Origin of the sequence: Oceanisphaera pacifica, from assembly GCF_017498065.1 — a bacterium.
Taxonomy (GTDB): domain Bacteria; phylum Pseudomonadota; class Gammaproteobacteria; order Enterobacterales; family Aeromonadaceae; genus Oceanimonas; species Oceanimonas pacifica.
On the sequence record NZ_JAGDFX010000011.1, the window covers coordinates 1 to 115,343 of the forward strand.

Annotated in this window: 101 protein-coding genes, 11 tRNA genes, 2 pseudogenes and 1 other annotated feature (1 of these 115 running past the window's edge); of the genes and pseudogenes, 43 read left to right on the forward strand and 71 right to left on the reverse strand. The window is 47.6% G+C overall.

Annotated features, from left to right (window positions below; all coding sequences use genetic code 11):
- Positions 1 to 267 precede the first annotated feature (267 nt).
- The 13 genes from flgL to J3U76_RS10080 form a co-directional block, all read right to left on the reverse strand.
- Positions 268 to 1,518, reverse strand: a complete 1,251-nt coding sequence (flgL, locus tag J3U76_RS10020) for a flagellar hook-associated protein FlgL (protein ID WP_208005839.1) — start codon at positions 1,516 to 1,518, stop codon at positions 268 to 270.
- A 9-nt stretch (positions 1,519 to 1,527) separates the two neighbouring features.
- Complete coding sequence (gene flgK / locus J3U76_RS10025) at positions 1,528 to 3,492, reverse strand: flagellar hook-associated protein FlgK (protein WP_208005840.1); 1,965 nt, start codon at positions 3,490 to 3,492, stop codon at positions 1,528 to 1,530.
- Positions 3,493 to 3,501: 9 nt separating this feature from the next.
- Complete coding sequence (gene flgJ / locus J3U76_RS10030) at positions 3,502 to 4,497, reverse strand: flagellar assembly peptidoglycan hydrolase FlgJ (RefSeq protein WP_208005841.1); 996 nt, start codon at positions 4,495 to 4,497, stop codon at positions 3,502 to 3,504.
- 328 nt (positions 4,498 to 4,825) lie between these two features.
- Positions 4,826 to 5,929 carry a flagellar basal body P-ring protein FlgI gene (locus J3U76_RS10035; RefSeq protein ID WP_208005842.1) on the reverse strand — a complete coding sequence of 368 codons (1,104 nt, stop codon included), beginning with the start codon at positions 5,927 to 5,929 and terminating at the stop codon, positions 4,826 to 4,828.
- A 145-nt stretch (positions 5,930 to 6,074) separates the two neighbouring features.
- Complete coding sequence (gene flgH, locus J3U76_RS10040; protein ID WP_208005945.1) at positions 6,075 to 6,752, reverse strand: flagellar basal body L-ring protein FlgH; 678 nt, start codon at positions 6,750 to 6,752, stop codon at positions 6,075 to 6,077.
- A 22-nt stretch (positions 6,753 to 6,774) separates the two neighbouring features.
- Positions 6,775 to 7,563, reverse strand: coding sequence for a flagellar basal-body rod protein FlgG (gene flgG / locus J3U76_RS10045; protein WP_208005843.1), 789 nt, complete (start codon positions 7,561 to 7,563; stop codon positions 6,775 to 6,777).
- Between the two features lie 11 nt (positions 7,564 to 7,574).
- Positions 7,575 to 8,318: a flagellar basal-body rod protein FlgF gene (gene flgF, locus J3U76_RS10050; RefSeq protein ID WP_208005844.1), complete on the reverse strand. Its 744-nt coding sequence runs from the start codon at positions 8,316 to 8,318 to the stop codon at positions 7,575 to 7,577.
- A gap of 1,080 nt (positions 8,319 to 9,398) precedes the next feature.
- Positions 9,399 to 10,745 carry a flagellar hook protein FlgE gene (gene flgE / locus J3U76_RS10055; protein ID WP_208005845.1) on the reverse strand — a complete coding sequence of 449 codons (1,347 nt, stop codon included), beginning with the start codon at positions 10,743 to 10,745 and terminating at the stop codon, positions 9,399 to 9,401.
- 11 nt (positions 10,746 to 10,756) lie between these two features.
- Positions 10,757 to 11,455 carry a flagellar hook assembly protein FlgD gene (locus J3U76_RS10060; protein ID WP_208005846.1) on the reverse strand — a complete coding sequence of 233 codons (699 nt, stop codon included), beginning with the start codon at positions 11,453 to 11,455 and terminating at the stop codon, positions 10,757 to 10,759.
- Between the two features lie 6 nt (positions 11,456 to 11,461).
- Complete coding sequence (gene flgC, locus J3U76_RS10065) at positions 11,462 to 11,881, reverse strand: flagellar basal body rod protein FlgC (RefSeq protein ID WP_208005847.1); 420 nt, start codon at positions 11,879 to 11,881, stop codon at positions 11,462 to 11,464.
- Complete coding sequence (gene flgB, locus J3U76_RS10070) at positions 11,878 to 12,279, reverse strand: flagellar basal body rod protein FlgB (protein WP_208005848.1); 402 nt, start codon at positions 12,277 to 12,279, stop codon at positions 11,878 to 11,880. Before flgB ends, flgC begins: the two co-directional genes overlap by 4 nt.
- 231 nt (positions 12,280 to 12,510) lie before the next feature.
- Positions 12,511 to 13,332, reverse strand: a complete 822-nt coding sequence (locus J3U76_RS10075) for a CheR family methyltransferase (protein ID WP_208005849.1) — start codon at positions 13,330 to 13,332, stop codon at positions 12,511 to 12,513.
- Between the two features lie 26 nt (positions 13,333 to 13,358).
- Positions 13,359 to 14,273: a chemotaxis protein CheV gene (locus J3U76_RS10080; protein WP_208005850.1), complete on the reverse strand. Its 915-nt coding sequence runs from the start codon at positions 14,271 to 14,273 to the stop codon at positions 13,359 to 13,361.
- A 264-nt stretch (positions 14,274 to 14,537) separates the two neighbouring features.
- Here J3U76_RS10080 and flgA point away from each other — a divergent pair, with 264 nt between their 5' ends.
- From flgA to flgN, 3 genes are all read left to right on the forward strand, one after another.
- Complete coding sequence (gene flgA / locus J3U76_RS10085) at positions 14,538 to 15,209, forward strand: flagellar basal body P-ring formation chaperone FlgA (protein WP_243454196.1); 672 nt, start codon at positions 14,538 to 14,540, stop codon at positions 15,207 to 15,209.
- A 70-nt stretch (positions 15,210 to 15,279) separates the two neighbouring features.
- Complete coding sequence (gene flgM, locus J3U76_RS10090; RefSeq protein WP_208005851.1) at positions 15,280 to 15,600, forward strand: flagellar biosynthesis anti-sigma factor FlgM; 321 nt, start codon at positions 15,280 to 15,282, stop codon at positions 15,598 to 15,600.
- A 1-nt stretch (position 15,601) separates the two neighbouring features.
- Complete coding sequence (gene flgN / locus J3U76_RS10095; protein ID WP_208005852.1) at positions 15,602 to 16,015, forward strand: flagellar export chaperone FlgN; 414 nt, start codon at positions 15,602 to 15,604, stop codon at positions 16,013 to 16,015.
- 136 nt (positions 16,016 to 16,151) lie between these two features.
- On the opposite strand, the gene J3U76_RS10100 is transcribed toward flgN, so the two are convergent.
- Together J3U76_RS10100 and J3U76_RS10105 are read right to left on the reverse strand one after the other, a co-directional pair.
- Positions 16,152 to 16,544 (reverse strand): LPP20 family lipoprotein, encoded by a 393-nt coding sequence (locus tag J3U76_RS10100; protein ID WP_208005853.1) that lies wholly within the window; start codon positions 16,542 to 16,544, stop codon positions 16,152 to 16,154.
- The gene (locus J3U76_RS10105; RefSeq protein WP_208005854.1) at positions 16,534 to 17,289 is read right to left on the reverse strand and encodes a FlgO family outer membrane protein; all 756 of its coding nucleotides are present in this window, start codon (positions 17,287 to 17,289) and stop codon (positions 16,534 to 16,536) included. Before J3U76_RS10105 ends, J3U76_RS10100 begins: the two co-directional genes overlap by 11 nt.
- A gap of 263 nt (positions 17,290 to 17,552) precedes the next feature.
- Here J3U76_RS10105 and J3U76_RS10110 point away from each other — a divergent pair, with 263 nt between their 5' ends.
- On the forward strand, positions 17,553 to 18,704 hold the full coding sequence (locus tag J3U76_RS10110) for a flagellar assembly protein T N-terminal domain-containing protein (RefSeq protein ID WP_341534331.1): 1,152 nt from the start codon (positions 17,553 to 17,555) through the stop codon (positions 18,702 to 18,704).
- Positions 18,705 to 19,245: 541 nt separating this feature from the next.
- Here J3U76_RS10110 and thrC read toward each other — a convergent pair.
- From thrC to J3U76_RS10130, 4 genes are all read right to left on the reverse strand, one after another.
- Entirely contained in the window at positions 19,246 to 20,526 is a 1,281-nt protein-coding gene (gene thrC, locus J3U76_RS10115; RefSeq protein ID WP_208005855.1) for a threonine synthase, read from the reverse strand.
- Positions 20,523 to 21,479, reverse strand: coding sequence for a homoserine kinase (gene thrB, locus J3U76_RS10120; protein WP_208005856.1), 957 nt, complete (start codon positions 21,477 to 21,479; stop codon positions 20,523 to 20,525). Before thrB ends, thrC begins: the two co-directional genes overlap by 4 nt.
- Positions 21,480 to 23,939, reverse strand: coding sequence for a bifunctional aspartate kinase/homoserine dehydrogenase I (thrA, locus tag J3U76_RS10125; RefSeq protein ID WP_208005857.1), 2,460 nt, complete (start codon positions 23,937 to 23,939; stop codon positions 21,480 to 21,482).
- Between the two features lie 235 nt (positions 23,940 to 24,174).
- A complete protein-coding gene (locus J3U76_RS10130) occupies positions 24,175 to 24,876 on the reverse strand; it encodes a tRNA/rRNA methyltransferase (RefSeq protein ID WP_208005858.1) in 702 nt (233 codons plus the stop codon).
- Positions 24,877 to 25,125: 249 nt separating this feature from the next.
- Between J3U76_RS10130 and aceK the strand changes: the two genes are divergently transcribed.
- Positions 25,126 to 26,844: a bifunctional isocitrate dehydrogenase kinase/phosphatase gene (aceK, locus tag J3U76_RS10135; protein WP_341534332.1), complete on the forward strand. Its 1,719-nt coding sequence runs from the start codon at positions 25,126 to 25,128 to the stop codon at positions 26,842 to 26,844.
- Positions 26,845 to 26,928: 84 nt separating this feature from the next.
- On the opposite strand, the gene J3U76_RS10140 is transcribed toward aceK, so the two are convergent.
- A complete protein-coding gene (locus J3U76_RS10140) occupies positions 26,929 to 27,420 on the reverse strand; it encodes a putative 4-hydroxy-4-methyl-2-oxoglutarate aldolase (protein WP_208005859.1) in 492 nt (163 codons plus the stop codon).
- A 361-nt stretch (positions 27,421 to 27,781) separates the two neighbouring features.
- Between J3U76_RS10140 and arcA the strand changes: the two genes are divergently transcribed.
- Positions 27,782 to 28,498 (forward strand): two-component system response regulator ArcA, encoded by a 717-nt coding sequence (arcA, locus tag J3U76_RS10145; RefSeq protein WP_208005860.1) that lies wholly within the window; start codon positions 27,782 to 27,784, stop codon positions 28,496 to 28,498.
- A 61-nt stretch (positions 28,499 to 28,559) separates the two neighbouring features.
- Here the strand turns inward: arcA and icd are convergent, their stop codons facing one another.
- Positions 28,560 to 29,810 carry an NADP-dependent isocitrate dehydrogenase gene (gene icd, locus J3U76_RS10150; RefSeq protein WP_208005861.1) on the reverse strand — a complete coding sequence of 417 codons (1,251 nt, stop codon included), beginning with the start codon at positions 29,808 to 29,810 and terminating at the stop codon, positions 28,560 to 28,562.
- A gap of 187 nt (positions 29,811 to 29,997) precedes the next feature.
- Between icd and J3U76_RS10155 the strand changes: the two are divergent.
- The 10 genes and pseudogenes from J3U76_RS10155 to J3U76_RS10200 form a co-directional block, all read left to right on the forward strand.
- Positions 29,998 to 30,588: pseudogene (locus J3U76_RS10155) on the forward strand (pseudouridine synthase); the annotation flags it as partial.
- Positions 30,588 to 31,043, forward strand: a complete 456-nt coding sequence (locus J3U76_RS10160; protein ID WP_208005863.1) for an NUDIX hydrolase — start codon at positions 30,588 to 30,590, stop codon at positions 31,041 to 31,043. The pseudogene J3U76_RS10155 and the gene J3U76_RS10160, both read left to right, overlap by 1 nt.
- A 165-nt stretch (positions 31,044 to 31,208) precedes the next feature.
- On the forward strand, positions 31,209 to 32,549 hold the full coding sequence (gene mgtE, locus J3U76_RS10165) for a magnesium transporter (RefSeq protein ID WP_208005864.1): 1,341 nt from the start codon (positions 31,209 to 31,211) through the stop codon (positions 32,547 to 32,549).
- 821 nt (positions 32,550 to 33,370) lie between these two features.
- Positions 33,371 to 34,825 carry an AAA family ATPase gene (locus J3U76_RS10170; RefSeq protein WP_208005865.1) on the forward strand — a complete coding sequence of 485 codons (1,455 nt, stop codon included), beginning with the start codon at positions 33,371 to 33,373 and terminating at the stop codon, positions 34,823 to 34,825.
- A 3-nt stretch (positions 34,826 to 34,828) separates the two neighbouring features.
- The gene (locus tag J3U76_RS10175) at positions 34,829 to 36,262 is read left to right on the forward strand and encodes a vWA domain-containing protein (RefSeq protein WP_208005866.1); all 1,434 of its coding nucleotides are present in this window, start codon (positions 34,829 to 34,831) and stop codon (positions 36,260 to 36,262) included.
- A gap of 18 nt (positions 36,263 to 36,280) precedes the next feature.
- On the forward strand, positions 36,281 to 36,685 hold the full coding sequence (locus J3U76_RS10180; RefSeq protein WP_208005867.1) for a group II truncated hemoglobin: 405 nt from the start codon (positions 36,281 to 36,283) through the stop codon (positions 36,683 to 36,685).
- Positions 36,686 to 36,830: 145 nt separating this feature from the next.
- On the forward strand, positions 36,831 to 37,937 hold the full coding sequence (gene mnmA / locus J3U76_RS10185) for a tRNA 2-thiouridine(34) synthase MnmA (RefSeq protein WP_208005868.1): 1,107 nt from the start codon (positions 36,831 to 36,833) through the stop codon (positions 37,935 to 37,937).
- Positions 37,934 to 38,557 (forward strand): high frequency lysogenization protein HflD, encoded by a 624-nt coding sequence (gene hflD / locus J3U76_RS10190; protein ID WP_208005869.1) that lies wholly within the window; start codon positions 37,934 to 37,936, stop codon positions 38,555 to 38,557. Before mnmA ends, hflD begins: the two co-directional genes overlap by 4 nt.
- 103 nt (positions 38,558 to 38,660) lie before the next feature.
- Positions 38,661 to 40,028, forward strand: coding sequence for an adenylosuccinate lyase (gene purB / locus J3U76_RS10195; protein WP_208005870.1), 1,368 nt, complete (start codon positions 38,661 to 38,663; stop codon positions 40,026 to 40,028).
- 195 nt (positions 40,029 to 40,223) lie between these two features.
- Positions 40,224 to 41,366 (forward strand): ribosomal protein uL16 3-hydroxylase, encoded by a 1,143-nt coding sequence (locus J3U76_RS10200; RefSeq protein WP_208005871.1) that lies wholly within the window; start codon positions 40,224 to 40,226, stop codon positions 41,364 to 41,366.
- Between the two features lie 44 nt (positions 41,367 to 41,410).
- Here J3U76_RS10200 and pdxH read toward each other — a convergent pair whose 3' ends face one another.
- Positions 41,411 to 42,061 (reverse strand): pyridoxamine 5'-phosphate oxidase, encoded by a 651-nt coding sequence (pdxH, locus tag J3U76_RS10205; protein WP_208005872.1) that lies wholly within the window; start codon positions 42,059 to 42,061, stop codon positions 41,411 to 41,413.
- A 222-nt stretch (positions 42,062 to 42,283) separates the two neighbouring features.
- The gene (tadA, locus tag J3U76_RS10210; protein ID WP_208005873.1) at positions 42,284 to 42,769 is read right to left on the reverse strand and encodes a tRNA adenosine(34) deaminase TadA; all 486 of its coding nucleotides are present in this window, start codon (positions 42,767 to 42,769) and stop codon (positions 42,284 to 42,286) included.
- A gap of 180 nt (positions 42,770 to 42,949) precedes the next feature.
- On the opposite strand from tadA, the gene J3U76_RS10215 reads away from it, so the two are divergent.
- A tRNA-Pro gene (locus J3U76_RS10215) sits at positions 42,950 to 43,026 on the forward strand.
- 169 nt (positions 43,027 to 43,195) lie between these two features.
- Here J3U76_RS10215 and dat read toward each other — a convergent pair.
- Complete coding sequence (gene dat, locus J3U76_RS10220) at positions 43,196 to 44,026, reverse strand: D-amino-acid transaminase (RefSeq protein WP_208005874.1); 831 nt, start codon at positions 44,024 to 44,026, stop codon at positions 43,196 to 43,198.
- A gap of 285 nt (positions 44,027 to 44,311) precedes the next feature.
- On the opposite strand from dat, the gene J3U76_RS10225 reads away from it, so the two are divergent.
- The 4 genes from J3U76_RS10225 (at position 44,312) to J3U76_RS10240 (ending at position 49,982) form a co-directional block, all read left to right on the forward strand.
- On the forward strand, positions 44,312 to 45,214 hold the full coding sequence (locus J3U76_RS10225; protein ID WP_208005875.1) for a LysR substrate-binding domain-containing protein: 903 nt from the start codon (positions 44,312 to 44,314) through the stop codon (positions 45,212 to 45,214).
- A gap of 14 nt (positions 45,215 to 45,228) precedes the next feature.
- Entirely contained in the window at positions 45,229 to 46,932 is a 1,704-nt protein-coding gene (locus J3U76_RS10230) for a transporter substrate-binding domain-containing protein (RefSeq protein ID WP_208005876.1), read from the forward strand.
- Entirely contained in the window at positions 46,925 to 48,352 is a 1,428-nt protein-coding gene (locus J3U76_RS10235; protein ID WP_341534334.1) for a sigma-54-dependent transcriptional regulator, read from the forward strand. The genes J3U76_RS10230 and J3U76_RS10235 overlap by 8 nt, the downstream gene beginning before the upstream one ends.
- Positions 48,353 to 48,701: 349 nt before the next feature.
- Positions 48,702 to 49,982, forward strand: coding sequence for a dicarboxylate/amino acid:cation symporter (locus J3U76_RS10240; protein ID WP_208005878.1), 1,281 nt, complete (start codon positions 48,702 to 48,704; stop codon positions 49,980 to 49,982).
- Between the two features lie 179 nt (positions 49,983 to 50,161).
- Here the strand turns inward: J3U76_RS10240 and J3U76_RS10245 are convergent, their stop codons facing one another.
- The 3 genes from J3U76_RS10245 to J3U76_RS10255 form a co-directional block, all read right to left on the reverse strand.
- Positions 50,162 to 50,440 carry a hypothetical protein gene (locus tag J3U76_RS10245; RefSeq protein WP_208005879.1) on the reverse strand — a complete coding sequence of 93 codons (279 nt, stop codon included), beginning with the start codon at positions 50,438 to 50,440 and terminating at the stop codon, positions 50,162 to 50,164.
- Between the two features lie 154 nt (positions 50,441 to 50,594).
- Positions 50,595 to 51,056, reverse strand: a complete 462-nt coding sequence (locus tag J3U76_RS10250; protein ID WP_208005880.1) for a GNAT family N-acetyltransferase — start codon at positions 51,054 to 51,056, stop codon at positions 50,595 to 50,597.
- Positions 51,057 to 51,421: 365 nt separating this feature from the next.
- Positions 51,422 to 51,853 (reverse strand): N-acetyltransferase, encoded by a 432-nt coding sequence (locus J3U76_RS10255; RefSeq protein WP_208005881.1) that lies wholly within the window; start codon positions 51,851 to 51,853, stop codon positions 51,422 to 51,424.
- A 171-nt stretch (positions 51,854 to 52,024) separates the two neighbouring features.
- On the opposite strand from J3U76_RS10255, the gene rdgC reads away from it, so the two are divergent.
- Positions 52,025 to 52,933: a recombination-associated protein RdgC gene (rdgC, locus tag J3U76_RS10260; RefSeq protein WP_208005882.1), complete on the forward strand. Its 909-nt coding sequence runs from the start codon at positions 52,025 to 52,027 to the stop codon at positions 52,931 to 52,933.
- 522 nt (positions 52,934 to 53,455) lie between these two features.
- Here rdgC and phoU read toward each other — a convergent pair.
- The 32 genes from phoU to J3U76_RS10420 all read right to left on the reverse strand — a co-directional run bounded on the left by phoU (position 53,456) and on the right by J3U76_RS10420 (position 78,351).
- A complete protein-coding gene (gene phoU / locus J3U76_RS10265) occupies positions 53,456 to 54,169 on the reverse strand; it encodes a phosphate signaling complex protein PhoU (RefSeq protein WP_208005883.1) in 714 nt (237 codons plus the stop codon).
- Between the two features lie 9 nt (positions 54,170 to 54,178).
- Positions 54,179 to 54,997, reverse strand: a complete 819-nt coding sequence (pstB, locus tag J3U76_RS10270; RefSeq protein ID WP_341534336.1) for a phosphate ABC transporter ATP-binding protein PstB — start codon at positions 54,995 to 54,997, stop codon at positions 54,179 to 54,181.
- A gap of 89 nt (positions 54,998 to 55,086) precedes the next feature.
- Positions 55,087 to 56,736 carry a phosphate ABC transporter permease PstA gene (pstA, locus tag J3U76_RS10275; protein ID WP_208005884.1) on the reverse strand — a complete coding sequence of 550 codons (1,650 nt, stop codon included), beginning with the start codon at positions 56,734 to 56,736 and terminating at the stop codon, positions 55,087 to 55,089.
- 11 nt (positions 56,737 to 56,747) lie between these two features.
- A complete protein-coding gene (locus tag J3U76_RS10280) occupies positions 56,748 to 58,994 on the reverse strand; it encodes an ABC transporter permease subunit (protein ID WP_208005885.1) in 2,247 nt (748 codons plus the stop codon).
- 399 nt (positions 58,995 to 59,393) lie between these two features.
- A complete protein-coding gene (locus J3U76_RS10285; protein ID WP_208005886.1) occupies positions 59,394 to 60,362 on the reverse strand; it encodes a PstS family phosphate ABC transporter substrate-binding protein in 969 nt (322 codons plus the stop codon).
- A 113-nt stretch (positions 60,363 to 60,475) separates the two neighbouring features.
- Complete coding sequence (gene phoR / locus J3U76_RS10290; RefSeq protein ID WP_208005887.1) at positions 60,476 to 61,786, reverse strand: phosphate regulon sensor histidine kinase PhoR; 1,311 nt, start codon at positions 61,784 to 61,786, stop codon at positions 60,476 to 60,478.
- A gap of 14 nt (positions 61,787 to 61,800) precedes the next feature.
- Positions 61,801 to 62,490, reverse strand: coding sequence for a phosphate regulon transcriptional regulator PhoB (gene phoB, locus J3U76_RS10295; protein ID WP_208005888.1), 690 nt, complete (start codon positions 62,488 to 62,490; stop codon positions 61,801 to 61,803).
- Positions 62,491 to 62,895: 405 nt separating this feature from the next.
- Positions 62,896 to 63,957, reverse strand: a complete 1,062-nt coding sequence (gene nadA, locus J3U76_RS10300) for a quinolinate synthase NadA (protein ID WP_208005889.1) — start codon at positions 63,955 to 63,957, stop codon at positions 62,896 to 62,898.
- Positions 63,958 to 64,146: 189 nt separating this feature from the next.
- Positions 64,147 to 64,222: transfer RNA gene (locus J3U76_RS10305), tRNA-Lys, on the reverse strand.
- Positions 64,223 to 64,268: 46 nt separating this feature from the next.
- Positions 64,269 to 64,344 (reverse strand) — tRNA-Val (locus tag J3U76_RS10310).
- 42 nt (positions 64,345 to 64,386) lie between these two features.
- A tRNA-Lys gene (locus J3U76_RS10315) sits at positions 64,387 to 64,462 on the reverse strand.
- Between the two features lie 46 nt (positions 64,463 to 64,508).
- Positions 64,509 to 64,584 (reverse strand) — tRNA-Val (locus tag J3U76_RS10320).
- Between the two features lie 42 nt (positions 64,585 to 64,626).
- Positions 64,627 to 64,702 (reverse strand) — tRNA-Lys (locus J3U76_RS10325).
- A 46-nt stretch (positions 64,703 to 64,748) separates the two neighbouring features.
- Positions 64,749 to 64,824 (reverse strand) — tRNA-Val (locus J3U76_RS10330).
- 42 nt (positions 64,825 to 64,866) lie between these two features.
- Positions 64,867 to 64,942, reverse strand: a tRNA-Lys gene (locus J3U76_RS10335).
- A gap of 46 nt (positions 64,943 to 64,988) precedes the next feature.
- Positions 64,989 to 65,064, reverse strand: a tRNA-Val gene (locus J3U76_RS10340).
- 55 nt (positions 65,065 to 65,119) lie between these two features.
- A tRNA-Val gene (locus tag J3U76_RS10345) sits at positions 65,120 to 65,195 on the reverse strand.
- A gap of 34 nt (positions 65,196 to 65,229) precedes the next feature.
- Positions 65,230 to 65,305 (reverse strand) — tRNA-Lys (locus J3U76_RS10350).
- 164 nt (positions 65,306 to 65,469) lie between these two features.
- Positions 65,470 to 66,255 carry a tol-pal system protein YbgF gene (gene ybgF / locus J3U76_RS10355; RefSeq protein WP_208005890.1) on the reverse strand — a complete coding sequence of 262 codons (786 nt, stop codon included), beginning with the start codon at positions 66,253 to 66,255 and terminating at the stop codon, positions 65,470 to 65,472.
- A 15-nt stretch (positions 66,256 to 66,270) separates the two neighbouring features.
- The gene (pal, locus tag J3U76_RS10360) at positions 66,271 to 66,804 is read right to left on the reverse strand and encodes a peptidoglycan-associated lipoprotein Pal (RefSeq protein ID WP_208005891.1); all 534 of its coding nucleotides are present in this window, start codon (positions 66,802 to 66,804) and stop codon (positions 66,271 to 66,273) included.
- 30 nt (positions 66,805 to 66,834) lie between these two features.
- Entirely contained in the window at positions 66,835 to 68,133 is a 1,299-nt protein-coding gene (gene tolB / locus J3U76_RS10365) for a Tol-Pal system beta propeller repeat protein TolB (protein WP_208005892.1), read from the reverse strand.
- A 2-nt stretch (positions 68,134 to 68,135) separates the two neighbouring features.
- On the reverse strand, positions 68,136 to 69,284 hold the full coding sequence (gene tolA / locus J3U76_RS10370) for a cell envelope integrity protein TolA (RefSeq protein WP_208005950.1): 1,149 nt from the start codon (positions 69,282 to 69,284) through the stop codon (positions 68,136 to 68,138).
- A 7-nt stretch (positions 69,285 to 69,291) separates the two neighbouring features.
- Positions 69,292 to 69,720 (reverse strand): protein TolR, encoded by a 429-nt coding sequence (gene tolR, locus J3U76_RS10375; protein WP_208005893.1) that lies wholly within the window; start codon positions 69,718 to 69,720, stop codon positions 69,292 to 69,294.
- Positions 69,720 to 70,400 (reverse strand): protein TolQ, encoded by a 681-nt coding sequence (gene tolQ, locus J3U76_RS10380; RefSeq protein ID WP_208005894.1) that lies wholly within the window; start codon positions 70,398 to 70,400, stop codon positions 69,720 to 69,722. The genes tolR and tolQ overlap by 1 nt, the downstream gene beginning before the upstream one ends.
- Positions 70,390 to 70,800, reverse strand: a complete 411-nt coding sequence (ybgC, locus tag J3U76_RS10385; RefSeq protein WP_208005895.1) for a tol-pal system-associated acyl-CoA thioesterase — start codon at positions 70,798 to 70,800, stop codon at positions 70,390 to 70,392. Before ybgC ends, tolQ begins: the two co-directional genes overlap by 11 nt.
- 585 nt (positions 70,801 to 71,385) lie before the next feature.
- A complete protein-coding gene (gene ruvB / locus J3U76_RS10390) occupies positions 71,386 to 72,402 on the reverse strand; it encodes a Holliday junction branch migration DNA helicase RuvB (RefSeq protein ID WP_208005896.1) in 1,017 nt (338 codons plus the stop codon).
- A gap of 3 nt (positions 72,403 to 72,405) precedes the next feature.
- Positions 72,406 to 73,011: a Holliday junction branch migration protein RuvA gene (gene ruvA / locus J3U76_RS10395; RefSeq protein WP_208005897.1), complete on the reverse strand. Its 606-nt coding sequence runs from the start codon at positions 73,009 to 73,011 to the stop codon at positions 72,406 to 72,408.
- Between the two features lie 316 nt (positions 73,012 to 73,327).
- Complete coding sequence (gene ruvC, locus J3U76_RS10400) at positions 73,328 to 73,849, reverse strand: crossover junction endodeoxyribonuclease RuvC (RefSeq protein WP_208005898.1); 522 nt, start codon at positions 73,847 to 73,849, stop codon at positions 73,328 to 73,330.
- A 127-nt stretch (positions 73,850 to 73,976) separates the two neighbouring features.
- Positions 73,977 to 74,717 (reverse strand): YebC/PmpR family DNA-binding transcriptional regulator, encoded by a 741-nt coding sequence (locus J3U76_RS10405; RefSeq protein WP_208005899.1) that lies wholly within the window; start codon positions 74,715 to 74,717, stop codon positions 73,977 to 73,979.
- 14 nt (positions 74,718 to 74,731) lie between these two features.
- The gene (nudB, locus tag J3U76_RS10410; RefSeq protein WP_208005900.1) at positions 74,732 to 75,166 is read right to left on the reverse strand and encodes a dihydroneopterin triphosphate diphosphatase; all 435 of its coding nucleotides are present in this window, start codon (positions 75,164 to 75,166) and stop codon (positions 74,732 to 74,734) included.
- Positions 75,167 to 76,969 carry an aspartate--tRNA ligase gene (gene aspS, locus J3U76_RS10415; protein ID WP_208005901.1) on the reverse strand — a complete coding sequence of 601 codons (1,803 nt, stop codon included), beginning with the start codon at positions 76,967 to 76,969 and terminating at the stop codon, positions 75,167 to 75,169.
- A 101-nt stretch (positions 76,970 to 77,070) separates the two neighbouring features.
- The gene (locus tag J3U76_RS10420) at positions 77,071 to 78,351 is read right to left on the reverse strand and encodes an MATE family efflux transporter (RefSeq protein WP_243454197.1); all 1,281 of its coding nucleotides are present in this window, start codon (positions 78,349 to 78,351) and stop codon (positions 77,071 to 77,073) included.
- Between the two features lie 363 nt (positions 78,352 to 78,714).
- Here J3U76_RS10420 and J3U76_RS10425 point away from each other — a divergent pair, with 363 nt between their 5' ends.
- The 6 genes from J3U76_RS10425 to J3U76_RS10450 all read left to right on the forward strand — a co-directional run bounded on the left by J3U76_RS10425 (position 78,715) and on the right by J3U76_RS10450 (position 85,114).
- Complete coding sequence (locus J3U76_RS10425; RefSeq protein ID WP_208005902.1) at positions 78,715 to 79,557, forward strand: DUF72 domain-containing protein; 843 nt, start codon at positions 78,715 to 78,717, stop codon at positions 79,555 to 79,557.
- 535 nt (positions 79,558 to 80,092) lie between these two features.
- The gene (cmoA, locus tag J3U76_RS10430; protein ID WP_208005903.1) at positions 80,093 to 80,836 is read left to right on the forward strand and encodes a carboxy-S-adenosyl-L-methionine synthase CmoA; all 744 of its coding nucleotides are present in this window, start codon (positions 80,093 to 80,095) and stop codon (positions 80,834 to 80,836) included.
- Positions 80,833 to 81,843 carry a tRNA 5-methoxyuridine(34)/uridine 5-oxyacetic acid(34) synthase CmoB gene (gene cmoB / locus J3U76_RS10435; protein WP_208005904.1) on the forward strand — a complete coding sequence of 337 codons (1,011 nt, stop codon included), beginning with the start codon at positions 80,833 to 80,835 and terminating at the stop codon, positions 81,841 to 81,843. Before cmoA ends, cmoB begins: the two co-directional genes overlap by 4 nt.
- On the forward strand, positions 81,836 to 82,600 hold the full coding sequence (locus tag J3U76_RS10440) for an ATP-dependent zinc protease family protein (RefSeq protein ID WP_208005905.1): 765 nt from the start codon (positions 81,836 to 81,838) through the stop codon (positions 82,598 to 82,600). The genes cmoB and J3U76_RS10440 overlap by 8 nt, the downstream gene beginning before the upstream one ends.
- Positions 82,601 to 82,605: 5 nt before the next feature.
- Positions 82,606 to 84,135 (forward strand): inactive transglutaminase family protein, encoded by a 1,530-nt coding sequence (locus J3U76_RS10445; RefSeq protein WP_208005906.1) that lies wholly within the window; start codon positions 82,606 to 82,608, stop codon positions 84,133 to 84,135.
- Positions 84,128 to 85,114: an alpha-L-glutamate ligase-like protein gene (locus J3U76_RS10450; protein ID WP_208005907.1), complete on the forward strand. Its 987-nt coding sequence runs from the start codon at positions 84,128 to 84,130 to the stop codon at positions 85,112 to 85,114. The genes J3U76_RS10445 and J3U76_RS10450 overlap by 8 nt, the downstream gene beginning before the upstream one ends.
- 515 nt (positions 85,115 to 85,629) lie before the next feature.
- Here the strand turns inward: J3U76_RS10450 and J3U76_RS10455 are convergent.
- From J3U76_RS10455 to rnm, 4 genes are all read right to left on the reverse strand, one after another.
- Positions 85,630 to 86,043, reverse strand: a complete 414-nt coding sequence (locus tag J3U76_RS10455; protein WP_243454198.1) for an REP-associated tyrosine transposase — start codon at positions 86,041 to 86,043, stop codon at positions 85,630 to 85,632.
- A gap of 313 nt (positions 86,044 to 86,356) precedes the next feature.
- Complete coding sequence (rluB, locus tag J3U76_RS10460) at positions 86,357 to 87,298, reverse strand: 23S rRNA pseudouridine(2605) synthase RluB (RefSeq protein WP_208005909.1); 942 nt, start codon at positions 87,296 to 87,298, stop codon at positions 86,357 to 86,359.
- A gap of 23 nt (positions 87,299 to 87,321) precedes the next feature.
- Positions 87,322 to 87,942 (reverse strand): L-threonylcarbamoyladenylate synthase, encoded by a 621-nt coding sequence (locus J3U76_RS10465; RefSeq protein WP_208005910.1) that lies wholly within the window; start codon positions 87,940 to 87,942, stop codon positions 87,322 to 87,324.
- 17 nt (positions 87,943 to 87,959) lie between these two features.
- Complete coding sequence (gene rnm / locus J3U76_RS10470) at positions 87,960 to 88,799, reverse strand: RNase RNM (RefSeq protein ID WP_208005911.1); 840 nt, start codon at positions 88,797 to 88,799, stop codon at positions 87,960 to 87,962.
- 112 nt (positions 88,800 to 88,911) lie between these two features.
- Positions 88,912 to 89,012: a sequence feature (Trp leader region), on the forward strand.
- A gap of 21 nt (positions 89,013 to 89,033) precedes the next feature.
- Here rnm and J3U76_RS10475 point away from each other — a divergent pair.
- The 8 genes and pseudogenes from J3U76_RS10475 (at position 89,034) to leuA (ending at position 98,151) form a co-directional block, all read left to right on the forward strand.
- The gene (locus J3U76_RS10475) at positions 89,034 to 89,171 is read left to right on the forward strand and encodes a hypothetical protein (RefSeq protein WP_208005912.1); all 138 of its coding nucleotides are present in this window, start codon (positions 89,034 to 89,036) and stop codon (positions 89,169 to 89,171) included.
- Between the two features lie 19 nt (positions 89,172 to 89,190).
- The gene (locus J3U76_RS10480) at positions 89,191 to 90,741 is read left to right on the forward strand and encodes an anthranilate synthase component 1 (RefSeq protein WP_208005913.1); all 1,551 of its coding nucleotides are present in this window, start codon (positions 89,191 to 89,193) and stop codon (positions 90,739 to 90,741) included.
- Positions 90,734 to 91,330 (forward strand): annotated as a pseudogene (locus tag J3U76_RS14515) (aminodeoxychorismate/anthranilate synthase component II); the annotation flags it as partial. The gene J3U76_RS10480 and the pseudogene J3U76_RS14515, both read left to right, overlap by 8 nt.
- Positions 91,331 to 91,339: 9 nt before the next feature.
- Entirely contained in the window at positions 91,340 to 92,335 is a 996-nt protein-coding gene (gene trpD / locus J3U76_RS14520) for an anthranilate phosphoribosyltransferase (RefSeq protein WP_243454206.1), read from the forward strand.
- Positions 92,329 to 93,741: a bifunctional indole-3-glycerol-phosphate synthase TrpC/phosphoribosylanthranilate isomerase TrpF gene (gene trpCF, locus J3U76_RS10490; protein WP_208005915.1), complete on the forward strand. Its 1,413-nt coding sequence runs from the start codon at positions 92,329 to 92,331 to the stop codon at positions 93,739 to 93,741. Before trpD ends, trpCF begins: the two co-directional genes overlap by 7 nt.
- Positions 93,741 to 94,931 carry a tryptophan synthase subunit beta gene (gene trpB, locus J3U76_RS10495; protein ID WP_208005916.1) on the forward strand — a complete coding sequence of 397 codons (1,191 nt, stop codon included), beginning with the start codon at positions 93,741 to 93,743 and terminating at the stop codon, positions 94,929 to 94,931. Before trpCF ends, trpB begins: the two co-directional genes overlap by 1 nt.
- Positions 94,931 to 95,749 (forward strand): tryptophan synthase subunit alpha, encoded by an 819-nt coding sequence (gene trpA / locus J3U76_RS10500; RefSeq protein ID WP_208005917.1) that lies wholly within the window; start codon positions 94,931 to 94,933, stop codon positions 95,747 to 95,749. The genes trpB and trpA overlap by 1 nt, the downstream gene beginning before the upstream one ends.
- Positions 95,750 to 96,462: 713 nt before the next feature.
- On the forward strand, positions 96,463 to 98,151 hold the full coding sequence (gene leuA, locus J3U76_RS10505; RefSeq protein WP_208005918.1) for a 2-isopropylmalate synthase: 1,689 nt from the start codon (positions 96,463 to 96,465) through the stop codon (positions 98,149 to 98,151).
- Positions 98,152 to 98,351: 200 nt separating this feature from the next.
- Here leuA and J3U76_RS10510 read toward each other — a convergent pair whose 3' ends face one another.
- A complete protein-coding gene (locus J3U76_RS10510) occupies positions 98,352 to 98,828 on the reverse strand; it encodes a nucleoside deaminase (protein ID WP_208005919.1) in 477 nt (158 codons plus the stop codon).
- Between the two features lie 417 nt (positions 98,829 to 99,245).
- Between J3U76_RS10510 and J3U76_RS10515 the strand changes: the two genes are divergently transcribed.
- The 5 genes from J3U76_RS10515 to J3U76_RS10535 all read left to right on the forward strand — a co-directional run bounded on the left by J3U76_RS10515 (position 99,246) and on the right by J3U76_RS10535 (position 106,033).
- Complete coding sequence (locus J3U76_RS10515) at positions 99,246 to 99,488, forward strand: helix-turn-helix domain-containing protein (protein ID WP_208005920.1); 243 nt, start codon at positions 99,246 to 99,248, stop codon at positions 99,486 to 99,488.
- Complete coding sequence (locus J3U76_RS10520; protein WP_208005921.1) at positions 99,478 to 100,641, forward strand: type II toxin-antitoxin system HipA family toxin; 1,164 nt, start codon at positions 99,478 to 99,480, stop codon at positions 100,639 to 100,641. The genes J3U76_RS10515 and J3U76_RS10520 overlap by 11 nt, the downstream gene beginning before the upstream one ends.
- A gap of 758 nt (positions 100,642 to 101,399) precedes the next feature.
- Positions 101,400 to 102,827, forward strand: a complete 1,428-nt coding sequence (locus J3U76_RS10525; RefSeq protein WP_208005922.1) for an MBL fold metallo-hydrolase RNA specificity domain-containing protein — start codon at positions 101,400 to 101,402, stop codon at positions 102,825 to 102,827.
- A 117-nt stretch (positions 102,828 to 102,944) separates the two neighbouring features.
- Positions 102,945 to 103,535, forward strand: a complete 591-nt coding sequence (locus J3U76_RS10530) for a class I SAM-dependent methyltransferase (RefSeq protein WP_208005923.1) — start codon at positions 102,945 to 102,947, stop codon at positions 103,533 to 103,535.
- 2 nt (positions 103,536 to 103,537) lie between these two features.
- Positions 103,538 to 106,033, forward strand: coding sequence for a DEAD/DEAH box helicase family protein (locus tag J3U76_RS10535; RefSeq protein WP_208005924.1), 2,496 nt, complete (start codon positions 103,538 to 103,540; stop codon positions 106,031 to 106,033).
- Positions 106,034 to 106,382: 349 nt separating this feature from the next.
- Here J3U76_RS10535 and J3U76_RS10540 read toward each other — a convergent pair whose 3' ends face one another.
- The 3 genes from J3U76_RS10540 to J3U76_RS10550 form a co-directional block, all read right to left on the reverse strand.
- Positions 106,383 to 106,715 (reverse strand): hypothetical protein, encoded by a 333-nt coding sequence (locus J3U76_RS10540; protein WP_208005925.1) that lies wholly within the window; start codon positions 106,713 to 106,715, stop codon positions 106,383 to 106,385.
- A 114-nt stretch (positions 106,716 to 106,829) separates the two neighbouring features.
- The gene (locus tag J3U76_RS10545) at positions 106,830 to 107,282 is read right to left on the reverse strand and encodes a universal stress protein (protein ID WP_208005926.1); all 453 of its coding nucleotides are present in this window, start codon (positions 107,280 to 107,282) and stop codon (positions 106,830 to 106,832) included.
- Positions 107,272 to 108,873 (reverse strand): BCCT family transporter, encoded by a 1,602-nt coding sequence (locus J3U76_RS10550; RefSeq protein ID WP_208005927.1) that lies wholly within the window; start codon positions 108,871 to 108,873, stop codon positions 107,272 to 107,274. Before J3U76_RS10550 ends, J3U76_RS10545 begins: the two co-directional genes overlap by 11 nt.
- Positions 108,874 to 108,987: 114 nt before the next feature.
- On the opposite strand from J3U76_RS10550, the gene J3U76_RS14725 reads away from it, so the two are divergent.
- The gene (locus J3U76_RS14725) at positions 108,988 to 109,152 is read left to right on the forward strand and encodes a hypothetical protein (protein ID WP_424022308.1); all 165 of its coding nucleotides are present in this window, start codon (positions 108,988 to 108,990) and stop codon (positions 109,150 to 109,152) included.
- 690 nt (positions 109,153 to 109,842) lie between these two features.
- Here the strand turns inward: J3U76_RS14725 and J3U76_RS10555 are convergent.
- Both J3U76_RS10555 and J3U76_RS10560 read right to left on the reverse strand, forming a co-directional pair.
- Positions 109,843 to 110,907, reverse strand: coding sequence for a YkvI family membrane protein (locus J3U76_RS10555; protein WP_208005928.1), 1,065 nt, complete (start codon positions 110,905 to 110,907; stop codon positions 109,843 to 109,845).
- A gap of 453 nt (positions 110,908 to 111,360) precedes the next feature.
- Positions 111,361 to 112,404 (reverse strand): DUF2235 domain-containing protein, encoded by a 1,044-nt coding sequence (locus J3U76_RS10560; RefSeq protein ID WP_208005929.1) that lies wholly within the window; start codon positions 112,402 to 112,404, stop codon positions 111,361 to 111,363.
- A gap of 105 nt (positions 112,405 to 112,509) precedes the next feature.
- On the opposite strand from J3U76_RS10560, the gene J3U76_RS10565 reads away from it, so the two are divergent.
- The gene (locus J3U76_RS10565) at positions 112,510 to 112,848 is read left to right on the forward strand and encodes a thioredoxin family protein (protein WP_208005930.1); all 339 of its coding nucleotides are present in this window, start codon (positions 112,510 to 112,512) and stop codon (positions 112,846 to 112,848) included.
- A 532-nt stretch (positions 112,849 to 113,380) separates the two neighbouring features.
- On the opposite strand, the gene J3U76_RS10570 is transcribed toward J3U76_RS10565, so the two are convergent.
- The gene (locus J3U76_RS10570; protein WP_208005931.1) at positions 113,381 to 114,157 is read right to left on the reverse strand and encodes a glucose 1-dehydrogenase; all 777 of its coding nucleotides are present in this window, start codon (positions 114,155 to 114,157) and stop codon (positions 113,381 to 113,383) included.
- 186 nt (positions 114,158 to 114,343) lie between these two features.
- A protein-coding gene (locus J3U76_RS10575; RefSeq protein ID WP_243454199.1) for a serine hydrolase domain-containing protein crosses the window boundary here: on the reverse strand, positions 114,344 to 115,343 show its 3' portion. Its footprint extends 386 nt past the window's final position; only the last 1,000 of its 1,386 coding nucleotides appear in the window; its start codon lies off the right edge, out of view; it ends in the stop codon at positions 114,344 to 114,346.

A 115,343-nucleotide genomic window follows, 5' to 3' on the forward strand; every position in this document is an offset into this window, starting at 1 on the left:
CAATAACTTACTGACAACCGCTGCTTTACGCTCTTCAGAATACAATGACATAATAACTCCCACACCGGCCCTATTGATATAAAATTAGGCTGAATTGCCAACCGGACAACTAGGGTGACAGAGGGGGAAAGCCTTGACGTCCAACAGAGTATCTACGAAAAAATTGAAATCGACAAAACATCAGGGAAAAAGCAAAACACCGCTCTGGGGGAGCGGTGTTTGGGTTTAGTATTTTTTAGCTGGCCGCTTGGTGCTCGGCGCTATCCGTTAGATGTAGTTAAACAAACTCATGCCTTGTATTTTACCAAACATGGTTTGAGTGGCTTGTAGTGCAACCAGGGTTTGGCTAAATTCGCCGGTGGCTTGGGCGTAATCTAAATCTTCCATGCCGCTGCGTAGTTTATTTAAGGTGAGATCCATTTCTGCATGGATTTCTTTTTGGTTATCAAGACGTTGCATACGGTTACCAGTATCGGCACGTACTCGAGTGAAATGCTCGCCCATAGCATCTAGCTCATTTAATATATCAGCAAGTTCAGCCTGTCCGGTAGGGTTGTGGCCGTCAGTTTCTAACCACTCTTTGGCACTATTTAAAATATCAAATACGCCTAGCTCGTCTTGGCCAGTGCCATCTGTAACGGTAGAGTTAAGTTCTATTTTATCACCAACTTTAGCTTCCCCTTTAATAACAATGTCTACGCCGTCAACTGTTACTGTATTACCCGGTGTATAAGCGGTAGGAGCCGCCGGTGGGGCTGGTGATACAGCGCCATTATTGTCGGTAACACGATACGCAATATCACCGGTAGCGGGTGTAGTATCCATAAACTCGATTGTATAGGGGTGTGCATCTGTAAAATTACCTCTGTCGGTAATATTGGCACTTTCTACTTGTAGCTGGTCTTCTCGTGAACCACTTACCAAATTATAGTTCATGGTAAAGTCGCCACGTGGGTTAGGTACGCCACCAAAAACTTGTTCACCAGAGTGGTTTAGCTCCACCTTTACGCTGTTACCAATGACCATTTCGCGTTCACCGCTATCTCCACTATAGGTAATATCACCATTAGGTTGACGGGTAAAAGGTGATGAATCTGTTTGATAGCCACCAAAAATAGCTTGGCCAAACTCATCTTTCGCATTGGCAATATCGAGCATTTCATCAAGACGGCTTTGTAATTCAGATTTAAGCGCATCTCGCTCTTGTGGACCTATTGCTGGGTTGTTAGCTTTTAGCATGATCTCTTTAACTTGCTGAGTGATGTTTTCACCGCTAGTTAAGCCAGTTTCTTCGCGGCGTAGGCGGTTTTCAGCCAAGTTAATATTGGTGTTGTACTGACCTATCTTACGCAGCTCTTGTTTGTAGTTAAGAATGCCGTTGGCTGCTACCGGATCGTCACTGGGCTTTTCTACACGTTTACCCGAGGACATTTGCCCAAGTTGGGTATTGGCCTGAGATGTACGGGCACTAATGTTGTCTAGGTTACGCTGAATAAATTGAAAACTAGAGATGCGCATAACGATTCCTTAGCGAATTTGCAAAAGCGTGTTCATGGTTTCAGACGCTACGGTAACAACCCGTGCCGAAGCCATGTAAGACTGCTGATAACGGAGTAAATTGGCCGCTTCTTCGTCTAAGTTTACACCCGAGGTAGACAACATGCGGTCGTACGACTGATTGTAAGCAGCGCCGGCGGCTTCGGCTTTTACACGCTGATTTCTTGTTAGCCCACCAATTTCTACCGCGGTTTTATTTAAGCTGTCAGTTACCGTCGACTTGCCGTTATCAAGCCATTTTTTATTTTGTAAATCAGCAAACTCTAAGGCATTAGTGTTGTTACCTGAGCCTTTCGCTTGCTTAATTACAAACTGGTCAAACTCTTTGGCATCACCTTGAATGTTCATTTGTACATCGCCAAAGGTGATGCTGCCATCTGTGGGTTGCCCATCAAATAAAGCCGGTAAGGTGCCATTTTTGTCGGTTACCACATATTTAACGCCACCGGCACCGTCGTCTTCTACCTTAACCGTCAGCGGATAGTCGGCTTCATCAATAGCCGTGGCCGGTGGAGTGGGCTCAACCACTTGCACACCCACTTTGGCGGTGCCGGTGTTATCTTTATTGGCATCGACCATAATGGCCCCAGAGGCGGCAATTTGATCACCAGTGTTCAGCTCAACTTTTAAGTCGTTACCGCCTTGGCGGGTGGGCCTAATTTGCATTTCGTCGTTGCTATCGGGCACATCGCTTAAGGTAATACTAAAACCTAAATCAGGCCTATTAATGGTTTGCTCTGTGCTGGGCGGTGTATTTTCAACATCGGCGGCATCAATAGCGAATGTTTCACCCGAGGTAATATCGGTAAGCATATAATCGCCACCGTGATATTTAAGGGTATATTCGCCACCAGTTAGTTTACCTGTGTCGGTAATTTCAACGGCCCCATTTACATTGGGGTTATTACTTAAAAAGCGATTGGCCTGTGCCTCTGGTGCATTAATATCGGTGAAAAAGTTTTTGCCGACTTCGCCATTTAAGTCTACGCCTTGTTTTTGTACTTCATTAAAAGCGTCAGCAATGGCCACCGCCACTTTACCCATATCACTTAAGTTGGGGCCTAATATTTGATCGCGATAATGAAACAGCGCGCCCATTTCGCCACCTAACGCTTGGCTGCCTTTTACCCGCGTGGCGTGATCGGGGTTGTTAGGATTGCTTAAGTACAATTCGGTTTGCTGTGGGTCGGGCGAGCCTGGCCGCACTTCCATCGCGTAGGCTTGGTTGCCACTCACTAAGGGCTCGCGGCCACCTAGCATTACCGAGATCATGCCGTCTTGGCCTTTAATGGTGGTAATTTTAACTTCTTGACCTAACTCTTGAATTAAGCGGTCGCGCTGATCGAGTAAGTCGTTGGGTGAGCCATTGAGGCCGGCATTTAGTATTTGCTGGTTAAGCTCGGCAATGCCTGAGGTAAGCGAGGTCACATGCTCGGCGCGCGACTCTATGTCACGATTCTTAATGTTCATCTCTTGCTCTAACGCGCTGTAATACTCGTTAAAGTGGTTGGTTATATCTTTGGCATTGGCCAACATTAAATCGCGGTTACCCAAGTTACCTGGGTTATCCACTACGGCGTTAATGGCTTGATACATATCATCTAAGCTTGAGGCCAACCCTTCGTTAACACCGGCTAAGTTTTTATCTAAAAAGCTAAGTTGGTTGTATAAAGACTCGGCACCGGCTTTTTCGGTGTTATTAACCAATACGTCTTTAAAGGCATATTCCTGATACATACGGGTTACATCAGTCACGCGCGTCCCCGTGCCATAGAATTGTCCACCAGAATACATTTGTAGGGTGGTCATTTGCTCTACACGCTGGCGGCTAAAGCCTTCGGTGTTCACGTTGGCAATGTTATGACCTGTGGTCGCTAACTGGCCTTGTGCGGCCAGTAAGCCACTCACACCGGTTTGGTAAATATCAACAGCCATAAAGAATCCTTATGCTTGTGCTGCCAAGCGAGTAACGGTATTTAGAATAGAGCTAAGCTTATCGGCATATTTAGGGTCGGTGGCATATCCGGCCTGTTGCAGCTCTTTAAAATATTGATCGGGTGACCCCGTTTGTTGCAAGGCGTTGCTGTAGCGCGGATTTTCATGTAAAAAATCAACATAGTTGTTAAAGCTTTCGTTAAAGGAGCCATAAGCTCGAAACGGCGCTTTTACTTTAACGGCCACACCTTGTTCATATTCTAGGGTGTTTACCCAAGATTTTTCATTGTTCCAACTGTTATCGGCCTTAATGCCAAAAAGATTATGGCTAGAGCCATTATTTTTTGCGCCAATGATTTTTTTACCCCAACCGGTTTCCAGTGCGGCCTGTGCCAACATGGCCTCAGGCGCCAGCCCCATGCGCTTGCCAGCCTCTTTAGCGGCGGGCATTAAGCGGCGTACAAAGTCTTCGGGTGAACGAAAAGGCTCACTGGCACTGTACACAACAGCGTCCTTGTTATTGGTTAAAGAGTTAGCGGCGGCTTGTAATGGCGGTTGGGCTTTTTGCTTAGCCTTTTCAACGGCATTTTCAATACCCTCTGCGTCTAATGGCCGTACTATTTTACCTTGTACTCGGCGCACATCGGCAAGGTCAAAATGGCGCGCTTCTGGTTTACTGTCGGCTTGTTCGCCACCTAATTGCTTAGCGACCAGATCGGCTAAGCCTAAACTGCCACGGCGACTAAGCTCTGATGACATTTGTTGATCGTACATATCTTGATAATGTTCGGTGTAGCGGCTGTTCATGGGGCCGTCGGATTCAAACACTTTATTGGCAGCGCGCATCGATTTAAATAACTGCTGGGTAAACAGGCTTTCAAACTGACGCGCCGCTTCATCTAGCGCTTTGCCTCTGTCTTGGGCAAAACCTTGTTGGCGCAGCTTATCAAGCCCTTGAATGTCGTTAACCAATAAGCTGTTATTGTACGAATCGACCGGTTTCATACGCTACTCCGAAAAGAAAGCTATCAGCTTTAAGCTGTCAGCTGTAAGAAAAAAACTAAACCTATATGCCAGGGACCCCACGGAAAAATAGTGGTCACACCTGAATAAAACCTGTTAAAAGTGAAGCGTGAAGAGGAAAATACCTACATCCAAAACCGAGATCCTGATGGTCATCAGGGTGACGGCTGTTTTTAGCCCCACCAAGAACCCTTTTCGCCCTTATCTGATCTTAATTTTTCCGTGGATTTCGCGGGTTCCGTTGCAAAATATCTTTAGGTTTAGGCTTAGTTGTCCGCTTTACCCCTCACTATTTACCCTTCACAGTTACTTAGATAATCACCAGCTCGCCTTGTATGGCGCCTGCTTGGCGTAGTGCTTCTAATATAGCGACTAAGTCTCCGGGGGCTACGCCGACTTGGTTAACCGCACGTACTAAGTCGTCCAGTGTGGTGCCGGTATCTAACTTAAACATACGCGTGTCTCGCTGCTCTACATTAATATTACTGTTAGGCACCACTTCTGTTTGCCCACCACCAAACGCATTAGGTTGAGATACCTGAGGGTTCTCTGAAATGGTAATAATAAGCCCACCGTGGGTAATAGCAGCGGGTTTGAGTTTGACACTTTGGCCAATAACCACTGTGCCGGTACGAGAGTTAATAATAATTTTGGCCGCTTCATCGGCCACATCCACCACTAAATTTTCTAAGGTAGACAAATAGCTCACTCGCTGCCCAGGGTCTCGGGGGGCATACACCCGCACCGAGGTGGCATCTAATGCTTGGGCATTGTTAGGCCCCACTAAATTGTTAATGGATTCGGCCATACGCTTGGCGGTGGTAAAGTCTGAGCGGTGCAGGTTAAAAGTAATGGTGTCGCCACGGCCAAAAGAGCTAGGTACTTCACGCTCCACCATGGCACCGCCAGGAATACGACCCACTGTGGGAATATTAATCATAATAGAAGAGCCATCCGCCCCTTCTGCCCCTAGGCCGCCCACCACTAAGCTACCTTGTGCAAGGGCATATACTCGACCATCTACCCCTTTTAAGAAGGTTTGTAATAAGGTGCCGCCACGTAAGCTTTTTGCTTCACCAATGGCCGACACTGTAATATCGATGGTTTGTCCAGGTTTAGCAAAGGGGGGTAATTCGGCATGTACGGCAACCGGTGCCACATCTTTCATTTTAGGGCGCATGTTCTCTGGCACCGTAATACCAAAGTTATTAAGCATGGTTCTAAAGGTTTGCGCGGCAAAGGCATTATTACGCTCGCCAGTGCCGGGTAAGCCCACCACTAAACCGTAACCCACCAGCTGGTTAGCTCGCACTCCTTCTACCGAGCTAATGTCTTTTATTCGCGCGGCCTGAGCGGGAATAAAGGCACCCGCTAATAAGGTTAAGCTCAGTAATATGGCGGTGAGCTGTTTCATGTATTTCTCCTGAGCTTTAAAGGTCGAATGAATTCGACCCTACAAAACCTTAACACCAAGATCCTAACGGTCATCAGGATGACGGCAAAAACAATCATCAAAGGTCGAATGAATTCGACCCTACAAAATACGGCTTCAAGCTGCTTTAAAAAGGCATCCATTCGCTGTTGAAAAATTTGGCCAGCCAACCGCGGCTTTGGGTGTTGGCAAAGTCACCGGTGCCACCGTAGTAAATACGCGCGTTAGCAACACGGTTAGAGGCAATGCGGTTATCGGAACCAATATCTTGGGGGCGGATTATGCCACTAATGCGCACATATTCTTCACCGGTATTGAGCATTATCCACTTTTCACCTTGCACCATTAAATTGCCGTTGGCCAACACTCGGGCAACACTCACGGTAATGCTGCCTTGCAAGCTGTTGCTTTGGTTAGTGTTCGCTTGGCCATCAAATTCATTATCTGAAGACAAAGATGCAGACAACGGATAACCTGCCACTGTGGTTGGCACGCCACCTAAGCTGGGTGCATTAAGATTGACGCTTGAGTCTTTTGACTGGTTAGTGGTGGCTTGTTTTTGTGCTCGGGTCGACTCAGCTAAATCTACGGTAATAATGTCGCCTACACGGTGTGCTTTAATATCGGAATATAAGCTGTTGGCGTAGTTATCCTGAAAAATAGAGCCACTGGGCTCAAGCTCTTGCTCGCTTAAGCTTGGAATAACAGGCGCAAATTCAGGATCATCAGGTTTAGGGGTATAAGGGGTGCTGGTACACCCCACCAAAAACACTAACGCCAGCGCTGCTAAATTCGTTCGCATCATATTGGTCATTTACGGCTCACCGTTATAATTGCTGATTGACGTAGGCCATCATGTCATCTACTGCCGAGATAACCTTAGAGTTCATCTCGTATACGCGCTGTGCTTGTATCAAGTTAACCAGCTCTTCGGTTACGTTTACGTTAGAACTTTCTAGCATACCTTGTTTTATGGTGCCGTAACCGTCGGCACCGGCAATACCTTGCATAGCCGCGCCACTAGACTGAGTTTCTAAGTATAAGTTTTCGCCTTTAGGCTGTAGGCCGGCTGGGTTGGCAAAGTCACTAATAATCAGCTGGCCAATAATTTGCGATTCGGCTTGGCCGGCTATTTGTATTGAAACCTCACCATTGGTGCCTACGCTAATACTTTGCGCATTATCGGGTATTTGCATTTCTGGCTGAATGGGATAACCGTTACCTGGGCTTACAATTACGCCCTCTTCATTAAGCGCTAATTGCCCATTACGGGTATAACCTGTGGTGCCATCGGGCAATAACATTTCAAAAAAACCACGGCCATCTATCATGACATCTAGCGCGTTATCTGTGGTTTGTACGCTCCCTTGGGTAAAGGTTTTTTGCGTAGCCACCACCTTACTGCCCGCCCCCAACATTAAGCCAGACGGCAAGTTGGTATCGGCGGTAGCGCGGCCACCTGGCTGGTGAATGTTTTGATAGAGCAAGTCTTCAAAAATACCACGGCCTTTTTTAAAGCCCACGGTACTGGCGTTGGCCAAGTTATTTGAGGTTACCGAGATATTAGTTTGCTGGGCATCTAAGCCGGTTTTACTAATCCATAATGCGGGGTTCATAATATTCTCCTTTAGATGCGCAGCAGCTGAGCATGGGCTTTGTCGTTTTCTTCTGCGTGGCTCATCATTTTGAGCTGAGTTTCAAAACGGCGCTGTAAATCGATTAAATGGGTCATTTCGGCCACGGGATTGACGTTACTGCCTTCTAGTACCCCAGCTAACAACTGCACATCGGCAGAAGGCGCTTCTACTTGGCCATCTTTACGACGAAACAGGCCGTCTGTACCTTTTTCTAAGGCTGCATTATCTGGTAGTACAGTTTTAATGCGCTGCAATTCTTCGCCGCCATTTACCGGCTCGCCTTCTAGTCGCGCAAAGATGGTGCCGTCTTTGTTTATTTCCATTTTTTCTAATGGCAGCGGCAGAAAAATAGGTGCGCCGCCATCGTCCAATACATTAAGGCCAGTACTGGTTTGCAGTGCGCCTTCGGCCGTCACTTGTAAGTTACCAAATCGGGTATAAGCTTCGCCGCCGTCTTTAGCTTCTACCGCCAACCAGCCGTCACCGGCCACGGCAACGTCAAGATCTCGACCCGTGGTTTGTATGGGGCCAGAGGCAAAGCTTTGCCCAGGGCGCTCTGTCATGGCAAATACCCGCGTCGGCAAACCTTCGCCAAAAGCTTGCATGGCTCGTGCTTGCTCCATGTCGGCTTTAAAGCCGGTGGTGTTGGCGTTGGCCAAGTTATTGGAGCGTACGGCCACGCTGTTCATGTTTTCTTTGGCGCCAGACATGGCGATATACAGTAGATGATCCATTTCAGCTCCGTCGGTCAATTAGCCGAGACAATACTGATTAATACTGAACAGTTGCAGCATTATGCCACTGGCCGCTCGTTAATGGTTAAGTATAATGCAAAATTAGTGCCAGAAAGAAAGCTGTCAGCCGTAAGCTATCAGCTGTCAGTAAAAGAAATGGAAAAAACAAAACGTGGGTCATTGCGAGGCACGAAGCAATCCATTGTAAAAACAAAGCTATACGTCTAACGCTGTACGCCTTACGTTAAAGGTAAAACGGGTTGGTTCGTACCGCATAAAGAAAGCCGGAAGCTGAGAGCTGGAAGCGGTAAGCTAAACAAAAACACAGAGGCATTTTTGTTTTTACTTCCGGCTTCTAGCTTCAAGCTTATTACTGTCTGTTAGATGGATTGCCGCGTCGCTGCACTCCTCGCAATGACCCAAAGGCAACGATGAATGTTGCATTAACTGACAAACACTCAAATCTGCTATCGCCCTTACGCTCTGTCATTGCGAGGCACGAAGCAATCCATTTCACAAGAGAACGGAATGTCTACCGCTGTACGTCTACGTTAAAGGTAAAACGGGTTGGATTTTTCGTACCGTGCTCATCGTATAGAAAGCCAGAAGCTCAAAGCTGGAAGCGCTAAGCTAGACCAAAACACTGAAGCACCTTTATTGTCGGTTTTACTTCCGGCTTCTAGCTTCAAGCTTATTACTGTCTGTTAGATGGGTTGCCGCGTCGTTGCACTCCTCGCAATGACTGCCCCTTCGGGGAGCTGTCAGCCGTAAGCTATCAGCTATCAGTTAAAGAAGAACCTAGCGCTAAGCGCCAAGTGTCGTCCGCCTTACCCTTCACCGGTTTATCTTAGCCAGTTCACTTCACCCTCTGCGTAGTCATTGCGAGGCACGAAGCAATCCATTTCAAACAAAGCTATACGTCTAACGCTGTACGCCTTACGTTAAAGAAAAACTGCGGTTTTGTTTTTTTCATAAGGCGCTTAGCGTAAAGCGTATGGCTGTCAGTTAAAAAAACACCGCCTTTTAAGGGCGGTGTTTAGTTTTACTGATAGCTGGCAGCTTACCGCTGAAAGCTATGTTTTAACGTATTTGTAGTATGGTCTGCTGTAGGGTGCTGTTCACTTCTAGGGCACGGGAGTTGGCTTGGAAGTTACGTTGAGCGGTGATTAGGTCAACCAGCTCAGAGGTTAAGTCGGTATTAGATTGCTCTAATGCCGCCACACTCACTTTACCAAACACACCGGTATTAGGCTGGCCGGTCACTACATCGCCAGACAATAGAGACTCGCGCCATTGGGTATCACCAATTTGCGTTAAGCCTTGCTCGTTAGGGAAACGCGCCATGGCCACAATACCTAAATTTTCGGTAGTACCGTTACTGTAAGTGGCTTGTACTAGGCCATCGGTTCCTACATCTACCTTAGTTAAACGCCCCACTGTGGCACCGTCTTGGGTAGATTTTGTTACTTCAAATGCGCCTGAATTTAACGTGGCATCGGGTATTGTTATTTTAATGGTTTGCGAAGGATCAGAGCCATTATTAAATCCCAAAGCTTCAGTTGTCAGTTCATTAGACGCAGGAACAGCAGGAACTGCAGGAGGCCCTGGCTGAGCAGGAGTGCCAGGCGTGATCTCAAGCTTGCCTGCAGTATCAAATTCTAATGTATGAGAATCAGGAAAAGGAGGAGTTGCACCGTTATCAGTAAGCGCATTTTCTCCATCTACATATACAAACATTTCCCACTTATTGTCTGTAATAGCAGGAGTAACACCCGGAGCTGTAGGCCCAGTTTTCACAAAGTACTGGGTCATAGTGTGGGTGTCGCCCAAAGAGTCGTATACCGTCATTGAAGTAGATGAGGTATAAGTCTCTGAATCGGTCGGATCAAATTGATTTAAATCCAATGCATCAGATTTAGTCGGCAGATTAATGCCGGTTTTTACTTCCCCTGTTGCTTGAGGCTGACCGGCTTTATCAGGGATCTTTAACGCTTGAGTACTATTAATACCTAAACCTGCGGGCGTGCCATCTTCGTTGGCTTTGTAAGTTTGTAAGAAGTGACCTTGCGAGTTAGTCACATAACCTTCGTCATTAAGACGAAAAGCACCGGCACGAGTAAAGGTACGATCTAGGGTTTGCTGTTCGTTAGCCATGACAAAAAAGCCACTGCCGTTAATCGCCATATCTAGCGAGTTATTGGTGAACTGCAGTGCACCTTGGTGAAATTGCTGCGACACGGCCGCGGTTTGTACACCACTACCGGTTTGGGTTTTACCATTGGCAAAAATAGAGTTGGCGTACACATCGGCAAACTCGGCGCGCGACTCTTTAAAACCAAGGGTGTTAACGTTGGCAATGTTGTTGGCCGTTACGTCTAGATCTTTCTGCGCCGCGTTGACGCCACTAAGGGCTATATTAAAAGACATTTATGTGCTCCTTACGCGGCTTTATTGCCGGCAATTTCAAGTACTTGGTTTAGAGGTATGCCCCCTAAACCAGATAAATTAACTAACGTTGGGCTGTTCGCACTGCCCAAGGTCACGCTGTCTACTCGGCCAAAGACCAAGGCATTCAGATCTTCACGCTGGTTATCCACTAACCCACTGACTTTAACTTTGTATTGGCCTTTTGGAGCGGGCTCGCCTTGTTCATTTAAGCCGTCCCAACTAATAGGCACGTTGCCGCGCTGCGGGCCATCTAGGCTCATGGTACGCACCACCTCACCTTTTTCGTTTTCTATACGGATCACCACGTTATCAGCACCTTCACCGGTTACGGCTACGCCTTCGACGGTATCGGACTCATCCCAATAAGACAGGTTACTCGGTAACAATACTTTTTGCCCAACTAAGCTGGAAGCTTGCAATGCTTGGCTTGAGGTCATCACTTCACTTAAACCCGAGAGTTTTTCACTCATTTGGTTAATACCGTCAGCACTGGTAAAAGCCGTCATTTGGGCAATCATGTCGGAGTTATCTGCCGGATCAAAGGGGTCTTGATAGGCCAACTGTTGCGTCATAAGTGCAAAGAAATCTTCTTGGCCAAGCTCGGTACGGCCCGGATCTTTGGCTTTATCGGCTGGGCTTTGCTCGCCCGGCCATTTCATGCCGTCTAGGTAGTCTTGATTAACCTGCATTATGTGTTATCCCTTACCTAAGCGCAGTGTTTGTTGCAGCATTTGTTTGGCGGCATCAGCCACTTGCACGTTTGTTTGGTAATTACGTGAGGCGCTAAGCATATCGGTCATTTCTTCTACCACATTCACATTCGGCTTATAAATAAAGCCTTCTGCGTCTGCCATAGGATGATCGGGGTGAAACTCTTTTAGCAAAGGCTTATCTGACTCAACAATTGCCTCAACTTTAACACCGACGCTTTCTTGACGATCTGACAAAGCATGCTCTAAATCGGCGGCAAATACAGGTTTGCGAGCACGATAAGTTTCATTGATGCTTGAGCTGACGCTATCGGCGTTAGCCAAGTTACTGGCGGTCGTATTTAGCCGTACCGACTGCGCACTCATGGCACTGCCGGAAATATCAAATACCTTAAATAGGCTCACATTGAATCTCCTTTAATGGCTTTTAGCAGACCGCTGATTTTACTGTTTAAAAATTCAAGCGAAGCCTGATATTGCAAGGCGTTTTCCATATAGCTATTACGTTCTGTTTGTACATCTACCGTATTACCGTCACCGGTATCGGGTTGATTAGGTACCCGAAACTGCACACTACCTGGTGGGGCTAAATCAACAGCAAAATGTTGCTGGTTAGTTCGGCTAAGCGAAAAACCTTGCCCAGTTTGTGCCTGCTCTAATGCCGACTTAAAGTCCATGTCTTTGGCTTTATAGCCTGGCGTGTCGGCATTGGCCAAGTTACCGGCAAGTAACTCTGCACGGCCAGAACGCGTTACTAAGGCGTGTTGATGAATACCAAAGGCTTTATCGAAGGAAATCGTCACCCAGCACCTCTTGCGCTACGTTATTGCCACAGGCGGCATAATATTGCCGCCAGTCGCTTACATTAAGGGGAAACGGCGAACTATAACGACTGATCACCTTTGCCCATTTCTTACTTGTATATTAAGCAAAACTTGTGCCAAGTATTAACGGGCTTGTGTTTATCGGCTAAAACAAAGCAGCCCACATTAATAAGATTAATGTGGGCTGCAAATAAGCACGAGAGAGTGGTGTTACTTTAGTCGGTAAATGATACCTGGGTTACAACGGATCATTTCAAACTTATCCGATAAACCCGTTAGTGACTCTGATGCGCCGAGTAGTAAATACCCGCCTGGGTTTAGCGACTGTGCAAACTGGTTAAGGATCTTGGTTTTATTAGCCGGTGAGAAGTAAATTAACACGTTACGACAAAAGATAATGTCAAACTTACCTAAGAGGCTGTAGCTGTCTAACAGGTTAAACGGCCGAAAAGACACCATATTTCTTACTTTATCTTTTAACTGCATTTTGCCATCGGCGAGTGGCGTAAAAAAATGGCTTCTGCGCTCAGGTGATAACCCTCGAGCCAGTGATAGGCTATCGTAAATGCCATTTTTGCAATGTTCTAGCATACTCGTAGAAATGTCGGTGGCAACAATTTGCAGCCCGGGCAAACCACCAGGCTTGCGTGCTTGATATTCAAGTGCTGTCATGGCAATGGAATAGGGCTCTTGCCCAGAAGAGCTGGCAGAAGACCATATCTTTAAGGTTTTACCCGGCTTCGCCAGCTCAGGAAATAACTTTTCTGTGAGCAAGGTAAACGGATAAGCATCACGAAACCATAAGGTTTCGTTGGTCGTCATGGCATCAATTACTGCAGTTTTAAGCTCTCGCTCACGAGGCGACATACTTTTAGTCACTAAGTCGTCCAATGACTCTAAATGAAAACGAGCTAATAACGGCGACAGACGGCTTTTTACCAAATACTGTTTATTATCCCCCAGCACAATGCCTGTGCTAGTTTCTAAAAACTGGCAAAAAGCGCGATACTGTGGCTCGGTCAGATTCTTCATCAATTCCCTGTTCCTTTATGCCTGTTTTAAAGTGCGCCCTTCACAGCGGTGGCTAATTCGTCAGGGTGGAACTTAGCAATAAAATCGTTCGCCCCTACTTTTTCAATCAATGCTTTATTAAACACCCCACTTAAAGAAGTGTGCAAAATCACATGTAAATCTTTTAATGATGGGTTGTTACGAATTTCAGCAGTGAGGGTGTAACCATCCATTTCCGGCATTTCTACATCAGAAATCACCATAGATAACTGCTCATTAATGGGCCCTATCGCTGCTAACTCTTTTAGCTTATTAAGGGCCAGTCGACCATTTTCAGTAACGATAACCTCAAAGCCTAAGTTCACTAATGTTTTATGGATTTGACGACGCGCCACCGATGAATCATCGGCTATCAAAATCGGCTTTTGTTCACCTGTAATTAAACCAGACACTTCTTTCACTAACTCATCTTTTACCACTGAGTGAGCAGGGATGATTTCATCCAATATTTTTTCTACATCTAGGATTTCAACCAGCTCACCGTCTATTTCTGTTACCGCTGTCATGTAGTTTGACCGCCCAGCCCCTTTAGGGGGAGGCAAAATAGACTCCCAATTGACGTTGATAATACGTTCAACCGAGTTCACTAAAAAGCCTTGTATGGTGCGGTTATACTCAGAAATAATAACAAAGCTATTGTCTACCTCGGCTATGGGTCGCCCCCCCATAGCCTTGCTAATATCAATAATAGAGATGGTTTGGCCACGAATATTGGCCACTCCTTTGATCACCGAACTACGTTGTGGAAAAGCGGTCAAGTTAGGGCACTGCAACACTTCTTTTACCTTGAACACATTTATGCCAAATCGTTGACGGCCATTCAGCTTAAAGAGCAATAGTTCTAGCCTATTTTGACCAACAAGCTGTGTTCTTTGGTTGACTGAGTCAAGTATTCCTGCCATCACCCTTTCTCCGTATATGCCACGCCCAAAGGGCTGCATGGCATGCTTTATGCATATTTTAATGCCGATTGCGATATTCGTGCGCTGTTAAATGCTAGCCTATCACTCGCACTCTGCGCACGCCAGCTGCGGCCAGCTTACCGTTACTTTATCGGCCACGAGGTAATAATGCTTAGAAACATTTTCTTATTTTGTTTTGTTGTTCGCCCTGTTCTACGAGCAGCGTATAAAATATTGTTATATAAAAAAGAGGTAACTTCAATTTTGCTTCTTAGTAGCTTGGCTATAGAGGTGCAAGCGCAGGCAACAAATCTCTCTGTGCATGAAAATATTCGTCATTATGCCGAAGACTATGTTCGCGATTTAGTTCCCGTACAACCAGATGATAAGTTAGAGGTTAATGCCGCCAGCATTGATACGCGAGTACAACTTACTGAGTGTGTAGGTAAGTTAACCGCTGATATTAGAGGCTCAGGTGACATAAAACGTAACACTCATGTCTATTTGCAGTGTCATGAAACCCCGGGCTGGGACTTATTTGTCCCCGTTAGGGTGCGCACTCTTAAACCTGTGGTGACGGCGCGAGATCCTATTGCACGCAACACACTGCTACAGGCGCCAGATCTTGTAATAAAGTATGAAGATGAGGTTTTATTGCGTGGTGATATTTTTAGCCGTATTAACGAATTAGTTGGCTCTCGCAGTAAGCGCGATTTACGCCCAGGGCAGCCAATACGCAGCAGTCAGCTTTGCGTGGTATGCAAAGGTGACAAAGTCAGTATTTTGGCACAATCGGGGGGCTTGATGCTAAAGACAAACGGCATTGCTGAAGAAGACGGCTCATTTAATGACAGCATTCGTGTGAGTAACCTTAATTCAGGCAGAAAAATTAGTGCCCGTGTGATGGCCGCCGGACAAGTAAAAGTTAATTTATAAATTTTGCTAAAGTTATTGCTAACAAGGCCGATACCCTTTTTACGCAGCAGCAGAATTAGGACACTCAATTATGGCTATCGATAAATTACCCACGAGCTTAGGCAATAGTACGCCACTAGCAAACAACAAGTATAAACAAAACATTGGTAACGAAGCCGCACCCAGTGCTGCAAAAAATACCGTTGCTACTACCCAAGACTCGGTAACGCTCACTCCTCAGGCGCAGCGCCTTAGTCAAGTGCAACACAACTTGGCGAACACGTCTGCACCCGATAATAGCGCTAAAATAGAAGCGTTAAAAAAAGCCATTAATGAAGGCACTTATCAAATAGACAGTGATAAGCTGGCTGCCAATATTTCAAGCTTTGAACAGGACTTAGAAGGCCTCTAATATGTCGCTTGCTGCGCTACTAGACACCCAACAATCACAACTTAAGCAACTGCTGGATATTACCCAGCAGGAGCTTGAGTTAATTACGCAACGCAAAGCACTAGCGCTGCCTCCGTTAGCAGAGAGTAAGCAAGCTTTGCTGACTCTTATTCAAAAAACCGATAGCGAGCTTGCTCATCATCCCGACAAAGCGCGCTTAGCTGACGAATTTAAAGACCAAGTTAGTCTATTGCGAGACTTAGTCACTGAATGCCAAGAGCGCAGCCAAGTGGCCGAACAGTTGCTAGAGCAATCATTAAATGGCATACGCCAGCTCAGTAATATCTTAAGCAAACTGCACGAACGCCAAAGCATGACCTATGATCAAAAAGGTCACACTAAGGGTATTAATAAAGGTGCAGGCTTTAAGGTTTAAGTTATAGCACTAGATGCCAAGCTCAAAAAACACCACTTTGATACATATATAGAGTGGTGTTTTTTGTGGCCGTAATTTTTAATCCATTCAACATTCAACATTCAACATTCAACATTCAACATTCAACATTATTAACCTACTCGCCACGGCGTAATTTTTCATAGCGGTTTAAGTCTAATTTGAGTTCGGTAATGTACATATCGCCGTCAGGATAACTATTCACCACTTGAGCGCCACGCACTACACCACGGCTGCTATTGCTTACTGTGCCATCTTGTAAAACATGGCTATTCATAGTGCTAGAGCTCGACGACATCACGCCACCTAGTTGCTCGGTGAGCTCGCGATAAGCATCCATTTTAGAAGCGCGCATGGCGTGTAATAACTTTTGCTGATAGTTGCTGGGGCTTTGCAAGCTGATAGGCGCATAACCCACAGCATGCAGGGGTTCACTTTTACTAAATAGCGGTGACTGAGCACTACATCCACTCAACATAACCAGCAAAAAAAGCCCAAATTTACTTCGCATAACGTCTCCTTTCTGCTGGTGTTATTACACGCGTTTGTGGGCCTTTGGCTCTTAGTAAACCTGCCACTAAATACTCAGGAATAAACTGCTGGGCACTGGCAACTAAGCTATTATCGGCCATGGCCACCAAGCGCGCATTAATTAAACGCCCTCCTGTGGTTTCGCTCACCGTGCCGTGCAGTAAATAACGTGCATCAATACGAGGGCTTAACTGACGATAATCTCGACTGGTACTCACATCACCCTCTGGGGTAATACGAATAAATGGCAATGCTTTAAAATCGACCACCCGTAAGCCATATTGATTAAGCTGAAACATCATGGTTTCAGACAGCAGACGACTAAAGTCATCTTGGCTTTGATAATCTTGCTGATCGACAAAGCCACTCACCGCAATGCCCGACTGCTCGTTAAGGTTATGAGCACTAGACACAAGGCGATACGCCAATGCCGACATATGCTGTTGTATTTGTGTTTGGCCGCCCACCAAAGAAGGACCCGCCTGAGGAAGATAGGCACTGCGAGATCCCGCGCTCATGCGCATGGGCACGCCGTCTTGACTGTGACGAGGCGATATCTCGGGGCCAACTAAGGGGCCCAATGGCTGATTGTTAATATAATGAGATGCATGATCATGAGGCAAATAGTGATGTTCAGCATCAAACAGCTGTGCCGGCGGCTCTTGTTCTGCTGTTGTGCAGGCTGTTAATCCCAGCACCGCCACTAGCAAAAAGGCTTTACTCATCATGACTCCAACTTTAATCAATAATATTCATAAGGTATCGGCTTACCTACCACAAACTTTACTTACCATCGAGTACGCCACGCTAGGCGCTCAGCATAACAGATATAATGACACACTTTAGCGACAAATAAGTAGCCTAGGCCAAGGAAGGCCTCTTAGTGGGTTAGCCGTTATCTTTCTATGGCAAGCTTTTTGCATAATCCTTGCCAAGAATGGATTAATGGCGTTATTTAATTAAATAGCCATCTTACACAGGTGATTCCGTGTCAATAAAAGCCCTTTTGCCCTCGTTATTTCTATTATTGCCGCTGACATTACCGTTAACGGCCCATGCCGACTGGTACCAAACCCAAGGCTCAGCCCCCTTAAGCTTAGGAAATGAAGCTGCTCGTCAACAGGCGTTAGAACAAGCATTAACCGAGGCATTACTACAAGCCGGTGCCTCTCTTACCACTGTGCAGTCCGTTACCAATGGCGCGCTGTCTGAGCAGCGGCTAGATATTGCCGCCCAAGGTGAGCTAATGGATTATGTGGTCTTAAAAGAACATAACTCACAGGGACGCTTATGGCTGACGTTAAGGGCTGATATTTGGCCTAACAAAAAAGTAACTCCAAAATGCAATGGTAATTATCACCCCGGCATCACGCTTACGCGCTTTTCTATTCAGTACCCTGAACAGGCCAGATTTGGCCAAATTTATGATTTGGGCGCAGCCGTTACTAACAAGCTGACGCAACAGCTCTCTTCGAGTGTCAATTTAATGACAAACCTTTCCCATCAAGTGGCCACCGATAAAAGCTTGCCTCGTAGCCCAGGGTTACGCCAAGGCGCGGATCTGTTAGCAAAGCAGCAACAATCTCGATTACTGCTAAGCGGTATCATTAGCGATATTAGCATGGAGGAAGGTAATTGGATGAAGTGGCGCTTTAGCGATATGCCACGCCAATTCGCCTTAAATGTGACCTTAGAAGACAGTTTTACCGGTGAACAGTTATTACAAAAAAACTATCAAGTAGAAGCCCCTTGGGGTTATAGCAAGCACGCTAAAGTCAGAGTTCAGGAACAAGGCTTTTGGCATTCTAGTTATGGCCAATCGGCAGATCAGCTATTGCTGCAAGTAGCAAGAGACGTGGTAAATGCACAGTCGTGCATGAAAGCCATTGGTCATATTTTGCAGCAGTCTGAAGAAGGGATTTTAATGGACTTAGGGCGCCAAGCCGGTATTAAACCTGGGGATCGTTTTACGCTGGTTCATCGCCGTCAAATACAGCCCGGTTATTACAGTGAGACCTCATCTGAGGCACAATTTGTGGTACAGCAGAGCCATACCGATTATAGCCTACTGGCACCCGCTGATCGTAATGCCAAGCAAGTGAGAGTCGCCCCAGGGGATGTGCTTACCGCGCTGCATTAATGCACCATACCAAAGTTGGCGATGTTTTAGGTTTAACCCATTCTCGCTGGTGCTCGGTGCTGTTTTTCGCCGTCATTGCGAGGAATCTAACAGACAGTAATAAGCTTGAAGCTTGAAGCCGGAAGTAAAAACAAAAATGCCTCTGTGTTTTTGTTTAGCTTACCGCTTCCAGCTCTCAGCTTCCGGCTTTCTTTATGCGGTACGAAAAATCCAACCCGTTTTACCTTTAACGTAGGAGTACAGCGTTAGACGTATAGCTTTGTTTGAAATGGATTGCTTCGTGCCTCGCAATGACCCCGATGTTTTTCTTTAACTGACAGCTAACGGCTGACAGCTCCCCGAAGGGGCTTAACCGGACTCCTAAAATAAAAACACCGAGCCTAAAGACTCGGTGTGTTGGGTTTAGCTTAGTGCTTGGCGCTGCCCTTTTGTGCGAATGAATTCGCCCCTACATAAAATACAGCGACTGCATTAATGCACCATGCCTAAGTTTAAGGTGTGTTGGGTTTAGCTTGGTGCTTGGCGCCGGCGCTAGGCGCTATCACTTCCCCATCATTTTTTCTTTTAGCACGGCAAAATCAGCCGCTATGGTGCCATTTAGTGGCTCCATAGCGAGGTGCTTAGCCAGTGGACCGGGTAGCGGTAAGTCTTGCTCTAAAATGGCATCTACATTTTCTTTAAACTTAGCCGGGTGTGCCGTACATAAGAAAATGCCCACTTCATCTTTGCCGCGCTCTTTATTCAATAAGTCCCAGCCAATGGCACCGTGGGGCTCACATAAATAGCCTTGCGCAAACAAGCGCTGTAGTGCGTCTTTCGTGTCTGCATCATCGAGGGAGCCCGAGGCAATGTCGGCTAAGTTCCAGCCTTTTACGCGACACAGCTCTTCTACTCGTGGCCAGTTATTAGGGCGGCTTACATCCATAGCATTAGATAAGGTGGCCACGGTTGCTTTAGGATCCCAGCTGCCACTTTCTAAATAGCGTGGCACGGTATCGTTGGCATTCGTCGCCGCCATAAAGCGCTTCACTGGTAAGCCCAGCGCCTTGGCAATTAAGCCGGCGGTTAAGTTACCAAAGTTGCCCGATGGTACAGCAATCACAGCTTTATGACGTTGCTCTACAGGCAATTGCGCCACGGCTTCAAAGTAGTAGCATACTTGGGCCACTAAGCGGCTAATGTTAATGGAGTTGGCCGAGTTTAACCCCACTGCCTCTTTTAGCTCTTCATCATCAAAGGCTTGTTTTACTAACGCCTGGCAGTCATCAAAATCGCCCTGCACGGCAAAGGTGCGAATATTGTCACCTAAGGTGGTAAACAATTTTTCTTGCAGCGGGCTAATTTTTCCCTCTGGATACAAAATAACCACTTCAATATTCGGCAGCCCATGGAAAGCATGCGCCACTGCCGCACCGGTATCACCGGATGTTGCCGTTAAAATGGTGATCTTTTTACCGTCTGTGCTAAGCGTGGCCAAACACTGAGCCATAAAGCGACCACCAAAGTCTTTAAAGGCTAAGGTTGGGCCATGAAACAGCTCAAGGGCATAAGTGTGATCGTCTACTTTGACCAAGGGGGCAGGAAAAGCAAAGGCACGCTCTACCATAGCGGTAAGGGTGGCTTCAGGAATTTCATCACCAATCAGGTGTTGTAGCACGGCAACTGAGCGCGGCACTAGCGGCTGCTCTAACAGGGCATCGATATTGGCAATGGGGCTGAGGTTTTCAGGGAAAAACAACCCTTGACCACGGCCCAAACCTTGCTTAACGGCACCAGTAAAATTGATGGTTTCCGTATTATCCTTAATATTGTACAACTTCATAATTCTGTTCCTGTTACTCGCGCACCTTGGGTGTCGATTTTACAAATATGACAAAAACCATCCTGATTTTGAATAAAATGCTCGCCCAGCCAAGTAGCTAATTTTTCAGCTTGGCTTAACTCTTTCAGCACACAAAATACCGTAGGGCCACTGCCAGAAATACCAGTTGCTAATGCCCCTAAAGCGGCAGCTTGATCACGCACCGCATCAAAGCCTGGGATGAGTTGCGCACGATACGGTTCGGCAATCACGTCTTTTAACATGGCCGCTGCCAATGGCTCTTGGCCGGTATGGCAAGCATGCACAAAACCACCTAAACGACGGCCATAGGTTAGGCAGTCTTGACGGCGATATTGTGCCGGTAAAATACTGCGTGCTTCTGAGGTGGAAATATTAATACCGGGATAACACAGTACAAAGTACCAATCGTCAAAACTTGGCAGGGTTTGGCTTACTACATCAGCTTCGTCTAGCACCAGCTGCATGCCGCCAAAATGGCAAGGTGCCACATTATCGTAATGCAAAGAGCCAGAGATCTGCCCTTCTAGCTCGCCCATCAGCAACATGAGTTCATGCTCGCTAAGTGGCGTGTCATAAAAAGCATTTAAGGCAACAAAGGCCGCCACTATGCTGGTGGCGCTAGAGCCAAGACCCGAGCCAACTGGCATATTTTTTTCAAGGGTCATGGTCAGTGGCTTAGTGGCCACTTCTTTAGCAACGAGAGCTTTTTCAAAGGCTAGGTAGCAGTCATAAACAATGTTTTTAGTGAAATCGTCGGGCAATTTATGGGCATAAGCACCCACTGTGGTGAGATTAAATTGACCCTGAGTGTCAGCCACCAACACCCGATCACCCAACATAGTGCCATCAACTGGGGCGACAGCCGCCCCTAATACATCAAAGCCCACACTCACATTTGCCGTAGAGGCAGGAGCAAACGCAACAACACTCATTTATAGCTCCTGCTTCCAGTTGTGAGTACGCAATAAGTCCGCAAATACACCGGCAGCCGTCACATCGGCACCGGCGCCGTAACCGCGCAATACTAATGGAATAGGCTGGTAATATTGCGTGTAAAAGGCCAAGGCATTTTCACCGTCTTTCACTTTAAACAAGGGATCATCACCGTCTACCGCTTTAATCGCTACTTTACAGTGACCATCTTCAATTTCACCCACATAGCGCAGTACTTTGCCTTCGCTGGCCGCCTCAGACACTAACTGTTCAAAATAACCGTTCGCTTCTGGCAGGCGTGCCATAAAGGTTTCAATATCGCCGCTGGCGTCAAACTCGGGTGGTAAGCCCATTTCAATTTCAATGTCGGCTAAGTCTAGTTCTAGACCGGCTTCACGAGCCAAGATCAGTAGCTTGCGCGCCACATCCATGCCGTTTAAGTCATCTCGTGGGTCGGGCTCTGTAAAGCCATTTTCTCGGGCCACGCGAGTGGCATCCGCAAAGCTCATGCCTTCGTCTAACTTACCGAAAATATACGACATAGAGCCGGATAAAATACCGCCAAAGGATTTCAGTTGGTCACCGGCACGCAGCAGGTTTTGTAGATTTTCAATCACCGGCAAACCGGCGCCCACTGTGGTTTCGTATAAAAACTTACGATGGGTACGCTGAGCGGCACGACGTAGCTGACGATAGTAATCAAGGCTTGCGGTATTGGCTTTTTTGTTTGGCGTTACCACATGAAAACCCGCTGCTAAAAAGTCAGCATATTGCTCGGCTACACTGTCACTGGAAGTACAATCCACTAATACTGGGTTAATAAGGTGGCTGTCTTCTACCATGCGTTGCAAGCGCGGCAAGTTAAAGGTGTCGGTCGCTTGCGCCAGCTTATCTTGCCACTCGTTTAAGTTAATACCGTCGCGGTTGACGGTCATTTGACGAGAGTTAGCAATGCCCACTACACGAATACCGATATCTTGGGTTTCTAGTACTGGTTGCTGGCGGCGAATTTGCTCAAGTAGCTCTCCGCCTACCCCGCCACAACCCACTAAAAATACATCAATAAAACGACGGCTAGAGAAGAAGTTTTGATGACAGGCTTTTATAGCTTCGGTAGTTTTTGCTTTATGGATCACCGCCGAAATAGAGCGCTCGCTCGAACCCTGGGCGATAGCCACAATATTAATGGATGCTTCAGCTAAGGCATTAAAGAAACGCGCCGACACCCCTCTTACGGTGCGCATGCGATCACCCACCAAAGAAATAATGGCGAGATCTTCAATGATATCTAATGGTTCTAGCAGTTTATTTTCAAACTCAAGGGCAAACTCATTGGCAATGGCTTGCTGTGCTTTTTGCTTATCAAAGCTGTGAATACAAAAACTCACGCTATATTCAGATGAGCTTTGGGTGATCAGCACTATGCTCACACCGGCACGAGACACACAAGAGAACAAGCGCCCAGCCATGCCAACCATGCCTTTCATGCCTGGGCCTGAAATATTAATCATGGTCATGCCAGCTAAGTCAGAAATCCCCTTAACTTGCTGATCGTCATCACTGCACTGTGGGCCAATGAGTGAGCCTTCGCCTTGGGGATTACCGGTATTTTTAATTAAGCACGGAATATGGAACTGTGCGATAGGGGCGATGGTTTTCGGGTGCAATACTTTAGCACCAAAATAAGACAGCTCCATGGCTTCTTTATACGACAGCTGTTTAAGCAGCTTGGCATCGGGCACTAAGCGTGGGTCACAGTTGTAAACGCCGTCTACGTCTGTCCAAATTTCACAGCATTCGGCATTCACACAGGCAGACAAAACAGCAGCAGAATAATCTGACCCATTGCGGCCTAAAATAACGGTTTCGCCCTTTTCATTGCCGGCAGTAAAGCCTGGCATAAGGTAGACGCAATCGGGGCGTAGTGCTTGCTCGGCAAAGCGCTGGCGCGATGCGCTAATGTTAATGGTGGCCTCTAAATAGCTACCTTCCCCCAGCAACATGGTTTGTGGGGTAATGACTTCGACTTGCTCGCCTCGGGCTTTTAACAGTTCAGCCATAGTGGCAATCGATAAGGCTTCGCCACGGCTTAAAATGTGTGCTTGAGTATTATCTGGGCATTGCTGTAGTAGACTCACCCCTTGAAGTAAGCGAGCCAGCTGGCTGAGTTCGCGTTCAATGCGCTCTTTTAATGCGGCATCATCTAGTGGAGCAAATTGAGCTTTTAGGCCATCAATTATACCGTGAAAAATCTGCTCAATTTCTTGTAGTACAGGTGCAGGGTCTAAACCACGAATGGTTTGCTCTACTACCGCGACCAAATGATTCGTTACTTTGGCGGGAGCGGATAACACCAACGCCACCTGAGATTGCTGCTGATTATTGACCACAATATCGGCGACATTATTAAATCGCTCGCTATTGGCCAAAGAGGTGCCGCCAAATTTCAAGACACGCATTTATAACTCCCTGTTTTAGACGAAAAGTACTAAACGAAAATGTAAAAAGCCCGCATCGGATGGGGAGGCGGGCTTTAGAATTCTAATCGGTATGTCGTTAGCGCATCAGCCTTCCCCAGCCCCACCCGTGGTGGTTCCGGTAATAATAATGGTGGTGATGCGGTGTGCACAAAGCAGCATAACGAACAACCTCTAATAGCGAATGCCATAGCAATACCCCGAGAGTACATACTTGTCAACTCTCCTTGTGGCTTGATAAGGCTCGGTTGAGATCTTTATAAAGCAGATGTAATAAGTTTAGATCCCGCTGCTCTAGCATAGGCAATCGGTCTGATACCCAATGTGCCAGTTTTTCATGCTGCCCAACTCCTATATCACTAAGCAGTTGTTCTGTTTTTTGTTGTAACAACTTTAGCTGGGTATTATCAGCTTGAGCCTTGGATGCCAACACTGATTGGTTACTATTTAAACTCTGACTACATTCATAGGCGTAGAGCATTATAGCCTGCCCTAAGTTCAATGAAGGATAACTAACGTTAAGAGGTAAATAGCTAATGATGTCGGCCAGCGCTAAGTCTTGATTACTTAACCCAGACTCTTCACAACCAAACACTAAGGCGACTTTTTGCAGACATTTATTATTAACTTGGCAAATGGCCTGCTTAGGCGTTAAATAATGGCGCACCTGCCCTCGCTCTCGTGCTGTGGTAGCAATCACTAAATCCATGTCGGCCAATGCAGAGGCAAGCTCATCAAAACATTGTGCTTGGGTTAATATCTCTTGGGCTCCATGAGCGACCCAATGCGCTTTCTCTTCTGTATGTACTTGACTATTTACCACGCGCATTTGGCTAAAGCCCATGGTTTTCATTGCTCGCGCAGCTGCACCCACATTTTCTGCCCGCGCCGGCGATTTAAGTACAAAATACAGCTGCATAACTTACCCAAAAAAATGCCTGATTTAAACGATGTCTATTGTCCCATAAATCCCACAGTAACGGTAGGCTGGTAATAAGTGCCTAATAGCAGTTTTCTTTGCACAACGATTCCCTGTTATCTGTGTGTGACGGCTTGCGTAACAAAACCATTTATAAACGTCAGTCAAAGTGCGAGCGATCGCAACGACTCGCAGCGTTCGTTAGGCTAATGTATAGCGCCACGTATGGCTTAATTAGGGAGAGATAAAGTGGATGATGGTGGTGTAGCGCGCGTTATTATGACGCGATTTGAGGAGTTTTATGGCTGCTTTCTTGATATCACAAAAGGAGCCCAAGGCCGATTTGAGCGCCAAGATTGGGAAGCCGTACAAGAAGCCGGTGTTGAGCGCATTCGCTTATATGATCAACATGTTAAAAAAACCGTGCAGGCGATTCGCGATCAACACGGCCACGCCCGTTTTAGTGCCAGTGAGCTAAAATCGATTAAGCAGGCATTTAACGATTTACTGATCAAGCAAACTAACCCTGAAATTGCCGAATCTTTTTATAACTCTGTATATCGGCGATTATTTCGTCATAAAAACATTTATGCTAATAACTTGTATGTGCACCGCTTTATTTCCTGCCGCTCTGCTACTCAAACCGCATCATATTGTCAGTCATATCATACTCGCTTATCTGAGCTAGACAGTACGCTAAGCCACATTATTGAAAAGCTAGGCCTTAGCGTGCCCTTTTGCCACTTAAGCCAAGATGTCGCCTATGTGCGCCGTTATCTTGAGGAGGTGGCGCCTGCTGTTTTTGCACAACAAGAGCTGCAAATTGATGTAATTAACTCGCTCTTTTTTCGTAATAAAGGGGCCTATTTAATTGCACGAATACAATGCAATAACATGACATTGCCGTTTATTCTGCCTATTTTACACCATAAGCACGGCGGCCTTTATATAGACACCCTTATCTTGTCTTATGACGATGCGTCTATTTTATTCAGCTTTTCTCGTGCGTATTTTATGGTGTGGTGCCCAGAGGCGGCACCTTTAGTGCAGTTTTTGCGCCCCTTATTACCCAGTAAAGCCGATCATGAGATCTACAGTGCTATTGGCTGTCAGAAGCACGGCAAAACTGAGTTTTACCGCGATTTTTTACAGCAGCTGCATCAATCTCGCGATCAATTTGTGTTGGCACCTGGCATTAAAGGCATGGTGATGAGCGTGTTTACGCTGCCCTCTTTTAATATTGTGTTTAAAATTATTAAAGATAAGTTTACGCCGCCTAAGGTTATTAATCACGAGACGGTACGGGCTAAATACAAGCTAGTGAAACAACACGACCGAGTGGGTCGCATGGCAGACACCATGCAGTTTACTAACTTTGAGTTACCGCTTGATCGCATCAGCCCCGAGTTACTGGAAGAGCTGCAAAAAGTCGCGCCCTCGCAGCTCACCATTACCGAGCACACCCTCATAATTCATCATTTATATACTGAGCGGCGCATGACTCCCCTTAACCTCTACCTTGAGCAAGCCTCAGAGCAAGCGCGGATACAGGTATTAGATGAATATGCTAATGCCATTAAACAGTTAGCCACGGCGAATATTTTTCCTGGAGATATGTTATTTAAAAACTTTGGTGTGACGCGACATAACAGGGTTATATTTTATGATTACGATGAGATCAGCTATATGACGGAATGCCATTTTCGTGATATTCCCAAGGCACGCTATCCAGAAGATGCGTTTAGTGCTGAACCTTGGTATTCAGTGGCCGAAAACGATATTTTTCCTGAAGAATTTGCCACTTTTTTACTGAGTAGCCCCAAGATCCGTGATGCATTTAACCTTGAGCATCATGATTTATTTACCGCAGATTATTGGCGAGGGTTACAAGATAAGATTACTAATGGGCAATTTGGCGATGTCTTCCCTTACTCACAACAGCAGCGTTTTCACGTTCGTTATGGTTAAGGCTTTAAATACAATGCACGGAGCGGGCTCCGTGCACCCTGTTAGCTGGTTACTAAAGGCTGTAACGCTTAAGCCGTTATAAAGCTAAAACGAGTGGTGGGTGAGCGGCTCGCGGGCAACCAGCACCCCATTAATATCCGCGTAAATATAGTCATCCGGCTTAATGGTAACTTCAGCAAATGTGACGGGCACATCGATTTCACCCACGCCACGTTTTTCGGTTTTCATTGGGCAGGTTGCCAGCGCTTTTACACCCAGCGCCATATCGCTAATGGCACCAGCATCACGAATAGCACCATTAATAATCAGCCCTGCCCAGCCGTTTTCTATGGCTAATGCCGCCAGCTGATCGCCCATTAATGCACGGCGCAAGCTTCCACCACCATCAACAACCAGCACCTTGCCCGTTCCTGGGGTGGCCAATAACTCTCGCACTTTAGAGTTATCTTCTTTACAGCTAACAGTCACGGCTTGCCCCCAAAAGGTTTGCGCGGCACCGTAATCTTTAAAAATAGGCGCTAATATTTCCACTTCATCGCCATGCTCATCACATAAATCAGGTAATAAATCTAACATTTCACATCTCCATAATAGATAAACTCATCACAATACCCACCTTACCCCCGCAATCTACAACGAGCAAATGTAACATTATCAGCGCTTGACTATTGTTATGCTCCTGTTAACTGTTAAAATAGTAGTACTTTGGGTTATGGACCTCTGTTTGTCCCAGCTGTATATTTTTTGGGCGCAAAGCAGTCACGGCATGGGATGCAAATAATAAAAAGCTCAAGAAACAGTACAGTCAGGCCGGCGCAACTTGGTGTTAACGAGATATGGCTTGGCACCATAAAAGTGCTAGAGTAATCATTAATATCTCTCACTTAGGCAACTGTTGATACTGAATTCTATTTACATCTAATAAACAGGTAGGCGCATGCAGACTCCACATATTCTTATTGTTGAAGACGAGTTAGTCACTCGCAACACCTTAAAGGGCATTTTTGAAGCCGAAGGGTATTCTGTGCTCGAAGCAACAGATGGCGAAGAGATGTATAGAGCACTGTCTAATAATCACGTTAATCTTGTGATTATGGACATTAATCTTCCCGGTAAAAATGGTCTACTACTGGCACGTGAATTGCGCGACCAGCATAATTTAGCACTGATGTTTTTAACGGGCCGCGATAACGAAGTCGATAAAATTTTAGGGCTAGAAATTGGTGCCGATGACTACATCACCAAGCCTTTTAATCCGCGTGAACTCACTATTCGTGCTCGCAACTTGCTTAGCCGTACTATGCAAGTACCTGAGATAAACGAAGAAGAAAGGCTAGTAGAAGCGTATCGTTTTAATGGCTGGACCTTAGATATTAATAGCCGCGCCTTGATTAGCCCAACTGGTGATATGTTTAAACTACCGCGCAGCGAGTTTCGCGCCATGGTGCACTTTTGTGAAAACCCAGGGCAAATTCAAAGCCGTGCCGATTTATTGAAAAAGATGACCGGCCGCGAGCTTAAGCCTCATGATCGTACTGTGGATGTCACTATTCGTCGCATTCGTAAACATTTTGAGTCTATTCCTGACACGCCAGAAATTATTGCCACCATTCACGGTGAAGGTTATCGTTTTTGTGGTGAGCTAGAAGCTTAACCGCAACGCCTTATGTACCAGTTAAACAACAAAAACCCGCCATGGCGGGTTTTTTTATTGGCTACATATTATCGATAATATCGTTGGCAAATTCAGAGCAAGACCGCAATGTGGCGCCACTCATTTGTCGCTCAAAATCATAAGTCACCGTTTTATTGGCAATAGCCGCAGACATGCCTTTAATAATTAGATTGGCCGCTTCCTGCCAGCCAATATAACGCAACATCATTTCTGCTGATAAAATTAACGAGCCTGGGTTTACCTTATCCTGCCCCGCATATTTAGGTGCGCTACCATGCGTGGCCTCAAATACCGCAACCCCATCACCTATATTAGCGCCGGGTGCAATACCAATACCGCCCACTTGGGCCGCCAATGCATCTGAAATATAGTCTCCGTTTAAGTTCATGCAGGCAATCACATCATACTCATCTGGGCGTAACAGTATTTGCTGTAAGAATGCATCGGCAATGGCATCTTTTACTGTGATTTTTTTACCTGTATTGGGGTTTGCAAATTCACACCAAGGGCCACCGTCAATCAGGCTTGCATCAAACTCCTGTTCGGCCAAGGCATAGCCCCACTCTTTAAAGGCACCTTCGGTGTATTTCATAATATTGCCCTTGTGTACCAAGGTCACCGAGTCTCTATCATGTTCAACAGCGTACTGTAATGCCGCCCGCACCAAGCGCTCTGTGCCCGCTTTTGAGGTCGGCTTAATACCAATGCCACAGTGCTCAGAAAAGCGAATGTTTTGTACGCCCATGTCATGGGTTAAAAAGTCAATCAGCTGAGTCGCCTCTGGGCTATTGGCTGGCCACTCTATGCCGGCATAAATATCTTCGCTATTTTCTCTAAAAATCACCATGTCAGTCAGCTCTGGCTGCTTTAGAGGACTAGGGGTACCAGGGTAATAGCGAACAGGGCGCAAACATACATATAAGTCTAGCTGCTGGCGCAGGGCCACATTAAGAGAACGCATACCGCCGCCCACAGGCGTGGTAAGTGGGCCTTTAATGGCCACATGGTAATCTCGAATAACCGCTAAGGTTTCTGAGGGGAGCCACACATCTTTGCCATACACCTGAGTAGCTTTTTTTCCGCTGTATACTTCCATCCAATGAATCTGGCATTCATTGTTATAGGCCTTAGCCACGGCAGCATCAACCACAGCTTGCATAGCAGGGGTGACATCAACACCAGTGCCATCCCCTTCAATAAAAGGAATAATAGGATCGTGGGGCACCTTTAAGTGTCCGTGCTCGTCCACTGTTATTTTTTGCCCTTTAAGAGGAACGATGACGTTTGACATGTTCGGCTGCTCCTTAACGGTTAATCGAGAAGGCTTTTTAATAAAGCTCAATTTGACACTTAATAAGTAACATAAATGTTAAATTAAAAATAGAGGCCCAAAGTCTTTCTCACTCTTTTTGCGAGGTATTAGTCTCAGGCACTGACTTTTGTTATGGTAAAATTAATGTTTATTAAATTTAGCCTCTATGAAAGCAAAAAAAACACGCTCTTATAATAGAGCAGCCAATGCCGGACCTAAAGCTGACTCGGCAACCACTCTATTATTTAACAAACCTTATATGGTGCTGTGCCAATTTACCGATGCTGAAGGCCGCCAAACATTGGCAGACTTTATTGATAAACCTGGGGTGTATGCTGCAGGGCGGCTCGATAGAGACAGCGAGGGCTTATTAGTACTGACTAATAATGGTGCCTTAAATGCCAAGCTGACACAGCCTGGCCGCAAAACCGCGAAAACCTATTGGGCACAGGTAGAAGGTGTGCCCACAGAGACAGACTTAGACGAGCTTCGCCAAGGCGTAACTTTAAAAGATGGCCCTACCCTGCCCGCTCAAGTGCGTATTATGCCCCAACCCAATATTTGGCCTCGTACGCCGCCTATTCGCGAGCGCCAACAGATCCCAACCAGCTGGTTAGAAATTAACATTATTGAAGGCCGTAACCGTCAAGTCAGGCGCATGACAGCCCATATTGGCTTCCCGACTTTACGCCTTATTCGCTATCGCGTTGGGCCATGGACGCTTGATAGCTTACCCTCAGGCCAATGGAGAACCGTATGAGCCATCATCCTTTTGCCGTAACAGTGGCCATCATCATACGCGCGGGCGAGCGTTTTTTAATGGTCGAAGAATGGCAGCAAGGTAAAATCCGCTTTAATCAGCCTGCGGGTCACTTAGAGCCCGGCGAAACCATACTGGCCGGTGCCCAGCGTGAGCTATTAGAAGAAACGGGGCTAAACATTCCTCTTGAGCAAGGGGTGGCAATTTATCAATTTGAAGCTCCCGATAATGGTACTCATTTTGTACGCTTTACCTTTTGCGCCGAAGTAACTGAGCCGTTAACCACCCAACCACAAGATCCCGATGACGATATTATCCGCTGCCACTGGTTAACCCTACCAGAGATTGCCGCTTTAGGCAGCCAATTACGTAGCCCCATGATTTTGTCCTCACTTAATGATTACCTTGCCGGCCAACGCTTTGCTCTTAATTCATTAAAACAGCAGAGTTAAGGGGATTAGAGGCTACTTCAACATTTTGCTTGGCTTGCTATAAAAAATTCAATCACTTAGCATTTGCCGTTTACTCAACACTAAGCCTATTTATGCTGTGTGAGCCTAACATTGCCACTTTTAGCTGACGTTGATTGCCTATTAGGCCATAACGCGGAGCAGAATATGAAAAACCAAGAACTCGCGTTGGTCATTGGCAACGCCATTGAACAAGAACAATTTGACACCGCCCTTGAGCAGCTGACTCCTTTGCGCCCCATTGATATCGCCGATATTTTAGCTGAAATTGCCCCGTCTTTAGCTTGGCGTTTATTAGATCGTCTCCCCAATAGAGCGACGGTGTTTTCTTATTTAGATGCCGATGTACAAGAGCTGCTTGCCCGAGCTTTTCCGCGCGCCAATTTAGCACGCGTAGTGGGTGAAATGCCCTCAGATGAGCGCACCGACTTATATAAGCATCTTGATCAAGCACAAAAAGACGCGCTGCTTCCTGCCCTTGCTCAAGCAAAACGCGAAGATATTAGAAAGCTGGCCGCCTATCAAGAAGGCACTGCGGGCGCTTTAATGAGCTCAGATTACGCCACCCTAGAGCCCAATATGAATGTGAGTACGGCACTGGCGACATTACGCGTAGAAGCCCCCGATGCAGAAACCATTTATCATGCCTATGTGATTGATAGCGAGCGTAAATTATTAGGGGTAGTGTCATTGCGCGCCCTTATTTTAGCCGCGCCCCATACCCTAATGCATAACTTAATGATCAGCGCCCCCGTACATTGTAAAGTAGACGATAATCAAGAAGACGTTGCGAAAACCGTGGCCCGTTATGACCTTATTGCTCTGCCTATTACCGATGAGCATGGTGCCTTAGTGGGCATAGTCACCCACGATGACGCCATGGACGTAGCCAGTGACGAGGCCACCGATGACTTTCATAAATCCGGCGGTGTGACCAGTATTGTTGGTAAATTAAAAGATGCCAGCATAGGCGTACTGTATCGCAAACGGGTGTTTTGGCTGGTATTGCTGGTATTTGGCAACTTATTCTCAGGCGCCGGCATTGCGCACTTTGAAGATATTATTGCCGCCAATCTGGTACTGGTGTTCTTTTTACCTTTACTGGTGGACAGCGGCGGCAACGCCGGCTCGCAATCTGCCACCTTAATGGTGCGCGCTTTAGCCACTGGCGATGTGGTGATGCGCGATTGGTTTCGTTTATTAGGTAAAGAAACCCTAGTGGCATTGTGTTTAGGCGCCACCATGGCTGTGGCCGTGTCTGCCATTGGCTATATGCGTGGCGACGAAGTGGTGGCCTTAGTGCTGGCCATGAGCATGATGTCGGTGGTCATGATTGGTTGCGTAGTGGGCATGAGTCTGCCCTTTGTGTTAAATAAATTGGGCTTTGATCCCGCCAGCGCCAGCGCCCCCCTTATCACCTCTGTGTGTGACGCCTCAGGCGTTATTATCTATCTATTTATCGCCTCACGCTTTTTAGCCTTGGGCTAGAGGTTGGGGAATAGGGAATAGTAACAGAAAGACAAGCGCGGTGTGCTAATCACTAGTCCCTAATCACCCATCCCAGCAATCTATTTCGTCATTGCGAGGAGCGCAGCGACGCGGCAATCTAGGCCCTTCGGGCAGCGATCAGCTTTAAGCCGTCAGCTATCAGACAAACAAAAACAAACCGACCGCAGAGCGGCCATAAGCCAACAAACAGACGCTGGTTGAGTGTTGAGTGGACTGACAGCTTACCGCTGATAGCTGACGGCTTTCTTTTAGTTATACGCTGAGCGCGGTACGAACAAACAGTGTTTTCTTTAACGTATGATGTATAGCGTTAGACCTAGCGCTCTCTTTTACAATGGATTGCTTCGTACCTCGCAATGACCAAAGAGAGTCGCTCTGGCTTTTCGTAGGGGCGAATTTATTCGCACAAAAACCATGGCATACCTTAAAATCGGTCGAATTAATTTGACCCTACACACGATTGGATTTTTTAATGTAAGGCGTACCGCTTTACTTCGTCGTCATTGCGAGGAGCGCAGCGACGCGGCAATCCATGTCTGGCGCTGCACGGGCCTGAAGAATGGATTGCCACGCTGCGCTCGCAATGACCCAAATTCTGGGTTTTCTGTAGTTCCACGCTTTAGCTGTGGATTCTGCGAAGCAGAAAGGCTTTTCAACTGACAGCTTATAGCTTACGGCTGACAGCTCCCCGAAGGGGATAAGCTGGGCGCTATTTCTTAGCGCTTACTGCTTAAAGCTGGCCGCCTTTTTGGGTACAATCGTAAAACACTTTTAATACAATCAACTTACAGGTCTGACACATGGCGACAAAATCCCGTATTGCAGCACTTATCACCCACATGCAGCAAGGGCTGCTAGAGCGGGATACGCCAGCCAGACTGGCCTTGCTTGCCGCCTTATCGGGGGAGCATTTATTATTACTTGGCCCCCCTGGCACCGCCAAAAGTGAAATGGCCCGTCGCCTGCATACAGTGGTTGATGATAATCGCTATTTTGAGCGTTTATTAACACGCTTTTCGGTGCCCGAAGAATTATTTGGCCCCTTATCCATTAAAGCACTTGAGCAAGACCGCTATTTACGCCAAACCCAAGGCTACTTACCCGAGTCTGCCATTGCCTTTATCGATGAAATATTTAAAGCCAATAGCGCCATTCTTAACAGCTTACTCACTCTGCTCAACGAGCGTCAGTTCGACAACGGCAGTGAACGGGTGACAGTGCCGCTTATTTCGGTGATTGCTGCCAGTAACGAGCTACCAGAAAGTGCCGAACTTAATGCGCTGTACGACCGCTTTTTACTGCGTTTTCAAGTTAATCCCATTAACGACGACAGCTTTACTCAGCTGCTTACTTTAAATCACAGCTATCAAGCCCCCGATGACTCACAACGTTTAAGCCAAGCCGATTTGGATACTATTCGCGATGGTGCTAACCAGCTTGAGCTATCGGATGCACTGATCCGTTTATTACATAGCTTGCGTGCTTTTTTAGCCGAGCAAGATATGACGATTTCCGATAGACGCTGGCGCAAAGTGATTAAGCTCATCAAGGTGTCGGCTTTTTGTAATGGTGAAACGCAAGCCGGATTATTTGACGCTTGGTTATTACCGCACTGCATGTGGCAGCAACCCGAGCAATTTTCCTCCCTCAATAACTGGTTAAAAGAGCACATTGCCGCAGATCCTGGCTTTAGCCCTGCATTAATGACGGAATTAGTGGATAGTTGGCAACAACGATTAGATCAAGATGCCGATCCTGTGCTTCCTGCATTAAACGAACAGGGTTATCAGCTGTACTTAGACGAACAAGGCCAACCAGTTACAGAAGCTAAAGGCCAGCGCCAACGCACCAATGAGAAAGGTGAATTACTCTATCACCAGCCTCGCTTGGCTAACTCTAGTTTTACCGCCGATGAAATTCGTAATTTAGGCGGGCAGCTTGATCAATACCAGCCTATTTTAGAGCCCTATCAGCGCCCTACGGCTTTGCAAGCCAAAGCCTGGCCCGCTGCGCACATTGAGTCTCGTTTGCGCCAACTTGACGAGCGCATTGCCGAGCTGACTCAATACTTAGGCTGGCTGGATCAACAACTGACTGACTTACCCGAGCGTTTACGCCAGCACCTGTGGTTAGAGTCAGACTTATCGGCCCAAATACAGCAACAACTCACCCAACAGCAACAACAATTAACCCAGCAAAAAGCGCGCTTGCAACAGTTGCACGAGGGCTTTTCTGCGCTACCGGTTGAGGCTTAATTGATGCCAACCCCATTACCTCCCGGATTGGCGCCATTATCAAGTTTACCCGAAAACTTGTTTGCGCTGGTGGTAACTCACTCTTTGGGTAGTCTGTTGCCCAGAGCCATTTGGGTGCAGCAGTTACTGACCAGACTCGATAAAGGGCAGCTGGCTCCGCCGGCTCAGTGGTTAAACACCAGCACCGAGCGGCGTATTCGTCAGTTGCTGGCGCGCTCTGGTGCCTTGCTCTATAGCGAGCAGACCCCAGAGGTGGCGCAAGCTGTGGTGCAAGATATTTTACTCACCCTAGAGCAAGTTGAACTGGCTTGGCCAGCCACTGCTAACGGGCTTATGTTGCACCAAGTCGTTTCAGATAAAGCCGCAGCTCAACAAATCGCCCGCGCTCGCCATACCCGTGACGCCCTTAATAAGCTTGCCAAGCAGTGGGAGCACAGAGTGAGCTTGTGGCAAAGCATGGATCAGGTAGCCGAGGAATTAGGAGTGGCACCGGCAATTGGTACTGATCAAAACAGTGGTGAGCTAAGAGACAGAGCCTGGTTTGATTTATTGCGCTTAAAGCAGTGGATTTCAAATATTCAGCCTTTGCAGCGTTTATTACAGCAACTGGGCCAGCAAAGGCCTAGCCCAGAGCAAAGTGCTGAAATTAGCCAGTTACAGCAAAAAATGAGCCCTAACGAGCAGGGTCTGCAAGAGCGCAAAATCCCCGATGTGCCCATGGAAACCGACGGAATCACCCGCTCCGATAATCTTACTCGCATGTTACCCATAGAAGCCGCGTTTATGGGGCACTCAGTGTTGCACATGCTGTGGCACGCCCGCCGCGCCGAACAAGGCCTGCTTAGTTATGCCGTAGCAGGGGTGATGCCCATAGATGCCGGCACCGACTGGACAGCCCCACGATCAGGTAAAGGCGAAGGCACGGGCCAAGGGCTGCAACAAGGCCCTATTATTCTGTGCCTAGATACCTCTGCCTCCATGCACGGTTTAGCCGAGCAAGTTTCTAAAGCCTTGGTATTAGAAGCATTAAGTGTGGCTAAACAACACAACCGCGCCTGCTTGGTTTATTTGTTTGGTGGCGCCGATGAGCTGCTCACGCTAGATAATCAAGACTTAACACTGCCCGAACTTCTGGATATGTTACGCGGCTCCTTTAGTGGTGGTACAGACGTCAACACACCCTTGCTAGCAGCCTTACAACGCTTAAAGCAACAGGCCTATCAGCAAGCGGATATATTGCTGGTGAGCGATGGGGAGTTTCAGGTAAGCCAAGAGTTACAACAGCACGTTGAACAGGCAAAAGAGCAACAAGGGATGCGCGTATTTGGCCTACAGCTCGGCTACGCAACGGCACTGCACGCCATGCAACAATTGTGCGAACCGATACGGTTATTTAGTGATTGGAAAACCCTAGAGCAAGCAGCACGCTTACAATAACTTGCAGAGATTTTATTTATGACAACTCCCTCTATGTTTGGTCAAGCAGATAACTCTTATCTAGCCGCAGGTGGTGAGGCGGGATTACAGCAATTGGCCGCCGATTTTTATCACGCCATGGACACTCGCACCGATGCTGCCATTATTAGGGCCATGCACCCAGACTGCCTAAAAGAAAGCACCGATAAACTAGCCCGCTTTTTAGCCGGCTGGTTAGGTGGCCCAAGTTTATATCGTGAAAAATATGGCCCCATTAGCATTCCTCGCGCTCATGCACATTTAGCCATTGGCTCAAGTGAACGTGATGCTTGGCTGGCTTGTATGGCACAAGCCTTAGCTCAACAAGACTACAGCCCCTCATTTAAAACTTATTTATTACAAGCGCTCAGTGTTCCTGCCGAACGCTGCCGCACCCAAGCATAAGCTTTAAACGAACAGCGCGCTTGCAGTAAACCGCACGGCGCTGCCTTATTTAAAAATAGAAGCATTGAATTACCGGTATAGCCTCCCGCTGTTGGCGTTTGTCTGGTAAAATGGCGGCCGTTTTGCAATCAGGTGACGGCGAGTAATGAGCGATAACAGTCAATTAAAAGTGATTGTCGGCATGTCCGGCGGGGTAGACTCTTCAGTCTCAGCCTATCTGCTACAACAGCAGGGCTATCAGGTGGAAGGCCTGTTTATGAAAAACTGGGAAGAAGACGATACCGACGAGTATTGCTCTGCCGCCGAAGACTTAGCCGATGCACAGTCGGTATGCGACAAGCTGGGTATTGAACTACATACCATCAACTTTGCCGCCGAATATTGGGACAATGTGTTTGAGCATTTTTTGGCCGAGTATAAAGCCGGTCGTACCCCTAACCCTGATATTCTGTGCAACAAAGAAATCAAATTTAAGGCTTTTTTAGAGTTTGCCGCCGAAGACTTAGGCGCAGACTATATTGCCACCGGCCACTATGTGCGCCGCAGTTTTGGCGAGCAACCGCAAATGTTGCGCGGCATAGATGGCAATAAAGACCAAAGCTATTTTCTGTATACCCTAAGTAGCGAACAAATAAGCAAAAGCTTATTTCCGGTGGGCGAGCTAGAAAAACCCGAAGTACGCCGCATTGCCGAGCAACTGGAATTAGTTACCGCTGGCAAAAAAGATTCCACGGGGATCTGCTTTATTGGTGAGCGGAAATTTACTGACTTTTTAGCCCAGTATTTACCAGCGCAGCCAGGCAACATTGAAACCGTTAACGGCGAAGTGATAGGTAAGCATCAGGGCTTGATGTATCACACCTTAGGCCAGCGCAAGGGCTTAGGCATTGGTGGTTTAAAAAATGCCAGTGACGACCCTTGGTATGTGGTCGACAAAGAGCTGGATCGCAATGTGTTGGTGGTGGCCCAGGGCGATCATCCACGGCTTTACTCAAAAGGCCTAATTACACGCCAATTACACTGGGTTAACCGCACGCCCATTAGTGAGGCTTTTCGCTGCACCATAAAAACCCGTTATCGCCAAACCGACATTCCCTGCTTAGTTGAGCCCCTAGATGACGACACCCTTAAAGTCACCTTTGATACGCCGCAAGCTGCAGTCACTCCAGGCCAGTCTGCCGTATTTTATGATGGCGACGTGTGCTTAGGCGGCGGTGTGATAGAAACGCGTTTAAATGAGGAGCCAGTGTGAGTCACAACCTTGAGAATCAAACTCTAGCTTTTGCCGGCATTTGTCAGGCTGCCCATTTAGTACAACAAGTGGCCCGCCAAGGCAGTATTGAAGATAAAGCCACCTTAACGACCACATTAAACAGTATTTTAGTGACCGACGCCGAGCAAAGCGCCGATATTTATGGTGGCCAAGAGGCGCTAACCTTAGGCTATCAAACCATTGTCGATCAACTAAGTAACAAAAGTGCGCGCAAAAATGCCGAACTTACCCGCTATTTAGTGGGCATAGTGGCGCTAGAGCGCAAACTTGCCAAACGCCAAGACCTTATGGCCATGTTGGGCGAGCGCATTAACCAAGTAAAACGCCAGCGCCACCATTTTGAGTTACTTGACGACCAAGTACTAGCCAGCCTCGCCAGCGTATATAGCGATATTGTGAGCCCCATAGGGCCGCGTATTCAAGTGGCGGGAAACCCCACATATTTGCAGCAAACACCAGTGCAACATCAAATTCGCGCCCTACTGCTGGCCGGCATTCGTAGCGCTGTACTCTGGCGCCAACTTGGCGGTAAACGCCGCCATATTTTATTTGCGCGCAAGCAATTAGTGGCTCAGGCCCAAACTGCCCTGCGCAAGTAAATCACATTGTTATTTTGTTTAGCATAATGTTTATCTGACAGCTGAAAGCTAATAGCTTAACGCTATTTATTACCCCCCCCCCAACGTTCAGGAGTTGTTGTTCATGGAATTGTCTGCATTAACGGCTATTTCTCCGGTTGATGGCCGCTATGGTTCAAAAACCCAAGAATTACGCACTATTTTTTCCGAATTTGGTTTATTGCGTTTTCGCGTAGAAGTTGAAGTTCGCTGGTTGCAAGCGCTAGCCGCTAATGCCGACATTACTGAAGTTCCTGCACTATCAGATGAAGCCAATGCGCTGCTCGATGGCATTGTTGCCAATTTCAACGAAGCCGATGGCCAACGCATTAAAGACATAGAAAGTGTCACTAATCACGACGTAAAAGCCGTGGAATACTTCTTAAAAGAAAAAGTAGAAGTCTTGCCAGAGCTGGCCGCCGTGAGTGAGTTTATTCACTTTGCTTGCACCAGTGAAGACATTAACAACAACGCCCACGCCCTTATGCTAACCGCCGGTCGCGAACAAGTGATTGTGCCTTACTGCCAACAGTTAATTGACGCCATAAAAGGCTTAGCGGCACAGTACCGTGACACGCCTATGCTAAGTCGTACTCACGGCCAACCCGCTTCACCCACAACTTTGGGTAAAGAAATGGCCAACGTTGTGTATCGTCTTGAGCGCCAGTTAAAGCAGATTAAATCCGTCGAAATGCTGGCAAAAATCAATGGTGCCGTGGGTAACTATAATGCCCACGTTTCCGCCTACCCAGAAGTAGACTGGCAGGTGTTTGCCGAGCGCTTTGTAACCGGCTTAGGGCTCGACTTTAACCCCTACACCACACAAATTGAGCCGCATGACTACATTGCCGAGCTGTTTGATGCCGTGGCGCGCTTTAACACTATCGTATTAGACTTTGACCGCGATATTTGGGGCTACATCTCTATTGGCCACTTTAAGCAAAAAACCGTGGCCGGCGAAATTGGCTCAAGCACCATGCCGCACAAAGTTAACCCTATCGACTTTGAAAACTCCGAAGGTAACTTAGGCTTAGCCAATGCAATTTTTAATCACTTGTCTGCCAAATTGCCGGTTTCTCGCTGGCAGCGCGACTTAACCGACAGCACAGTATTGCGCAACCTAGGCGTAGCCGTGGGTTATTCGGTGATTGCTTACCAAGCCACGTTAAAAGGCATTAGCAAGTTAGAAGCCAACCCAGAAGCGTTAGCGGCCGATCTAGATCAAAACTGGGAAGTATTGGCCGAGCCGGTACAAACCGTGATGCGTCGCTACGGCATTGAAAAGCCTTATGAAAAACTCAAAGAGCTAACTCGTGGCAAGCGCGTTAACGCCGAAGGCATGCGCACCTTTATCGACGGCCTAGACCTACCAGAAACCGTTAAAGATGAGCTAAAACAGCTTACCCCCGCCAACTACATTGGCAAAGCCGTGAAGCTTACCGACGAGATTTAAGCAAGCTTAAAGCGCTAAGCTGGAAGCTAGAAGTAACACACTCTAAAACACCGAGCCTAAACGAAGGCTCGGTGTTTTTTCTTTTAGCTTTCGGCTTCAAGCTAATGGCTATGTCTTCCTAATCTATCATTCTCGACTGTGCCTTGGCATAATGGCCGCTCTTTTTCATGCTTTCTTTTACCACTGCAGGTTGCCATGCATAGCGCACTTACTCTTGATATTAATGATTTTTTGACTCATTACTGGCAAAAAAAACCAGTACTGATCAAGGGAGCTTTTCCTGACTTTAACGATCCTCTAAGCCCAGATGAATTAGCAGGCTTAGCGCTAGAGTCAGAAATAGAATCGCGCCGGGTATGGCGAGCCGATGCGCGCTGGCAGGCAGAAAGTGGCCCCTTTGACAGCTACGATCACCTTGGCGATAAAGATTGGACCTTGCTAGTACAGGCCGTTAACCAATGGCACCCAGGGGTGCAAGATATAGCCGATGCCTTTCGCTTTATTCCAGGATGGCGCTTCGACGATGTAATGGTGAGCTTCTCTACCCCTGGCGGTGGCGTTGGTCCGCATATCGATCAATATGGGGTTTTTATTATTCAAGGGCAAGGCACTCGCCGCTGGCGCGTGGGCCTAAAACAAGAGCTAACGCAATTTGCCGCCAATGGCGCTTTACGTCACTGCGAAGCCTTTGACGCAGAAATAGACGAAATACTGACCCCAGGCGATATGATCTATATTCCGCCTGGTTGCCCGCACGAAGGCTACGCCGAAACGCCGGCTCTTAATTATTCAGTCGGCTTTCGTGCCCCCGATGCACGAGACTTAATCTCAGGCTTTGCCGATCATCTGCTGGCCCACGAAGTCACCAGCCGTCGCTTTAACGATGCCGACCTGCCTGCTTGTAGTGCTCATGGGCGCATCGATCACTCTGTGCTGTCACAAGTTAAAGCCTTAATGACAGAGTTATTAGAAGATCCCGAACAATTAGCCAATTGGTTTGGTGAAATGATCTCAGACGCCAAGCACGACTTAGATCTTGAGCCACCCGAGCCCGCCTACAGCCTAGAAGAGTTAGTATTGCGCATGGACAACGGCGATCATCTATACCGTTTGGCTGGAGTTCGCTGCTTTTATATGCAAGATAATGAGCAAGTGTTTTATTTAGACGGCGAGCGCTATCAATTAGCCGAGCCCGATCGTGAAGCCATCAGCTTGCTCTGTGATCAAGCGCGCATTTGCGGCCCAGAAGTTGCTTGCTTAACGCAACCTCAGGCCTTATTAGAAGTACTGCTCCCCCTAGTCAATCAGGGTTACTGGTATTTTGAAGAAGAAGAGTAACTATTGATAACTTGGCGTCTAGCAGTTGGCGCCAAGCTAACCATTTAAGGGGCTAAACGGTCGATTGACCAGCCTGCGGTATGATCATCGCCGGCTTTATGTTGATAGATAAAGCGGTCATGCAGGCGATTAGCGCCCCCTTGCCAAAACTCTATTGAGTCAAACTTCACTCTAAAACCGCCCCAAAAGCTGGGCAAGGGCACTTCTCCGCTGGAAAATTTTTGTTTCATTTCCAAAAACTTACCTTCTAACACCCCACGCGCCGAAATTCGCGCCGATTGCTGTGAGACCCAAGCACCAATTTGGCTGTCTTTAGGGCGACTACTAAAGTACTTCATGACCTCTAACGTAGAAAGACGCTCCACTTGCCCGGTAACATGCACTTGGCGCTCTAAACCATGCCACGGAAATAACAAGCTAACCCGCGGGTTTTGCGCCAACTGGCTGGCTTTGCGGCTGCCCATATTGGTATAAAATACAAACCCTTGCTCATCTAAATGCTTTAACAACACAATGCGCTGGTACGGCTGCCCCCGCTCATCGACGGTGCCAACCACCATTGCTGTTGGATCCCCTATTTCTGCCGTCACCGCTTGTTGCATCCAGGTTTCAAACAAATCGAGAGGGTTGTCCGGCAAGTGTTTGCGCCGTAATCCGCCTTGCAAATATTCACGCCGATAGTGGGCCAATTCCATACAGGTATATCTCCTAGTTGACGAACACTTATTGTGCTCGCCATCGTCATCATTGGCAAGCCGCACCCTCTGGTGTTCAACAAACTTCACCAGCCATAAACAAGGGTTTTACTGCAAAAAAGTACAAAAATGACTCCGACCCTTTTTTGGGGGAACGAGCATCAAAAGGTTCAAATCAAGCGGTTTTGCTATAAAAAATGCAAAAATGACTCCGACCCCTTTTCAGTTTTGTTGCTTGCGGGCAGCTTTTTTCTCGGCGCGGCGACGCTTAAAAAAGGCACTCAACTGAGTAGCACATTCATCCGCCAACACTCCAGACTGCCACGCCACCAAGTGATTAAGGCCAGGAGTTGCCAATAACTGCAATACTGAGTCTAGCGCTCCAGTTTTTGCATCACTGGCGCCATACACTACCCGTTGAATGCGACTATGTATCATGGCTCCTGCACACATAATGCACGGCTCAAGCGTGACATATAACGTACACTCAAGCAGACGATAATTACCTAAGACTTTTCCTGCTTGTCGCAGCGCCATAATTTCGGCATGGGCGGTAGCATCATGGTTACCAATTGACTTATTCCACCCCTGCCCTATGCACTCACCATTATGCACCACCAGCGCCCCCACAGGGACTTCATTTTCCTGTTCCGCCTTAGCCGCCAGCACCATGGCTTGGCGCATCCAGTACTCATCTTGTTCTGTCATAATGTTGTCTTTTGTTGGCTTAGCCGAATAGCGGGCTATTATCTCAAAACGCGGAAATGGCGCAAATACTGTTTTTATCGTTGAAAAAGTCACACTTTGAGTAAGAAAGCAGCAGTTGAGCCTAAATAACCAAAATGGGCTTGCAGCACGATCTTCTGCTCTATATAGTAAGTACCGATTCGGCGTGTAGCGCAGCTTGGTAGCGCACTAGCATGGGGTGTTAGGGGTCGGAGGTTCGAATCCTCTCACGCCGACCAAATCAAGAAAAGCCACTTCTAAGAAGTGGCTTTTTTGTTGGGAAGGCCCATGATTAATAGGCTCTTCTTATTCCATACTTTGAAAGCTTCAGCTAAGTGCTCACCTACCATCTGGTTATTTGATTTATAGTACCAACAACCAAGCTCTCCATTACCTTTTCTGATAGCATTAGCCAATATAATTAATAAGTAAATTATATATCTGTTTTGTTTTGTCTCCCACCTGGCCTTGACCAATAATTTGATTATCTATCTCAATAATTGGCATCACTTCAGAGGTGGTTGATGTGATAAATACTTCATCAGCTGCCAAAAGTTCAGCTTTAGTAAATTTAACCTCTTCAACAGTAAAATTATTTTCACTTAATAAGCTCAAAATTCTTTGACGGGTAATTCCATTTAATATCATATTGCTAGCAGGGTGAGTTTTATAAACACCATCTTTTACTATAAATACGTTTGTTGATGTTCCTTCTGTGATAACGTCATCACGAACAAATATACCTTCAAACGCTTTATTATCTTGCGCTTTTTGCTTCATCATCACATTGTATAATAAATTCAGGCTTTTAATGTCGCAACGCAACCATCTTAAATCATCGACAGTAATCGCAGTAACACCTGATAGTTGCTTTTCTTTAGGGCGAGTAAAGTAAAGTGGGTAAGCAATAAGATGAGAGGCTAATGTTCGATCATAGCTATGTTTTCTTGGAGAAACACCTCGCGTCACTTGAAAGTAGATACCGCCATCCACTACATTGTTTTCTGCTATTAGCGCTTTAATGTTCTCTTTTAGCTCATTGACTGTATATGAAAGAGTAATATCTATTTCTTGTGCACTTCTAAAAAAGCGCTCAACATGACCATCTAGCTCGTAAACCTCACCCTCATAAACCCTTACTACTTCATACACGCCATCACCAAACTGATAACCTCTGTCTTCAATGTCAATAGCAACATTTTCTCTGCTTTCTATCGTATTATTAACGAGTACTTTCATTTTATATCTCACCCATGCTGTGGAGTAACAAGCTAAACAGTCTACTCACTCAGCTTAATCAACAACAATGCTGTTTACGTATCACTAATGCCCAAACCGCATAACTACTAAAAGTTCTTATATAACAAACAGATAACCTTAAACTCTCAACCGCCACTATGGCGAGCAGGTTCAACATAACGTCATATTGGACTGCATACAAAAGCGCTACAGGTGGTATAGTGCAACCAATGTCAGCCAGAAAACAACTATCGACATATCATTGTCGAGCCAAGAGATAGGTGCATGAATATAGAAACAAAATGGTTAGAGGACTTTCTCTCGCTAGCCCACACCCATAGTTTCTCCCAATCAGCAAAAGAACGGCACATGACGCAGCCTGCCTTCAGTCGCCGAATCAAAGCGTTAGAAGCGGCGGTGGGTTGTGAGCTGATCGATAGAGCCAGCATGCCAGTAACGTTGACTGCTGAAGGGCTATTGTTTCAAATGACAGCGCGTAATCTTGTATCTCAGCTATCGGACAGCATCCATCACTTACAGTCAATGAAACAACAAGGGGTTAACACTCTTAACTTTGCCGTGTCTCACACTCTTTCTCTCTCTTTGTTTCCCACCTTCTTACACTCTTTTCAACAAGCACTAACAGGGGTTAATACTCGCCAATTAGTGGCTAATGTGGACGATTGCGCACACGCCTTAAAAAACGGCCTCTGTGAGTTTCTATTAGCCTTTGAGGAGCCAACCCTCTCATCTGAATATTTTCATCATCTTGAACTGCAAACCGTTCAGTTAGTGCCTGTGTGTCGAGGTGATGAAGAAGGCCGTGCTATTTTTGACCTAGATGCAGCAGACCCTGTCACTGTCCCTTACCTAGGCTACCCTAAAGACATATTCTTGGGGCGCTGTGTCGAACAGCTACTGCGCCGCCGACCGCGAACTGTCACGCTCAATCAGGTATTTGAGTCACCCTTAGCCGACAGCCTAAAGATTATGGCAATGCAGGGCATAGGTATTGCCTGGGTCCCCAGCTTTGCTATTCGTGAAGAGTTACAGCAAGGACTTTTGGTCATATGCGGAGAGACTAGTTGGCAGCTTCCGCTCACTGTGTGCCTTTATCGCAGTTGCAGCACACTGCCTAGTGTCGCCGAAGACTTTTGGCTTGTATGTAAGCACAAGTTTAGTAAATAGCCGGAGTCAACAATATGCACATAGCCCTCTGTGGTCTCGGCCGGTATACCCTGCAAGCCATCTTCTTGTTGCTTTTATTTTTAAATAAAGCAGCTGCTATTCCCCATTTAGATGAAAACATCATTCATATAGGCGGCGATCATTACTATCCGCCCTATGAATTTATCAACCAAGACGGGGTTGCTGACGGATATAATGTTGAGTTAACCCTTGCTATTGCAGAAGTGATGGGGATGAAGGTAGATATTCGTCTTGGGGATTGGAGTGCTATGCGTAAAAACCTTGATGAAGGCAAGCTCGATGTTTTACAGGGCATTATATACTCAGGAAAGCGGACAGCCGAATATCACTTCTCCCCCCCTCATGCCATAGTGCATCAGTCAATTTTTGCGCGTAAAGGCGAAAGTAAAGCCGCCACACTTGCCGAGCTGCGAGATAAAGAAGTGATAGTACAAAGAGGTGGTATTATGCACGATCACCTAGTACAGGATAATGTACAAGCACAGCTTATTTTGGTCGACACTCATGCCGCAGCACTACGCTTACTTGCCGCAGGAAAACATGATTACGCATTAGTGGCCAACCTGCCAGGCCTTTATTTAGGGCGTGAATTAAAACTATCAAATATCACACCGGTCGGTCAGCCTTTTAGCCCGCAACGCTATGGCTATGCGGTTACTAAAGGGAACGAAGCACTGTTAGCTCGCTTTAGCGAGGGCTTGGCTATTCTCAAAAAAACAGGCCGTCACCAAGAGATATATGATAAGTGGCTGGGCGACTTAACTGTTACAGGCTGGCCTTGGAAAAAGATTGGGCTGGTAACGGCTCTTATATCCTTCATGCTACTGTTAATATTGGGTGGCATTGTTATTTGGAATCGCGTGCTAGCGCGTGAAGTTGCCAACCGGGCAGCCGAATTGGATCGTCAACATAAGCAACTGATTCAGGCGGATAAAATGTCCTCTTTAGGCATATTGGTCGCTGGGGTCGCCCACGAGGTCAATAACCCCTGCAGCCTGTTGCTGTTGAACTTGCCGGTTCTTAAAGAGGCATATCAAGATATAGAAGAGCTATTAGAGACACAGTATCACGAACATGGCGATTTTTATCTGGCTGGTTTGCCTTATAGCCGTATGCGCACAGAGATTCCTGCCATGTTAGATGATATGCTGACCAGCGCGAATAGGATCAGGCGTATTGTTGATGATCTGCGAGATTTTGCTCGTAAGGGACCGACTGAGCTTAATGAAGTAGTGGATCTCAATCAGGTGGTAGCCACTGTTATCCGACTGGTTGACAATACCCTTCGTCAATCCAGTCATCATATTAAGACCCACTACGCACAAGGCGTTCCTTGCTTCTATGGAAATGCGCAACGAATAGAACAAGTGATCATCAACCTTATCGTCAATGCCTGCCAAGCACTAACATCTGTAGAGCAAAGTATCTCCATAAAAACTGATTATGATATACAGAGCAAAGAGTTACGCCTTGAGGTTATAGATCAAGGGTGCGGTATTGAGCCACAGCATCTATCTCGTTTAAAAGACCCTTTTTTTACAACTAAACGTGAACAAGGTGGAATAGGGCTAGGGCTTTCTGTGTCTGCTAGCATAGTGCAGGAACATGGTGGCCAGCTTAACTATGAATCTGAATTGGGCAAAGGCACCCATGCTACTCTGTTTTTACCTACAATTAAGGAACCAGGCTGTGAGTAATCGTAACCTCTACCCAAACTTTGGCGTTTTATTAGTGGATGATGAGCCCGCATTCTTGCGCAGCCTCAGCATTGCTCTTGAACGACGGGGAGGCATCAATCATATCTACCACAGCGAAGATAGCCGAAATGTTATGGCCCTCCTTGCTCAAGAACCCATAGGGCTTGTGCTGCTAGATCTCACTATGCCCCACCTCTCGGGGGAAACTCTCTTAAAGCAAATAGTAGAAGAATATCCCGATATCGCCGTTATTATTGTCAGTGGCTTGAATCAGCTAGAAACGGCAGTAAATTGTATCCGCCTTGGCGCTTATGATTACTTTGTTAAAACCTCAGAAGAAGAAAGGTTAATTGGCGGTATCAGCCGCGCCATTGCCAGTCAAGAAATGCGCTTAGAAAATCAGGAAATGCGTAAGCGCTTTCTTAACGATACCTTAGAGCGCCCAGAGATCTTTGCCAATATCATTACCCAAGATAAAGGTATGCGGTCGGTTTTTCAGTATTTAGAAGCCATATCCGCCAGCAGTCAGCCAGTATTAATCTGTGGTGAAAGCGGCGTAGGCAAAGAGTTAATCGCGAATGCTATTCATACTTTGAGTAACCGCAATGGCCCCCTAGTTTGTGTAAATGTCGCCGGTCTTGATGATAACGTATTTGCCGACACCCTATTCGGCCATAATAAGGGGGCTTTCACTGGTGCTGATAAGGCGCGTGCAGGTATGGTTGAGCAGGCAGCAGGCGGCACCTTGTTTCTAGATGAAATTGGCGACCTAAGCTTAGTGTCCCAAGTTAAACTATTACGATTGCTACAAGAAGGTGAGTATTACCCCCTAGGCAGCGACAAGCCTAAGCGTATTCGGGCTCGGGTGGTTGTGGCAACTCACCATGAATTAGCTAAAAAGCAGCAAGCTGGCGAGTTTCGCAAAGATCTTTATTATCGGTTACGTATCCATCAGGTAGAAGTCCCGCCCTTGCGACGACGCAAAGGTGATATTCCTTTGCTGCTAGAGCATTTTCTTGCCGAGGCGGCAGCTGAGTTAGCTAAAAACATTCCAACTATATCCAAAGAGCTTCCTATATTACTGGCTAATTATGAGTTTCCTGGAAACATCAGAGAGTTACGAGCCTTAGTATTCGATGCAATGAGCCAACACAAGTCGAGAATGCTATCGATGGAGGTGTTTCGTCGAGCTCTTGGACAACAAGAAGCACCATTAGTAGAAGAAAATGAGCATACTTTTGCCCCATTTAGCCAGATGAGGATATTGCCTAAGCTGAACGAAGTGGGCGATATATTGGTTATTGAGGCCATGCACAGAGCACAAGATAATCAGTCTCTGGCCGCTCGATTACTTGGCATTTCCCAACCCGCGTTGAGTAAACGGTTAAAAAAGCTAGAGGCTAACCGCTCGGTTGAATGATCGGTCTCTAATTTAAATGCCCAAGCAAGATACTCAGCCACAGCAACCCCTATAACCTAGCTCAATATTATAACCCCAAAGAAATAACCTAAGGCACTGATTTATAAGAACTTACTTTCACCCCTTTTTTTTCACTTAACTTAAGTTATACCCCTTTCATTATTTTACTTACTGAGTAAATACAAAAACCCTTTAAAAACAACTAGTTAAAATATTTCTTTCCGCGATACGTTGGCGCATTACTTGCTTTAACTTAATAAGGGGTCGTACGTACCCGTGCGCAGGACAGTCGTATCGCTCAATCAGGTCCAGCAGCACACCATGACATCAGTAACTTAAGGAATAGACGATGAAAAAAACAACATTAGGGCAAGGTCGCACCGGCTTTTGGAGTGGTCTCTCGCTCTGGAAAAAAATATTAGTAGGTATGGTTCTGGGGATTATTGCCGGCGCTGTAATGGGCCCAGATGCTGAGATGTTTAAGCCTATCGGTACGCTTTTTATCAATGCCATTAAGATGCTCATTGTACCACTCGTATTCTGCTCCCTCGTCGTGGGGGTCACCTCAATGCAGGATACTCGAAAAATGGGCCGTATCGGCCTCAAATCTATGCTGCTCTACCTCTGTACTACCGCAGTGGCTATTAGTATTGGTCTAGGTCTTGCGACCCTGTTTACTCCAGGTAATGGCATGAATATGACGATTACTGAGCAATTAGCAGCAGAAGAAGCTCCCTCTCTAGTGGAAACTCTATTGGCTCTCGTTCCACAAAACCCCATTGGCGCAATGGCTGCTGGTAACATACTGCAGATTATCGTTTTTGCACTCGGCTTGGGTATTGCCTTAACCTTGTGTGGTGAAAAAGCAGATCCGGCAATCAAACTATTCGAAAGCTTAGCTGAGGGTATGTATAAGCTGACTGAACTGATCATGAAGTTAGCCCCTTACGGTGTCTTTGGTCTGATGGCTTGGGTTGCAGGTAAGTATGGTCTTGAAGTATTACTGCCGCTGTTCAAGGTGATTGCACTCGTCTATATCGGCTCTTTGATCCATATCGTTGTGTTCTGCAGTGGCGTCATTAAAGTGGTGGGCCGTCTTAGCCCTATTCCTTATTTGAAAGGGCTGATCAACCCCGCCATCGTAGCCTATACCACCACCAGCAGCTCCGGCACACTACCGGCTACCATTAAGGCTGCCCGTGAAGAAATGGGCGTGTCTTCAGGCATTTCAAGCTTTGTGCTACCCCTTGGCGCCACTATTAACATGGATGGAACTGCTTTATACCAAGGTGTGTGTGCTGTGTTTATCGCTCAAGCTTTTGGGGTTGATTTAGCGGCTTCTGATTATATTTTGATCATTATGACCGCCACTTTAGGCTCCATTGGTACTGCTGGTGTGCCAGGTGCTGGCCTTATCATGCTATCGCTAGTTTTAACAACTGTGGGATTGCCGCTAGAAGGGCTCGCGATTGTTGCAGGTATCGACCGTATCTTGGATATGGCACGAACCAGCGTCAATGTTTGCGGTGACTTGATGGTTGCCGTCTTACTCGGCAAGAGCGAAAACGAATTAGACGAAACAGTTTATAATCGCACCACTACTGCCGCCAACTCCGTAAAGAATAACTAACGCTAGAAACAGCAAGGGACGGGCTATCTCCCCGTCCCTTGTTATATTGTCAGCTTTATCCCTCAAACAACCCGCCCCATTAATGGCATGCAGTGCCATTAATACGTTTAAAACTATCTAAACCCAAATACATTAAGGCAATACTCTGCTTATTACGCTGCATATGTAAGATAGCTTTATCAAACTGCCATTTCGGCATTTCCGCCATCCATGGCAGTTGGATACCCTGCGCTGAAGCCAGAGGGGGCGAGTTTACTCGCCGTGACGAGCAGAATATAAGTGGTTGATAAGGAGTGCCTAAGACGGCGCTCTATATTGGAAGGCTGAGCATTGCTAATGTCTCCCATGCTTCGCTTTAACTCGCTACGTTCGGCCGTAATTTGTAGGTAGGTGTAGTAACTGCCAGTAGCAAAAATAACAATAAAGGTAATCAGGCTATAAAGGTAACTGCAATTCATTTTTACCGGTTTACCAAGTGTATGATATCGAATAAGGCACGCTTCATACGCTTACACATTTATCGTTTTAGTTTCAGCTCCCAAGTGCCAACTAGTGAGTATACCTTATTTTATTTTATTAAGATTAGGCAAGAGCTGGATATGATTGATGCAGTTATATATCACTTTTCATCAGCAGCACAGGTACATACTTACCTTTACGCTCAAGCTCGCGGTCTTCCACAAACTCAAACCCCATGTTCTCAAAAAACGGTCGGGCAGTAATACTGGCTTCACAATACAGTTGGTTTAAACCACGAGAGGCCGCCTCCGCTCTTAAGCGCTGCATAAGGGCACGCCCTACGCCTTTACCTTGGTGATTATGATGAACGTAGAATAAATCAATGCGGCCATCTTCAGCCAGCTCAGCAAACCCAAGCAAATCTCGGCCTTGGGTGGCCACGAGCGGTTGAGTACGAATAAAGCGGCTTACCCAATGGGGAGCATCATATTCATCGGGCGCTAAAACGACGAGCTCTTCGTTACTGTAATCCGCCTGATTAATGCGGTGCACCGTATTATGAAGCAAACGCCAAATGCTACCTGCTTCACCACTGCGGATTTTTCTGATCTCCATTTTATCTCCTGCTAGCAGTTATCCGTCTCTCTATATAGCCACATTTGCCCGAAATAAAAAAGTGGCTTAGCGACAGACTTACTACTTTTGTTGCTAATTTAGCTGACTTTGCTCATATTTAGCTGATTATTCGACTATAAAGCGAAAGTCCCCCTCACAGAGCAACTTCACTTTGCAATGCAAACACCGAGTGAAAAAATCATTATGCTAAAAACGATAAGCAGGCATATGTTAAAGGCGGTAAAATAGACACGATAAGTAGATAATGAGCTTACTCTTACATGCACAGGCTATTCATATTGTTCGTTTTTTTGCACGCTTTTTGTATGTTTTAGTATGTTGGCATAAGTAAACGTTATTGCTTATTAGGAATGAGATTGATATTCCATATACAACTCTGGCTGTTGAGTCGCTGCGTCTATTCCTTCTCCCATCACCTTAAAATACTGTTGAGTATAAAAGTTAACAGCAATGTCATTTTCACAGTACACCTTAAGTGACAGTTGTTGGCGTTGCTGTTTAGCAGTATCGAGTAGCGCTTTACCAATGCCATTTTGTTGACAGTCGGGGCGCACAAACAAAGCGGCCAAATAATTATTCACTAACGCCACAAACCCTTGCACTTCGTTGTTGCGTTCACACACCCATATTTCCGCCATGGGTAAATAACGCGCGCGCATGGCTTCTTGTTGCTGCCACCAAAAAGCAGCAGGTATAAAGTCGTGTGCCTGTAAAGACGCTAACAGCCAAACATCTAAAATGGCATCTGCATCTTTAGTTGTGGCTTGTCGTATCATTTGCTTTCTCCGCCAGCTGTTTAAATGAGTGTACAGCGCTTAGCCAATTCCTTAATTGGCTTTAATATGGCTCTGTGAGCTAAGTCCTGTGTGTTGATTGAGAATGACGGCCTGATCACAAAGCCACTTTGCAGTACAATGTCTTTTTTGTGGCTCGCTATTGAGGATGCTATGTGGTTTAAGAACCTGCAGATTTATCGTTTTACTCGCCCATTTGATCTGGCTATTGAAGAGTTAGAAAAGCAATTAGAGGCACTGCCTTTTACCCCTTGTGGTAGTCAAGAACAGGCCAAATTTGGCTGGGTATCTCCCTTGGGTAAGCAGGGCCAAGCGCTGACTCATATCGCGGATGAGCAAATTTTAATTTGTGCCAAAAAAGAAGAAAAAATGCTCCCAGGCTCTGTGGTTAACGACATGGTGGCCGAAAAAGCAGAAACGCTGGAAGTGGAATATGGCCGTGCGTTAAAGAAAAAAGAAAAAGACGCCATTAAAGAAGAAATTATCGTTGATTTATTGCCCCGCGCCTTTAGCCGCTTTCAGCAGACCTTTGCTTGGATTAACCCTAAAGATGGCTTTATTGCGGTCGATGCCAGCTCAGCTAAACGTGCCGAAGACATGCTGGCATTGTTGCGCAAAAGCATAGGTTCGCTGCCAGTAGTGCCACTGGCCATGACCACGCCTCCTGAGCTAACGCTGACAGAATGGTTAAAAGACGGCGCTGCGGCCGCCGGTTTTGCTCTAGAAGACGAAGCCGAGCTGCGTTCAGCCTTAGAGCACGGGGGTATTATTCGTGCTAAGCAGCAAGATTTGTTGAGTGACGAAATTAAAGTGCATTTAGAAGCCGATAAGCTAGTCACCAAGTTGGCGCTAAACTGGGCCGAGACCATTAGCTTTATTCTGAGTGACGACATGAGCGTGAAGCGCTTGAAGTTTTCAGAAGAATTGCGTGAGCAAAACGATGATATTACCAGTGAAGACGCTGCTGCCCGCTTTGATGCCGACTTTGCCTTGGTAACGGGCGAGCTATCTCGTTTTGTGCCTGATTTAATTGCAGCATTAGGTGGGGAAGAAAATCGTTGAGTGCGAGCTAGCTTAAAGAAGGCCGTACGCCTAACGTTAAAGCAAAACACCGATTTGTTTTAACGTATCGCGTACGGCGAATATCGTACAGCCGTCTGTTCGATGGATTGCCACGTCGCTTCGCTCCTCGCAATGACAAGGTTTCGGTCATTGCGAGGTACGAAGCAATCCATTCTAAAATAAAGCGCTACGTCTAACCGAAACACCGATTTGTTTTTTACATGTCGCGTACGGCAGATATGGTACAGCCGTCTATTCGATGGATTGCCACGTCGCTTCGCTCCTCGCAATGACAAGGTTTCGGTCATTGCGAGGTACGAAGCAATCCATTCTAAAATAAAGCGCTACGTCTAACCGAAACACCGATTTGGTTTTTATGTATCGCGTACGGTAGATATGGTACAGCCGTCTATTCGATGGATTGCCACGTCGCTTCGCTCCTCGCAATGACTGCCCACGGGGAGCTATCAGTGAAGCTCCCCAGTCCCTATTCCCTATTCCCTATTCCCTATTCCCTATTCCCTAACCCTTAGGGTCTAATAAATTATAGATATCCTCATCGCTGCGATGGCGTACATCTTTGCCTTTTACGAAGTAAATAATGTACTCGCAAATATTTTGTACCCTGTCCCCTACTCGCTCTAATGAACGAGCGCACCATAATACATTGAGCACATGAGGGATAGATCGCGGATCCTCCATCATAAATGTCATGAGTTCGCGAATAATAGACTCATACTCTCGGTCTACTTTATTATCTTCTTTGTGTACTTCTATGGCGGCGGCAACGTCCATACGGGCAAAGGCATCCAGTGATGCATGCAGCATTTTTACCGTACGATGGCCCATGTTTTCCATCGATACTAACGGCGGTTGTTTTTTATTGGCGTTATCCACCACCATCATGCCAATCCGCTTGGCCACATCGCCGATACGTTCTAAATCGGTAATGGTTTTAATGATCGCCAGTACCAGTCGTAAATCTGACGCAGCCGGTTGACGCTTGGCAATAATGCGCGTGCAATCTTCGTCAATATCCACTTCTAAATAATTGACTTGTTGATCTTTTGCCACCACTGAACGTGCCAGCTCCACATCTTGGGTGTGAATAGCGGTAATAGCATCGGTCAGTTGCTGCTCGACCAAGCCTCCCATCACCAATACCTGATTGAGTACTTCTTCTAGCTCAACATTAAACTGGCCAGAAATATGCTTTTTAAGATTAAGATTGTTCATGCAATATCCTTAGCCGTAGCGTCCGGTAATGTAATCTTCGGTTTTTTTCTTCGAAGGCGTCGTAAACAAGGTATTGGTGTCGGTGTATTCAATTAAATCACCCATATACATAAAGGCGGTATGATCAGACACCCGAGCGGCTTGTTGCATATTATGCGTAACAATCACCACCGTATACTGCTCTTTTAGGGTATTAATCAGCTCTTCTATTACCAAAGTAGAAATTGGATCAAGTGCCGAGGTGGGCTCATCAAGCAATAGCACTTCTGGCTCTATGGCAATGGCACGGGCAATCACCAATCGTTGTTGCTGACCACCAGATAAGCCAAAGGCATTTTCGTGCAGGCGGTCTTTGGCTTCATCCCACAGGGCGGCACCGCGTAACGAGCGCTCTACTGCATCATCTAAACGGCGCCTGTCGTTAATGCCTTGCAAGCGTAGCCCATACACCACATTTTCATAGATACTTTTAGGGAAAGGGTTAGGTCGCTGAAAGACCATGCCCACTTGGCGACGCAGTGCTGCAACATCGACACTTTTATCGTAAATATTGTTATCGTGTAGCAATATTTGCCCATCAATACGGCAATTATCCACTAAATCGTTCATGCGGTTAATACAGCGTAATAAAGAAGATTTACCACAACCAGAGGGTCCAATAAATGCCGTTACTTGGCCCTTGGCAATCTTCATATCTACGTTGAATAACGCCTGTTTTTCACCGTAATATAAATTTAAGTCTTTAATTTGTAGCGCCGTTTGCTCAGCCGTGAGTTGCTGTGGGTCGAGTACTAATGGCTGATTTTGGCTCATGGCTACATTCATCATTTTATTACCTCAATTATGTCGTACTGGGTACGCAGACCAAGGGCAGACAATGTTTAACATCACACTTAGCACTGTCTGCCTGTCTTAATTTATTGATCTAGTAGGCGAAATTTTTCTCGTAAGTGGTTACGAATACCAATGGCGGTTAAGTTTAAGCCAACAATGACAGTCACCAACAAAAAGGAGGTGGCATATACCAGTGGTCGCGCCGCTTCTACGTTGGGGCTTTGAAAACCCACATCAAAGATATGAAAGCCTAAGTGCATAAACTTGCGCTCTACGTGTAAATAAGGAAAGTTACCGTCTACCGGTAAGTTAGGCGCCAGCTTCACCACCCCCACTAACATTAAGGGCGCCACTTCCCCTGCCGCACGGGCAATGGCCAAAATTAGCCCCGTCATAATGGCGGGGCTGGCAATGGGGAGCACAATGCGCCACAGGGTTTCCGCTTTAGTCGCTCCTAGAGCCAATGAGCCTTGGCGCACTGAGCTTGGAATACGCGATAAGCCTTCTTCGGTTGAAACAATCACCACTGGTAAGGTTAAAATCGCCAAGGTTAATGCCGACCATAAAACACCCGGCGAGCCAAAGGTGGGCGTAGGTAAAGACTCAGGATAAAACAGCTGATCGAGCGATCCCCCTACCATATACACAAAAAAGCCCAAACCAAATACGCCATATACAATGGACGGCACACCCGCCAAGTTAATCACGGCAATGCGGATGATTTTAGTGAGATTATTTTTCCCCGCATACTCATGTAAGTAAATGGCGGCCACCACCCCCAAAGGGGTGACAATAATGGCCATTAAAATAACCATAAACACGGTACCAAAGATGGCAGGAAACACGCCGCCTTCTGTATTCGCCTCACGGGGTTCGCCACTCACAAACTTACCAATTTGTGAAAACCAATGCCCAACCTTGGCAATTCCACCCATGTCGTTGGGCCAAGTAGCATCTAGCACATTACCCAGCGATAACGTCACCTGCTCACCGCGCATATCGCGCACCACCACATTGTCGCGCCTAGCTTGCTCTCTTAGGCTAAACAAACGCTTTTCTAGTGCCTGATAATCTGCGCGCAATTGCTGCTCTTGGTCACGAATATCGGCAATGGCTGTCTCAGTCGCTTCGCCTGCTAGCTCTAAGCTGCGTTGTTTAAGGCGTAACTTTTCAAGCTTAAAGTTAATGGTGCCAATATCGCCTTTTTGTAGCGATTTCATCTCGCTATTAAGCTCACGCACTCGGCTTAATCGCGTTTGTAGCTGTTTGCGTAAATCTCCCTCTACTAGGGTATCGCCTTGGCGTACTTGCTCAACATAGCCGTAAAAGTTGCCATGATTGGTGCGCTCTAATACCACTAAATCTGCGGGCTGTTGGCGCTCTACAATATTAGTTTCTAATAACCAGCGAAAATCGAGCGGCACAAACTCACGGTTACCGGTTTTAATTAAATATCGAGTTAAGGTCTCGGCGGTAACGCCCTCAAGTGTTAGCCCTGCCCCACGCAATTGCGCCACGGGGACTTGCTCGCGATCATGTATTTCGCCAATCACAGTGTATTGCTCGCCCGTAGGCGCACTCACCTGCCATTCATAAATGCTGTGGGGCCAAAAAAAGGTCAGCCCACGCCAGCCAATTAATAGCAGCAAACCTAATACCGCCACTAAACTTACGCTAACGGCACCGCCTGTCATCCAGATCCAAGGCGCGCCAGATTTAAACCATTTACTCATGGGTGATGCCTCTACATTGAACTGTATTTATCACGCAGTCGCTGGCGAACAAACTCGGCAACCGTGTTAAACATGAAGGTGAAAATAAACAACACAAAGGCTGCCAGAAATAACACTCGATAATGCGAGCTGTTCACTTCTGCCTCTGGCATTTCTACCGCTATATTGGCGGCTAAGGTGCGCATACCGCTAAAGATGCTCAGATCCATCACCGGCGTATTACCGGTGGCCATCAGCACTATCATGGTCTCGCCTACTGCGCGGCCAAGCCCCATCATTACCGCCGAAAAAATACCTGGGCTTGCGGTAAGCATCACCACTCTGGTTAAGGTTTGCCAAGGCGTAGCCCCTAACGCTAGTGAACCATTGGTTAAGTGGCGTGGCACCGAAAACACCGCATCTTCGGCAATCGAGAAAATGGTGGGGATCACCGCAAAGCCCATGGCAATACCCACTACCAGAGAGTTGCGCTGATCAAAGCCAATACCCAGTTCATTGGTTAAAAAGCCGCGCGCGTCCCCATCAAATAGTACCGTTTCAACCCAAGGGCTGAGGGCAAAGGATAACCAACCCACCACAACCACCACCGGCACTAATACAATACTCTGCCAACCTTGCGGCACGCTATTAATCAGCTTTTTAGGTAAGTGTTGCCAAATAAATGCCACTAGCAATACCGATACCGGTAGCATTACCAGCAAGATCACCATGCCCGGCAAATGACTTTCAATTAATGGGGCCAACCATAAGCCGGCCAAAAAGCCCAGAATAACGGTGGGTAGCGCTTCCATAATTTCAACGGTTGGTTTAACCACTTTACGCAGCCCTGGCGACATAAAATAAGCCGTATAAACAGCGCCGGCAATGGCGATGGGCACCGCAAATAATAAAGCGTAAAAAGCGGCTTTAAGGGTACCAAATGAAATGGGAATCAAACTTAGCTTAGACTCAAAATCACTACTGCCCGAAGTGGACTGCCATACATATTGTGGTTCGGGGTAGCCCTCGTACCACACCTTGGTCCACAGCGCTTTCATGGTTACTTCTGGGTGTTCGTTTTCAACATGAAAACTGGCTATCTGATGATCTTTTTCTAGCAGCAACATAGAGTTGCGTGGCGAAATCGCTAACGCCGAGATGTCCCCTTTGGCAAGAGGAGCTGAAAATAAACGCTTACCGCCGGTGGCATGAAAAATATCAAGGTCGCCATTGGCTGAAGTGGTAATAAAGCCTTTGCGATTCACTTCGGCCGTGACTTGCTCAACGGCACTATTAGCTGCAAAATCGCGAATAAAGGTAAACTCACGGGTGCCATTTTTTGCGACTTCAAACCACTGCGAGATGGTGCCGTCGTCATTACTCACCAATAGCGAGTTGCCCCCCGACAATAAACTCAACTGGCTAATATTGGCTCCGGGTGCATTCATAGTCAGTACGCTGCGCAGTACCAAGTTATTGATATTGCGTACATCAAACACAGATACTTCATTACCGCTGCGAGCAAATAAAAAGCGTAAGTTAGGCGTCAGTAATAGTTGATCCACCTTGGCAGGCAAACCCGTGATTTCAGCCTGAGTTGAGCTAAAAGTGACTTCCCCAGTCATAAAGTTTTCTTTGCCAGAAAAACGAGTGAGTACCCCTTTACCGGCATCGGTAATGGCTGCCACTAATAAGTCATTATCGCGGCTAGCAATACTTAGCTGAGTTAAGGATCGCCCTTGCTCGTCTACCACTAAGGGCGCTTCACCAAAGGGGAACACCACTTCGGGTTGTATCAGTCGCTGATTATCGGGGTAACTCACATTAAAGCGCGGCGATAATACTTTGATTGCGCCCCCTGCCACACCGTACGCCACCATTTTTTGGCTTGCGCTGTGGGCAAAGCTGCTAATTGTTTCATTTAACGAAAACTCAGAAACCAGCTCGCCCTGCTTAGGCAAGGAATAAAAGTGCACACCGCCTTGGTCATTAAAGCGATAAACCAGTTCGTTTTGCTCTTCTACGCCTAATAACACCGCTTTGCCTAACGCGGCATCGTTACTCACCTGTAAGCTAAACTCAGTACCAGGTGTAACACGCGCACTATCAAAAATGGGTTTAACCACATAGAGCAAGTAAAAAAAGATCAGCAACAAGGCCACTAGCACCAAAATACCACCAGCTGTTACGCCGTATTTTGCTAGTCGGTCTGTAAGCCAACGCTTGCGACTGCCCGATAAGGCATCAATTTGCTTAGTCGCTTGTGTGTGGGTTGACATGAGGCCACCTCAATAAGTATCCAGTGTTAGCATTGTAAGACCCCGAGATGACAACTTTGTGACAAGGCTAAATAAAGCCGCCAAAGCTAACGCTATACGTTTTACGCTGTACGTTTTACGCTAAAACACATACCGCCCCCCGTAGTCTTACCGGACTTGCTTTGGTATCTCGCTGTTATGTTTAAGCCTCAAAGACTAAGCGAGATCCTGAAACGAGTTCAGGATGACGGCACATACAGCGCCGAGCACAAAGCGCCCGGCGCCCAGCTTAATGACAAACACCGGTTTGTTTTTACATAAAGCGGACGGCGTATGGCTTACAGCGATGTTTATCGGGAACAAACAAAAAAGCCCCGAGTGTGGGGCTCGGGGCTTAGGGTTATTTTTATTGGTACTTGCTTATTTTAAGCCTAGCTTTTTCAGGTCGGCGTTAATCACACCAGCAGGTACCGGAACATAGCCATCTTGATCAACAATGTCTTGTCCTTGTTTAGAAAGCATCAGCTTAATAAATTCCGCTTCCATGGGGCCTAATGGCTTATTAGGGTGCTTATTCACATACACATACAAAAAGCGCGATAAGGGGTAATCACCTGTGGTCGCATTATCGGCGTTTGCCGCCACATAGTCCGTTGAGCCTGCGCCAGCCAAGGGCACAGCTCGCACACTCGAGGTGCTATAGCCTAAACCAGAGTAGCCAATGGCATTGAGTGAAGAAGACACAGACTGCACCACTGAGGCAGAGCCTGGCTGCTCATTCACATTGTTTTTAAAGTCGCCTTTACACAGGGCTTGATCTTTAAAGTAGCCATAGGTGCCTGATACCGAGTTGCGGCCATATAACTGAATATCGCGTTTGCTCCAGTCGCCATCTAAACCGGTTTGCCCCCACTGGGTAATTTGCTCGGCACTGCCACAGCCTAAGGTACTAGAGAAAATGGCATCAACTTGATCAAGGCTTAAGCCTTCAATGGGGTTATCTTTATGGACAAACACCGCTAAGGCATCAATGGCCACTCGCACTGGTGTCGGCTTATAGCCATAACGCTTTTCAAAGGCTTCTATTTCGTTGCTCTTCATTCCTCGGCTCATAGGGCCAAACTGTGCCGTACCTTCCGTAAGAGCGGCAGGAGCCGTGGAAGAGCCCGCCGCTTGAATTTGAATGTTCACATTCGGGTAGTGATGCGTAAAGGCCTCTCCCCACAGGGTAGCCATGTTAGCCAGGGTGTCGGAGCCAACAGAAGATAAGTTACCAGAAATGCCGCTTACTTTTTCATAATCAGATAAGGCGGTGTTATTGGCCAAGACTGAACCTGAGGCTAAAGCTGCCGTTAAACCAAGCGCTGTCACTAGGTTATTCAATTTCATGCTGTTCTCCATCTGGGTTAGATTCCTTAAGACGACGCTAGTATCGCTGAGTTACATGACAATGATGTGAAAAGACCATGACAAACTAATGAAAAACGAAAAGAGATAGTCGCTTACTTAGCCATCTTAGGTGCGCTAATCAACCTATGTGCCGGCAAAATAAAGCTAAAGCAACTGCCCTGACCGAGCTTACTGCTAATATCTAATTGCGCCCCGTGGTGAGCCAAGGCATGTTTTACTATGGCCAAACCTAGCCCTGAGCCACCGGTTTGACGGCTGCGAGCTTTATCAACACGGTAAAAACGCTCGGTTAAGCGAGCTAAGTGTTTAGGTGAAATTCCCTCCCCGGTATCCGTTACAGAAAAGTAAGCACCTTTATCAAGGCAGCGCCACTCCACGGTAATGGCGCTACCATCAGCAGTATGGCGAATCGCGTTATATACCAAGTTAGACACCACACTACGCAGCTGATCTTCACAGCCTTGCACTTTAAGCTGAGTATCCACCTCAAAATGCAGCAAATGCTGCCTGTCACCACTTAAGGCCTGGGCTTCTTGCTCAAGCATCGTAAGGATACTTGGCATATCAACCGCCTGATGAACGTCTTCGGTGCCGGCAGCTTCAATGCGAGTCAAGGTCATCAACTGTTGTACTAAGGCTTCCATACGCAAAGTTTGCTCTAACATGACTGTTTGCGTTTTTTGCCACATGGCCGGCTCTGGCGTGTCTTCTAATAACTCTAAATAGCCTTTTAATACCGTAAGGGGAGTGCGTAGTTCATGAGACACATTGGCAACAAAGGTTTTACGCACTTGCTCTAGGCCGCGCAGGCGTGTGACATCGCGCACCACTAGCAGTAACTGATCTTCTATGTAATGCATCACTCGACATTCAAGCAGGGTTTGTTCGCACTGGGGGGCGGGGAGCTCAAGGGGCTCTAAAAAATCGCCTTGTTCCATATAAGCAATAAATAAGGGGGTGCGGATCAGGTTACCAATATGTTGGCCTGCATCATCGGGCCAACGAAAACCTAATAACTGTTGCGCCAGTTTATTACACCAAATAATACTGCCGTCGTGGCGGATCACTACGGCGGCATCAGGCAAGGCTTCGGCACCTTGGCGAAAACGCTTAATTAAGCGCGCCAACTCACGGCGCCGAGCACGCTGGCGTTGTTGTTGGCGGTATAGGCCATTAAAAATAGACTCCCAACTGCCCTTACCATGAGGGGGTATTAAGCTTCGCTCTCGCCATAACCACACTTTAAGTTTATGTTGAAAGCGGTAATGCCAGAGTAAATGCAGCACAGTGGCACATAATAACCCCAATGAAATGTTGGTTATAACTAAGCCCAATACCAAAAAGCAGCTATAAAAAAGGGCTAAACGCCACCATAAACCACGGCGAGATTCATGTAATTGCATCGTTAAACCTAGGGTTAAAAACGAGTAGAAAAGCGATATCCTGCCCCACGCACCGTTTGAATAAATAAATGATGTTCGGTCGCAGAAATCGCCTTACGCAAGCGCCGAATATGTACATCAACCGTTCTATCTTCTACATAAACATTGGTCCCCCACACATTGTTTAATAGCTGCTCGCGGCTATAAACACGCTCAGGGTGACTCATAAAAAAGTGTAATAATCTAAATTCGGTCGGCCCAAGCTCAAGCGTCTGTTCATTAGCCGTCACTCTATGAGTAACGGGGTCTAATTTAAGACCTTGTATTTCTATTGCGTCATCTGCAGCCGTGGGCGCTACCCGGCGCAATACCGCATTCAGCCGAGATGTCAGCTCTTTAACGGAAAAGGGCTTAGTAATGTAATCATCTGCGCCGACATCTAGGCCGGTAATTTTATCTTCTTCTTCGGCACGGGCGGTAAGCATAATGACTGGTATTTGTCGGGTTAGCTCATTTTGCTTTAATTGTTTAATAAATTGAATACCGCTGCCGCCAGGTAACATCCAGTCTAATAAAATCAGTTCGGGGTAAGGCTCTTGTAGCATATCTACAGCTTGCTGATAATCCGCTGCAGGGACTGGACTAAAGCCTTTTTGCTCTAGCATTAAACACACCATGTCGCGAATGGCAGTTTCATCTTCTACTACCAGAATTTTCCGTGTCATTTCACTATCCTTATAGCCGACCTTATGTATGACCATTATTAGCAATTAATGTGACACTTTTATGAATTGGTGTCATTTGATGTTTATGATCCCCCTTGGGGAGCCGTCAGCTTTAAGACAAAAAAAGAGCTGGATTGCCGCGCTGCGCTCGCAAAGGCGAACAAAGAGCACTGTACGCTTTTGTTTTCGCTTAGCTCTTAACTGACAGCTGAAAGCTGACAGCTAGCCGTATGCTGTAAGACAAACAAAGAGCTGGATTGCCGCGCTGTGCTCGCAAAGACGAACAAAGAGCACTGTACGCTTTACATTACATAAAAAAACGGCGCCAAGATGACTCTTGGCGCCGCTTTTGTTTTCGCTTAGCTCTTAACTGACAGCTTAAAGCTGACAGCTCGCCGTAAGGCGTTAGGCATTACCTTTTACTTTCATCTTTAAATCTGCGGCAAAGTTCAGCATCCGCTCTAGGGGGATCATGGCCTTAATGCGCGTGGCTTCATCCACCTGAATTTCGTGGGTTTGGCCGCCAGTTAATAGTGCATCCCGGATCGCCTCTAGGCCATTCATGCCCATCCAAGGGCAGTTGGCACAGCTGCGGCAGGTGCCGCCGTTACCACCGGTGGGTGCTGCCACCATTTCTTTATCGGGGCAAGCTTGCTGCATTTTATAAAAAATGCCTTGGTCGGTGGCCACAATCAGCTTTTTCTGGGGCAAGGTTTGCGCCGCTTTAATTAGCTGACTGGTTGAGCCAACCGCATCCGCCAGTGCGATAACAGCAGCAGGCGATTCAGGGTGAACTAATACCGCCGCATCGGGGTTTTGCGCTTTTAGCTCGGTAAGTGCTTTCGCTCTAAACTCATCGTGCACAATGCACGCCGCTTGCCAGCGCAGCATTTCAGTTCCGGTTTCTTTTTCAATGTAAGCGCCTAGGTGACGATCGGGGGCCCAAATAATTTTGTGGCCTTCACTGTCGAGGTGCTCCACTATTTCTAGCGCAATGCTCGAAGTAACCACCCAATCGGCGCGAGCTTTTACCGCAGCCGAGGTATTGGCATACACCACTACGGTATGATCGGGGTGATTATCACAAAACTTAGTAAACTCATCAGCCGGGCAGCCTAAGTCGAGTGAACACTCGGCTTCTAAAGTAGGCATGAGTACGGTTTTTTCGGGGCTGAGTATTTTTGAGGTTTCGCCCATAAAGCGCACCCCAGCCACTATCAGAGTTTTGGCATCATGTTCTTTACCAAAACGAGCCATTTCTAGCGAGTCTGATACACAGCCGCCGGTTTCTTCTGCCAACGCCTGAATAATAGGATCGGTATAATAGTGCGCCACTAGCACGGCATTGCGTGCCTTTAATAGTGCTTTAATTTCGGCTTTTAACTCCCGCTGCTGATCAACCGTCAGCGCAGCCGGCTTGGCGGGAAAGGGGTAATCAAATTCGTAAATATCAACAGCTTCAGTCATAACTTGTTCCAGTGTCCGTCCGGATTACGTCAAGGGCGGGTATTATAGCGCGACCAGCGAAGTAACCCAAATCTAGTAAAACAAAGCCGGAAGCGTTCAAATACAAGAGACAAAAACGCAAAAATCCGCAGTGCGGCTTGGGGGATAAAAATAATGTAAATAAAATAGCGAGGTGCAACAAAATGAGGATGGTGGGGCATGCGGGATTCGAACCTGCGACCAATTGATTAAAAGTCAACTGCTCTACCAACTGAGCTAATGCCCCGATAAATCGGTATTGCTAACCGCCCTTAGGCAATTATTACTAAATATGGTGGGTGATACTGGGCTCGAACCAGTGACCCCTTCCTTGTAAGGGAAGTGCTCTCCCAGCTGAGCTAATCACCCTGGGACTTGCTTAACACGCTTGTGCTACTAAGTAGCAAAAACTGGTGGGGCATGCGGGATTCGAACCTGCGACCAATTGATTAAAAGTCAACTGCTCTACCAACTGAGCTAATGCCCCGATAAATCGGTATTGCTAACCGCCCTTAGGCAGTTATTACTAAATCTGGTGGGTGATACTGGGCTCGAACCAGTGACCCCTTCCTTGTAAGGGAAGTGCTCTCCCAGCTGAGCTAATCACCCTGGGACTTGCTTAACATGCTTATGCTACTAAGTAGCAAAAACTGGTGGGGCATGCGGGATTCGAACCTGCGACCAATTGATTAAAAGTCAACTGCTCTACCAACTGAGCTAATGCCCCGATAAATCGGTATTGCTAACCGCCCTTAGGCAGTTATTACTAAATCTGGTGGGTGATACTGGGCTCGAACCAGTGACCCCTTCCTTGTAAGGGAAGTGCTCTCCCAGCTGAGCTAATCACCCTGGGACTTGCTTAACATGCTTATGCTACTAAGTAGCAAAAACTGGTGGGGCATGCGGGATTCGAACCTGCGACCAATTGATTAAAAGTCAACTGCTCTACCAACTGAGCTAATGCCCCGATAAATCGGTATTGCTAACCGCCCTTAGGCAATTATTACTAAATATGGTGGGTGATACTGGGCTCGAACCAGTGACCCCTTCCTTGTAAGGGAAGTGCTCTCCCAGCTGAGCTAATCACCCTGGGATTTTACTGTTACCGTTTAAGTCTTAGCACTAAACCATAACCTTTATAATTTGGTGGGTGATACTGGGCTCGAACCAGTGACCCCTTCCTTGTAAGGGAAGTGCTCTCCCAGCTGAGCTAATCACCCTGGGTATTCTTATTGCCATTTTAACAGCAGTAAGTGGTGGGGCATGCGGGATTCGAACCTGCGACCAATTGATTAAAAGTCAACTGCTCTACCAACTGAGCTAATGCCCCAAATTTTCTTAATACGCCCGCAGATTTACTCTCTTAAAGCTCCCCTGCCAACGGCGGCCTATAATACGGATTTAATTTCTCTGTGCAACTGCTAAATCAACATTTTATTCCGCTTGCTTAAAGAACGAGCACTCAAGACCATCAACAGAGATAATAAACGCGATTTATAACTCAGCTAGGCTTTTTTTAGCCAAAGTGGCGGCAGCTGAATTCGCGTACTCACTGATCACTTGTTCAAAGCGCTGTTGAGCTTGGCCGTTATCATTTTGTTGTTGGGCAATTAACCCAAGTTTTAGCAGTGAGTCGGGCCGCTTATTGGATTTAGGGTAGGCACTAACTACACGAGAAAACTGTGACTTAGCTTGATCAAACCGTTGTTGCGAAAATAATAATTGCCCTAACCAGTAATGCGAATTAGGTACATAGCTTGATTTGGGATACTGGGTAATAAAGCGGGCAAAGGCAGGAATTGCAGCATCGTAGTCTTTGGCTTGTAGTACTAAGTTAACTGCATTGTCATAAGCCGCTTGTTCATCACCGTGAGCAGTGAGTGAGCCGCCAGCCTCGCCTGCACTGGCTTGCTGACGCTCTGAGCGTTGCTCATTATTGCTGTTAGACTCAGAAGCTTGGCTTGTGGAAGTTTTTTTTTGTGGCTTATCTGGTATCTCTTGCAGCTTAAGCAACACTTCACGTTGGCGATTAATGACTTGATCTAGACGATGGTTTTGCTCTTCTAACATGCCACGCAATTCACTTACTTCGCGTTGTAATGCGCTAAATTGACGTTGCTGAGCAATTTGTATCTGGTTTTTAGCGTTGAAGGCCCGTTCCAACTCAGCCAGACGATCATTCACAGAGCCGCTGCTACCTACATTACTCACTGGCGCTTGTGCCAAGCAAGCCGTAGATAAAACAGCGGCCATTACAATGGCCGCTAATCTATAGGTCATAAATCAATGTAAACCTTAATAAACAAGAACCGCACGACGGTTCTTAGAAAACGCAGATTCGGTATGCGAGGCATCCACTGGCTTTTCTTCGCCATAGCTCACTATGGCCAGCTGAGCCCCACTCACACCTAAACTCTGCAAGTAACTGGTTACCGCCTTAGCACGACGCTCACCTAAGGCAATATTATATTCAGGGGTACCACGCTCATCGGCGTGCCCTTCAATTAAAATACTCACTGACGGGTTAGAACGCAAGAAATTGGCGTGCGCTTCTAACACTTGAGCATAATGACCACTCACTTCGTCTTGGTCAAATTCAAAGTAAATCACATTTTCACGGCGCAAAGCTTCATACTGCTCACGCATTTGCTCTTCGGCAGATGGAACACCGCCATTTTGAATACCACCGGTTTGCACGCCACCTTCTTGGTAACTGCCATCGGTAACGCTACCCGTCATGGTTTCAGAATCACTGGTAGAGCTACAGGCTGCCAAGGTTAACATAGGGAGCGCAATAGCCAGACTTTGCAATAACTTTTTCATTTGCATAATGTGTATTTCCTCTCGTTTAGTATTAAATTAATTAAGGTACGGTGACCATGCTGGTGCACGAACATCACCCTTTCGTACCGGAAGTCTAGCTTTAAAACGCCCATCCATAGACACCAAAGATAGCACTTGGCGGCCTTGATAAGTGGTACTGTAAATAATCATAGTGCCATTAGGTGCCGGACTTGGTGACTCATCTAACTGTGTTTTAGTTAACACTTGTAGCTGGCCTCCGTCTAAGTCTTGGCGGGCAATACGATATTGACCTTGAGTGCGATTAACCAACACCATGCTATCCCCACCATGGGTAATACGTGGCCCTAAATTAGTATCCCCTTGAAACGTCACTCGGCGCGTTTCGCCTGAATTAAGATCCGCCTTATATACCTGTGGCCGCCCGCCGCGTTCAGACACAAAATAAAGTGTTTTGCCATCAACGGACCAAGTCGGCTCTGTGTCTATACTGCGGTTATTGGTAATACGCCTTAATTGCTTATTGGCTAAGGTCAGCACATACACTTCTGGCTGACCGTCTCGCGATAATACAAGTGCCAATTGCTTACCATCTGGCGACCATTGCGGTGCCCCATTTATGCCTTTTTGTGAACTCACCACTTGGCGTTGCTGGCTATAAATATCTTGCACTATAATTTCGGCTTTTTTATTCTCAAACGACACATAAGCCAGCTTGCGGCCATCGGGTGACCAAGCCGGTGACATTAAAGGCTCGCGAGAGCGCAGCAATAACTGCTCATTAAAACCATCGTAGTCGGCAATCATTAACCGATAAGGAAACTGTGCACCATGTTGTACATTCACATAAGCAATACGGGTTAAAAAGGCACCTTTAATGCCAGTTAGCTTTTCAAAAGCAATATCTGCCATACGATGCGCATATTGACGAAGTTGCGCCGCGGGTACGGTGGCGCTACGACTTTCTAGTAACTCAGCACCGTTTTTACCTAGTACATCCGCCAATTCAAAATGAATGCGATATTGATCACCGGCTGCAGGCTCAATAGAGCCCACTAGCACGGCTTCTACTTGATGCGATCGCCATTGGCTGGCAACCAAGTCATCGGCCCGAGAGACCTGTTGTGGTAAGCGGTTGCGCTCTAACGGGCGAAAAATACCACTGTTGCGAAAATCATTGCTAATCACCTCAGCCAGATCTTTAGGTGCTTCGCCGCTGCCCGTCCATTGAAATGGCACGACAGCCACCGGGCGCGCACTATCGGTACCGCCGATAATTTCAATTTCAAAGGCCGCTTTTACAGGTGTTGTTAACAACAACATTGGCAGCCATAACCCTATCCATCGTTTTATCATTACTATAGCTCCGGTATCAGCGTTAGATTTGAGTTTTGTAGTTCTTTAATTAATGCAGGATCTTTAGGCATAGGCAAGGGGCTGGCTTTATTAATTGCCACCAAGGCTGAGCGACACACAGCACTGTCACCACTGATCACACTCGATTTAAGCACTAAGCCATCTTCTGCCAAACGCACATTAATTTTGCATTGTTTACCTAGCATGGGGCTGCTAACGGACCAGTTTCGCCTAACTTTCGCTTGAATGGCATTAACAGCCTGATCAATCTCACCCTGTGAAGGCGGCTTAGGGGCACTGCTATTACCCAAGTCATCGCCCATTAAACTTTCCAGATCTGCCAAAGCTTTGTCACTGGCGGCTTTCTTGGCCTCAGCCGCTTTCTTGGCCTCAGCCACTTTCTTGGCCTCAGCCGCTTTCTTGGCCTCAGCCGCTTTCTTAGCCTCAGCCGCTTTCTTGGCCTCAGCCACTTTCTTGGCCTCAGCCACTTTCTTGGCCTCAGCCGCTTTCTTGGCCTCAGCCGCTTTCTTAGCCTCAGCCGCTTTCTTAGCCTCAGCCGCTTTCTTGGCCTCAGCCGCTTTCTTAGCCTCAGCCGCTTTCTTGGCCTCAGCCGCTTTCTTAGCCTCAGCCGCTTTTTTAGCCTCAGCCGCTTTTTTAGCCTCAGCCGCTTTTTTAGCCTCAGCCGCTTTCTTGACTTCTGCCGCTTTTTTAGCCTCAGCGGCTTTCTTCGCTTCGGCGGCCTTTTTAGCGGCTTCTGCTTGGCGTTGTTCTATCACCTGCTCTCGCTCGGCTTGGGCTTTAGCTTGTTCAGCTGCTAGCGTTGCTTGCTGTTCAGCAAGGCGAGCCGCTTCTGCTGCTTGCTCTTGTTCAATGGCATCTTGCTCTGCCTTTACTTGGGCTTCACGCTCTGCTTCAGCCTGTGCCTGCTCTTGGGCGGTGTCTTGTGCTTGCTTGGCGCGCATCTCTTCTAAACGCTTAGCTTGCTGAGCCACCATGCCATCATCAATCATGGTGGCTTCAATAATAGACACCGACTGTGTGGGTCGTTTAGGTGCCTTAACATCGATGCCAATTAACAACACAGCCCCCACCAGCAAATGCAGCGCCAGTGAGATAATCACCGCTTTTTTGATACCGCTTTGCTTTGTCATCACAAGGCTACGACTCCGCCGGTTGTGTCATTAATCCTACGCTGGGTACGCCGGCTGCCTTTAGCGTAGCCATCAGCTGAATAATCACGTCGTAACGCACACTGGCATCCCCTTTAACCACCACAGGCGCGTTAGGAGTAATCTTTAACTGTGCCATCACCATGTCTGATAATGCGAGTAAATCGACCGCCTCGTTCAGATTATCGCCTATATCCAAAAAGTAGTTTCCGTTTGCATCCACAGAGGCGACTAAGGGGGGGTCACTGTCTTCTGGCATCATTTCGGCTTCGGCCTGGGGTAGATCGACATTTACCCCTTGGGTGATCACGGGTGCCGTGGCCATAAAAATAATCAACAGCACCAACATGACATCAATATAGGGCACCACGTTGATTTCGGCCACGCTTTTACGACGACGACGCTGATAACGCTGCATTATGGTTTACCTGCCGCCACTTGGCGGTTAAGAATGGCTGAAAATTCATCCATAAAGTTCGCTAAATTATTTTCTTGGCGCTCTACTTGATAACCAAAGCGGTTATAGGCAATCACCGCAGGAATAGCCGCAAACAAGCCCAAAGCGGTTGCAATTAATGCCTCGGCAATACCGGGGGCGACCATAGATAAAGTCGCTTGTTTCACTTCTGCCAGAGCAATAAAGGCATTCATAATGCCCCAAACCGTACCAAACAAACCAATATAAGGACTAATAGAGCCAATGGTCGCCAACATAGACAAGTTGGTTTCTAAGCGATCCACCTCACGAGACAAAGCCACTCGCATAGTACGGTAGGTCCCTTCTAGTAAGCTTTCTTGGCTGCGGCCTTGTTTTTGCAAACGCACAAACTCTTTAAAGCCGGAGTAAAATACTTGCTCCATGCCCGCAAGATTATCGCGACGCGCATTGCTCTCGTGATATAGGCGACTTAAGTCGGCACCAGACCAAAACTTATCTTCAAATGCTTCTGAAGCGCGCTGTGCCGAAACCAATACTTTGCGACGATTAATGATCATCGCCCACGACAAAATAGACATGGCCATTAATAGCAACATCACAAATTTCACCAGTAAACTGGCTTGTAAGAAAAGACCTAAAAATGATATGTCAGCATGCACCTGATATTACTCCCATTAGCGGCTTAGGAATGGCAAAGGGTTTCATTTTTTCTATTTGAACGCAGGCAATCAGTACACTTGCTCGCGCTAATACATGGCCTGCTTCATCTAACACCTCTTGTTCAAACACCATAGAGGCACGTTTTAACTGTGTCACCTTAACGGTCACGGTCAATAACGCATTAAAGCGGCCTGGCTTTTGCAGATCAAGTTCAACCTTACGCACCACAAATGCCACGCCTTCAGCTAACAGGGTATCTTGTTCAACCCCTAAGCTTCGTAGCCATTCGGTGCGGGCTCTTTCCATGTATTTCAAATAATTAGCGTTATAAACAATACCACCGGCATCGGTATCTTCGTAGTAAATGCGCACCGGCCAGTTAAAGACTGTATTAGACATAATTCAATTAGCCATAAGGGGCCACAAAGGTGCGCTTACTATACCTCAGGCAAATTTAGGAAAGAAGACAATGACTCACAGCGACGACAATTCTCGGCTAATCAGCTATCAGCTATCAGCTATCAGCTATCAGCGAATCAAATTCGCAAAAAAAGGCAGTGCCAAGCATTAAGCTTAAAAACTACACCAGAGATTTTGGCATGGTGCATTAATGCAGCCGCTGTGAGTTATGTAGATACTCTGTTGGACGTCAAGGCTTTGCACTATATGGTTATGCGCCCTTATTTCGTCTTTGCGAGCGTAGCGCGGCAATCCATTTCAAAGGAAAGCGCTACATCTAACGCTGACCGCGTTACGTTAAAGAAAAACTGCGGTTTTGTTTTTTCGTCAGGCGCTCAGCGTAAAGCGTACGGCTGCTTGTTAGATGGATTGCCGCGTCGTTGCACTCCTCGCAATGACCAAAGGGTGGCTCTGGCTTTTCGTAGGGGCGAATTTATTCGCACAAAAGGGCAACGCCGAGTGCCCGGCGCTGTGTTTTCTTTAACTGACAGCTTACGGCTGAAAGCTGATAGCTGACGACTGTCTTTAAGTGAGTCGCCCTTCGGGCTGTTCGAAGCCGAAGTGGAGATAGGCGCGAGGGGTGGCCATGCGCCCGCGGGGGGTGCGTTGTAAAAAGCCTTGTTGAATCAAATAAGGTTCAATCACATCTTCAATGGTTTCTTTCTCTTCACCAATGGCGGCGGCTAAGTTATCAAGCCCTACAGGGCCGCCCATAAACTTATCGAGTAATGCCATCAGCAACTTACGATCCATGTAATCGAAGCCTTGCTTATCCACATCCAGCATATCGAGCGCTTGGCTGGCAATATCAGCATTAATCTCGCCGCTGCCTTTTACTTCGGCAAAATCTCGCACTCGGCGTAATAACCGATTAGCAATACGTGGGGTGCCACGGGCACGACGTGCCATTTCATAAGCACCGTCTTCGTCAATCATCAAACCTAGCTTTTCAGCACTGCGGCTAATAATGTGTGCTAAGTCTGATACTTGGTAAAATTCCAAGCGCTGTACTATCCCAAAGCGATCTCTAAGTGGTGAAGTTAACGATCCTGCGCGCGTGGTGGCCCCCACCAAGGTAAAAGGCGGCAGTTCTAACTTAATAGAACGTGCGGCAGGCCCTTCGCCAATCATAATATCCAGCTGATAGTCTTCCATGGCCGGATATAGAATTTCTTCTACTACTGGGCTAAGGCGGTGTATTTCATCAATAAACAATACATCACCCGACTCTAAATTAGTCAACATGGCCGCCAAGTCACCGGCTTTTTCTAACACTGGCCCCGAGGTAGTCTTAATGCTGACTCCCATCTCAAAAGCCACAATGTTAGCCAGCGTGGTTTTTCCTAAACCTGGTGGACCAAAGATCAATAAATGATCGAGTGCTTCTTCACGACGGCGCGCCGCTTCAATAAAAATCTCCATTTGCCCACGTACATGATCTTGGCCACGATACTCCGCCAGCGCTTTAGGGCGAATGGCGCGATCGATCACCTCTTCTGCTTGTTGAGGCTCAGGATTAATAAAACGGTCCGCTTCTATCATTTATTACACCATGCTTTTAAGTGCTTCACGGATCAACTGCTCTGCATCTAATCCGGGCTTGGCCGACTTTTTAATCATTTGCTCGGCCTGATTGGCTTTATAGCCCAAGGCTTGCAAGGCCGCAACGGCTTCGCTTTTCGCACCATCTATTTGGCCAGCATTGGCGACGGCATCGGGCACCGGATTAAAGAGATCGTAACCGCCAAAGTTTTTCAAGCGATCGCGCATTTCAATAATCAAACGCTCGGCGGTTTTTTTACCCACGCCTGGCAGTTTCACCAGCGCAGTAACATCCCCTTGATCCACATTATAGATAAACTGCTCGGCGGTCATGCCCGACAAAATACCCAGCGCCAGCTTAGGGCCCACACCGTTAGTTTTAATAAGTTCACGAAACAGTGCACGCTCGGTTTTAGTATTAAAGCCAAATAATAGTTGAGCGTCTTCGCGCACCACAAAGTGGGTCAGCACGGTTACCGTCTCTCCCACATTAGGCAGTTCATAAAAACAACTCATCGGCAGGGTCACTTCATACCCTACTCCATTAATATCTACTAAAATCTCAGGCGCCTGCTTTTCGCTGATCACCCCTTTCAACCGACCAATCACGGCACGTCTCCCTAAAATGCAATGCCTCAAGAATAATAGAACACTGGATGAATATCCAGTAAATACAGCTATCAGCTATCAGCTATCAGCTATCAGCTAAAGATAACCCCCACGGCTTTACATTCAAAGATTGCCGCGTCGCTGCGCTCCTCGCAATGACAAAAGGGTGGTCATTGCGAGCGTAGCGCGGCAACCCATTTTTTAGGCCTGTACAGGACCAACACTAGATTGCCGCGTCGTTACGCTCCTCGCAATGACGAACAGGTTTGGCCCTTGATTTTCTGACAGCTGATAGCTTACCGCTGACAGCTGGGTTTTACCGCATTCTCCCGCGTACTGTGCTTTTTACTTGGCCGGCCATGCTAATTAAACTTTGGTAAGTGTGGCCGTGGCACAAGGCGACGGCTAAGCCATCGGCGGCGTCTTCTTGGGGCGTGCCGGGTAAATTAAGCATTCGCACTACCATGTGCTGCACTTGTGATTTTTGTGCGCCGCCCTGCCCTACTACCGCTTGTTTAATTTGGCGCGCCGAATACTCAGCCACTTCGAGCCCTGCATTCGCAGCAGCCACAATAGCAGCGCCGCGGGCTTGGCCAAGTTTAAGAGCAGAGTCGGGATTTTTAGCCATAAAGACTTGTTCTATGGCAAATAAGTCGGGCTGAAACTGTAAAATAATTTCGCTTACGCCGTCGTAAATTTTTTTAAGGCGCGGAGCAAGATCAGAGTCTGTCATGCGTATGCAGCCCGATCCTAAGTAGGTCATTTTATTACCGGTTTGGCGAACCACACCATAACCAGTAATACGAGAGCCGGGGTCTATCCCCAATATAATGGCCATGGATAATAGCGGTAAGCTATAAGCGGTCAGCTAAAAGCCAGAACGAGAAGTGAATAGCTAAAAACTAGAGGTTGTCTAGCTTTTAGCTTCCAGCTTTGTTTTAGGCTTCTGGCTTCAAGCTTAACGCTTACAGCAACTCTGCCAATTCGTCGGAAATATCGGCGTTGTGATACACCTCTTGCACATCGTCTGCTTCTTCTAGCATATCGATAAGCTTCATAAACTTAGGCGCTGTGTCTTCATCCAATGGGGCATTGGTTGAGGGGATCATGGTTACTTCGGCATTGACCGATTCAAGACCAGCAGCATCAAGCGCATCTTTCACCGCGCCAAATTCTTCCCACTGGGTGTACACATCAATGGCCCCATCGTCGTGTACTTCTACATCGTCGGCACCTGCCTCTAGGGCTGCATCCATTACCATCTCTTCATCTAGGCCTTGGTAGCTGATTACCCCTTTTTTCTCAAACAGGTAAGCCACTGAGCCGTCGGTTCCGAGGTTGCCGCCGTTTTTCGCAAATGCATGGCGTACTTCAGCCACAGTACGGTTACGGTTGTCGGTCATGCACTCCACCATAATCGCCGTGCCTGCAGGGCCATAGCCTTCATAAATAACGGTTTCTAGTGCCGCACCATCTTGTTCACCCGCGCCGCGCTTAATGGCACGATCAACGGTGTCGCGGGTCATGTTATTTGATAAGGCTTTATCTACTGCCGCACGCAAACGTGGGTTGCTGTCTGCATCTGATCCCCCTTCGCGGGCAGCTGTGGTTAGCTCGCGGATAAGTTTAGTGAAGATCTTACCGCGCTTAGCATCTTGAGCGGCTTTGCGGTGTTTGATATTGGACCATTTACTATGACCTGCCATCAGTATTGTCTCCTTTATAACGTATGTATTAGTCTGTCGATGGCCAGCTTATTCGTCCACGAGCTGGCTTGCGATCTGGCTTGCTCAAAAGGCAGCCAACACTGAGCTTGATGCTCAGTTAATGTCACCTGCTCTGGCCGTGACAAACGTAAATAAAATTCATATTCCCAATTATGGGTGACCCCCGCTCGGTAGCGATGCCGCCAGCGGGGATAAATTTCAAAACGCACTCGGCGCCCTGTTTCTATTAGCTCAGCCCCTGCCCCCAGCTGCAAACCAGTTTCTTCTAACACTTCGCGCTCAGCCGCCTGCCAGCGGGTTTCTCCCACTTCTAAGCTGCCGGTTACCGATTGCCAAAAGTCCGGATTATCTAAGCGTTGCAGTAATAACACCTGCTCTTGGGTGTGAATCAGGACTAATACCGACTCTGGGTGCTTAGGGGCCTTCATTTAGTGGCTCGCCTGTTCAGCGTTATCGGCCTTATTCGCCGCAGCAGGCAACTCAGTACGAATCGCCAGCTCAGCCAAAGCGTCTGGGTTAGCTTGGCTGGGCGCATCGGTCAGCAAACAAGAGGCTGTGGTGGTTTTAGGAAAGGCAATCACGTCGCGAATATTATCGGTACCCGTTAGCAGCATCACCAAGCGGTCTAAACCAAAGGCCAAACCAGCATGCGGTGGGGTGCCGTATTTTAATGCTTCAAGCAAGAAGCCAAATTTCTCTTGTTGCTCGGTCTCATTAATACCCAACAAGCGGAACACGGTTTGCTGCATCTCATTATTATGAATACGCACCGAGCCCCCGCCCACTTCGTAGCCGTTAATCACCATATCATAAGCATTGGCTAAGGCGGTTAATGGTGCTGCTTCTAGCTCGTTGGCATCCAAGTCTTTGGCAGCGGTAAAAGGATGGTGCATAGCGTAAAGGCGATCATCATCTTCTTCTTGTTCAAACATAGGGAAGTCGACCACCCACAGTGGTTTCCAGCTATCTTCAAACAAGCCTAAGTCTTTACCCAGTTTCAAACGCAATGCACCCATAGCATCACTTACCACTTTGGCAGAGTCGGCACCAAAGAAAATCGCATCACCGTCATTGGCACCAGTACGCGCCAGCAACTCAGTAACTATGTCTTCGTTTAAAAACTTAGCAATCGGCGACTGTACGCCTTCTAGGCCTTTAGCGGCTTCGTTTACTTTTAGCCATGCCAAGCCTTTGGCACCATAAATACCCACAAACTTGCCATATTCATCAATTTGCTTGCGTGATAAAGCCGCACCGCCGGGCACTTTAAGCGCTGCTACGCGGCCTTTCGCATCGTTTGCTGGGCCCGAGAACACCTTAAACTCAACATCTTTCACCAAGTCAGCAATGTCGACCAGCTCGGTGGCAATACGCAAGTCAGGCTTATCAGAGCCAAAGCGGCGCATGGCCTCGCCATAGCTCATAATCGGGAAAGTACCTAAGTCTACGCCTAGCACTTCTTGCCATAAACCGGTGACTAACTGCTCCATAATAGCGCGCACTTGCTCGGCGCTCATAAAGGAGGTTTCTACATCTATTTGGGTAAATTCAGGTTGGCGATCGGCACGCAAATCTTCATCACGAAAGCACTTTACAATTTGATAGTAACGGTCGAAACCACTCATCATCAGTAGCTGTTTAAACAGCTGCGGTGACTGCGGCAATGCATAAAAATAACTTTTATGTACACGGCTTGGCACTAAATAGTCACGGGCACCTTCAGGGGTCGCCTTGGTTAGCATAGGGGTTTCTATATCTAAAAAGCCGTTATCATCTAAAAAGCGACGCACATGGCTGGTCACTTTAGCGCGGGTTTTTAAGAAGGTTGCTTGCTCTGGGCGACGCAGGTCTAAATAGCGAAATTTAAGACGCTGCTCTTCAGAGTTGTTTTGGTTAAAATCAAGCGGCAGTGCCTCTGCTTTATTAATAATGGTCAACTCGTGGGCAAAAACCTCTATGGCACCAGTGGCCATGTCTTTATTCACTTGTGACTCGGGGCGGGCACGCACTATCCCAGTAATTTGAATACAGAACTCAGCACGCAAAGTTGAAGCCAAATCATAGGCTTCAGCTTTATCTGGGTCGAAAAACACCTGCACTATGCCTTCACGGTCACGCATATCGATAAAAATCAAACCGCCTAAGTCACGACGACGATGTACCCAACCACTAAGCGTAACGCTCTGGTCAACCAGGGCCGCATTTACCTGCCCGCAATAATGAGTGCGCATGGAGTTTTCCTATTGTTTACCGTATAAAAAGTAAGCACACGGCATGAGTGTGATAGCAATTGCGCGCTAGTATAAGGGAAAACACCAAGCTCGGTAAAATCTTAAAGGGCAGCGCTGTAATTAAGCTGGCCTAAACCGCGTTGATAAAGTTGCCAAGAGATAAGCCCAGCCGCCACATTACCCAGTAGTACACCAATATATAAACCGCTCATGCCAGCAAGCATAGCCCCTGCCCATAAAGCCGGTAAATAACAGGCAAATAAGCGTAATATCGAAATCCATACCGCACGCATCGGCAAGCCGAGTGCATTACACACCGAGACCATTAACATACACACCCCAAGTGCAGCATAGCTAAGCGGCACCCACAGCATATAACTCATTAGATAGCGCTCGCTCTCTAGGTCGGGCGCTAAAGCGGGGGCAATCACCCAACGACTGGCCAACCAAAACAGGGCAATCATCACTTGCAAGCCCATTACAAAGCGCACCGCAATCAGCACCAAGCTCTGCACACGGTCCAGTTGTTGAGAGCCCAATAAACGCCCCACCATAGGAGGAAGCGCCATGGTCAGCGCCAGCACAATAACAATTGAGAATGACTCTAAGCGACTGCCCAGCGTCCAAGCAGCAATGGCCGCCCCACCAAAACTGGCCACTAAACGAGTCGCTAACAAGGCCGCCATACCTGGCATTAACTGGCTAAGCATGGCTGGAGCGCTGGTGTTAAAAATATCGCGCAGCGCTTGCTTAATCGGTAATTGGCTTGGCTTAAAGTCTAACCAATGGCGCTTTAAAATACGGGAATACATAATGGCCGAACCAACCAAACAGGCAACAATGGTGGCGTAAGCGGCACCGGGCAACCCCCAACCAAACGTAAAAATAAACACAGGATCCAGCAGCATATTTACCACACTGGTAAGCACCATCATCAGCCCTGGCAAGCGTGTATCACCATTGGCACGAGCAATACTGTTGGCAAAGTATAAGAAAGCCGCCAGCCAAGCACTGGTTAGCCAAGGCAACCAGTAATCTTCAGTGTAGGGCAGTAAGGCTGTACTGGCTCCCAAGGTAGTCAGCAGCGGAACACGCAACAACCAAATAGCCGTACATAGCAACAAAGAGACACAACACCCAGTAAGCACCACTAAGCCGCCCATGTGTTGGGCTCGCGTGTATCTTCCTGCCCCCAGTGCGCGAGAAATCAAAGCTGTAGCGGCAATGCCGATACCAATTTGCACCCCTACCAGCAGCTGTTGCATGGGTAAAGTAAAGCCCAGCGCTGCCAGCGGCTCTACACCTAACAGACTAATATACACACTATCAACCAGTTGAAAGCTCATTAGCGCCACTACGCCAAACAGCATAGGCCAAGTCATGCTAAATAACGCACGGGGCAAGGATTCACCAGCTAAGTATTTTTTTGACATAAAAATTAAAGTAGACACAAGCAAACGGGCCGCTATGGTAGCATTTAAATGCAGCGCCCTGCGCCCAGCATCAAGCGCCCAGCAAAAAGAAAACACTGCCTGTTGTTTAGCTTGGCGCCCTATGCTGTCTTGCCGGACTTGCTCCGGTATCTGCTCTATGTTTAAAGGCAGATCCTGACTTGCGTCAGGATGACGGCTTATATACAAAACATACCCGGTGTTTAGCTTGGCGCTTGGTTTGATCTTTACCTGACAGCTGATAACTTTCTTTAAGCTGACGGCTTTAAACTAACAGCTGCCCAAAGGAGCATAATGTCACTATATATTGGCCTAAGTCAGTGGTCGCACCCCGCTTGGCCGGGCAACTTACTGAGTGCAGAGCTAAAAACCACTGAACATTTGCAAGATTATGGCAAGGTCTTTAATTCGGTTGAAGGCAATACCAGCTTTTATGGCGTGCCCGACTCCAACAGTTTAACGCGCTGGGCAAGTCACACCTCCGATGATTTTCGTTTTACCTTTAAGTTTCCCGCCACTGTTAGCCATCAGGGCCAATTAGCCGACAATAGCGCCGGCGCATTACACTTTATCGAACAGCTCGCCCCCGTGCGTGACAAACTGGGCATGCTAATGTTGCAGCTTCCTGCAGCCTGTGGCCCAGAGCAATTGCCCGGCCTTGACGCTCTTTTAAATGCCCTCCCTCAAGATTTAACGTACGCTGTAGAAGTACGGCACCCGGCATTTTTTGCTAAAGGAGACGCAGAGCGCCAGCTTAATCGCCTGCTATTAGATAGTGGGGCTAACCGTATTATTATGGACTCACGAGCGGTATTTTCTTGTCCACCCACCACGCCAGCATTGGTTGAAGCCCAACAAAAGAAGCCTAAAGTGCCGGTGCATATTATTAGCACTGGCAATGCTCCAATTATTCGCTTTATTGGCCATCCCGATCCTGATTATAATCAGCGTTTTTGGCAGCCTTGGGTACCGCGCATTCAGGGCTGGCTGAGTGAGGGGAAATCTGTGTATTTATTTGTGCACACCGCCGACAACAAGCAAGCTCCTCAGCTAGCCGCAACCATAGCCGACGCACTACAACACCCCCTACCCGATTTCCCAGGCCTCACCCCCAGCCCCCAAGGCCTGCTGTTTTAAGCAAAAAACCGGTCGAATGAATTCGACCCTACGCTATTGTTATGCGCCTTTATTTCGTCTTTGCGAGCGTAGCGCGGCAATCCATCTAACAAGCAGCCGTACGCTTTACGCTGAGCGCCTGACGAAAAAACAAAACCGCAGTTTTTCTTTAACGTAACGCGGTCAGCGTTAGACGTAGCGCTTTCTTGTGAAATGGATTGCCGCGTCGTTGCACTCCTCGCAATGACCAAAGGGTGGCTCTGGCTTTTCGTAGGGGCGAATTTATTCGCACAAAAAAAACAGCACGGCTTAAAACCAGTCGAATGCTCACGCATAAAATAAGTTTTAGCACTTACCAAGCAAATCTCTATTTTTCCGTGTTCTTCCGTGGCAAAAGTCTTGAGGCTCTATGTTTAAACTTAGTGCTTTTTGTTCTGACCGCTGATAGCTAACAGCTTTCTCTTAGCTTGTCGCTCGCCATGGCTTCTTTTACAATGGCCGCCATTGTGTGTAGCCCGTGGGGCTGCCGTCCGCCACAGGTTATTATTCATTCACTATGCAATCAAAAGATCATATCTTCGCCGCCCCCATTGCCCAGTTGGGCGACTTTAACTTCGACCAAAACGTGGCCAACGTGTTTCCCGACATGATCAAGCGCTCTGTGCCAGGTTATTCCAATATTATTGCCGCCATTGGCATGATGACCGCACGCTTTGCTCAGCCTAATAGTAACCTCTATGACTTAGGTTGCTCGCTCGGGGCCGCCACTCAAGAGATGCGCCGCAATCTAGCACAGCCAAACTGCACGATTGTTGCGGTTGATAATTCAAGCGCCATGTTAGAGCGCGCAGCCAGCCATTTAGCCACCTTTAAGTCAGAGGTACCCGTTACACTGACCGAAGCCGATATTTGTGACATTGACATTGAAAATGCGTCTGTGGTGGTACTTAACTTTACCTTGCAATTTATTGACCCCAACCAACGCCAAGCTTTGCTACAAAAAATCTATCAGGGATTAAAGCCCGGCGGCGTGCTGATTTTAAGTGAAAAGTTTATTAGCACCAACGACACCGTTAACGAGTTGCTGATTGATTTACATCACGACTTTAAACGCGCCAATGGCTATAGCGAATTAGAAGTCAGCCAAAAACGCACCGCATTAGAAAACGTATTGCGCCCAGACACCCCAGAACAACATAAAGCCAGGCTAGCCCGTGTTGGATTTGAGCATATTGATATGTGGTTTCAGTGTTTTAATTTTGGCTCCATGGTGGCAATTAAGCAGGGCTCCAACAAATGATTGATTTTAGTGAGTTTTATCAACAGATTGCCAAAAGTCGCTTACAACACTGGCTGCACTGTTTACCTGCACAGCTGCACGAATGGCAAAAAGGTCAATTGCATGGCGACTTACCGCGCTGGGGCCGCGCCTTACGAAAACTTCCTCCAACCAATACAAACTACGTCAAATTAACTGACAGCGTCAGCATTGGACGCCCAGACGAGATAAGCTCTGGGGAACAAAAGAAAATAACCAATTTACTGGATCAATTTCACCCTTGGCGCAAAGGCCCTTTTAATGTTCATGGCATAGACATTGATACTGAGTGGCGCTCCGACTGGAAGTGGGATCGCCTTGCACCACATATTAGTCCGCTTAAGCATCGCTATGTATTAGATGTGGGCTGTGGCAGTGGCTATCATTTATGGCGTATGCGCGGCGCCGGCGCCAAAATGGCGGTCGGCATAGATCCTTCGCCGCTGTTTTTATGCCAATTTGAAGCGATTAAGCATTTTAGTAATGGCTATCAGGGCATTCAATTATTGCCACTTGGCATAGAAGATCTGCCTGAGCTGAATGCCTTTGATACGGTTTTCTCGATGGGGGTGCTCTATCACAGACGATCTCCCATCGATCATTTAATGCAGTTAAAGGCGCAGTTATGCGATGGCGGCGAGCTAGTATTAGAAACGCTGGTGATTGAAGGTGATGAGAACCAAGTATTAGTGCCCGGCGATCGCTATGCCAAAATGCGCAATGTCTGGTTTATTCCGAGCTCTGCGGCTTTAGTAAATTGGTTAAAAAAGTGCGGCTTTGAAAATATTCGCGTGGTAGACGAAGGCAAAACCGATCTAGGTGAGCAAAGACGTACCCAGTGGATGCGCAATGAATCACTGGCAGACTTTCTCGACTCAAAAGACTCAAATAAAACCATAGAAGGGTACCCGGCACCTATTAGAACCATTATTATCGCCAACAAACCGGTAGACCCCCAAAATACATCCTTAGAGGCACACTATGAATAATGCTGTAATATCACTGTTTGTTCCGCTATTGCTCACAGCCTGTGTTAGCCAAACGTCACCAACGGACGCAGTGCCTAAGCCTCAGCCTATAACTGAGCCCGAGCTCAGTGCTAATCTTATTAGCTTAGAGGCACGACTAAACGACAGCATGCTCAAACAAAACACGCAACTTAGCCGCCGTCAGCATCTTAAAATGACAGCCCTGCAGCAGGATATTAGAAACTTGAAAAACACATTAAATCGTTCTGTAGCAACGCCATCGCCAGTGGTGAGTAACAGCGCAACTCGCTCGCCTGAAAATGAAACCCAAGACGGTAAACTCATTGTCGGAGAAACCGAAACTATCTGGCTTGATAGCATAAATGACAGTTTTGCCGCGCGTATTGATACAGGAGCCACCACCTCATCGTTAAGCGCCCAAGACATTACCGTCTTTGAGCGAGACGGAAATCCTTGGGTGAGCTTTAATATGGCTCATGAAGGGGTAGATGAAAAGCTACAAGTAGAAACACCTTTAGTGCGTTATGTACGTATTCGTCAAGCCTCTGCCGATAAGGTAGAGCGTCGCCCAGTAGTGGAGTTAACTTTACGCCTAGGCCGTTTATCAGAAAAAACCGAATTCACCCTTACCGACCGCAGTCAAATGACCTACTCGGTATTATTGGGCCGAGAATTCTTAAAAGACATCGCTGTCGTTGATATTGCCCGCAAAAATGTACAAGGCAAACCAAAGCGCCCGCTTCCTGCTAAAGAGTAACCCTTATGTACTCTCGTAAACCCTTTTATATTATTGTGGCCGTGCTGTTTTTAGCCGGTCTGGCATTAATGCTACAACGCCACTTTGTTTATGAAGTGCCCTGGATGCCCGGTGAAAAACGCCAAATTTGGTCGATTGAAGCTAAAGTGGAATTTGAAGCCCAAGGCAAACCCGTTAAAGCCTCTTTAGCTATTCCGGGTAGTCAGCCAGGCTTTACGCTAATGAATGAGTCTGCCGCCTCTCCTGGCTACGGTTTGTCTTTTGTTGAGGCCAATGGCAGCAGTCGAGCGGAATGGACCATTCGCAATGCCCAAGGCCATCAAGAGCTGTATTACAAAGTCGACATGATGCACGACCCCTTTGCCAAAGCGCCTTTATCGACCCAAGCTCCGGCCATGATGGCAGTCGAGGTGGCCGAGCCTTATGCGACCGCCATGGACCAAGTGTTATCTTTAGCCAAAGAGCGCTCAGCTGATGGCATTACTCTGACCCGCGAGCTAATCAAAGAGCTCAACAATCGCGGTCAAAACGCTGAGCTACTGGCGCAATATAAGGCACCGGGCCCATTATTAGTGGAGCTGTTGCACCGTGCCGCTGTGCCAGCGCGATTATTACAAGGGTTACAGCTAGAAGATGGCCGCCGTCGCCAACCGCTGATTAACTTGCTGCAGGTATACGAGGGGGAATCATACGAGTTATTTAACCCAGAAACCGGCGCTCAGGGTCTGCAAGAGCAACAACTATTATGGGAGTATCATTCCTCACCTGTGCTGGATTTGGTGGGGGGGAATAACTCTCGGGTGACCTTTACCATGCTGCAACAAGAGCAGCCCACCAATATTGCCTTGGCTAAAAAGTTTGACCAACCCAGCTGGATTGACGTTTCTTTATATAACCTGCCCTTAGAAGAACAAGCGCTGTTTAAAGGCATTTTATTAGTACCTATTGGTGTGCTGGTGGTGGTATTTTTACGCATTATTGTTGGCGTAAAAACCTCAGGCACCTTTATGCCGGTGCTGATTGCGATGGCGTTTATTCAAACCAGTTTGATCACAGGACTAGTGGGCTTTTTAATCATTGTTGGCACAGGGTTAATACTGCGCTCTTATCTCTCACACCTTAATTTGCTGCTGGTGGCGCGAATATCGGCGGTGATCATTATGGTGATAGGCATTATTGGCTTCTTTAGCATAATGGCCTATCAGCTTGGTCTGACCGAGGGCATGAAAATCACTTTCTTCCCCATGATCATTTTGGCTTGGACCATAGAGCGCATGTCTATTTTATGGGAAGAAGAAGGCCCCAAAGAAGTGGTTAAACAAGGCGGTGGCTCGCTAATGGTGGCTGTGGTGGCGTTTTTAGCCATGAACAGTGAAATTGTACGCCACATTACCTTTAACTTTTTAGGCTTACAGCTCATTGTGATGGCAGTGGTATTACTGCTGGGCAACTACACCGGTTATCGTCTTACTGAATTAAAGCGCTTTAAACCGCTGGTAGACGAATATAATACGGACGGCCACAAGCATGATTAAACGTTGGCTAGCACAATACGCCTCCCCTTTTGCCCTCGATAAAATGGGCATTATGGGCATGAATCAGCGCAATATTTCTTATATCAGCCGTTATAACCCGCGGCGTTTATATCCACTGGTGGATGATAAACTAGAAACTAAGCGCATTGCCCTAGACGCCGATGTAACAGTGCCCGACTTAATTGGCGTAATTGAGTTTCAACATCAGGTATCGAGTCTGCTAGAAAAAATTAAAGACAGGCCAGGGTTTTGTATTAAGCCGGCCAAAGGCTCGGGGGGTAAAGGTATAGTGGTGATTGTGAGCCACGACGGCCAGCACTTTATTAAGCCCAGCGGCAAAGGCGAAAGCATTGTTGATTTAGAACGCCATGTATCGAATATTCTTGCCGGTTTATTCTCTTTAGGCGGTAAGCCTGATGTGGCGTTAATTGAGGCATTAATTGATTTTGATGAGGTGTTTGACGGCTTCTCTTACGAAGGCGTGCCCGACAGCCGCGTGATCGTCTTTAAAGGTTTTCCGGTTATGGCCATGATGCGCTTATCTACCAAGGCCTCAGACGGCAAAGCCAACCTGCACCAAGGTGCCGTGGGCGTGGGGCTGGATATTAACACCGGCAAAGCCATACGCGCCGTGCAGTTTAATCAGCCCGTTCGCTATCACCCCGATACCGGACGCGACTTACTCGAGCTTAAAGTGCCCTACTGGGAGCTACTACTCAGCTTGTCATCGTCTTGCTACGAGATGTCGGGTCTGGGTTATATTGGCACCGACATGGTGCTAGATAAGCAAAAAGGCCCCATGTTATTGGAGCTAAACGCCCGCCCAGGCTTGGCTATTCAAACCGCCAACGGCGCCGGTTTACTACCGCGTTTGCGCAAAATAGAACAACTCGGTAAAAATGCCACCTTTAGTCCCGAAGAAAGAGTCACCTTCGCCCGCAAAGAATTTGCCGCTTCAGTAAAAAACAAAGCTACATAAGCAAGCCGTAGGGTCGAATTCATTCGACCGGTTTTAGGCCACGTACCACGGTTTTTGGTCCAATAAATTGGACCCTACGAAAAGATTAAAACCCACCGAATGTCTAAAATGTAGGGTCGAATTCATTCGACCGGTTTTAGGCCACGTACCACGGTTTTTGGTCCAATAAATTGGACCCTACGAAAAGATTAAAACCCACCGAATGTCTAAAATGTAGGGTCGAATTCATTCGACCGATTTTAGGCCACGTACCACGGTTTTTGGTCCAATAAATTGGACCCTACGAAAAGATTAAAACCCACCGAATGTCTAAAATGTAGGGTCGAATTCATTCGACCGGTTTTAGGCCACGTGCCACGGTTTTGGTCCAATAAATTGGACCCTACGAAAAGATTAAAACCCACCGAATGTCTAAAATGTAGGGTCGAATTCATTCGACCGATTTTAGGCCGTACCACGGCTTTTGTGCGAATAAATTCGCCCTTACATAAACAAAAAATAATTATTTACCACTCTTATAACCATATTGCATCCCAATGCGGATAATCTTCTATACGCTCAACTAATCCCTTGCGCAATGGGTTAGCAACAATATAACGGGCAATATGCTTTATATCTTCTTCCTGCCTTAATGCATGATCGTAATATCCTTTTTGCCATATTGCCCCCTGCCTTTGCATCGTCACATTTAACTGCCTGGCGGTTTTTCCTTTTAGCATTTTGACAACCTCAGACAATGTCAGTGAAGTATTCAAAGCAAATAACCAATGCAAGTGATCAGGCATCACTACCCATGCTAGCGAGCTAACACTATAGGTGTCATGTAGGTTTTTTAATTCACTGATAACGATACGAGCATTCGTAAATTGACTAAATACCGGTTCGCGATTGTAGGTACAAATCGTAACGTGATAGGCAGTGTTAGCCATAGAATTACGCCCGATAAGCAGCTTCTCTCTCGACATAATGTGTACCGCGCAGAAACAGAAGAGATGCGATAAGAGTAGCAGAGGCTTAGCCAGCTAGGGTTTGTTTTGATCCAGTCATTTTTGGTCCAATGAATTGGACCCTACGAAAAGATTTAAACCCAACGGGTGTATTAAATGTAGGGTCGAATTCATTCGACCGGTTTTAGGCCACGTACCACGGGTTTTGGTCCAATGAATTGGACCCTACGAAAATAAAAAAGCCCCAGACCGTTTGGTTGGGGCTTTTGCTTTAGCTAGGCGCTTGGCGCTGTTTTTACAACCTTGTTTTCGGTTTTTGCTTGGGGTTGCGGGCGCGTTTAGGGGCGGCGGGCTTTTTCTTTGGCCCTGTGCTGGCACCGGTTCCGGCGTTGGTGCCGCCGCTTTTTACACGGGTATTATGGCGGCGTACGGCTTTGCGAATTTGCGTTAGCTGCTTATGACGCTTAGGCGCATCCACCTCTACCTTAGTTTCTTTTTCTGCTGTTAACCCCACGGCACCGCGCAGGTAATTCACCTGATCCAGAGGCATTTCAGACCAGCCCCCACGAGGCACATCTTTGGGTAGCAGTATTTTACCGTAACGCACCCGGATCAAACGGCTAACCTGCATCTCTTGTGACTCCCACAAGCGACGTACTTCGCGGTTACGACCTTCTTTTAACGTCACATGAAACCAGTGGTTCATGCCCTCGCCACCGCTGTATTTAATGGTATCAAATTTCCCCATACCATCTTCTAGCATCACGCCTTTTAACAAACGTTGCACCATGGCTTGGTCAACTTCACCAAAAACGCGCACCGCATATTCACGGTCAATTTCGTGGCGTGGGTGCATTAAGCGGTTGGCTAACTCGCCGTCTGTAGTAAACAGCAATAACCCTGAGGTATTCACATCTAAACGCCCTACCGAGATCCAGCGAGCGCCTTGCAGTTTTGGCAGGCGATCAAATACCGTTGGTCGCCCTTCGGGATCTTTACGGGTACTCACTTCACCTTCTGGCTTGTGGTAGGCCAATACGCGGCACATTACATCGGCTTCAGCTTGCGTTTCTATTTGGTGGCCGTCTACGCGAATTTGCTCGCGCCCCGTCACACGATCGCCTAATACGGCAACCTTGCCATCCACACTCACTCGTCCTTGGCTGATCATCGCCTCAAGTTCACGGCGTGATCCTCTGCCAGCTCGCGCCAGCACTTTTTGCAGTTTTTCTGTCATGTTACTCATTGTTCACCAAGGACTTATTCAAAAGGGCGAGTATCGCCGGCACCCGCACGGGCAATCACAGGGCTGTCGTCATACAGCTCAACCACTGTGGTGGGTTGTGGGTCTAACACGCCACCGTCAATAATTAAATCAACGTGTTTTTCTAGCTGCTCACGGATCAAGTGTGGATCGTACTCAGCGTCGGTTTGCTCAGGCAAAATTAAACTACCCGACATTAATGGCTCGCCCAGCGCCTCTAATAACGCCAGCGTAATAGGATTATTAGGCACCCGCAGGCCAATGGTTTTACGCTTAGGGTTTTGCAAACGCTTAGGCACTTCTTTAGTGGCGCGCAAAATAAAGGTATAAGCACCTGGGGTGTTATTTTTCATTAATCTAAAGGCGCCATTATCAACTCGCGCATAAAACGACAGTTCAGATAAATCACGGCACACTAAGGTAAAGTTATGATCTTTTTCTAGCTTACGGATGCGACAAATTCGCTCCATGGCATTTTTATCACCTACTAGGCAGCCAATGGCATAGCCTGAGTCTGTAGGGTAAACCAGCACGCCACCTTGACGAATAATCGCCACCGCCTGATTAATTAGGCGCGGTTGTGGGTTGTCGGGGTGCAGTTCAAAATATTGGCTCATGATTCCTCCCGGAATGATTAGGTTTGTTCACCTGAAATAAAACGTGTCCACACTGGGGTAGCTTCTTTAGGCAGCCACAATTGTCGGCCCAGTTCGCGCCATTGGCTAGGAAAATGAAAATCTGAGCCAACCGATGCTTCCAGCTGATACTCTTTGCTCCATTCCCCCAAGGTAGCACGCTCTTGTGGGCTTTGCTGTGCCATAGAGACTTCCATGGCATCACCGCCGGCTTCGGCAAAGGCGATGATCATTTTTCTGATCCATTTGTTCGATAGGTCGTAACGGGTAGGGTGCGCCAGCACCGCCACGCCGCCCGCCTGATGAATTGCCGTTATGGCCTCATCTAACGAACACCAATTAGGCGGAGCATACCCCGTATTGCCACGGCTTAAAAACTTTTTAAACACTTTTCCCATCGAATCCGCCGCCCCTTGGCTAACTAACCACTGCGCCATGTGGCTGCGGGTAATGGGCGCGTCTCCGGCAATGGCCCGTGCGCCCTCATAACCGCCTGCAAAGTTGGCTTTTTCGAGGCGCTCCGCCATTAGATGTGCGCGCAGCTCACGTCGGTTTTGCTGCTCTGCCAACAAGGCATTTAAGCCTTGATGATCGATTTGAATATTCAGCCCCACCACATGCACTTCTAACGATTGCCATAAGCAGGATATTTCTACGCCATTAATCAATCGCACCCCAAACTCTGTTGCAGCTTGTGCCGCTTCGGCTAATCCGCCCAAGGTATCGTGATCGGTTAACGCCAGCACATCCACTTCTTTTTCGGCCGCGCGCGCCATTAATTCCCTTGGCGTAAGCTGACCGTCGGACGCTGTAGAATGGCTGTGTAAATCAATTCGCATAAAAAATCCTGAACTTTGGGTTGACTTGTGCCCCCGATTATCGTTTAACTATACATAGTTTTAGATTAACGAGCAGAGCGATATGTTTCAGCAAATTCCCACTTTACGTATTATTTGGTGGTGGCACACTCCTTAAACGGGCGTGTGATTTGCTGTATCTGTCTTTAAAGGCTCAGCGAACATAAAAGCCCGCCCCAGTGCGGGCTTTTTTATTATCTAGCAAAAGGTGGCGTGATGAAACCAACCCAGCACATTTTTTGGCGATGGCAAGCAGAAACTCATGTAACACCCATCAAAACGGCATTTGTTTCTATTATTGATACCGACATTGCCAGCCAGGTGATCAGGCAAGTACCTGATGACCGCGATTAATACATAAGGAAAAAACATCATGGCGCATGGTCCGCTCCAGATATTATTGCAAGACGCACCCTACACAGACGATCCACTGGCATTATTTGCCGCCCTCACTCAGCCTGGCGACAACAGCCTCTTGCTAGAGTCAGCCGAAATAGACACCAAAGCCGGCACCCAAAGCTTATTAATGCTTGATGCCTGTGTACGCTTAGTCTGCCAAGGTCGCACCGTAACCCTAACGGCGCTTAACAACAACGGCCTACCGGCGCTCGATTTAGTGGCACAAGCGCTGGGGGGCGAGCGCCTTGCAGAGCAATTGGTGGTCACCTTTGCAAAAGCCGACGACACACTCGACGAAGATAACCGCTTAAAAGCGCCCTCTGTGCTAGAAACCTTGCGCCTTATTTTAACGCGCTTTAATGCCGACCTTGGCCCGCAGCATATTTTTATGGCCGGCACCTTTGCCTACGATTTAATTGCCTCGTTTGAGCAACTGGCCGAGGTTCCTCAAGGCATTAACACTTGCCCCGATTTTTGTTTTTATCTGGCCGAAACCCTGATCACTTTGGATCATAAACAAGAAACAGCGCATTTATCAGCCTGCGTATTTGATAGCGCAGAGCAGCCAAGATTAGCCGAGCGCCTTAACCAGCTGAGTCATGCTTGTGGCGAACAACATCCTGAGCCCATCGCCGATACGCAACTGCATGGCCACATTGAAGCCAGCAAGAGCGACCGCGAGTTTAAACGTGATGTGAACGACCTAAAACAGCACATTAAAGATGGCAATATTTTTCAGGTGGTGCCCTCGCGCAGCTTTAGCCTGCCCTGCCCGCGCCCCTTGGCGGCCTATCGCAAGCTCAAGCAAACCAACCCCAGCCCCTATTTGTTTTATGTGAACGATCAAGACTTCACCTTATTTGGCGCCAGCCCCGAAAGCTCAGTAAAATTTGATCATGCCAGCCGCCAAGTGGAAATGTACCCCATTGCCGGCACCCGTAAACGGGGTATTAACCCCGATGGCAGCATTAATCTGGACTTAGACGGACGCATCGAACTCGACCTGCGCCAAGATGCCAAAGAAACCGCCGAGCACTTAATGTTGGTCGACTTGGCCCGCAACGACATTGCGCGCATTAGTGAGCCCGGCAGCCGCTATGTAAAAGATTTATTAAGCGTCGATCGCTACAGCCATGTGATGCATTTAGTGTCGCGTGTAGTAGGCACCCTTCGCCACGACTTAGACGCCCTGCACGGTTATCAGGCCTGCATGAACATGGGCACGCTCACCGGCGCGCCAAAAATTCGCGCCAGCGCACTTATTCGCGAGGTAGAGCAACAACGCCGTGGCAGCTATGGCGGCGCTGTGGGTTATGTTAACGGCCAAGGCGATATGGACACCTGCATTGTGATTCGCTCCGCTTTTGTCAGCGATGGCGTGGCTCATGTACAAGCCGGCGCCGGTGTGGTGTATGACTCAGATCCGCAATCGGAAGCTGATGAAACACGCAACAAAGCAGCGGCGGTACTCAATGCCATCGCCCTTGCCCACGGCACCACATTGGCGGAGGTGAGCCATGACTAAGACGATTTTTTTACTGGATAATTACGACTCTTTTACCTACAACTTGGTTGACCAATTTCGCAGCCTAAATGCCAGCGTTAAGGTATTTCGCAATTCAGTGCCGGTGGCGCAACTCGTGGCCGCCATAGAAAGCAGTGAACAAGCCGGCGAGCGCCCTATTCTGGTGCTGTCTCCAGGCCCAGGCACACCTAGCCAGGCGGGCAATATGCCCGAGCTGATTAATGCCTGTATTGGCCAGTTTCCTATTTTAGGGATTTGTTTAGGTCATCAAGCCTTGGTTGAGCACTATGGCGGTGTGGTAGAAAGTGCCGGTGAAATTAAGCACGGCAAAAGCTCATCCGTTAGCCACAATGGCCAAGGGGTATTTGCTAACCTATCTAACCCGCTGCCGGTGGCGCGTTATCATTCATTGGTGGGGTCAAAAATCCCTAGCACTTTAGCCGTTATTGCCGACTATCATGGCATGACCATGGCCGTGCAAGACACCGCCAAGCGGGTATTGGGTTTTCAGTTTCATCCCGAGTCCATTATGACCACAGAAGGGGCACAACTGCTGGCGCAAAGCTTAGATTTTTTAAACGCCCCCGAAACCAAAGCCATGGATCAGTTATTTAGGGGCGAGCATATTAGTCGCACCCAAGCTCATGGTTTATTTAGCGAGCTAATTAAGGGCGACATGGATCAAATGACCATGGCATCTTTATTAACAGTGCTCAAAATGAAAGGCGAAACCCCCGACGAAATCGCCGGTGCCGCCCAAGCCCTGCTAGATGCCGCCTCGCCTTTCCCGCGTCCTGAATACCCGTTTTGCGATATTGTGGGCACCGGTGGCGATGGCATGAACACCATAAATGTGTCTACCACCTCGGCATTAGTGGCAGCGGCCTGTGGCATTAAAGTGGCCAAGCACGGCAACCGAGGCGTGTCATCTAAGTCGGGCTCCTCTGACTTACTTGAACAATTGGGCATCGACCTTAATATGAGCGCCGATCGCGCCCGCAAATGCCTAGACGAAGTGAATGCTTGCTTCTTATTTGCGCCTAACTATCACGGCGGCATTCGCCACGCCATGCCCGTGCGCCAAGCTTTAAAAACCCGCACCATCTTTAATATATTAGGGCCGCTTATCAACCCCGCTCGCCCCAACTTTATGTTGTTGGGCGTTTATGCCGAGCACCTAGTGCGCCCCATTGCCGACACCTTGCAAGCCATGGGCTTAAAGCGCGGCATGGTGGTGCACGGTAGTGGACTCGATGAAGTGGCCATTCATGGCCCCACTACAGTGGCAGAAATACATAATGGCGTGATCAGCGAATATCAAATTACCCCGGAAGAGTTAGGCCTAGAGCGCTTTGACATTAGCGCCATTGCCGGTGGCGAGCCCAGTGAAAATAAAGCCATTACCCTAAGTCTTTTAGAAGGTGGCGGCACCCCAGCACAACAAGGCGTGATTGCCATGAACGTGGCGCCCTTGTTGGTGATGAACGGCCAGGCTGAGACCCTAAAAGAAGCCGCAGCCCAAGTGCTGACTGTGTTAAAATCGGGCAAAGCCATGGATGTAGCCAATAAATTGGCGGAGTTTAGTCAATGTTAAGTACCGTATTGGGCAAGATTGTTGCCGATAAAAAAATCTGGGTGGCCGAGCGTAAAGTCAGCCAGCCATTAAGCGACTTTGAAGCTAAGTTAACCCCCAGTGATCGCTCTTTTGTGGATGCGCTTAATGCCAAGAGCCCGGCGTTTATTTTGGAATGTAAAAAAGCCTCGCCCTCTAAAGGCTTAATTCGTGAAGACTTTGACCTAGACGCCATCGCCCAGGTCTATGGCCGCCATGCCTCGGCGGTTTCGGTATTAACCGATGAAAAGTATTTTCAGGGACAATTCGACTTTGTAACTCAAGTACGCGCTCAGGTAAGCCAGCCGGTCATTTGCAAAGACTTTATTATCGACCCCTATCAAATTAAGCTGGCTCGCTTACACCAAGCCGATGCCATTTTATTGATGTTGTCGGTATTAGATGACGAGCAATATCGCACGCTAAGCGCGGTGGCTGAGTCATTAAACATGGGCGTGCTCACCGAGGTGATTAGTGAAGAAGAAGTCACTCGTGCCATTGCCTTAAATGCCAAAGTGATTGGCATTAATAATCGCGACTTGCGCGACTTATCGATTGATCTCGATCGCACTAAACGCTTATCGGCGCTGATCCCTGCCGATCGCGTGGTAATTTCAGAATCTGGCATTAACCATCATGCCCAAGTGCAAGCGCTGTCTGCCCATGCCGATGGCTTTTTAGTGGGCAGCTCTTTAATGGCGCAACACGACATTGAGCTGGCCGTACGCAAGCTGATTTTGGGGGCCAATAAGGTTTGTGGCCTTACCCGCGCTCAAGATGCCGCTGCCGTTTATCATGCTGGTGCCGTGCACGGTGGGCTAATTTTTGTTAGCAAAAGCCCGCGCTGCATTAGTGCGCAACAAGCCCGAGCTATTATGGCTGCCGCCCCGCTTGAGTATGTGGGTGTGTTTCAAAACCATGCCATCGCAGAGGTGAGTGCCACCGCCAACGAATTGGGCTTACACGCAGTGCAGCTGCATGGCGATGAAGACGACGCTTATATTGGCACGCTAAAGCAACAGCTAGCCGAGGGCATTGCTGTATGGAAGGCGATACCGGTGAGTGAGCAATTACCTAACTTGCCAAAAGGCGCAGACCGCCTGTTGTTTGATACCCAAGCAGCAGGCCAAAGTGGCGGCACCGGTCAAACATTCGACTGGACCTTATTAAACGACATAGACAACAGCCAAGCCATGTTAGCCGGAGGCCTTACCCCAGAGAACGCCCAAGAAGCCGCCGCTAAAGGCTGTGTCGGGCTAGATTTTAACTCTGGTGTAGAAAGTGCGCCTGGCATTAAAGATGCCAGCAAATTAACCGCCGCTTTTACCACTCTTCGCCGCTATGGTCGCCAGTTGAGCCGCACTACAGAACACGGGAACAAAAAATAATGAGCTTACTTAATCCTTTTTTTGGTGATTTTGGTGGCATGTATGTGCCACAAATTTTAATGCCCGCCTTGCTGCAACTAGAAAAAGCTTTTGTTGATGCGCAGCAAGACCCGGAGTTTGATCGCGAATTTCGCGAACTGCTCAGCGAATATGCTGGTCGCCCTACGCCACTAACGCGGGTGCGTAACTTAACCGCACACACCAAAACCCGCCTTTACTTAAAGCGCGAAGACTTACTACACGGCGGTGCCCACAAAACTAACCAAGTTTTGGGTCAGGCTTTATTAGCCAAACGCATGGGAAAAAGCGAAATTATTGCTGAAACCGGTGCTGGTCAACACGGCGTGGCTACCGCCTTAGCCTGTGCATTAATGGGCTTAAAGTGCCGTATTTACATGGGCGCTAAAGACTGCGAACGCCAAGAGCCCAACGTATTTCGTATGAAACTCATGGGCGCTGAAGTCATTCCTGTTCATGCCGGATCAGCCACCCTAAAAGATGCCTGTAGTGAGGCCATGCGCGACTGGGCCGCTAATTATGAAACCGCCCACTATATGTTGGGCACCGCTGCAGGGCCGCACCCCTTCCCCACCATAGTGCGTGAATTTCAGCGCATGATTGGTGAAGAAGCCAAAGTACAAATTATGGAGCACGAAGCCCAATTGCCCGATGCGGTTATTGCTTGTGTGGGCGGTGGCTCTAATGCGATTGGGTTATTTGCCGACTTTATTGAAGAAGAACAAGTACGCTTACTTGGCGTAGAGCCTGCGGGTAAAGGCATTAGCACCGGCCAACATGGCGCCACTTTGGGTGAAGGCACACAAGGCATTTTCTTTGGTATGTTGTCGTTAATGATGCATAACGAAGACGGCCAAGTGTCTGAATCGTACTCTGTGTCTGCGGGACTCGATTTTCCTTCGGTAGGCCCACAGCACGCCCACTTAGCCACCACAGGCCGTGCCGAATATGTATCTGTAACCGATGATGAAGCTTTAGAGGCCTTTAAAGCTCTGGCGCGCAATGAAGGGATAATTCCTGCATTAGAGTCTTCTCACGCACTGGCGTATGCCCTTAAAATGGCCGACGCCGAGCCCGAGAAAGAGCAAGTATTAGTGGTTAACTTATCTGGCCGTGGCGATAAGGATATTTTTTCGGTAGCCGAGCTACTTAAGCAAAAGGGAGAAATGTAATGAGCCGTTATCAACGCTTATTTGACCGTTTAACGGCCGAAAATCAGGGTGCTTTTGTCCCTTTTGTTGCCTTAGGCGATCCCACTCCTACTTTATCACTAGCAGTGATTGACGCCCTCATTGCCGGCGGTGCCGATGCTCTAGAGCTGGGTATTCCGTTTTCTGATCCCGTCGCCGACGGCCCCACCATTCAAGCTGCCACCTTGCGGGCATTAAATGCCGGTACTAACACCCAAGTTTGCTTTGATATGCTGGCAAGCATTCGCGACAAGTACCCAGAAGTTCCTATTGGCCTGTTGGTGTACGCCAACTTAGTATTTGCCCCAGGCATGGATAACTTTTACCGCCGCGCCGCAGCCGCTGGCGTAGACTCGGTATTAGTGGCCGATGCGCCCATTGAAATGTCGGCGCCTTTTAAAGCCGCTGCCGACAAAGCTGGCATAGAGACTATCTTTATTGCCCCGCCCAATGGTGACGAAGCCACCTTAAAAGCCATTGCCGAAACCGGCGCAGGTTACACCTACCTGCTAAGTCGTGCTGGGGTAACCGGCACCGAAACCAAAGCCGGTAAACCGGTAGACGCCTTATTAGCCCAGCTTGCTAAATATAATGCGCCGCCCTCTTTATTGGGCTTTGGCATTTCCACCCCAGAGCAAGTACGCGACGCCCTAGCAGCCGGTGCTGCCGGTGCCATATCAGGCTCAGCTATTGTTAAGATCATTGAGCAACATCAAGATGATCCCAAAGCCATGACCGACGCACTAACCGCATTTGTAAAAAACATGAAAGAAGCGACCAACTTACCCGCTGCGCGGTAATGTTGAATTAAACAAAAAATCGCCAGGCTAAAAAAGCCCCAACCAAACGGTTCGGGGCTTTTTTAAATAAAAAGGGTCGGAGTCATTTATCAAAAAATATCGCAACCTGTTAGATAGGCAAAAACACAACCACAAAAAAATTCATAAAAAAAACAGCAAGTTAAGGGTTGTTAGTGTTTAGCTCTACTTCAATCTGCAATTAAATGACTCCGACCCATTTTATACTTAACTACAGCTCCCGAAGGGTTGGCGTAAACGTACAGCGTAAGACGTATCGCTTGTTTTTCAGCTTGGTGCTCGGCGCTATAGTCGCTTTGCTTTGGTAGAGGCCGCTTCAGCTGGCCGGTGGCGCGCAGCGGCGCTTTTTTTGCCGTCATTGCGAGGAGTGCAACGACGCGGCAATCCATTGAACAGACAGCCATACGTTTACGCCTAACGCGATACGAGCAAGCCGTGTGTTCTTTAACGTACAGCGTAAGGCGTACCGCTTGTCTTTCAGCTTGGCGCTCGGTGCTATAGTTACTGACAGCTACCCAAAGGAGGACTGATGCCCTTTCATTAGCACCCCTCACCCCAAAACACACAAATAACGCAATACTATTGCACAAAATAAGTAAAACCCGCATAACAACGCAATCATTATTCTCAATAACTGCGGTATGCTATTACCTAACTTAGCCAAACCAATTTAACGCAATCTAAGGTGTCTGCCCATGAGCTTTAACCATCAAAAATATGTCGCATTTAAACCGGTTAGCAAAACTAATCGCCGCTGGCCAGACCGCGTCATCGAGCAGGCGCCTCAGTGGTGTGCAGTCGATCTGCGTGACGGTAACCAAGCGTTAATTAAGCCAATGAACGTGGATCAAAAACAGCGCTTGTTTGATTTGTTGGTTAAGCTGGGCTTTAAAGATATTGAAATTGGCTTTCCGGCTGCCAGCCAGCCCGACTTTGATTTTTGCCGCAAGTTGATTGAAGAAAAACGCATCCCCGACGATGTGCGTATTCAAGTATTAACCCAAGCTCGCCAAGAGTTGATCGCCCGCACTTTTGAAGCCCTAAAAGGTGCAAACAAAGCCATTGTGCATGTTTATAACTCCACCTCTACCGTACAGCGCGAGCAAGTATTTGGTTTAGACAAGGCCGGTATTGTTGATATTGCCGTAAATGGCGCGCGCTGGGTTAAAGAATATGCTGAACAAGCCCCCGAAACACAATGGGCGTTTCAGTACTCTCCCGAAAGCTTTACCGGCACCGAATTAGATTTTGCCGTAGAAGTGATTGATAGCGTCAACCAAGTGTGGCGACCCGACTTAGGGCAAGATGTAATCATCAACCTGCCAGCTACGGTTGAAATGTCGACCCCTAACGTATTTGCCGATCAAATAGAATGGGTGTGCGATCATGTTAATCACCGTGAGCACATTAGCATTAGTGTGCACACCCATAACGATCGCGGTTGTGGGGTGGCCGCAGCAGAGCTAGCCATTTTGGCCGGTGCCGACCGAGTAGAAGGCACCTTAATGGGTAATGGCGAGCGCACCGGTAACATGGACTTAATTACCATAGCCATGAACCTGTATTCTCAGGGTATTGATCCTAAGGTTGATTTATCTGGCATGGCAGAAATTGTAGAAACCGTGGAAGCCTGCACCGATATTAGCACCCACCCTCGCCACCCTTACGCCGGTGACTTAGTGTTTACCGCATTTTCGGGTAGCCACCAAGACGCCATTCGTAAATGCTTGGCACTGCGCAAGCCAGATGACATATGGAATGTGGCTTACTTACCGATAGATCCTGCCGACTTAGGCCGCCATTACGACGAAGTAGTGCGCATTAATAGCCAGTCTGGTAAAGGCGGCGTGGCGTATATATTAGAGCGTGATTACGACATTACATTGCCACGCTGGTTGCAGATTGAATTTAGTAAAGTGGTACAGGCAGAAGCCGAAACCAATGGCGGCGAAATTGATTCGTTAACCATTCACCGTTTATTTGAAGAAAAATACCTTAACGTACACTCAGACTGGGCCTTGGTGTCTTATGACTTGCACCGAGACGAAGCTGGCGTACACGCAGACGTGCGTTTTGGTTCGCCCACACAAGTGCAATTGAAAGGCCAAGGTTCGGGGGCGGTAGAAGCGGTAGCCGAAGCATTAACAGCCGAGTTTGGTATAGAGCTGGCTGTAGAAGCCTATGACGAATTCGCCCTAGGCGAAGGCACCAAAGCCAATGCTTTAGCCTGCATTCGCTTGCGCATCAACAATCAGCATTACAGTGCCGCGGCACTGGCAGAAGACACCACCTCTGCCACCCTACAAGCCTTGCTATCTGGCGTGGCCCAGCAAATAAGCCTAGATGCACAGCGCCAGCCTGCGCATGCTGCAGTTACTCAGTAAATAACCAAGCGGCGTACCAAAGCGGTACGCCCTTGTTATAAAAAGGGGTCGGAGTCATTTTGGCTATTCGCTATACTCCCCCTCGGCCTAAAAATGGGCACCATACTTAATTAGCTCTATAAAATCAGCATTTTACACCAACTCCGTTAAACCTTGCAGCCAAGCCCTTGTGTTAAATGACTCCGACCCTTTTTTATGTTTTATACACCAAAGTAGCGCATGTGTAGTGCTCGTACTTCTTCCATCAACTCAGGTACTGGGCCTATCACCTGCACTTCGGGGGCCACTTCGTTAATAGATAATGCCTTAACTGGCGAGGGGGCTAAATTCCACTCTTCACACCAAGCGGCAAACTGCTTACCCGAGCAAATATAAACTACTCGCCCCAAGCCCGCCCAGGCATGTGCTGCGGCACACATAGGGCAATGTTCACCCGAGGTATACATAGTCGCTTGTGCGCGCTCAGTTTCGCTTAAATGCTCAGCTGCCCACTGCGCCAGCGCCAACTCAGGGTGAAAAGTGGCATTGGTATGAATTTGATTATGATCTTCAGCCAACACAGCACCGTTGGCCGACACCAATACAGAGCCAAAGGGTTGGTCGCCTTCATTTAATGACTCTTCAGCCAACGCCACACAACGGCGCAAATGTCGCATATCTTGTTCAGTTAACGTCATTTCAACTCTCCTGCCTACCAAACGCGCATTAGCCTTAACCCTACCTAAATAGCAACGCCTTTGCCACATACAGAGCAGCGCCGAGCGCCTAGCACCAAGCTAAAAGAAAGCGGTACGTTTAGTGCGCTACGCCTTACGTTAAAGAAAAACACCGGTTTTTGCCCCTTCGGGGAGCTGTCAGCCGTAAGCTAGAAGCTGTCAGTTAAAGAAAAAACCAAAACGTCGGTCATTGCGAGGGACGAAGCAATCCATGGTAAAAGAGAGCAGAACGTCTAACGCTGTACGCCTTACGTTAAAAATAAAACAGGTTTGATTTTTCGTACCGCGCTCAGCGTAAAGCATATAGCTGCATGCTAGTGTTCAATATAATGTACAATGGTTATAATTATTCGACAAATGTAGGGTATTTTGTACATTATGGATTATTTAGAGCTAGGCCAAGCAATACGTGAATTACGCCAACAGAAAAAAATTTCGCAACAACAGATGGCTGAACACCTAGCGATGTCTCGCACCACAATCAATGCTTTTGAACTGGGCCGCTCAGGCGATGTCGGGCTGAAAAAAGTAATGAAAATGCTAGATTATTTAGGCTACGAAGTCGCAATTCGTGAAAAATCCCCTTTCCCTACTTTTGAGGAGATACGCGATGGCCGTTAATGAAAAGCCTTTATCTGTAATGGTGGCGGGACAAGCCGCCGGTGAGTTGTTTAACGAACAAAACGAATTTGTATTTCGCTATGCTCCTGATACAACACAACAAAATTTTGTCTCGTTAACGATGCCAGCGCGCAGTAGAGATTATTCACACTCTGCCTTACCCCCACTATTTGAGATGCATTTGCCCGAGGGATATTTGCTATCGGTGTTACAACGTCATTTTTCTAAGCTCAATGGCGCCGATGATCTAAGCTTGTTGAAGCTGTTAGCGCCTAGTGTGCGTGGGCGAGTTCATTATCAAACAAATATAGATGTCACTCAGCCCTTAGAGCTAACCGACTTACTATCGCCTACTGCGGGGTTATTCGACGAATTAGTTGCACGCTTTGCTTTGCACTCACCTGTGAGCGGTGTGCAGCCAAAGGTATTGGCGCAGATCCAAGATAAAGCCACCTTGCGCATGGAAGATTACATCGTTAAAGCTTGGGGACCAGACTACCCACAGTTAGCGCTCAACGAGTATTGGTGCATGCGGGTATTAAAAGCTGCGGGTATTACAGTGCCCGAGTTCTATTTATCTGACGATGACGCACTTTTTATCATGAAGCGCTTTGATTTTACATCATCAGGCCAATGGCTCGGTTTTGAAGACATGTGTGTGTTAGCAGCAAAAGGTCGCCAACAAAAGTACGAAGGCAGCTACGAACAGCTAGCTAAAAACATTGCCAACTTTGTCTCTCCTTCACATAAAGTCACAGCATTGCAGCAGTTTTTTAAGATGTTAGTGCTAAATAACCACTTACAAAATGGCGATGCTCATCTAAAAAATTTCGGCCTATTGTATGAAAACATTCATAATATATGGTTAGCTCCAGCTTTTGATGTAGTTAGCACTACGGCCTACATTAGAAACGATGTGTCTGCTTTAACTTTAATGGGCAGCCGTGAATGGTGGACACGTAAACATTTGTTAACTTTTGGTGTTCAACAGTGCGCACTAACTCAAGCACAGGCAAATGCTTTATATGACGAATGCGAGCTGGCAATGGAGCAAGTGGCAGTACAAATACAGCAGGCATTAGTCACAGAAAAAGCAGCTGATAAACAGCAGATACTTACACACTTGCTGTTATGTCTAAACCTTGCTAAATAATGATAGATGGACTGGAAAGACAAGAGCAGCCGTACGCTTTACAACGACCGTTGTACAAAAAATTAAACTGGTTTTTAACTTCCAGCCGTCATTGCGAGGTACGAAGCAATCCATGGTAAAAGAGAGCAGAACGTCTAACGCTGTACGCCTTACGTTAAAAATAAAACAGGTTTGATTTTTCGTACCGCGCTCAGCGTAAGCATATAGCTGCCTGTTAGATGGATTGCCGCGTCGCTGCGCTCCTCGCAAAGACTGATTGGGGTTGCCCTCCTCACCCCTTACGTTTCACCATTAGTTTTTAGTCTCATGTCTCCAGCTCGCCCCTTTCCTGCTGTCATTGCGAGGTACGAAGCAATCCAAGTCTTCGGTCTTATCTTTTGAACTTAATTAAACATTCAAAATTTAGCATTCAACATTGCTCTTAATCCTGGGCGCAGGGCGCTGTTCTCTAGCCGTCATCCTGAACTCGATTCAGGATCTCGATTTAGTCTTTAGGCCTTAAACATCAAAGCGAGATACCGGGGCGAGCCCGGTATGACGGCAAAGGGCCAAAGCAGCGTTTCGATTTAGTTTGGCGCTGCTCTTGCTGTCTTTGCGCTCTTAGCTTGGTGCTGGGCGCTGGGCGCTATGTTTTGCTCTTCTAAATCTAATTAAACATTCAAAATTTAGCATTCAACATTGCCTTCAGCCTGGTGTTAACTATATTGGACTCAAGAGAACCAACTTATTAAGCGCATTAGCCGCAGCGGGAGTAACGTATGGGCCAACAACAAATGACGATACTGCATCACGGTGCAGTGCAAAGCGTTACCGGCTCATGTCACGAGCTACAAGTTAACGGCTCAGGCATTCTAATAGACTGCGGCTTATTTCAAGGTAAAGAGCAACGCGACGATCTCGCCATCGACTTTGCCATCAGCCATATTAAAGCACTGGTGATCACCCATGTGCATATCGACCACATAGGTCGACTGCCTTACTTATTAATGGCTGGTTTTAAAGGCCCTATTTATTGCTCACAACCCACAGCATTGCTGTTGCCCGCCATGTTAGAAGACGCGCTAAAAATTGGCTTTACCCGCAATAAGAAGCTGATAAACAAAGTACTAAAGTTACTCAAATCACGTGTGCGCCCCCTGTCCTATAACGAATGGCAAGTCATTGCGAACACAGACATAAGCATACGCTTACAACGCGCCGGGCACATACTGGGCTCAGCCTATGTAGAATGTGTAACCCCTCATCAGCGCGTGGTGTTTAGTGGCGACTTAGGCGCGCCCCACTCGCCCTTGCTCATGGCCCCTGCTTCACCCAAGCAGTGTGACGTATTAGTACTCGAAAGCACCTATGGCGATAAGGTTCACGACAGCCGAGAAGACAGGCGACTGCGCTTAAAAGTGGCCATAGAGCATGCGCTGGCCGACGGCGGCACCTTATTAATTCCTGCATTTAGCTTGGGCCGCACCCAAGACTTATTGTATGAAATTGAAGGCTTAATCAATGAATTTGCCCAAGACTCCGCCGCCCCCGGCTTACCGTGGCAAGACTTAGAAGTAGTGGTAGACTCGCCGCTTGCCGCCAACTTTACCCGTTTATATCGCAAGCTAAAGCCCTATTGGAACACCGAAGCAAAGGCGCGATTACAAGCAGGCCGCCACCCGTTATCTTTTCAACAAGTGACTGTGGTTAACAGCCACCAAGATCACTTAAAAGCCGTGCAATACCTGGCCAACACCCACAACCCCTTTATTGTGTTGGCAGGCTCAGGCATGTGTACCGGCGGGCGCGTGGTCAACTACTTAAAAGCTTTACTCGAAGATAGCCGTAACGACGTATTATTTGTCGGCTATCAAGCCGAAGGCACACCCGGTCGAGATATTTTAAATTACGGCCCTCACTTCTCAGCACACCAAGTCTCAGCAAACCAGGTCTCAACAAACCAAGCAGCCCAACAAAAAGCAGGCTGGGTAGCACTCGACGGCACCCGATACACTATTAACGCCAAAGTACACCAAGTCAGCGGTTACTCAGCCCACGCAGGGCAAGACGACTTAATACGCTTTGCGACAGACATAACCCCAGCCCCTAAACAAATTCGCCTGATCCACGGCGAACACAACGCCAAAGTCACACTGCAACAAAAACTCACCGCCGCACTGCCTAATACCGAGGTGCTAATTCCTTAAAGCAAAGCCCAGCATCTTTAATCAATACCAAGATCGACAAGATCAAAGCAAGCCCACCATGAGTCTGGTAAAGTCTCTTACATTACTCACTGTTAAATATTCAATGTAACGCCAACTATGTCTGTCGACTACTACCAGCAACAAGCCGAGCCTTTCTACCGCAGCACCATAAATGTAGATATGACGCCGCTCTACCAACGCTTTTTGCCTTATATTACTGAGGGCGGCAGCATAGTTGATGCCGGTTGTGGGTCGGGGCGCGATAGTCTGTATTTTGCTAATCTTGGCTTTAAGGTCACCGCCTTTGATGCCAGCCCCGAATTAGTCAAACTTGCCCAGCAACATACCGGCTTGCCAGTGAGTGTAAACCGCTTCGAACAATTTATTGCCACCGAACCCGTCGATGCCATTTGGGCTTGTGCCTCTTTACTGCACGTTCCAAGAGCCGAGCTTAACCTCGTTCTAGCGCATTTAACCGCGCAGCTAAAAACAGCAGGCGTATTTTATTGCTCATTTAAGTACGGCCAAGATGATGTAAGCCGCGAAGGTCGTCATTTTACTAACCTAGATGAAGCAGGCTTCGGCGAGTTAATTAAAGATCTACCGTTAAGTGTCATTGAGCAATGGCAAACTGGCGACTTACGCCCAGGTCGCGAACACGAACGCTGGTTGAATGTCATCTGCAAGAAAGAAGTAAGGAAAGCATAACCATGAGTGCCCCACAGCTACTAACTGGCGGTAGCCTACAAGATCCCAGCTTCAATCAACCGCTATTAGATGTCTTAAAAGATGCCATCAATAACACCGACTCCGCCAGTCAGATCACCATTGCGGTGTCGTTTATTCGCCACAGCGGTTGGCGCTTATTGCATGACGCCTTATTTGAAGCCCTTGGCCGTGGGGTCGCACTCAATATTATTACCTCTGATTACTTAGACGTAACCGAGCCGGTGGCGCTGCGCGAAATGATGCAATTAGCTGAACGCGGAGCCAATATATACATTTATGAAAGTGCGCAAAATGCGGGTTTTCATCTTAAGTCATACCTATTTATTCAGCAGCACACAGATCAGCAATTAACAGGATTAGGTCTTGTGGGCTCCAGCAACATTTCTCGTGCAGCTCTCACGCAATCATTAGAATGGAACTGGCAACTAAAAGTTGATCATGACATTAGTAGCCCGGCGGCCGTCAGCCTACTGGCGCTGCAGGAAGAACTAAATAAACTCGCACAAGATCAGCGTTTAGTACCGCTAACTCATCACTGGATTGATGATTATCTAACGCGTTACCAACACAGTGCTCTAACGCAGCTGCGCGTGATCACAGGCGATACCGCCAGCGACGATGAAACATTGCGCGAAACTCCATTACCCAACGCCGTGCAAGAAGAAGCACTAAGTGCTTTACATCATACTCGCCAACTCGGTTTTAAACGCGGTTTAGTGGTGATGGCAACCGGCTTGGGGAAAACATGGTTGGCCGCCTTTGATGCTCGCCAGCTGCATGCTAAAAGACTACTATTTGTGGCCCACCGCGACGAGATTATTCGCCAAGCCCAAGCGACTTTTATTCGCATGAACCCCAAGGCACACACCGGGCTATATAACGGTCAACAGCAACAACAAGCCGATTGGTTGTTTGCATCAGTGCAAACCCTAGGCCGCAGTGAGCACTTGCAAAATTTTGCTCAAGACCACTTTGACTACATTATTATTGACGAATTTCACCACGCTACCGCTCCAACTTACCGCAAGTTATTGAATCACTTTCGTCCACAATTTTTGCTTGGCCTCACCGCTACACCAGACCGTACCGACCAAGCAGATATTCTCGCCTTGTGTGACGATAACCTAGTATTTGAGCGTGGCCTGCGTGATGCCATTGTTGATAAACATCTTGTGCCTTTTATCTACCAAGGTGTGTATGACGAGTTTATTAATTACGACGAGATCCCATGGCGCAATGGACGCTTTGATCCCGATGCACTCGATGCCGCTTTTGCCAGCCAAAAACGTGCTAAACATGCGCTAAATAAATGGCAAGCGTTCAAACAAAATCGCACTTTAGCGTTTTGTATTTCTACTCGCCACGCCGACTTTATGGCGCGTATTTTTAACGAAGCAGGCATTAATGCCGCCGCCGTATATGCAGGCTCAGTCAAGCCACGCAACCAAGCACTCAGTGAACTAGCTGAGGGCACATTAGAGGTGATTTTCTCGGTTGATTTGTTTAACGAGGGCACCGATTTACCAGCCATAGACACTCTATTGATGTTGCGCCCTACCGAATCTCGCATTGTGTTTTTGCAACAACTAGGGCGCGGTTTACGCTTGTGTGAAGGTAAAACACACCTGATAGTTGTAGATCTGGTTGGTAACCATAAAGCCTGCTTATTTAAGCCCGAGTTACTGCGTGAAATCACTCAAATAGAGTCCAGCGAGCAGAGCGCAACCACAGCGCGCTTACCCGAAGGTTGCTTTATTAATGTTGAGCCGCAGTTACTGCCATTAATGGACAAACTCCGTTACGGCGGCCGCGTTAAAATAGTGGATGATTATCGTCGCTTAAAAGATCAATTGGGCCAAAGGCCCACGGCCATTCAAGCATTTCAGGCAGGATTTGATTTTACTAAGCTGCGTAAACAACACAGCAGTTGGTTTGAGTTAGCATTCAGTGAAGGTGACTTGAGCGCATCTGAAATACGGGTGCTAGATAAGCTTAAAGACTTTTTACTAACCGGCATCGAAACCACCACGCTCACTAAAAGCTTTAAAATCATCTTGCTGCAAGCCCTGCTAGAACTAGATGGCTTACAAAAGCCACCTACGCTGCAAGCATTGGCCGAACAATCGCGCTATGTGCTAGAACGCCACCCCGATCTTCTCCAACTCGACTTAGCACCTAAGCAACAAGCCATGACAGCAAACTCAAAAGCTTGGCTAACATATTGGAAGAATAATCCGATAAAACATAGCAGTAACATCGGCAGCAACCGACAAGTGGCCGAAACTAGCCAAGATTACGACGTATCAGCCGTAGCCAAAAGCCAAGCTGCTAAATATTGGTTTAGTAGAGACAACGAGCGCTTCACACCCGACTTTATCTTTCCCGAACAGGAGTTGGAGACCCTGCATCAGATGATGCAGGAGCTCGTCGACTTAAGACTGGCGGAGTATAGGCGCAGGAAAAGGAAACTCAGTTAAGCCGATATATTGAGTGATAATTTTCCGTGTTCTTCCGTGGCAAAGTATCTTGTTGGGTAAAGGCATAAGGGATCGAAGCTAAATATTCATTAAGTTATCTTGCAGATCTTATCTCTATTTTTCTGCGAGTTTAGTCAATGAATTGGACCCTACAAAAACAAGAGGCGGTGTGGGTTTTGTAGGGCGACAATTTATTTAGAGCGGTTTGGGTGTTTGCCTTTAGCTTAAGGCTTACAGCTTTACTTTGCGCCAGCGGCGAAATGCGAGGGCAAGTGTGCGCCTACAACACCCAAAAAAACTTGTATATTCAGCCTCTATTTCGTCTTGCGCTTTATGCCGTTGTGCCAAGCTAGCGTCGGCTTCTTACTCTTTGTTGACGCATGGCTTTGCGTTCTTTTTTGCTGGGAAGGTGCTCTCGGGTGTCGAGTACACTTTTTAAATCTTGATAGGCTTTGCGCCATGCTGCGGTATCTTTAAAGCGAATATCGCCGGTGGGCAGTGCTTTGTCTAGCTCGGGTAGGGTTGAGGTTTCTGGGCATTTTAGCAGGGCTTTGCGCCGGTTCATTAAGCTACCGGTGTGCATAGCTTCTAACTCGGCTAAGGTTTTGGGTTCTATCTGGCTGGCTAAGCCTATTATTTTTTTAGGCTTTACTGCCTTTGTAAACTTTATTTTTTCAGCCATTACGCTCACTCACTCCTTTTGGATATCAGCTAACGAATACAGTGTAGCCCAACGGGGCTAACAAGCCTAATTTTGAAAAGTTATTGCTAAAAATTCTATATTTTTCAAACGTTTTTAAGCTATTTTTGTCTCTAGCTCGTCTTCATCGCCTTTTAGCACTAACACCGCGCAAGGCGCATTAATGGTCACATACTCTAAAGTGGCGCGGCGTAATGACCAACGGCTGCACGATCCGCGCGAGGTAAGCACCACTAAGTCTGATTTAAGTTGTGCCGCTAGGGCATTAAGCTGCTTGGCAGTTTCGCCAGTTAACACATGCAAGGTGGCACTCACATCTAGCGGCAGGTACTTGCGCATAAGCAGGTCTAGGTTATCGCGCACTTCATTTTCTTTGGCATCGGGCGCTTCTTCATTTACATGAGGAAAAAACGCGGTGCCACTGGGATTATAGACACTCACCAGGTGCAGCTCTCCCCCATCGGCCAGTAGCCTTGCCCCTTCTTGTAATGCTTGTTTAGCTTCATCTTCGTTAGTGGGATGAACAGCAATTAAGATGTTATTGAACATTTTTTGGCTCCTGTTGAGTACCCGCTGTGGCGTTTACTTTGTCAAACGCGCGCCCTTGTACCAATTCATTTACGCTATAGCCTAAGGAGTCTGCTTTTAAGGCGCGATATAAAGACACCGCCATAAACATTAATAGTAAGCAAAACGGCAACCCTAGGGCGGTGATCACGTTTTGTAGGGCTTCTAGCCCTCCAGCTAGCAACATAGTAGCGGCAATCACACCTTGGGCTGCGGCCCAAAATATGCGTTGCCTGACTAATGACGGCTGATCTTCTCGCCGAGTGAGCATGTCGATAACCAGTGAGGCTGAGTCTGATGAAGTGGTAAAAAATACGATAATAATGATAACGCTTAGCAAAGACGCAAGCTGAGTTAGCGGAAAAGCTTCTAAAAAGGCGAAAATGGCCACAGAGGGATCTTGTTGTACATGTTCGGCTAAGGCTATTTGACCGTCCATTTCTACGCTGATGGCCGATAAACCAAAAATACCAAACCAAACAAGAGTGAAAGCGGTGGGTGCAAATAAAACGCCGGTAATAAATTCACGAATGGTACGCCCGCGTGATATTCGGGCAATAAATATGCCCACGTACGGAGCCCAAGTAATGGTCCAAGCCCAGTAGAACAGTGTCCATTGGCGCTGCCAGTCTGATGCTTTAAAGGTGTCGGTCCAAAATGCCAGCCAAGGTAAGGCGCTAATATAACTGCCCACACTTTCTACCATCCCATTAGCAATAAACACGCTCGGTCCCACCACAAATACGGTAAGTAGCAATAAAATGGCTAGGCCAATATTAATTTGTGATAGCCGGCGCACCCCTTTATCTAAGCCAAAGGCGACCGATACTGCGGCAATACTGGTGATCACTGCAATTAGCACCACTTGTACCCAACCTGTGGTGGGCACGCCAAATAAATAAGATAGGCCACTGTTAAGCTGTAATGCGCCCAGCCCCAGTGAAGTGGCCACACCAAATAATGTGCCGAGCACGGCAATAACATCAACCGTCCAGCCAATGGGGCCATAGGTGCGCTTGCCCAAAATGGGATAAAACAAACTACTGATGCGCATCGGTAGTTGATGCCGATACGAGAAGTAAGCAATTGCTAAGCCGGGCATGGCAAAGATGGTCCAGGTGTGTAGGCCAAAGTGATATAGGGCTATGGTCATGGCATCGCTGGCGGCTTGTTCACTACCGGGTTCAACGTCGTTAAAGGGTGGTTTTACAAAGTGCGAGACCGGCTCTGCAACCCCCCAAAACATTAAAATGGTACCTATGCCGGCGGCAAAGAGCATGGTGAACCACGTTAAGGTGGAATAATCGGGTCGGGCATCGTCACTGCCAAGGCGGATTGAGCCATAGCGGCTCACGGCCAGCCAAAGTAAGAACACTAAGAGTGAGCTGACCGAGAAGATATAAAACCAACCCAAGTGATGTGCCACCCAGCCGGTTAATACTGCAAAAGCGCCAGCCACTTCTTGGTCAAAGGGAATAGCGAGTATGACAAAAAGTAAGGCGATGCCTGCTGAGGTAAAAAATACACCAGGTATGGTTTGCAGCCCCAAAACACGTTGTAGTCGTTCTAGCAAGAAAGCCTCCTATCGAGATACCCGCATTTTGAGCCATGCGCTATATAATTATTTACCTATTGGTGAACAGTCTGACATATATATTAGGGTTTGTTAAATGAGTAAGGGGTAGCTATCAGCGGTCAGCGGTCAGCGGTCAGCGGTCAGCGGTCAGCGGTCAGCGGTCAGCGGTCAGCGGTCAGCGGTCAGCGGTCAGCGGTCAGCGGTCAGCGGTCAGCGGTCAGCGGTCAGCGGTCAGCGGTCAGTAAAAAAACAAGAACAAACAAAAGCAAAACCTAAACCAGCGTAAAGCGTATCGCCGTCTGTTCGATGGATTGCCGCGTCGCTACGCTCCTCGCAATGACGGCAAAAACGAGATCCTGAATCAAGTTCAGGATGACGGCTAAAAAACAGCTGTAAGCTATGAGCTGTCAGCCGTCAGAACAAACAAAGGCAAAACCTAAACCGGCGTAAAGCGTATCGTCGTCTGTTCGATGGATTGCCGCGTCGCTACGCTCCTCGCAATGACGGCAAAAACGAGATCCTGAATCAAGTTCAGGATGACGGCTAAAAAAACAGCTGTAAGCTATGAGCCGTCAGCCGTCAGAACAAACAAAGGCAAAACCTAAACCGGCGTAAAGCGTATCGTCGTCTGTTCGATGGATTGCCGCGTCGCTACGCTCCTCGCAATGACGGCAAAAACGAGATCCTGAATCAAGTTCAGGATGACGGCTAAAAAAACAGCTGTAAGCTATGAGCCGTCAGCCGTCAGAACAAACAAAGGCAAAACCTAAACCGGCGTAAAGCGTATCGTCGTCTGTTCGATGGATTGCCGCGTCGCTACGCTCCTCGCAATGACGGCAAAAACGAGATCCTGAATCAAGTTCAGGATGACGGCTAAAAGACAGCTGTCTTTTAGCCGCTCTGTGTTCGGTTTGCTTTTTGTTTCTCTGACCGCTGACGGCTTAAAGCTGACAGCTATTTCTACGTTTATTCTTTTGCTAACCGAGCGTCGCGCTTGAGCTTGAATGGGGCAAAGATCAGTGCGAATACCAAGAACAAACCCAGGTAGCCAATTAAGGGGTAGAAGAAAGCGACCAGTTTGGTAAAGCCGGCAAAGCTTGCGATAAAGCCTATTACCAAGGTCGCTATACTAAAGCGATTGCCAGTGGGAGTACGCATGGTGACAAAGCGGGCCACAAAGGCGTAGAACATGCTGGCCCCGGTACTAAAAATCATACCAAACAGTACAAACGACATGGCGGTGGCCAATATGGGCGAGATGCCATCAATAATTTTGAGTAGCGGTAATGGATAGCCAACAATGTTGTCAATTTGCGAGAACATGGCTAAGTGGCTGATCATAATTAATACACCAATGGCCACACCGCCTAATAAGCCACCCCACTTGGCTACTTTTTCATTAATTTGGGCACCCCCCATCACCAATGACATGGCCGCCCCTACTGCAATATTAAACGACACATAGTTCACCGCAGATACAAACCAATGTGGCAAAGTAGACTTCACTCCTTCGGCAATAGGCGCTAACTCGGCAAAGGTACGCTCCATGGTCAGCAAGCTATAACCACAAATAAGTACCAGCGCTAAAATTAAAAAGGGAGTAATGCTGCCAATTAGTCCCACAACTTTATCGACCTTGAGCATTAAGGTCATGCCCATTAATAAGGTCATAATGATGCTGCCGACATAGGGCGGAAAGCCAAATTGCTGATCAAGAATAGAGCCTGCGCCCGCAATCATAACTACGCCTACGCCAAATAACGTAAAAATAATCACATAGTCGACCACAACTCCTAAATAGCGACCACTAATTTGATAAATGACGGTTTTATGGGATATTGCACGAGTACGACTGCCAAGCATGGTCAGCATCATGCCAAGGTAAGCGAATAACGCGGTGGCGACAATAGCTGCAGCCGTGCCTAAGTGCCCAAAGCTGGTAAAGTACTGTAAGACTTCTTGGCCAGAGGCAAAGCCTGCCCCTACAATGATGCCCACGAATGCGCTGGCAATCTGCAATATTTTCCACATAATCGTCTATTAACCCACCGAATAGCTTGGCAACTAAATACCAAAAGCACATTAAAACAAAAGATGCTGTTGCAGCACCGAAACTGCGCTCGACCTTAACAGAGTGCAACCGGAAGGCACATACCGCCTAAGGCTAATTTGTGATCGAGAGCACGGCTGGCCCCTTCGGGAGCTGTCAGCGATAAGCGGTCAGCGGCCAGTTGTTAGCTTCAGCCGTCATACCGGACTTGCTCCGGTATCTCGCTTTGTGTTTTAAGGCTTTAAAGACCCAAACCCTAAACCGAGATCCTGAATCTTCGTCATGCCGGGCCACGACCCGGTATCAGGATGACAGCAGGTTTCTTCGGGAGCTGTCAGTTAAAAAACAAGCGATACGTCTAACGTTAAGAGAAACACGGTTTTGCTTTTTCGTATAGCGTATAGCGTACGGCTGTATGTATGTAGTCGCGTGTTTTAGTTGCTAAATCCGGCGTTAATCAGACTATGGGGTCGGTAGCTGCTTATTTGTTGCCAACGCTGCCATACAGAGTCGTCTATGGTGACGCCTACCGAAAGATTGCCGGCAGTGTCTGTGTATAAAGGTCGGTGATAACGACCATCACCGGAGTGAAACCAGTGCCGATAGCGAGCATACCAGCCCAATAAAAAGGCTTGATAAGAATCGGTGGGGGCAGTTAACCACCCCTGCTCGGCTGGGATTGTTGGGGTAAGTAACAAACCGGCATTGCTGGCTTGTTGTTGCATCCATGCCAGCGGCAAGTCGGCTAAGGGGTCGTGTGGGTAACCTCCGCCCACATTAGCATGGGCACCAATAAACCAGCGCTGCTCTACTACTATTTGTGCCGGCTTTTTTTGGCCATTATGGTTGGTCCAAGGCACAGCTTGATAAACGGCTCTGTGCTCATCTAATGCTATGGCTTGGTAAGCGCGCTCGACTATTTTTGATAACTGAGTGTCGTGCCAAGAATAGGTGCCTCGCTCCGAGAGCAGAGTGCCAGGGATCCCTAAGGCTCCAACGGTGTCCCATACTCCCAGCAGATGTATTTTTATTTCTTGGCTGTATTGGCGCCTAAATTGTTGGCATATTTCGCCATCGGGGGCGGCACTTTTGTTGCGGTATAACCGCTCTGCTGCGCTGAGCTGGCTGGGGGTGACTATGTGTAATAGTCCGCACTTTCGGATCATGCCCACCATGCTACGGGCCGTATAAGCGCCACGACTAAAGCCAAATATCCAGACTTGATCGCCAGGGCGATAATGTTGTACAAGCCAGCTGTACCCAGCTTGCAGGTTTTTACTTAATCCCACACCAAACATGCCGCCTGTAAATCGAGTTGTGGCGCTGGTTCCTACACCTGGGCTATAAAAAAAACGTTGTCGGCATTCACCATCAAAGGGCGCTATGCTACGCGCTAGCTTAGCCACATTAGTGTTGTCTTGTGGATCGTTCCAAGTACCATCAAATAACACTATTAGTCGCTGGGGGTGATAAGACATAAGCGTGCTCCCTAACGCAAACATTCCCTATAGCTTAGGTTAAAAACACAAGGTGCAAAAATAAGCGTAGGGGATCTTTCATTTATCAATGGGGCGTTTAAAAAGATGCAGAGCATAACTCAACAGCAGCAATTAGATGGTTTATTGGCTGAGCATTCGGCTGTATTAGTGTTATATGGCGGAGCAAACTGTGGCGTATGTCAGGCCCTTAAACCGCAATTATTACACTTATTAACCGAGCAACTTCCTCGTGTAAAAGCCGTGTATGTCGACTGTCAGCAAGGCGGTGCCAGCTTGTGTGCTCAAGAGCGTATTATGGCGCTACCTGTGGTGCATATTTGGTTTGAAGGGCGCCGATTTGCTGAGTTTTTTAAGGTGTTTTCGCTGGCACATGTCAGTGCCGCCCTCACCCGCCCTTATCAATTATTGTTTGAGAATGATTAAACAACGCTATCAAGCCTTTAAGCAGCTGATAAGTAAACTAACGGCCTTAACGATTTAGAGAAAAAACACCGTGCAGGAGAAGACATTACTGCCGCCGATGTGGGCTGGGCTTCATTAGATTTGCTTATTTTTGCAGGGGCGGCAAAAGTCATGTCGGACTTGCTCCGGTATCTCGCTTTGTGTTTTAAGGCTTTAAAGACCCAACCCCTAAACCGAGATCCTGAAACGAGTTCAGGATGACGGCTGGCCCCTTCGGGGAGCTGTAAGCGATATGCCTTACGCTGTACGCTTTACGTTAAGAAAACATCGGTTTTGCTTTTTCGTATAGCGTTCAGCGTAAGACGTACGGCTTTCTTTAAGCCGCTTGGCGGGACTGTTTAAAACATTCTTGCTCCGCAAGGCCCACAGCTGAAGCGTGGGACTACAGAAAACACGCTCGGCACTGGTTTAGGTTTTGCCTTTGTTTATTCTGACAGCTTACGGCTTATCGCTGACAGCTCCCGAAGGGTTGGCGTACGGCTGTTTATTAAAATCAATCTAGGGTTTGTACACCGCCGCCGTTAACAAACAACACTTGGCCGCTCACCCACTTGGAGATAGGAGAGGCAAAGTACAATACCGCACCGGCTATGTCTTCTGGCTCGCCTAAGCGCTTAATGGGTGTATGTTCCAGCATGGTCGATTCAATTTCGGGGGTTAAAACGGAGGCCAAGGCATCGGTACGCACCGCCCCGGGCCCTACCGCATTCACACGAATACCGGCAGGACCATAGTCGAATGCCAAGTTTGCCGTCATGTGGTTAATGGCCGCTTTAGAGGAAGCATAAGCACTAATGGCAGGGCTTTTATTAATCGAGCTCATCGACGACATATTGACAATAGAGCCATAGCCGGCGGTTTCCATGTGGGGGGCGCACAGCTGGGCTAAACGCCAGTTGCTGAATACGTTGAGCTGAAAGGTGTGGGCAAATTGCTCTACCGTTAACGTAGCTGGATTTTCACGCCCGGCTCCGCCGCCGCCCACGTTATTGACCAAAATATTAATTTGACCAAACTCGGTCAAAGTCGCATCCACTAATCCGGTTAAATCGCCGTCTTCTAACACATTGCATGCCATGGCTTTGGCCTTGCCACCAGACTGGCGAATAAGCTCGGCGGTTTCTTCTGCGGCATCTAAGTCAAAGTCGGCAATCACCACACTGGCACCATGGGCGGCCAGCATTTGGCTGCAACCTTTACCAATGCCTTTAGCACCACCGGTAATAATGGCGACTTTACCGTTCAGATCAAACAAGCTTGCTGTGTCCATAATGTCATCCTTTGAAGCGATAAAAAGAGCGGTTTTTGCCACGGAATACACGGGCGAAGAGAGATAAGTTTAAAAAAAGAGCATTCTTTTTGTAAGGCCTTACTTATAACCGATAAGTATTCGCTCTTAGTCTTAACCTTAATTTTTCCGCAGGTTCCGTGGATTCCGTTGCAAAACCGGTAGTTTTTAGTCGTGAGTTGTCTTAATTAAATAGTCGGCTACGGCTTGGTAGGCGGGTAGCGAGCTTGGGTCGTTAGCACCGTTGGCGGCAACCGGATGTGAGGCAAAGCGCACGAGTACCATTTCTGCCGTCGGATCAATGTAAATGGTTTGGCCATGTACACCACGGGCGGCAAAGGCGCCGTTATCGTTATGGGTCACCCACCACATATTGCGATAAGACCAACCGGTTAGCTTGTCGTATCCGGCTTTGGCAAAGTTGGCAGGGTCGCCGCCTTGCTGAATATCTTTTACAGCGGCGGCAGGAATAATTTGCTCGCCCAGCCACTGCCCTTGGTTGCGAATTAACTCACCCAAACGGGCCATATCGCGCAGGCCAGCACTTAAACCGCCACCAGCAAACGGAACTCCTAGCTCATCAACCTGATAATAGGCATCTTGCTCCATACCAATACGACGCCAAATTTTATCGGATAATAAGTCCGCTACCGACTTACCGGTAACCCGCGAAATAACCCAGCCCAGCGCATCGCTGTTAATGGTTTTATAACCAAAAGCATCACCATGTTCGCCCTGCTTTTTCACTTGCATTAGGTACTCAAAATACCCAACTGGCCCAGTGTAATCGGCAGCTTTTGGAAGCGGATTGCCTGCTGCAGAATACTCCCACACTTCAGCATTCGGATCGGCATAGCTTTCGCTGTATTTTAGGCCGGTAGTCATGTCCATCACTTGGCGCACTGTGGCATCACCAAAGGCAGAGTCTTTAAGTTCGGGAACGTACTCTCCTACTTTTTTGCTGGGATCAAGCCTGCCTTCTGCCACCAAAATAGCCGCTAAGGTGCCGGTGAATGACTTAGTGACCGACATAGCCGCATGCTTTTTATCTTTTGCTAAGGCGCCAAAGTAATTTTCATACACCACTTCGCCTTTATGCATGATCAAGATGCCATCGGTGTAGTTTTTATGAAGTGAGTCGGCAAAGCTCATTGGCTGCTGGCTATTC

Bases quoted from the DNA above. Each gene is read 5' to 3' on its own strand.
- flgL (WP_208005839.1), bottom strand. From the start codon at position 1,518: ATGCGCATCTCTAGTTTTCAATTTATTCAGCGTAACCTAGACAACATT.
- flgK (WP_208005840.1), bottom strand. From the start codon at position 3,492: ATGGCTGTTGATATTTACCAAACCGGTGTGAGTGGCTTACTGGCCGCA.
- flgJ (WP_208005841.1), bottom strand. From the start codon at position 4,497: ATGAAACCGGTCGATTCGTACAATAACAGCTTATTGGTTAACGACATT.
- J3U76_RS10035 (WP_208005842.1), bottom strand. From the start codon at position 5,929: ATGAAACAGCTCACCGCCATATTACTGAGCTTAACCTTATTAGCGGGT.
- flgH (WP_208005945.1), bottom strand. From the start codon at position 6,752: ATGATGCGAACGAATTTAGCAGCGCTGGCGTTAGTGTTTTTGGTGGGG.
- flgG (WP_208005843.1), bottom strand. From the start codon at position 7,563: ATGAACCCCGCATTATGGATTAGTAAAACCGGCTTAGATGCCCAGCAA.
- flgF (WP_208005844.1), bottom strand. From the start codon at position 8,318: ATGGATCATCTACTGTATATCGCCATGTCTGGCGCCAAAGAAAACATG.
- flgE (WP_208005845.1), bottom strand. From the start codon at position 10,745: ATGTCTTTTAATATAGCCCTTAGTGGCGTCAACGCGGCGCAGAAAGAT.
- J3U76_RS10060 (WP_208005846.1), bottom strand. From the start codon at position 11,455: ATGCAGGTTAATCAAGACTACCTAGACGGCATGAAATGGCCGGGCGAG.
- J3U76_RS10075 (WP_208005849.1), bottom strand. From the start codon at position 13,332: ATGAAGAATCTGACCGAGCCACAGTATCGCGCTTTTTGCCAGTTTTTA.
- J3U76_RS10080 (WP_208005850.1), bottom strand. From the start codon at position 14,273: ATGGCAGGAATACTTGACTCAGTCAACCAAAGAACACAGCTTGTTGGT.
- flgM (WP_208005851.1), top strand. From the start codon at position 15,280: ATGGCTATCGATAAATTACCCACGAGCTTAGGCAATAGTACGCCACTA.
- flgN (WP_208005852.1), top strand. From the start codon at position 15,602: ATGTCGCTTGCTGCGCTACTAGACACCCAACAATCACAACTTAAGCAA.
- J3U76_RS10100 (WP_208005853.1), bottom strand. From the start codon at position 16,544: ATGCGAAGTAAATTTGGGCTTTTTTTGCTGGTTATGTTGAGTGGATGT.
- J3U76_RS10105 (WP_208005854.1), bottom strand. From the start codon at position 17,289: ATGAGTAAAGCCTTTTTGCTAGTGGCGGTGCTGGGATTAACAGCCTGC.
- thrC (WP_208005855.1), bottom strand. From the start codon at position 20,526: ATGAAGTTGTACAATATTAAGGATAATACGGAAACCATCAATTTTACT.
- thrB (WP_208005856.1), bottom strand. From the start codon at position 21,479: ATGAGTGTTGTTGCGTTTGCTCCTGCCTCTACGGCAAATGTGAGTGTG.
- thrA (WP_208005857.1), bottom strand. From the start codon at position 23,939: ATGCGTGTCTTGAAATTTGGCGGCACCTCTTTGGCCAATAGCGAGCGA.
- J3U76_RS10130 (WP_208005858.1), bottom strand. From the start codon at position 24,876: ATGCAGCTGTATTTTGTACTTAAATCGCCGGCGCGGGCAGAAAATGTG.
- J3U76_RS10140 (WP_208005859.1), bottom strand. From the start codon at position 27,420: ATGTTAGATTTATTACCTGATTTATGTGATGAGCATGGCGATGAAGTG.
- arcA (WP_208005860.1), top strand. From the start codon at position 27,782: ATGCAGACTCCACATATTCTTATTGTTGAAGACGAGTTAGTCACTCGC.
- icd (WP_208005861.1), bottom strand. From the start codon at position 29,810: ATGTCAAACGTCATCGTTCCTCTTAAAGGGCAAAAAATAACAGTGGAC.
- J3U76_RS10160 (WP_208005863.1), top strand. From the start codon at position 30,588: ATGAGCCATCATCCTTTTGCCGTAACAGTGGCCATCATCATACGCGCG.
- mgtE (WP_208005864.1), top strand. From the start codon at position 31,209: ATGAAAAACCAAGAACTCGCGTTGGTCATTGGCAACGCCATTGAACAA.
- J3U76_RS10170 (WP_208005865.1), top strand. From the start codon at position 33,371: ATGGCGACAAAATCCCGTATTGCAGCACTTATCACCCACATGCAGCAA.
- J3U76_RS10175 (WP_208005866.1), top strand. From the start codon at position 34,829: ATGCCAACCCCATTACCTCCCGGATTGGCGCCATTATCAAGTTTACCC.
- J3U76_RS10180 (WP_208005867.1), top strand. From the start codon at position 36,281: ATGACAACTCCCTCTATGTTTGGTCAAGCAGATAACTCTTATCTAGCC.
- mnmA (WP_208005868.1), top strand. From the start codon at position 36,831: ATGAGCGATAACAGTCAATTAAAAGTGATTGTCGGCATGTCCGGCGGG.
- purB (WP_208005870.1), top strand. From the start codon at position 38,661: ATGGAATTGTCTGCATTAACGGCTATTTCTCCGGTTGATGGCCGCTAT.
- J3U76_RS10200 (WP_208005871.1), top strand. From the start codon at position 40,224: ATGCATAGCGCACTTACTCTTGATATTAATGATTTTTTGACTCATTAC.
- pdxH (WP_208005872.1), bottom strand. From the start codon at position 42,061: ATGGAATTGGCCCACTATCGGCGTGAATATTTGCAAGGCGGATTACGG.
- tadA (WP_208005873.1), bottom strand. From the start codon at position 42,769: ATGACAGAACAAGATGAGTACTGGATGCGCCAAGCCATGGTGCTGGCG.
- dat (WP_208005874.1), bottom strand. From the start codon at position 44,026: ATGAAAGTACTCGTTAATAATACGATAGAAAGCAGAGAAAATGTTGCT.
- J3U76_RS10225 (WP_208005875.1), top strand. From the start codon at position 44,312: ATGAATATAGAAACAAAATGGTTAGAGGACTTTCTCTCGCTAGCCCAC.
- J3U76_RS10230 (WP_208005876.1), top strand. From the start codon at position 45,229: ATGCACATAGCCCTCTGTGGTCTCGGCCGGTATACCCTGCAAGCCATC.
- J3U76_RS10240 (WP_208005878.1), top strand. From the start codon at position 48,702: ATGAAAAAAACAACATTAGGGCAAGGTCGCACCGGCTTTTGGAGTGGT.
- J3U76_RS10245 (WP_208005879.1), bottom strand. From the start codon at position 50,440: ATGAATTGCAGTTACCTTTATAGCCTGATTACCTTTATTGTTATTTTT.
- J3U76_RS10250 (WP_208005880.1), bottom strand. From the start codon at position 51,056: ATGGAGATCAGAAAAATCCGCAGTGGTGAAGCAGGTAGCATTTGGCGT.
- J3U76_RS10255 (WP_208005881.1), bottom strand. From the start codon at position 51,853: ATGATACGACAAGCCACAACTAAAGATGCAGATGCCATTTTAGATGTT.
- rdgC (WP_208005882.1), top strand. From the start codon at position 52,025: ATGTGGTTTAAGAACCTGCAGATTTATCGTTTTACTCGCCCATTTGAT.
- phoU (WP_208005883.1), bottom strand. From the start codon at position 54,169: ATGAACAATCTTAATCTTAAAAAGCATATTTCTGGCCAGTTTAATGTT.
- pstB (WP_341534336.1), bottom strand. From the start codon at position 54,997: ATGATGAATGTAGCCATGAGCCAAAATCAGCCATTAGTACTCGACCCA.
- pstA (WP_208005884.1), bottom strand. From the start codon at position 56,736: ATGAGTAAATGGTTTAAATCTGGCGCGCCTTGGATCTGGATGACAGGC.
- J3U76_RS10280 (WP_208005885.1), bottom strand. From the start codon at position 58,994: ATGTCAACCCACACACAAGCGACTAAGCAAATTGATGCCTTATCGGGC.
- J3U76_RS10285 (WP_208005886.1), bottom strand. From the start codon at position 60,362: ATGAAATTGAATAACCTAGTGACAGCGCTTGGTTTAACGGCAGCTTTA.
- phoR (WP_208005887.1), bottom strand. From the start codon at position 61,786: ATGCAATTACATGAATCTCGCCGTGGTTTATGGTGGCGTTTAGCCCTT.
- phoB (WP_208005888.1), bottom strand. From the start codon at position 62,490: ATGACACGGAAAATTCTGGTAGTAGAAGATGAAACTGCCATTCGCGAC.
- nadA (WP_208005889.1), bottom strand. From the start codon at position 63,957: ATGACTGAAGCTGTTGATATTTACGAATTTGATTACCCCTTTCCCGCC.
- ybgF (WP_208005890.1), bottom strand. From the start codon at position 66,255: ATGACCTATAGATTAGCGGCCATTGTAATGGCCGCTGTTTTATCTACG.
- pal (WP_208005891.1), bottom strand. From the start codon at position 66,804: ATGCAAATGAAAAAGTTATTGCAAAGTCTGGCTATTGCGCTCCCTATG.
- tolB (WP_208005892.1), bottom strand. From the start codon at position 68,133: ATGATAAAACGATGGATAGGGTTATGGCTGCCAATGTTGTTGTTAACA.
- tolA (WP_208005950.1), bottom strand. From the start codon at position 69,284: ATGACAAAGCAAAGCGGTATCAAAAAAGCGGTGATTATCTCACTGGCG.
- tolR (WP_208005893.1), bottom strand. From the start codon at position 69,720: ATGCAGCGTTATCAGCGTCGTCGTCGTAAAAGCGTGGCCGAAATCAAC.
- ybgC (WP_208005895.1), bottom strand. From the start codon at position 70,800: ATGTCTAATACAGTCTTTAACTGGCCGGTGCGCATTTACTACGAAGAT.
- ruvB (WP_208005896.1), bottom strand. From the start codon at position 72,402: ATGATAGAAGCGGACCGTTTTATTAATCCTGAGCCTCAACAAGCAGAA.
- ruvC (WP_208005898.1), bottom strand. From the start codon at position 73,849: ATGGCCATTATATTGGGGATAGACCCCGGCTCTCGTATTACTGGTTAT.
- J3U76_RS10405 (WP_208005899.1), bottom strand. From the start codon at position 74,717: ATGGCAGGTCATAGTAAATGGTCCAATATCAAACACCGCAAAGCCGCT.
- nudB (WP_208005900.1), bottom strand. From the start codon at position 75,166: ATGAAGGCCCCTAAGCACCCAGAGTCGGTATTAGTCCTGATTCACACC.
- aspS (WP_208005901.1), bottom strand. From the start codon at position 76,969: ATGCGCACTCATTATTGCGGGCAGGTAAATGCGGCCCTGGTTGACCAG.
- J3U76_RS10420 (WP_243454197.1), bottom strand. From the start codon at position 78,351: ATGACTTGGCCTATGCTGTTTGGCGTAGTGGCGCTAATGAGCTTTCAA.
- J3U76_RS10425 (WP_208005902.1), top strand. From the start codon at position 78,715: ATGTCACTATATATTGGCCTAAGTCAGTGGTCGCACCCCGCTTGGCCG.
- cmoA (WP_208005903.1), top strand. From the start codon at position 80,093: ATGCAATCAAAAGATCATATCTTCGCCGCCCCCATTGCCCAGTTGGGC.
- cmoB (WP_208005904.1), top strand. From the start codon at position 80,833: ATGATTGATTTTAGTGAGTTTTATCAACAGATTGCCAAAAGTCGCTTA.
- J3U76_RS10440 (WP_208005905.1), top strand. From the start codon at position 81,836: ATGAATAATGCTGTAATATCACTGTTTGTTCCGCTATTGCTCACAGCC.
- J3U76_RS10445 (WP_208005906.1), top strand. From the start codon at position 82,606: ATGTACTCTCGTAAACCCTTTTATATTATTGTGGCCGTGCTGTTTTTA.
- J3U76_RS10450 (WP_208005907.1), top strand. From the start codon at position 84,128: ATGATTAAACGTTGGCTAGCACAATACGCCTCCCCTTTTGCCCTCGAT.
- J3U76_RS10455 (WP_243454198.1), bottom strand. From the start codon at position 86,043: ATGGCTAACACTGCCTATCACGTTACGATTTGTACCTACAATCGCGAA.
- rluB (WP_208005909.1), bottom strand. From the start codon at position 87,298: ATGACAGAAAAACTGCAAAAAGTGCTGGCGCGAGCTGGCAGAGGATCA.
- J3U76_RS10465 (WP_208005910.1), bottom strand. From the start codon at position 87,942: ATGAGCCAATATTTTGAACTGCACCCCGACAACCCACAACCGCGCCTA.
- rnm (WP_208005911.1), bottom strand. From the start codon at position 88,799: ATGCGAATTGATTTACACAGCCATTCTACAGCGTCCGACGGTCAGCTT.
- J3U76_RS10475 (WP_208005912.1), top strand. From the start codon at position 89,034: ATGAAACCAACCCAGCACATTTTTTGGCGATGGCAAGCAGAAACTCAT.
- J3U76_RS10480 (WP_208005913.1), top strand. From the start codon at position 89,191: ATGGCGCATGGTCCGCTCCAGATATTATTGCAAGACGCACCCTACACA.
- trpD (WP_243454206.1), top strand. From the start codon at position 91,340: ATGGATCAGTTATTTAGGGGCGAGCATATTAGTCGCACCCAAGCTCAT.
- trpCF (WP_208005915.1), top strand. From the start codon at position 92,329: ATGTTAAGTACCGTATTGGGCAAGATTGTTGCCGATAAAAAAATCTGG.
- trpB (WP_208005916.1), top strand. From the start codon at position 93,741: ATGAGCTTACTTAATCCTTTTTTTGGTGATTTTGGTGGCATGTATGTG.
- trpA (WP_208005917.1), top strand. From the start codon at position 94,931: ATGAGCCGTTATCAACGCTTATTTGACCGTTTAACGGCCGAAAATCAG.
- leuA (WP_208005918.1), top strand. From the start codon at position 96,463: ATGAGCTTTAACCATCAAAAATATGTCGCATTTAAACCGGTTAGCAAA.
- J3U76_RS10510 (WP_208005919.1), bottom strand. From the start codon at position 98,828: ATGACGTTAACTGAACAAGATATGCGACATTTGCGCCGTTGTGTGGCG.
- J3U76_RS10515 (WP_208005920.1), top strand. From the start codon at position 99,246: ATGGATTATTTAGAGCTAGGCCAAGCAATACGTGAATTACGCCAACAG.
- J3U76_RS10520 (WP_208005921.1), top strand. From the start codon at position 99,478: ATGGCCGTTAATGAAAAGCCTTTATCTGTAATGGTGGCGGGACAAGCC.
- J3U76_RS10525 (WP_208005922.1), top strand. From the start codon at position 101,400: ATGGGCCAACAACAAATGACGATACTGCATCACGGTGCAGTGCAAAGC.
- J3U76_RS10530 (WP_208005923.1), top strand. From the start codon at position 102,945: ATGTCTGTCGACTACTACCAGCAACAAGCCGAGCCTTTCTACCGCAGC.
- J3U76_RS10535 (WP_208005924.1), top strand. From the start codon at position 103,538: ATGAGTGCCCCACAGCTACTAACTGGCGGTAGCCTACAAGATCCCAGC.
- J3U76_RS10540 (WP_208005925.1), bottom strand. From the start codon at position 106,715: ATGGCTGAAAAAATAAAGTTTACAAAGGCAGTAAAGCCTAAAAAAATA.
- J3U76_RS10545 (WP_208005926.1), bottom strand. From the start codon at position 107,282: ATGTTCAATAACATCTTAATTGCTGTTCATCCCACTAACGAAGATGAA.
- J3U76_RS10555 (WP_208005928.1), bottom strand. From the start codon at position 110,907: ATGTGGAAAATATTGCAGATTGCCAGCGCATTCGTGGGCATCATTGTA.
- J3U76_RS10560 (WP_208005929.1), bottom strand. From the start codon at position 112,404: ATGTCTTATCACCCCCAGCGACTAATAGTGTTATTTGATGGTACTTGG.
- J3U76_RS10565 (WP_208005930.1), top strand. From the start codon at position 112,510: ATGCAGAGCATAACTCAACAGCAGCAATTAGATGGTTTATTGGCTGAG.
- J3U76_RS10570 (WP_208005931.1), bottom strand. From the start codon at position 114,157: ATGGACACAGCAAGCTTGTTTGATCTGAACGGTAAAGTCGCCATTATT.